The following is a 115,343-nucleotide window of genomic DNA, read 5'->3' as shown; positions in this document are numbered from 1 at the left end:
GAAAAGTCGAACCTTGATGTTCGGATGCGAATTGAGCGCTTCCAATATGTCGGTTTCGTTTTTCATGTCGAGATCGTCAATCAACAGACGCACGCGCACGCCTCGATCCGCCGCAGCAAGCAAGCGCTGCATGATGAGCCGCCCCGTCGCATCGTTTTCGAAGATGTAGTACTGCAGATCGATGGATTGCTTCGCGTGATCGGCCAGGGAAACGCGGCTCATCAGGGCGTTGGTGCTGCTGATCAACAACCGGAAGCCGGAATCGTCGGGATGCTGATTCGTTGCCGCCTGGATGTAGCTGCCGCGCGGTGTCGTTGTTGCTGGAGGCAATGCCGTCGAGGGCTTCTTGACGTAATCGTCACGAATGGACGAGCAGGCGCCGAGCGCGAAAACGAGCGCTATCAATGAGACGAGCCCTGCAAGCTTCTGCCTGATCATCACTTCGCCTTACCAGTCATGCTGGGTTCGTTAACCAAAAGCATGTACAACGACGGGCAAAAACCATGAACACCGAGGCGACGCTCGTGTGGGAGAAGGTATTCCTTCGTTGATGAACGAACGATCTACAGATGCCAGCGTCAAGGCATCTTGGTGCGAAGATGAGCGTCGGCGAGCCATTGGCGCACGCGTTTGAGGTCTTCAAGCGTGTCGATATCCATGGTCTCTCCGGAAGCAAATGCCTCGACCCGCATGGCCTCATTTTCCAGCACGGCACGGGCGCCGTAAGGACCCGACTGAGCCATCAATTGCGGGAAACAGTCCCGGGGAAATAACGCTGGAGGTCCGCTAATTCCGTTTCGTTCCGTCGCCAGAAGACGCTTCGGCGCTTGAGCGTGGCGTTGAAGCAGTGGTTGAAGGGACGCCACGCTCAAGAGCGGCTGATCCGCCAGACAGATCAAAACGGCGGAGGCATCTGGAAAGCGGTTAACAAGAAAACGGACACCGGTGGCGAGCGATTGACCCATACCAAGCTGCCAATCGTCGCAACGCGCAATGTGAAGCGGCAAATCATCGATGACTCTCTCTACTTCTTCTGCATGAGCACCGGTGACAACGATAACGGGCACCGTCGTTTCCAGCACAGTACGCGCCACACGCCTTACCATCGGCTCATCTTCGATGTCCGCCAATTGCTTGATGCCGCCATAACGGCTGCCTTCACCCGCAGCGAGCAGCAGAATCACCGGTGACGACGCGTGGCTGCCGTGTTGCGCCATCAATGAATCGTCCCGTCGTTGTCGCGCAGAGAGCCACCGCTGCGTTGATTGATCACCGCCATGATTTCCGCAGCGATCGCCAACGCAATCTCTTCGGGTGTTTCCGAGCCGATATCCAGGCCCGCAGGCGCGTGCACATGCAGGCCGGTCAGCGCCGTGTTGTCGCGCATGCGAGCGACACGGTCTCTTGATCCCAACGCGCCAAGATAAGCAATTGGCGAATTTTTTAGCGCGCCGAGATAGGCGACGTCATGTTCGAGATTGTGCGTCATGACCACGACAGAACTGTGCGCATCGAGAGGGAGCGCGTTCGTGAGACTCGATGGCGATGCGCAAACGGTCTTTAGTCCTTCCGGAAGGTCGGAGACATTCAGTCTTGCCGGGTCGTGATCCACCAGGGTTGTCTGCCAGCCCAATGCGCTTGCCAACGGCAACAAGGCGCGCGCAGCAGCGCTGCTTCCGATCACTACCAACGCATGCGGTGGTGCTATGGCTTCGATCAATACATCCGCGGTGCCTTGCACCGACGAGAGTGTTAGCGTTGCCGCCCTGCTAACGTCGGTAGAACCAACACTCTCGATAATCGCCTGGACCAGTGCTTCATCGTCGATGGAGTCGTGAAGAACGGCATGGCTATTCCAGAGCAGTCGTCGCGGCATCATCGCTTCGTCATCGATAGCGAATAACGTTGCCATGTGAACAGGTGTACGGCGATCGAAACACGTCGTCAGCGTGTCGATAAAGTCGGTATCGTGAATGGTGAGCAGCGGCTCGATAAGAACTTCCAGCTCGCCGCCGCATCCCATCTCCATCAGTACATCAAGACCCGATTGGGCGTTGTACTGGATGACTCGTGGCGTTGCGTTCGCGATGACTTCCAGGGCTCTCGCCACGATGTCGCGTTGCGGGCAACCGCCGGAAAGTTCGCACACCACGCGGCCGTCGTCGAAGACCAACATGCGCGTGCCGGGGCGGCGGAAGGTAGAGCCGCGTGTGCGCGTTAGCGTAGCCAGGGCAGCCTTGGACGATGCATCGCGATGCAGCCTGCGCAACGCGTGGATCAACGTGCTCAACTCATGTGCCGAATTCATCAGTCCTGTCGCCAGCCGGAAGAGGGGGACAAAAACGAGAGCGTCATGGTGCGAGGTATATAACGTTTTATGCCATGGTTGGGGCTGAAAGTCGGGTTTTCGAGATCGTTTTGCGGCTTACGCGAATCATCCTATCGTTTACCTGAGGCTTCTGATATACCGGCTTTTTACGACGGGTTTGCTCCCATGCAAACTTCAGGCGAGCTGCGTAAGGCAGGCTCGGCCGGGTAACCGCGCTCTGTGCTGGTTTCGTGAAGGCCGGGGCGCGCACGTGTCTTATCGACGCAGTGCGGAGGTGTCCATGTTGTCGTTGTCGATCAATGGCCAGTCCTATCCTGTGGATGTGCCCGACGACATGCCGTTGCTATGGGTCCTGCGCGACGTCATTGGCCTCACAGGCACCAAGTTCGGTTGCGGCATTGCCCAGTGCGGGGCATGCACCGTGCATCTGGATGGCCAGCCAGTGCGCTCCTGTGTGCTTCCGGTGGGATCCCTGGGCAATCGCGCCATTACTACCATCGAGGCGATCGGCAATACGCCTGCAGGCCAGAAAATCCAGCAGGCGTGGCTGGAGGTGGATGTCGTGCAATGCGGTTACTGTCAATCCGGGCAGATCATGTCGGCGACCGCGTTACTCCAGCGCACGCCCAACCCGACGGACGCGGATATCGATGCTGCCATGGCAGGTAATATCTGCCGATGCGCGACGTATGTGCGTATACGCGCCGCCATCAAACAGGCCGCGACTGGCAAAGCGGAGATCCTGCAGACGATGGTCAGCGCTCCCGCAGGAGCCGCGTCATGAGCACGACATCACGCACGCCGAGCGATGGCGATGTGGTCGACCTTAGCCGCCGGCACGCCCTGCAATCGGGTGGTTTGGCGATTGCATTTCTTTGGTTGGGAGGCACGGGTCCCGTCTCGGCGATGATCAATGCACGCCGCCAGCCTGGCGACGCAGCCGCGGCGATGGCCGATGGAAATCCAACGTTTGCTCCGAACGCCTTCATTCGCGTCGATACCACCGGTGCCGTGCGTCTGGTGATGCCATCGGTGGAAATGGGGCAGGGTATCTACACCGGCTGCAGCATGCTGCTTGCCGAAGAACTTGGTGTCGGCCTGGATCAGATTACCGTCGAACATTCGCCGCCAAGCGACGAGCTTTATGGCATACCCGCACTCGGCGGACAGATCACGGGTGGTTCGACCAGTACGCGAGCCACGTGGCAGGTACTGCGCGAAGCAGGTGCTGTCGCACGTACGCTGCTCGTCACAGCGGCAGCTGCGCAGTGGAAGGTAGATCCTTCAACATGCACGGTGGACCGCGGCGAGATTCATCATGCACCGTCCGCGCGCAGTGTCGGATTTGGCGAAGTGGCTACCGCAGCGGCGAAATTGCCGATGCCCGACAAGGTGCAGCTCACCGATCCAAAAGATTTCAAATTGCTCGGCAAACCGATGCGGCGTGTCGATTCGCCGGACAAGATCAAGGGCGCGACACAATTCGGCATCGACGTACGTGTGCCGGGCATGAAAGTCGCGACGGTAGTCTCTTGCCCGACCTTGGGTGGCAAGGTATCCACCGTAGACGACAAAGCGGCGCGTGCAATCCCTGGCGTCATCGATGTGTTGCGTATCGATGATGCCGTCGCGGTTGTCGGCGAACATTTCTGGGCGGCCAAACAAGGCGTGCAGGCTCTGAACGTCACCTGGGACTACGGTCCCAATGCCACCTTGGACACGCAACAACTGCGTGATGCCTTGGCCGATAGCGCGCACAACGGTCAGTCCATCGTAGCGAGCGATACGGGAGCCAAGCCATCAGGCACACTCGTCCAGTCGGAATACCAATCGCCCATGCTCGCGCACGCGACGATGGAGCCGATGAATGCCACTGTCTGGGTGACGGCAGACAAATGCGAAATCTGGACGGGCACGCAAGTACCCATGCGTGCGGCGGAGGAGGGTGCGAGGATCACGGGCCTTCCCATCGATAAGGTTGTTGTTCACAACCAATACTTGGGTGGCGGATTCGGTCGGCGGCTGGAAACCGATTGGGTGCAGCAGGCTGTTGCATTTGCCAAGCAGGTTTCCTATCCCGTGAAAGTCATCTGGACTCGCGAAGAAGACATTCATCGCGACATCGTTCGCCCGATGTATCACGATCTCATTTCCGCGGTCGTCGACGCCAATGGGCAGCCCGTGTGGTACGGCTATCGCACTAGCGGCGGCTCCGTGCTGGCGCGTTTCGCGCCGGGGGCGATGGACAAGAACGGCATGGATAGCGATGCCGTCGAGTGTGTCGTCGAAATCCCGTACGACATTCCGCACAACAAGGTGGAATGGATTCGTCACAACATGCCGCAAGGTCTCGTTGTTGGTTGGTGGCGTGGCGTCGGGTCTACGCATAATTTGTTCGTGGTCGAAAGTTTCATGGACGAATTGGCGCATCGCGCGAACAAAGATCCGCTTGAATACCGTCGTGCGCTGTTGGGCAAAAGTCCGCGGGCACTCGCCGTGCTCAATCTTGCCGCGGAGAAAATAGGCTGGGGAGGGCAACCGCTGCCGGCTCGGACAGCACGCGGGATATCATTGGGCGAGCCGTTCGGCAGTCATGTATGCGCGATTGTAGAAGCCGAGGTCACGCCGCAAGGCGAGGTGCGTCTGCGACGCGTAGTGGTCGCCCTGGATTGCGGTATTGCCGTCAATGCCAGTTCGATTGAAGCGCAGGTGCAGGGGGGTGTCCTGTTTGGTTTGAGCGCCGCCCTCTACAACGGCATAACGGTCAAGAATGGCGGTTTCGAACAAACCAACTTCAACAACTATCGCAGTCTTCGCATCAACGAAGCGCCGATCGTTGAAGTGCATCGTGTCATCAATGGCGAACCGCCCGGTGGTTTGGGCGAAGTAGGCACCGCCATCGCTGCGCCTGCATTGACCAACGCGATCTTTGCGGCGACCGGTGTGCGGTTGTACACGTTGCCGGTGGATCGCAATCGGCTCGTGCAGAACTCCGACGCGCTCAAGTCGGTGGCGTCGGCATCTGTGCCTGAAGGGAGGGACGTAGCATGACTCGCTTCCTCATCATCGTGGTACTGCTCGCATTGATTGGCGTAGGTGCGTATTTTTATTTGAATCGCACCGACGCATCCGACGGCACGGCGCCCGTCATTGCCGGCGCACCACCGTCGGCGAGTGTGCTGGCGCGCGGCGAGTACCTCACCAAGGCCGCCGATTGCACGGCGTGTCATACCGTGTCTGGTTCCGGCAAGGCGTTTGCCGGTGGTTTTCCCTTCAAGCTGCCTTTCGGCACCATCTATTCCAGCAACATCACGGCGGATGTCGCCACGGGCATCGGTAGTTGGAGCGACGACGATTTCGTGCGTGCCGTACGCGAAGGTATACGCAAGGATGGCCAGCATCTCTACCCGGCGTTTCCGTACACCTCGTACACGCAGTTGAGCCGCAACGATGTGCTGGCGATCAAGGCGTATCTGTTCAGCTTGCCAAAAATATCGCAGCCAAACAAAGCCAACGAGTTGTCGTTCCCCTACAACCAGCGTTGGGTGATGGGTTTTTGGAACGCCGCATTTTTCAAGAACCAGCGTTTTGTCGCCGACTCGTCCAAATCGCCCGAATGGAATAGCGGCAAGTACGTGGCCGTAGCATTGGAGCATTGCGGCGAATGTCATACGCCGCGAAACCTCGGTTTTGGACTGGAACATGGCAACGAACTGGCGGGTCAGGAATTGCAGGGCTGGCGTGCCTACAACATCACATCCGATCAAGTCCATGGCATCGGCGCGTGGAGCGATGGCGAGATTGCCGCCTATCTAACGACCGGTCATGCCGAGGGGCGTGGTTCTGCGGCGGGCCCCATGGCGGAGGCTGTGCAGAACAGCCTGCGTTTCCTGCAGCCTGCCGATACCGCAGCGCTTGTTACCTATCTGCGCACGGTACCTGCGCGCGAAGGCAAAGATCCCATTTCCGTTGACGTGAAAGCAGCACCGGTCATAGCGTCCAGCAACGCGGCACCGGGTGGCGACAGCGCCAGCGCAGACAATCCGGGATTGCGCTTGTTCGAAGGCGCCTGCGCAAGCTGCCATCAATGGAACGGGCAAGGTCAGCAGACACCTTATGCATCGCTGCTGGGCACGCGTGGCGTGAATGATGTTCAGGGCGCCAACGTCACGCAGATCCTTTTGCACGGTTCGGACATGCGCTTTGCCGGACCGAATATCTTCATGCCTGCATTTGGCGATGCGTACTCGAATACGGAAATTGCCGAGCTGAGTAATTACGTCATCGGCCACTTCGGCAACAAACAGGGCGCCGTCACCCCCGACGATGTCGCTGCACGCCGCAAGCAATTTTGACCGTGTCATAAGTTGGAAGACAGCAAGTGACGATGGGCGGCGCGATAAATATCGCGCCGCTTTTTTAGCGAAGTTCCCTGCGAACAACCAGCTTGAGTCCGGACCAGATCTCGCTGACGGCGCAGACTTTGATGTCGACAAACCCGAGGGGAAGGGCCACTTCGCGGATGACATCTTCCGTGACGGTCGTAGCAACTTTGGACGCCTTCTTGGGCCATGACACCCATACCGACGCGTCAGAATTCAATGCCTTCCGATACGCGTGAAGCGCCTTGGTAAGCTCTTGTTTGTCTGTGACGAACAGATGAACGAGCTGGGTGCGCACGCTAGTTTTCGCCTCAAACACAACATGTTCGGGAAGCGGTTCCAGCGATGCGCGATAGTCAACCGGTGCGTCAAAGATCGCTACATGCATCGATGCCTTGATGCCGAGCTTCCTGGCAAGTGGTGTACCGGAATAGCCGGCCGTGATGGGCATCGATCACCATGACATGTTGTCGGCTTGGTCCAAAGATAGTATCTGTGCCTTATTCGGGCATCAAATGCCGCTTTAGCCCATCAGTCATAGCGCCGGGACGTTCATCTGGAACTATCGTTCCCACTGTCGACCTCACACCATAGGGTTTCTGCCATGCAGCCTATTCGCACTCTTCTAGCCGTTGCGGTCATGAGCGGTATTGCTGCCCTCGTTGCAACACCAGTTGTTTCCGGCGCCGATCAGACGGCCGCTGCAAGCAACGCAAATGTCGGTATCGATCTTTCGTATATCGATCATTCGGTGAAGTCGGGCGACGACTTTTTCAGCTATGCCAACGGTGCGTGGGTGAAAATGGCGCAGATTCCTGCCGATCGATCCGCGACTGGACCTACGCAGGAACTGGAAGACCTAACCGCCAAGCGCACGGCGGATCTGATCCAGAACATGGCGAAGACGCATCCGGCGGCCGGGACCAATAATCGCAAGATTGCCGATTTCTATGCTGCCTATATGGATGAGGCCGGCATCGAGAAAAAAGGCCTCGCTCCGGTCAAGGCCGAACTGGGTGAGATCGATGCCATCAAGACGCGCGATGACCTTGCGCGCGTGCTGGGCCGTGAAATGCGCGCTGACGTCGATCCGATCAATGCCACCAATTTTCAGACCGAAAATCTGTTCGGACTTTTCATTGCGCAAGGGCTGGAAGATCCTTCACACAATATCGCTTACCTGATGCAAGGCGGCTTAGGCATGCCCAGCCGCGATTACTACTTATCGCATGATCCGGAGATGGCAGCGGATCGCGCAAAATATAAAACCTATATCGGGGCCTTGCTGAAACTGGCGGGCACAACGGATGCCGATACGCAGGCAGCAGCCATCATGACGCTGGAAACGAAAATTGCGCAGGCGCAACAAAGCCTTGTCGATAGCGAAGACATCCACAAAGCCAACAACATGTGGACGATCGCCGACTACGCGCAGAGGGCGCCAGGCATGAACTGGACCGTCTATTTCAATGCTGCCGGTCTTGGCGATCAAAAACAGATCGATGCCTGGCAACCGGCAGCGACGATCGCCATTGCCGCACTAGTGGGCAGCGAGCCCATTGAGACATGGAAACAGCTGCTGCGTTATCACGCCATCGATTCGGCTGCACCGTTACTGCCCAAGGCATTCGCCGACCTCAACTTCACTTTTTATTCCGGCACGCTGGAAGGCGTACCCGCGCAACCCGAGCGTTGGAAGCGTGCCGTGGATGCAACCAGCAGCGATCTCGACTACGCGGTAGGGCGCGTCTACGCGCAGAAATATTTTCCGCCGGAGGCGAAGGTCGAAGTGCAGGATATGGTGAAGAACCTTATCGCGACGTTCAACGAGCGCCTCGATACACTTGCCTGGATGACACCCGCTACGCGTGCCAAGGCCAAGGCAAAGCTGGCCGCGTTGCGTGTCGGAGTGGGCTATCCCGATACGTGGCGTGACTACAGTGCATTGGTTGTACGGCAGGACGATGCGCTTGGCAATCACGAGCGCGCTATCGAATACCGTTATCACTACCAGTTATCCAAATTAGGTAAACCCGTCGATCGCGGCGAGTGGTGGATGACACCGCAAACGGTCGATGCGGTGAATCTACCGGTGCAAAACGCGCTGAATTTCCCCGCTGCCGTATTGCAACCGCCGTTCTTCTTCCCGCACGGCGATGCGGCCGTCAATTACGGTGCAACCGGTGCCACGATCGGCCATGAAATCAGTCACAGCTTCGACAACCTGGGCTCCGAGTTCAATGCCCAGGGCAAGCTGGAAAACTGGTGGACGCCGCAGGACGCTGCGCATTTCAAGGCGACGACCCAGAAACTCGTCGATCAATACAACCACTACGAAGCGTTACCCGGCTTGCACGTCAACGGTCAACAGACGCTTGGCGAAAACATTGCCGACGTTGCCGGACTCGCGGTCGCTTATGCGGCCTATCATCGATCGTTGCACGGCAAACCCGCCCCAGTGATCGGCGGCCTCACCGGCGACGAGCGTTTCTTCCTTGCGTACGCGCAGAGCTGGCGTGTGAAGATTCGCGATGCGGAACTGCGTCAGCGTCTGTCGACGGATGTGCATGCGCCGGACAACATTCGCGCACAGGCTGTACGCAATATCGACGGGTGGTATGCACCGTTCCATGTGCAATCCGGCCAGAAGCTTTATCTGTCCCCGGATGACCGGGTAAAGATCTGGTAGTCGTTTACGCTTCAAGCCGGTGAACCGAACCAATAGCAATGCACGCCATCGAGTGCATAGCATGTAAAAGAAAGCCCGGCAGAAGCCGGGCTTTCCCATTTCCCTTCCTGTATTTCTTATTGCTGAACTTGCAGTTCCGTACGACGGTTGCGAGCGCGACCTTCGGCCGTCTTGTTGGTGTCGATCGGGTCGTTCAGACCATGACCGATCGGACCTTCCAGACGGCTGGCGTCGATACCATGCGAGGTCAGGTAGTCGTACACGATCTTTGCACGACGCTCCGACAGGCCCTGGTTGTAAGTAGCCGTACCCACGCTGTCGGTGTAACCGGCCACCGTCACGTGCACCTGCGGGTAACGCTTGAGCGTATCCACAGCCTGGTCGAGGATCGCCAGCGAGTCGCTGCTCGGCACGGCCAGCGTCGGCTCGATGTTGGTCTCGCCCTTCTTCGGACGGTCGAACTTGAAGTTGACACCCTTCAGGTCGATCACAACCTTCTGCGGGCAGCCGTCCGGACCCACGATCGTGCCTTCCGGCAGATCCGGGCACTTGTTGTCGCACAGGTTCACGCCGTTGCGGAATTGCTTGGAGCAGTCAGGTTGCGGCGGCGGTGGTGCAACCGGTGGTGCGGGCGGGGCAGGTGGCGGACCAAGGCGGAACACCATGGCCACGTCGGCTATCGCATCGCCAAAACCGTTGCGCTGCGGGAAGGTCTTGTTGTCCCAGTCGTAGCGATACTTGATTTCGCCACGGATGTCGATGTTCTCGGTGATCGTCTTGGAGAGACCGACGCCGCCTTCTGCAGCAGGATCGACACCGTGATTGAACGGATCGATGTGCTGGCTGGCCATCACGCCACCCACCAGATATGGACGCCATGCGTTCCAGTCGAGGAAGAAATAACGCACGTCGACACCGATATTGTTGCTCGCCCATCGACCACCGCCCAGATCGTAGTCGACCCGACGTTGGGTCCGATCGGCAAACAGATCGACTGCGACATTCGGCGAGACAAACTTGCCTATACCCAGGCCGTAGTAGATCTGATTCCTGTTGGTCAGACGTTTGGTGTCATTGTGAAACCAGCCCACATAAGGTGATACGTACCAACGATCATCAAAGCTTGTGTTTGTGACGTCACTGCTGGGGGCACTGCCCGCTGCGGTAGATGTGTTGTCCTGCGCATGGACACCGAACGTGGCTCCTAGCGCAAGAGCGACCGATAAAAACAAACATTGGCGCTTCATCATGGGTCTCCCATTGCGGTTGTTAGTTCTTGGATCTTCCTGCTGATAGAAACATCTAAGCCCTTTGGATATCAGTGGGAAGAATTCAGTCCGCCCCCGTCGGCCCCACTAAGTCCTTTTATTACCCGAATCCGTGTCAAAACAATTACCGACTTTTCCTCGTTAAACCCCATAAGAACTTCCTATGAATCTCACGCAAAAGCGCTTACTTGCAGCCTCAACACTCGCATTGCATCGATCCATAACGCTTTAGTTATCTCTATGAAAGTGAAAAAACCGACAAGGCTTTAAGAAGCTGTTGCCAAATAGTCAGTCTGGAGGCAGCGGAGAGCGTCTCAGCGATGAAGAATCAAACAGTTCATCGCGTCAATTTGTGTAATGAATCCATGATGGCTCGTCGCGGCGACGTTAACGGCGCGTGTTCATCACATCAATGTCACGGAAAAACGAGTCAATCGACATCGATTTCACGCCGGAAATGGGGCTTTTTAGCCCAATTCGCTACGGATGCTCTATCGCGTGCATTTCCGACAAATTAAAAACTGTGCCAATACCGGACAAAACTTAAATCAAACTGACGAATTATTTCTTATGCAAGTTTGGAATGACTCCGATTTTTTTTGAGGGTGTTCGCATTTGAAACACTCTTCCGAGGGCGATGCGATGACACTGATCACTCATCGGTGCGTATACGGCCGTTAGGCATGCAGCGATATCGTTTGCGACGATCCACAACATGGGTGACATCGAAAGACACGATCGCGTGGGTTAGGAAATACAGCTAGCGCCATGTCATCCTTGAAGGTGGTTACATCGGGCAAGTCATGACGAAGATCAATATGGATGGCGCTTACATGTATGACATACGAATTTCCATGCTTCTCGACCGACTCAATGTCTGCCGTATCCGTGCAGCGCATACAGAGCACCAATGGCATCGCGCCATACCGGAAAAAGCGATGCCTAAACACAACGAATGCAGCGATTATTCGCGCGAGAGTCATGCTCTTTTGACACGGCGCGCTACCGTGTTTAACCTTCCCACGTCGACATGCCGCGAGCAGTACGTTTTCTCAACGGTTTGCATGGGGTGACGGGGGAGATGCTATGCGGAAGGCCATTACGCTGGGATGGATGCGTAAGGAGCGCTTTCTAGCCTTAAGCGTTCTTACGACGATTGCGTTCTACCTGTTTAGCGATTCCCTGTTTGGGGGATTGTCCGACATATATCGACTGACGTTGGTGTTCTTCTGGTTGTTTTCTGTTGTGCTCGGCTCCGCACTTGCCGTCGTGAGGCATGCCGATCACATCGCCGAACGCCTCGGTGAGCCGTACGGCACGCTGATCCTTACGCTTTGCATCACGTCGATCGAAGTCGTGAGCATCACGGCAATCATGCTGCACGGCGCGAACAATCCGACCTTGGCGCGCGATACGCTGTTTGCGGTAACCATGATCGTGCTTAACGGGATGGTGGGTCTTTCGTTGTTGTTGGGCGGCTGGCGTTACCGCGAGCAGTATTACAACCTTCAAGGTGCCAATACCTATCTTGGCGTCATCATTCCGCTTGGCGTGTTGTGTCTCGTGTTGCCGAATTTCACTGTGGTTGCATCCGGGCCACCCAGGCTTTCTATCGCGGAGAAAATCTTCGTTGCCTCGGTTTCGCTCGGGCTCTATGTGGCTTTCTTGTTTCTTCAGACTAGAAGGCATCGTGCCTATTTTGCCGCGGAACAAGACGTCGAAGAGACATCGATTGCGGAGACATTCTCTCTGACGCCACCACTTGCATGGCATGCTGCGCTGCTCGTCATCTACATGGCGCTTGTCGTCTATCTGGCTGAGAAGCTTGCGCCACCCGTCGATTACGTTGTGGAGACGATGGGCAAGCCCGCTGCGCTTGCGGGCCTGGCGATGGCTGTGCTCGTCGCAACGCCTGAGATATTGGGCGCCGTGCGTGCCGCCGGTAAAAACAATTTGCAGCGGTCGATGAACATCTTCCTGGGTTCGGTGCTTTCGACAATTGGATTGACCATCCCGGCGATCATCGTGATCAGCGAGGTAACGCTTCATCCGATCCGGTTGGGGCTGGAACATACCGACCTGCTGCTCTTCGTACTGACCTTGTTTCTATGCACGGTCACTTTTTCCAGCGGGCGCACTAACATCCTTCAGGGCGGCGTGCATCTCATCCTCTTTGCCGCGTATATCTTCTTTATCTTTCAGTGATGCGTTGGCGTGGCGGGAACGACGATATTTTCCTGATGCACGACTTTCTCTCCCTTGGTGATGAACTTCAGACGATACGAACCTGGCCGCAGATATAGGTTTCCTGATGGGACGCCTTGCGTACTGCTGTATAGCGATACGTTGGATTCGCTCGTTTCCAGCGGTGCAAGATCCAGCAGCAGGCGATCGGCGGGAATGGCATCGTCGCCTTCGTTGCTGTAACGCGCTTCAATCAAGCATGGGTAGTGTGCGTGGCATTCGTCTGCGCTTGTGGGGAAGGGTTGGCGAAGTTCGCCCAGCGTGAGCCAGGCGGGGCGTCCTCGTATCACATGTGACGGCGGAAAGAAAACGTTGACGTCGTAGCTTGAACGTAGCGCCCATGGCTTACCCGCCGCATTCACGAAAACGATCGCGGCTTGCGGACGCAACTTGTCCATGATCTCGGTGTAGTAAGGATGGTCGTCTTCTTTCGACGGATGCGGATACATCGCCGTTTGATCGATGGAAAGCATCGGTAGCGCAACGAGCTTGTGCAGGTGCTCGGCCATGGATGAGCCGCCCAGATAGCTCCCCGATGTCGTGATGTGCTCGTAACCCGCATTGATCACCAGTTTTGCTTGCGGATCACGTGCGAACACTTGTTTGTAAAGGTTTTGCGCCTGTTCGCTTTCGCGTGCGTCGCTGCTGCTTGTGTCGGTGGTGGCCTCATAGGCGACCACCTTGAAGCCGAGTTTGAGCGCTGTACGCACCATTTCCGCATAAATGGGTTCTTCGGTATAGAAGCCGCTGTTATCGGTCGGGTAACCGCGAGAGGTTAGCGCCGTATCGGTTTGCACAAGAGTTTCAGCTGCGAAGTAGTTGAAGCCCTCGTCGTGCAAACGGCTTAAAAGCTGCACGGTCAGGCTTCGTGTCAGCGCGATGTTGTGCGCTTCGTTGAAAAGTACGATGCGATAATTTTTAGCGAGCTCCGGAATGGCGTCGAGAGCGGGCCGCGCTACGTAGCCGTCTTCCGCAAGTGGTGAAGGGTTGTCACCAGGTTGAGCATGTTGCGCAATGGAAAAGCTATCCATGGCTTCAGGATAGGCACCGAGAAAGCTTTGGTACCAACTGACGTACTGCCCAAATAGCAGACGGAATGCTTGCGAGTTGTCGCTGACATACGCCTCACGCATGGCCAGGTATTGATCGAGCAGCCCTTTGTGGGCATTGACGTCGGCCATGATTCTGTCGGTCTTGGCCGCTGCTGCCTGTTGCTGCGCGGCCCATCGCTCGGCCGACTGCGCACGACATAGCCTCGCCGCGCCGGTAAGCGACAGCGCCACTGCGATCAACCCAACCAGGCATCGTGCGGCCATGCAGCTTTTAGCCTCGTTGCGGACTTAACCTGTTTTAACGCGAGTATCCGTCGCGATCCAGTTTATTTCCCACGTTTTGCCGCCATCGTCGGAGAATGCCTGCTCGAAGTGGCATGAATCGGAGGTTATGTCGGAGATCACAAAGCGAACCAGGATCGTGCGGTCGTTATAGCTTTCCTGATCGATGAATTCGCCACGCCCGTTCCGGAATTCGCCAATGGTCGGTACGCCCAGCGAACCACCTTTGCTGCTGGCGACATTGAGGCTCCATTGATGCGCCTGCGGGTTGTACAAACGCAAGGACAACAGTTCCATGTGGCCGGCTTGCCCATCGACTTCCAGCTCCACCAGGTTGGCGCGGCCGTTCCACACTTTGCTTACGACGGTCGTCCCGTCATACGTCGCCCATTGTTGGGAACCTGTAAGCGGGTGAACAAGGCGTTTCAGGTGCGTTTTCCACGTGCCGATTTCAAAGTCGAAATCGTGCTGTCCGTCGCGATAGGCGCTGCTCGCCTGTGTGGCGTTCGTTTGGCCGGTGGCGTGGACTGAAGATGCTATAAAGCCCGACGCGCATAACAGTGCTGCAAACCGAGCCATTGTGTCGAATGTCATCGCCGCCATCCCATGTTGATGCCCCATTGCGTTAACTGCACATTACGCCAGCGATGGAAAGGTCCAAATAACCACTTTCGCGTTTAGCGATATAGCCATTTGCCGGTCTCGGCTGACGCGCCTCGATGGGTTAATCTCCAGCGTGATACGTGCGCGCCCGTTATGCTGTGCGCTGTTTATGTCTTGTGTTTCGAGCTGGAGCTACTCATGAAATCACGCGCTGCCGTCGCTTTTGCACCCGGAAAACCGTTGGAAATCGTCGAGATCGACGTCGCACCGCCGCGCGCAGGCGAAGTACTCGTCAAGATTACGCACACGGGCGTATGCCATACCGATGCGTTCACGCTGTCCGGCGACGATCCCGAAGGTATTTTCCCCGCCGTGCTGGGTCATGAAGGCGGCGGCATCGTTGTGGAAGTGGGTGAGGGCGTCACCAGCGTCAAGCCGGGCGATCATGTGATTCCGCTGTACACAGCCGAGTGCGGCAAGTGCAAGTTCTGCCTGTCGGGAAAAACCAACCTATGCCAGGCCGTGCGCGCCACGCAGGGTAAAGGGCTGATGCCCGACGGCACGACGCGCTTCTCCTATCAGGGGCAGCCCGTGTATCACTACATGGGCACCAGCACGTTCAGCGAATACACCGTGGTTGCGGAAGTGTCACTTGCGAAGATCGATCCGCATGCGCCGTTGGAGAAAGTCTGCCTGCTTGGTTGCGGCGTCACCACTGGCATCGGCGCCGTGCATAACACGGCCAAGGTCGAACCGGGCGCGAGTGTCGCGGTGTTCGGCTTGGGTGGCATCGGTCTGGCGGTGATCCAGGGCGCCAAGCAAGCCAGGGCCGGGCGCATTCTGGCGATCGATACCAATCCGGCTAAGTTCGATCTTGCGCGCAATATGGGCGCCACCGACTGCATCAACCCGAAGGATTACGACAAACCGATTCAGGACGTGATCGTGGCGCTGACCGATGGCGGCGTCGATTACAGCTTCGAATGCATCGGGAACGTCGACGTCATGCGCGCGGCGCTGGAGTGCTGCCACAAAGGTTGGGGCGAAAGCATCATCATCGGCGTTGCCGGAGCGGGGCAGGAAATCCGTACGCGGCCTTTTCAATTGGTGACCGGCCGCGTGTGGCGCGGCAGTGCATTCGGCGGCGTGAAAGGCCGGACGCAATTGCCCGGTATGGTGCAGCAGGCGATGCGCGGGGAAATTCGTCTGGATCCGTTCATTACGCACACGATGCCGCTGGAGAAGATCAACGAGGCGTTCGACCTGATGCACGAAGGCAAGTCCATTCGTACTGTCATCCACTTCTGATCGTCGTCGGGAACGTCTATGGAACGCATTGAACACCGCGCCTGTTTCGGCGGCTGGCAGGATGTTTATCGCCACGATTCGTCCACGCTTAATTGCGGCATGCAGGTTGCGGTGTACCTGCCGCCGCAAGCAGCGAAGGGTGGCGTGCCGGTGCTGTACTGGCTGTCTGGTCTGACGTGTACCGAGCAGAACTTCATCACCAAGGCCGGCGCACAACGTTATGCCGCCGAGCACGGCGTGATGCTGGTCGCGCCCGACACCAGCCCACGCGGTGAGAACGTTCCCGATGCCGACGGATACGATCTGGGCAAGGGCGCGGGGTTTTATGTCGATGCGACGCGAGAGCCTTGGTCGCGGCACTATCGCATGTACGACTATGTGGCGAACGAATTGCCTACACTGATTGAAGCGCATTTTCCGGCAACGTCATCGCGAGCGATCAGCGGGCATTCCATGGGCGGTCATGGTGCCTTGATGATTGCGCTGCGAAATCCGGAGCGGTATCGCAGTGCCTCGGCATTTTCACCGATCGTTGCGCCGTCGCAGGTGCCGTGGGGAGAAAAGGCGTTTTCTGCCTATCTCGGTGATGACCGCGAAGTCTGGAAGGCCTATGACACGCTCGAGCTTCTGAGAGCAGCAACGCAAAAGCTCCCCTTGCTGATCGACCAGGGCGATGCAGATGAATTTCTCGATAAGCAATTGCAGCCCGATAGGCTCATGCGCGAAGCCGATGCATTGGATTATCCCATCACACTACGCATGCAGCCAGGCTACGATCACAGCTATTACTTTATCGCGAGCTTCATCGGCGACCACGTGGCGTATCACGCGGCCGCGTTAAAGATCTGAAAACGTGGGGCGAAACGACAATCGTTAGTTGATGGACGCCTTGAGCGCCTTGGTCACTTCGCTGGCGATGTCATCCTGAATCATCAGTTTGTCGGCCCATGAACGATCGTAGGTTTGCGACCAGACCACAAAGCCATCGTCGGTGCGCACCAATCGCGCGGACACACGCAGTGTGTTGCCCGATTTGCGTACGCTGCCATCCAGCACATACGCAACATTGAGTGCCTTGCCCACCTGCGCGACGGTCACCTGTTTGTCTTTGAAGTAGAACGACGAGGTTGGCGACGACACGTGCAGTCCTTGTGACTGGCTCAGTTTGTCGATCAACTCGTCAGTCATGCCGTCGGCGAACGGTTCCTCGTTCATCGTGTCCGTCATGTCCAGGAAGGGGAGCACCGCAATGGACTTCGGGTTTGGTACGGCCGCCGTCACCGGTGTCTGATGCGGATGGGTATATGCATAGGCGATCAACGCAACCGCGACAGCGAGCACGGCGGCGATCCCCCACCACGCGGCACGACGCGTTCGTACCGCTGCGACGCGCGGCGACGCCAATACATCGTTGGCTGCCTGTTGCGCTACGGCGGGCAATTCGTCGTTACTGACCGGGGCGACCATGCGATAGCCGCGGCGTGGAATGGTGGCGATATAAACCGGTTGCTTGGGATCGTCGCCGAGCAGCCGCCGCAGCGAGGTCACTGCCTGATACACCGAATCGGGCGTGACGATCACGCCCTCCCACACCTGGTTCAGCAACTCATCGATGCTGACCACCTCGCCCGCGTGCTCCGCCAGGCATAGCAGCAGGCGCATGGTGCGCGCTTCGAGCCGGACGGTTTCGTCGCCGCGGACGATCTGGCCGGACAGCGGACTCACCGTCCATTCGCCGACGCGCAGCGTTGCCTTGGCAGACTGACCCATGCTCGAGGACATACGCGCCTTATGTGCGGGGACCGATCCATTGATGTTCGCATTCGGGCGTGCAGAGCGGCAACTGCCAAGAATCGGTGCGATAAGCAGTGCGATTCAGAGATCTTCAGCTTCCTTCAGGGCATTTTTCAGGACTTGAGCGGCGGAGCGCGCCCACAGTGCCGCCGCGCTTTTCGGCCATCCGGGCCAGAAGCTGCCCATGATCTCAAGGAGTCCCGCCGCATGATCCGCTACATCGCCGCTGCTGCCGCGTTCGCTTTCGTCAACCTGCCGCTCCATGCCACGACCTACACCTTCGAACCGCAACATACCGAAGGCATCGTGCGCTGGACCCATCTGGGATTTGCCAACCCCACTGCCCAGTTCACCCGGGTGGAAGGCTCGCTGAACTACGATGCGGCGGACCCGACCCGGGCCACGGTGACCGCCACGATCGCGCTGGCCAACATGACCAGCGGCGTGCCGGATCTGGACGATAACTTCCACTCCGTCGATTTCTTCGACACCGCCAAGTTTCCTACCGCGACGTTCAAGAGCACCAAGGTTGCGCAGGGCGGGGCACCGGGCAAACTCACCGTTACCGGCAATCTCACCGTGCATGGGGTAACGCGGCCTGTCACATTGGATGTGACGCTCAACAAAATCGGGCTGGACATTCGCAACAATTTGCCAGCGATCGGTTTCGACGCAACGACAATACTGAAGCGGTCGGACTTCGGTCTGGGGGCATACGTGCCGCAGGTCAGCGACGAGGTGAGCATCCACATCACCGTCCAGGCAGACGAAGCAAAAGGTTACGCGAAGATACTGCGCGCCGATGCAGATGAGGCAGCAGCCGATGCCAAGGCAGCCGCCCAACGTGCTGCCGATGCGGAAGCGGCAGCAAAACAGTAATCGTTTCGTCAAGTTCGGGGCAGTTGCCGAGTGCAACTGCTTCGGCAATGCGCGGCATTGCGACGACGCACGCTTGCACAAAAACGCAACACATGCGCAGACGATGTGTGCTTAAGTATCGCAGTTGTGCTTCAGGAGACGATGTGCGATGAGCGATACGACCAGTGCCGGCAAAGCGATCAAGGTCAGCGTGACAGGCTTTGATCTCATTAATAAGCCGATGTTGAACAAAGGCGTTGCTTTCAACGAGAGCGAACGCAACACGTTTCGATTGCACGGTATCCTGCCGCCGCACATTGGTACAATGGAGGAGCAGATCGAACGCAGGTTGAAAGGCATGCGTTCCTTTGCGACGGACTTCGAACGCTACGCCTTCCTGCGAGAGCTGCAGGACAGCAACGAAACGCTTTTCTACGCATTGCTGGTTCGTTACATCGACGAATTGCTTCCACTTGTGTACACGCCAACGGTGGGCGAGGGCTGCCAGCATTTCAGTGAAATCTGGCGCAAGCCGCGCGGTTTGTTCCTGAGCTATCCGAACAAGCAACGCATTCGCGATATTCTCGCAGATCCCCGCTTCGATCCCGTGCGCGTGATTGTCGTCAGCGATGGTGAGCGCATTCTGGGTCTGGGTGACCAGGGCGCTGGCGGCATGGGCATTCCGATTGGAAAGCTATCGTTGTACACCGCGTGCGCGGGTATTCATCCGGATCTGACCTTGCCCATTCTGCTCGATGTGGGCACGAACAATACCGAACGTCTTTCCAATCCGCTTTATATCGGTTGGCGCCATGAGCGCGTCGTTGGCGCGGAGTACGACGCGTTCGTCGAAGAATTCGTCGAGGCCGTGGTCGAGCGCTGGCCGGATATCCTGCTGCAATGGGAAGATTTCGCGGGATCCAATGCCAGCCGTTTGCTTGAGAAGTACCGCGACCGCCTGTGCACATTCAATGATGACATCCAGGGTACTGCGTCCATTGCAGCGGGAACGTTGCTGGCCGCGGTCAATGTCACGGGTGTGAAGCTCACCGATCAACGTATCGCCGTATTGGGCGCCGGCTCTGCCGGTTGCGGTATTTCCAATCTGTTGCTGCGGGCGATGGTCGATGCCGGTCTCGATGAGGATCTGGCGCGTGCGTCGTTTTATCTGGTCGATCGCAACGGTTTGATTGTCGAAGGCATGGAAGGTATTACGCCGGCGCAGGAGCCATTCGTGCAGCAGCGCGACGCGATCGACACGTGGGTACTGGAGAAGCCTTATCAGGTCGGCCTGCTCGAAGTCATGCGAAACGCGAAACCCACGGTGTTGATTGGCGTGTCGGGGCAGGCGGGTGCATTTACGGAACCGGTTATCCGCGAAATGGCCAAGCATGTGCAACGGCCTGTGATCTTTCCGCTGTCCAATCCGACTTCACGCAGTGAAGGAACACCGCAACACCTGATGGAATGGACGGATGGTCGCGCCTTGATAGGAACCGGCAGTCCGTTCTCACCGGTGACATGGAATGGAAAGACGACTCCGGTCGATCAGACGAATAATTCCTACATTTTTCCGGGCATCGGCTTGGGGGTGTTGGGTGCGCATGCCCGACGCGTCACGGATGGCATGTTCATGGTCGCCGCGAAGGTGGTCGCGGCGATGTCGCCGACTGCGCAAGACCATAACGGCCGCTTGCTTCCGCCCGTCGATCAATTGCGCGCCGTATCGCTGGCAGTCGCCAAGGCCGTCGCCAGACAAGCACAGGCCGACGGCGTTGCCGACCCGTGCGATGAAGCAACTCTTGACCAACGGATTCAGTCGTTCGTGTGGGAGCCCAAGTACTGTCCCTATGAACTTGTGCCGCCTTGTTGAGTTCCGACGACCGAATGACGATCAGCCACCCGCGACATTGAACAACTGAAATTCGCGAATGCGCGGCGTGCAGACACTGGACAGAATATTCAGTCGCACCTTGCTAGTGGTGGTTGCCGTGAAGCGGTCGATCTTCATATGCCCGATGGCTTCAGCCTTGGCCACCTGCACCCATTTGCCATCAGCCCATGCTTCGATGGCATATTTCTGCACGCATTGACCGTCGTTCAACCATTCCATCGTAAGGCCATGATTGAAGGTGATGGGTTTGGCGAAATCGGCTTCAAGCGTCGCGTGAGGTGAACCCTCAGCAGCAGACCAGAAGGTATCGGGATCGCCGTCGAGGGCTGCGTCAACGTTCGGATCACCCGCGATATGGTTGCGAGCCAGGTCTTTGTCGACACCGTAGCGAGCCTGCAGCGCTTCGCCGAACTCCCTGAGGCGTGCAACGTCGGCGTCGGGCAAAACACCATGGCGGTTCGGTGCGATGCCAAGCATCAGCTGTCCGCCGCGACCGACGCTGTTCTCCCATATATCGACCAGTTCGTCGACACTCTTCAAGGTCTTGTCGCTGTCCGGATGCCAGAACCATTCCAGCTTGTGCAGCGGTGTATCCACTTCCACCGGGCGCCAGCGCAATTCACTGTGCCGATCGATGACGTTCCAGTTTTCGCCGTGGATATGACCATCTTCCTGGCCCACCCAGCGGATGTCGCCATAGCCAAAGAGTGCGACGTCGGCAAAAACCATCACGTTCGACTGATACGTTCTCAGTTCTTCAACATATTTTTTGAAATCGTAAACGTGACCTGCGCTACCCGCACCGTCCAGCCACCATTCTGTGAGTGGACCATAGTCTTGAATCAACTCATCCATCTGCGCGAGATAGTATTTATCGTAAGCTACTGAGTCGGCGTAACGCGGTTCATGGCGATCCCACGGCGACAAATAGATACCGAACCCCATGCCCTCCTTGCGCACGGCTTGTTCGGTCATTTGCACCAGGTTGCCTTTGCCGTTCATCCACGGGCTGTTTTTAACGGAGTAGTCGCTTTGCTCCGTTGGCCACAGCGCGAAGCCGTCGTGATGTTTGGCGACCAGCACAAGATAGGTTGCACCGGCAGACTTGGCCGCGCGGGCCCACTGCGTGGGATCGACGTGGTCGGGATTGAAAACTTTGGGATTGGCCGTGCCGTCGCCCCATTCACGGTCGAGGAAGGTGTTCGTGCCGAAATGTACGATCACCCCAAATTCAAGATCCTGCCAGTGCACTTGTTGCGGCGATGGTTTGATATCGACGAAATTCTGCGCGAACGAAGTGCTTGTGACGAAGCTAGTGCCGACTGCGAAGGCGAGGAGAATGCGTAGACCCATCCGCATGTTTTCGAATCCTGCGTAAATGCTTTTTGGAAGAGGAGTGACGAGATTGGAGCTGCACGCGGCTCAATCGGGATGAGCTGCCGCACCAAACTGCAAGGCATCGGATATTTCTTTAGTCGCGCGCCGCAGCTCGGCAAGCACGTCATCCATGGTGGTTTGTGCTTCGGTACGCTGCTCGATGAAGGGAATGGTGAGCGCGCAGACGGCACGTCCGTGTTGCAACACCGGCGCCGAAAGGTCGGTGACCGCATCGACGATTTGGCTCGGCTCGCTGGCGTAGCCGCGCGCACGAAGCTGTGTCAGCAATTTGGTCAGCTTCTTTCGGTCCAGTGCAGGTTCGTACTTGACGATCATGTCGAGCCAGCGCTCGCGTACCGGCTCATCCTGAAAGGCGAGAAGTACATGACCCGACGTGGACCGTGACATCGGACGCCGGTGTCCGACGCGCACGACCAGGGCAACCTCACCGGGTGGATCCACGCGGGCGACCACCACGATCTGTTCGTGCGAAGGCACGACCAGATGGCAAGCCTGGCCGCTGATGTCGGCGAGTTTGTGCATGACAGGCAACGCCGCTTCGATCGTGCTTTTTACCGGCGGCTGTTCCATGCCTAGACGAAATAGCCTGGTGGTGACCGAGTAGCCGACGTCGCCTTCGCCACGGCTGATGTAATCGCGCTCTTCCAGCACCTGCAGCATGCGGAAGATCTCACCGCGCGAGCGGCCGACACCTTCGGAGATCTCGGTAATACTGAGCGGCTTGTGCGCGCTCGCCAGCAGCTCGAGGATGTCCAGCCCTTTGTCCAGCGCGGGCGCACGGTATTTGGGGGTTTGAGTCGGCATGGCTCTCCTTTCCTTTGGCGGCCGGCTTGCCGCCTCGCTTACGACACTGCCGCCAATCATGCCGGGCTGTCCGGCGGATTTGTTGCGGCGCGTCTTGTGGCGCAGGTGAATTATCGTTTCATATTTGCACATAATGGCGGAGGCCGCCACGCGGTTGTGCGAATCCCACCCTGGGGCTCGCCATAGAGAGAAGAGGGTGGATGTGCAGCCGGTGACAGATAACCAAGCGATGCCGCTCGCCGGCGCCACGGAGACCGAACAGCGATCATGGTTGCCACTGGTCTTGATCGTCAGCCTGTTCTTTCTGTGGGGCGGCGCCAACAACCTCAACGACGTGTTGATTGCGCAATTCAAGAAGGCATTCGTGCTCAGCGATTTCCGCGCTGGGCTGGTGCAGAGCGCGTTCTACCTCGGGTATTTCCTGGTCGCGATGCCGGCAGGCATATATATGCGCCGCTTTGGCTACAAGAGCGCCGTCGTATTCGGATTGGCGCTCTACGGGTTGGGCGCGCTGTTGTTCTGGCCGGCTGCGGCATCCGCCACCTACGGCCTGTTTCTGTTCGCGCTGTTCGTGATTGCCAGCGGGCTGGCCTTTCTGGAAACCTCGGCCAATCCATTTGTGACGTTGCTCGGTCCGCGCGAAACGGCAACACGCCGGCTCAACCTGGCGCAGGCCTTCAATCCGCTGGGTTCGATCGCGGGCATTCTGATTGGCCAGCACTTCATCTTTTCCGGCATTGATCGCTCGTCTGCCCAGCTTGCGGCTATGAGCGTGGCGGATCGTACGGCTTACTACGCCAGCGAAACGCGGGCCGTGCAGTGGCCCTATCTGGTGATCGGCATTGTGGTGCTGTGCTGGGCGGTGTTGATTGTGCTGACGCGTTTTCCAAAGGCGACTGCGTCACACACAGATACCGTATTGGCGGGCGGAGGCGGCGTGCTGCGCAGGTTACTGGGCGACCGGCGTTTTATCGGCGCCATGTTCGCGCAGTTCTTCTATGTCGGCGCGCAGGTCGGTGTGTGGAGCTACACCATCCGCTACGTGCAGGCGACGATGCCGGGTACAACGTCCAGGGATGCCGCGAATTTCCTCACCGCTGGACTGGTGTGTTTCATGGTGGGCCGTTTCGCAGGCACCGCCCTGATGAAGTATCTCGCTCCAGTGCGGCTGTTGATGGCGTTTGCCACGGTGAATATCGCTTTGACTTTGTTTGCCGTCTTCCAGCCAGGTGTTCATGGCGCTTATGCACTGGTGACATGCAGCTTTTTCATGTCGGTGATGTATCCAACCGTGTTCGCACTGGGCGTAGAAGGGCGGAGTGACGATGAACGTAAGCTCGGCTCGGCGCTGCTTGTCATGACCATTATTGGCGGTGCGGTGCTGACCGCGCTGATGGGCGCGGTATCCGATCAAAGCAGCATGGCGCATGCGATGATAGTGCCGGCGTGCAGTTTTGCCGTGGTGTTGCTGTTTGCATGGCAACGACGCCGACATGCTTTGGAAGGGGATAGTTGATGCCACGTCGTTACTATGCGTTGGATCTGCGCGACGACGACGCTGCGATTGCCGAATACGAACGTTTGCATCAACCCGGCAACGTCTGGCCGGAAATTGCTGCGACGATTCATGCTTCGGGCATCGAAGAGATGGAGATTTTTCGCACCGGCAATCGGTTGGTGATGGTTGTCCAGGTGCCCGACGATTACGATGTGCCGATCAAACGCCAGGTGGACGATCCAATGACACATGCGTGGGAAGCGCTGATGGATCGTTATCAGCAACGTTTACCATGGGCCGAAACGGGGCAGAAGTGGGTGCCCATGGCGCGTATTTTTTCGTTGGCTGAAACGCTCTCTGCAGGTCTTTCCGGCAAAAAAACCTGAGCAAGTGATGTAGCGCGGTCTGGCGAACCCAGCCAACGGATGCTTAAGTGAAATCGTTACGCCAGATCACATCGCTGGTGATGCTGCGCACATCCGTCTGTCCGGTCAAGGCCATGCTCACGCTTAATTCGCGGCGGATAAGCTCAATGGCTTGTGTAACGCCGGCTTCACCCATGGCGCCCAATCCATAAAGGAACGCCTTACCGATCAATCCGGCATGCGCGCCGCTGGCCAATGCCTTCAGCAAATCCTGGCCGGTGAGAATGCCGCCGTCGAACAGCACCTGCAATCGGTCACCGACCGCTTGCACGATCGATGGCAACACATCGATGCTGGCAGGTGCACCATCCAGCTGGCGGCCGCCATGATTGGAGACGACGATGGCGTCGACCGCATGTTCGGCGGCGATACGGGCGTCCTCGGGATCAAGGATGCCTTTGATGATGAGTTTGCCGGGCCACAGTGCGCGGATCCATTCGAGGTCTTCCCACGTCAACGTCGGATCGAACTGTTTGGCGATCCACTGCGCGAGCGTGGTGAGGCTGTCGGTATTCTCGACGCGTCCCTGCAAATTGCCGAAGGACCTGCTGGGTGCGTTCAACATGCTCCACGCCCAGCGTGGCTTGCTGAGCATGTCCAGCAGGTTGTGCATGGTCAGCCGGGGCGGTACCGACAAACCATTTTTGATCTCGCGATGGCGCTGACCTTGCACGGTAAGGTCAGCAGTCAGCATCAGCGCTGAGCAACCGGCGGCCTTGGCGCGCTCGATCAGTGCCCGCGTAAAACCGCGATCGCGCATGACATAGATCTGAAACCAGAACGGCGTCTTCACCGCGTCGCGCACTTGTTCGATGGAACAGATCGACATCGTGCTTAGGCAAAACGGGATGCCGGCTTTTTCCGCCGCGCGTGCGCCGAGGATCTCGCCGCCACCGCGTTGCAGCCCGGTAAGGCCGGTTGGTGCAATCGCCAGTGGCATGGACACCGGTTGCCCGACGATGTCCGTGGCCAGGGAGCGATTATCGACGTTACGCATCACCCGTTGCCGCAGTTTTATCCCTGCCAACGCAGCACGATTGGACCGCAGCGTCGTTTCTTCGTAGGAACCGCGATCGGCGTATTCGAAGAAGGCGCGCGGCACGCGGCGCTTCGCGAGTTCGCGCAAATCGGCAACACAGGTGATGGGACTGGTCATCGTGCTCTCGCCACGCTGGCCGGTTCGCGCCATGCGGGACCGTCCGGGTAACGATAATGCGCCAAGGTGCCCGTATGCATTTGCGCGGAAAACCCTGGCGACTCGGGCGCAATATAACAACCGTTGCGCACGATCACAGGGTCGACAAAGTGTTCGTGCAGATGGTCGACGAATTCGATGGCGCGATCGTCTTTCTTCCCGCTGATCGCAACAAAGTCAGCCATCGCGAGATGTTGTACCAATTCGCAGAGGCCAACACCGCCAGCATGCGGAAACACGCGCACGCCGAATTTTGCAGCCAGCAGCAGAATCGCCAGATTTTCGTTCACACCGCCGACGCGAGCCGCGTCGATCTGCACGAGGTCGACTGCACCGGCCTGAAATAGCTGCTTGAACATGACGCGATTGTGCGTGTGTTCGCCGGTTGAAACCGGTACCGGCGTGACGGCGCGGCGGATGGCGGCGTGGCCGATGATATCGTCCGGACTTGTCGGTTCCTCAGCCCAAGCGATGTTTACATCCGACAGGCGCCGCAGCCAGGCGATAGCGTCAGGTACATCCCAGCGCTGGTTGGCATCGACGGCAATGCCGATGTCGGGCCCGACGGTTTCGCGCGCAAGGCGGCAACGCCGTACATCGTCTTCCACATTCATACCGACTTTGAGCTTGATGGTACGAAAGCCTGCGGCAACCGCCTCGCGCGCGAGCCGTTGCATTTTTTCGTCGCTGTAGCCAAGCCAGCCTGGCGATGTGGTGTAGGCGGGATAGCCTTCGGCAAGCAATGTCGCGATGCGCTGCGGTTTGCTGACTTTGGCTGCGTGCAGCATGGTCAGTGCTTCTTCGGGGGTAAGCGCGTCGGTGAGATAACGGAAGTCGATCGTTGCGACTAACTGCTCGGGCGTCATGTCGGCAATGAATCGCCACAACGGTTTGCCAGCCATCCGCGCGGCGAGATCCCAGGCGGCGTTGATCACTGCGCCGATCGCCATATGCATCACACCCTTTTCAGGGCCGAGCCAACGCAACTGGGAATCGCCGATCATACGTTTGGCGAACCCACCGAGATCGCCGATCACGTCATCGACGCTGAGCCCCGATACATGGTGAGCCAACGCGTCGATGGCGACTTTCTGCACATCGTTGCCGCGGCCGATCGTGAACGCAAAGCCGTAACCTTCCAGACCGGGCTGATCGGTGCGCAGCACAACGTACGCGGCCGAATAATCCGGATCAGGATTCATGGCATCCGAGCCGTCCAACTCGCGAGAGGTCGGAAAGCGGACATCATAGGTATCCAATGCCGTGATCTTTGTCATGCAGTGATCTTCCATGAGTAGGGGATACGTAGATTCATCGCAGTCATGTTGTGCGTTCGTCGCCGATATGTGCGCGAACCTGCTGTCGCTGTCGGCCGAGCCCATCGATGCCCAGTTCGATCACATCGCCGGGACGCAGATAGACCGGCGGCTTTTGTCCGAGACCCACGCCGGAAGGCGTACCTGTGCTGATGACGTCGCCAGGCAGCAGCGTCATGTAACGGCTGATGTGGCTTACCAGTTGCGCCACGTTGAAAATCATCGTGCGCGTGTGCCCGTTCTGATAGCGGTGCCCGTTGACCTCCAGCCAAAGATGGAGATTCTGCGGATCGGTGATTTCATCGGTGGTGACCAGCCATGGGCCGAGTGGTCCGAAGGTGTCGGCGCTCTTGCCCTTGACCCATTGACCGCCGTGATCGAATTGGAACGCACGCTCGGACAAGTCATTCACCACGAGATAGCCGGCGACATGCGCCAGTGCGTTCTCGACCGTCACACTGCGAGCGGTCTCGCCGATGACGACACCCAGTTCCACTTCCCAGTCGGTCTTGATGGAATCTTGCGGAATGACGACGTCATCGTTGGGCCCGATGATCGCGCTGGTGGCTTTCATGAAAATCACCGGCTGCTCGGGCACCTGCGCATTGGTTTCTGCAGCGTGTTCGGCGTAGTTCATACCGACGCAAATCATTTTGCTGACATGTGCCATCGGCACGCCGAAGCGTGGTTGGCCGGCCACTGTCGGCAACGTCTTTGGATCGATCTCGGCAATGCGCGCACGGCCCTCGCGGCCCAGTGCCTTCGCATCAACATCGTCAATGACGGATGAGAGATCACGAAGCGTGCCTGCTTCGTCGACTAAGCCTGGCTTTTCCCTGCCGAGTGCACCGTAACGTACCAGTTTCATAGATGCGCTCCTTGCGCTCAGTTGGACCAGCCACCATCCACAACGTGGATAGTGCCTGTCGTGAAAGCGGATTCATCGGACGCGAGATACAGCGCTAGTGCGGCAATTTCCTCAGGCTCGCCCAGACGCCCCATCGGTTGACGGTCGGTGAAGCTTCGCCAGTTGGCGGCCTCGTCGCCGCCGAGCGCGCGTACGCGTTCACCGAGTGATGGTGTTTTCACCGTGCCAGGACAAATTGCGTTGCATCGCACGCCACGCGCCACGAAATCCGCGGCGATCGCGCGTGTCAAACCGATCACGGCGGCCTTCGTTGTGCCATAGGCAAATCGGTTGGGTATGCCTTTGATGCTGGACGCGACCGATGCCATGTTGATGATGCTGCCTTTGCCGCGCTCGAGCATGCCGGGAAGAACGGCCTTGCATAGATGGAACATACTGTCGACGTTGATGGTGAACGAACGGCGCCAGCTCGCATCGTCGGTATCCAGAATGCTGCCTGCATGGACATAGCCGGCACAGTTGAACAACACATCGAAGGGGCCGGATGAATGAACCAACGCGCGGATGCTTTCCGCATCGGTGACATCCAGCAACTTCGTGGTGAGTGCCGGATGCTCCGCCGCAAGAGTGGCTAGTGCATTGCTGTCGATATCGGTGGCGAGCACCTTGGCACCGGCCTGCGCGAAGGCGAGGGCCGTTGCGCGACCAATACCCGCGCCCGCCGCGGTGACAAGCGCGTGCTTGCCGTCTAGACGTCCACTCATGCGGCGTCCCCTTTATAGCGGGAACGAAACAACGTGGCGGGTAAGATCATGGTGATACTCCTGCAAAGTCTGGAACGGGTAAGTCGATGTCCAGCGCGTAAAAACGCGCCGCATTGGCGGCAAAGACATCCGCTTGTGAGCCGGGTGCGTATCGCTCGGTCAACATCCACGCCACATGCAACCAGTGGCTGAAATCGGCATGTGTCGTGAGCACGGGCCAGTCGCTGCCCCACATCAGACGTTCCGCGCCAAAGTGCGCAAAAAGGTCTGCGACATAAGGCTCTATCGCGTCTTCATGGACGGGTTCGCCGAGCAGCGTGAGCAGACCCGACAGCTTGCAGTGAAGTGGCGGATGTTGCGCCAATTCGTCGATCCAGCTGGTCCATTGATCGAATCGTCCATCGGCAATGGCCGGTTTGCCTGCGTGATCAAGCACGACACTCAACCGCGGATTGCGGCGTAGCCGGCGGCACAGAGCAGGCAACTGCGGCATGCCGACGAGTGCGTCAAAAGCCAAACCGCAATCCTGGATGCAATCGAAGGCGCGATCGAGGGATGGCCTGGCCAGCCAGTCCGGATCGGCGATGTCCTGGGCCATCGGGCGCAATCCGCAGAGCAGGCCGCCGCCGTCGCGAATCAGCGCATCGATGCGGGCGCCTACATCGTCCGCTTCCATGTCGACCCAGCCAACAACGCCGACGACCGCCGGATCGATGTGCGCCAATTCGAATAGATAACGTGTTTCTTCTTCAGTCGGTGCGGCTTGCACAAGCACGCTGAACTTGACGCCTGCAGCTTCCCGCTGGGCATGAAAATCGGCAGGCAGAAAAGCTTTGTTCAATACCGCAGGCGCATGCGCCAACCAGCCATAGTCGCCGCGCGATGGCTGCCAATAGTGCTGATGTGCATCGACAATGATCATGGTGTGGGCGTGCCGCTCCGTAGCAAACCTTCCTCACGCAATGCATGCCACGCTTCAGCGGGAATAGGGGCTTGCATGCGTGCCGTAGCACTATCGACCTCTGCCACGGAACGCAATCCGCAAACAACGCTGAGCACAGCAGGATGCGCTAACGGAAATTGCAAGGCTGCCGCGCCGACCTCGGTATGAGAATGCGCGAGGATCTCGTAGAAGTGCCGCGCTCTTTCGATAGTGGCGTCGTCAGCCGGGGCGTAGTTGTAGAAGCTACCCGGCCCGTTTGTTCCCCCTAGCAGCCCCGAGTTGTAGGGGCCTGCAGCAAGTATGGCGACACCGCGCGCTTGTGCTTGCGCCATGACGCCTTCGCTGTGCTGTTGCTCAAACAGTGTGTAGCGCCCGGCCAGCATGATGACGTCCAGCGGGAACTGCGGCATCACCTCGAGACACACGGCTTCTTCGTTGACGCCAATGCCGATGGCGTCGCACACGCCTTGCGCACGCAATTCCGCCATTGCAGGCAGTGCTTCATCCAATGCCTGGCGGAGCACCGCGGCATGATGTGCACCGTGAGTCAGGGCACCGATGTCGTGTAACAACAGGACATCGATATGATCGGTGCGCAGTCGGCTGAGGCTGGCCTCGACTGAGCGCATGATGCCGTCGCGGCTGTAATCGAAATGAGCGCGCCGACCGTCGACGATGAAACCATCGTCGTGATGCGTGTGGCCATGGTCCGCTTCGATTACGCGGCCAACCTTGGTCGATAGCGTATAGCTGTCGCGCGTCAGGTCACTCAGCACGTCGCCCAGCCGAGATTCGCTCAAGCCGTAGCCGTAATAGGGCGCCGTATCGAAATGCCGTATGCCTTGTTGCCAGGCCCGCGTGATGGCCGCAGCGGCTTTGTCGTCGTCCACGGATTCGTAGAGGTTGCCGATGGGAGCACCACCGAATGACAGAGGCGAACGCAGCCACGGCACCCGCTGAGCTTTGGCGGCATCGGGATTTGGCCGGGTTGTCGCTTGCGTCATTCCAACCTCAGGGTGACTGGGGAGCCCCTCCGTTCAGGGACGGACTCCCGGTTCTCGCTTGGACCTGTCTGGGGATGATCGCGCATCCGCTCGCCTGTGTACATATAAACATCCAATTTACAGGTGTTCGTAATGGGATGGGATGACGGCCATCAAAAAAGAGTTGCAATTCGGTTTGTCACGATCTAAAACATATATGAAATATCATTTTGCTAATGAACAGGCGCCGGGTCCGCTGGTTCATGGCGGTTTGATTCGCAGACGCAGGGGCAGGGTTGCGCGCAGATGCCATTTCCATTGAAAAAATTGGGCGAATCCTGCGCACACAGCGGGGTTCGGTGCCATGACTGAGATGACGATGTCCCCATCCGTCGATGTGTCGACGGATGCCCACGCGAACTTGGCGATGGCTCAGACCTACGTTCCTGTAAATCCTGGCGATCTCGCATTTCTCGCAGCAGACGTCGGGGGTACGCATGCGCGCCTGGGTCTTATCGCTACGGCAGCCAAAGGGGGCAGGCCACAGATCCTTGCCTATCGAACGTATCGCTGTAGCGATCATCCCCATTTGGAGGACATCGTCCGCTGCTTCTGCGAGGAGCTTGATGTGCAACCTCGCAAACTGGTGCTCGCGTGCGCCGGTTACATGCATGCGGGTTCGGTGATCAACAAGAATCTTGCGTGGCGAGTCATGCCGCAAGCGATGAAAGAAGCGCTGGGACTCGACAGCGTGACGTTCCTCAACGACCTTGAAGCGCTCGCGTATGCCGTAGGGCATGTCGCTTCCCATCACGCAACGATGCTGAAGGCACCTATGGTGTCTGCGCCGGAAAACGGCCCCATCGTCGTTGTTGGCCCGGGCACTGGACTAGGGGCGGCCGTTTGGTTTCCCGGTGCGCCATCGCGCGTGATGACGACGGAGGCGGGCCACACGCAACTGGCCGCGCGTGTCGGCATCGAGCAGCAAGTGCTTGCGCAATTGGCTCAAGCCGACACTCACGTGTGTTACGAAACGGTGCTTTCCGGTCCAGGCTTGCATCGTCTCTATACCGCCTTGTGCGCGATACGCGACCGCTATCCGTCCCTTGGCGAACCTGCTGCGATTACTTCTGCCGCGCTCGCCGGCAATGACGATGTTGCGCGTGAGGCCCTCACCTTGTTTTGTGGCTGGCTCGCCTCGTTTTCGGCGGACCTGGCCATGTTGTACGGCGCCACGGGTGGCATCTACTTGGCCGGCGGATTTCTTTCCAGCATGGTCGACTTCATGCGACAGAGTTCCTTTGTCGAGCGGTTTCTCGACAAAGGTGTGATGCGCCCGTTTCTGCAAAAGGTTCCGATTCGCGTCATGGATCACGATCGGCACGGTGTCATCGGCGCCGCGAGCTGGCATCTCGACCATTGCGTCGATGTCGGCGCAATGCGTGAAAGTGAACGCGAAGTACGCTCACTCGGTTTGAATTTTGAGCGTTAGTTTCCCTCGTCGATCGCGGCCAAGCCGTTCCCCAATGGCCGCGATCGGCTTTTTTATAACCACTGTTCCGTATGGCTAAAAGCGTTGGGACCATGAAGCGATTTCTCATCACCATTGGTCTGCTCGCTGCGTGCGCTGTATTTATCGATGCCGCAGTCGCGCAATCATCGACCGCCGCCACGGCGAAGACGCTGTCGCCGCACGATGCGGATCTAGCCTGGCAGAAGGCCTCCGCAAAATTTGCACCGGAACGTAACGCGATCTTGTCCCGCGTCGCCAGCGGTATGGATAAGGGCCCCTTTCGCGCCGACTGGGTCTCGCTGCAAAACTACCGCTCGCCCGCGTGGTACGACGATGCAAAATTCGGCATCTTCATCCATTGGGGCGTGTATTCGGTTCCGGCGTTTGGCAGCGAGTGGTATCCGCGGTTGATGTATCAACAGGGTACGGCGGAGTTTGCCCATCATGTGGCGACTTACGGTCCGCAGTCGAAGTTCGGCTACAAGGACTTCATTCCGATGTTCAAGGCCGAACATTTCGATCCGCAGGACTGGGCTCAATTATTCCGAGATGCGGGCGCGCGTTACGTCGTGCCTGTAGCGGAACATCACGATGGTTTTGCGATGTACGACTCGCAGCTGTCTGAGTGGACCGCGGTGAAGATGGGGCCGCACAAGGACCTCATCGGACTATTGGCCAAAGCGATACGTGCACAGGGACTTCGTTTTGGCGTGTCTTCCCATCGCGCCGAACATGATTGGTTCTTCGATGGCGGCCGCCAATTCGATTCCGACGTCAACGATCCGCGATATGCCGGACTTTATGGTCCCGCCGAAGCGCATCTGTCGAAGGACGACCAAAACCTCGCTGACGACTGGACCTATGTATCACAGGCATGGCTGGACGACTGGCTTGCGCGCACCGCCGAACTGATCGATGACTACCACCCCGATCTTATTTATTTCGATTGGTGGATCGGCCATCCAACCTTCCGCAACACCTTGCCGAAGATGCTGGCGTATTACTACAACGAAGGTGCACGCCGCGACGGCGTGGTGGTCAATTACAAGCTGGGCGATTTTCCGGAGGGCGCGGGTACGCTCGATATCGAGCGTGGTCAGCTGACGGGCATTCACCCGACCCATTGGCAGACCGACACGTCGATCAGCGACAAGTCGTGGGGTTATGTCGAACACGATACGTATAAATCGCCGAGAGAACTTATCCATCTGTTGGTCGACGTCGTCAGCAAGAACGGCAACCTCATGCTCAATATCGGACCGCGCGCAGACGGCACCATTCCGGATGGCGAGCGCAACGTGTTATTGGCTATCGGCAAATGGTTGAAAGCGAATGGCGATGCTATCTATGGCACAAAGCCGTGGCGCGTGTTTGGTGAAGGCCCCACTGAAGTGGTAGGCGGCTCATTCCAGGACACCAAGACCCAGCCGTATACCGCACAGGACTTTCGTTTCACCGCCAAGCCCGGCGTGCTCTACGCGATCGAGATGGATTGGCCGAAAGATGGAACGGTAGTCATCCACGCGATCAAACCGAACGACCACGTGCGCGCCGTCAATCTGGTTGTCAACGATCAGCCTGTGACGTGGCAACAACAACCCGACGGCTTGCACTTGACCCTGCCGAAACAATCGATCGGCGAAAACGCCTATGTCTATCGCATCGAATTGACTGCAACAGCACCATAAATTTGCATTTCTCTGGAAATTTTCATGAAACGATTCATCGCGTTCTTGATCGCCATGTTTGTATGTGGCGCCGCGTTTGCGAAACAGCCGGACGCGCTGTTTTACCTGATGGGTACACCCAAGTCGCTCAACTCCTTCGTGGCTCATGCCGACAAGATCGGCTTGCTGGTACCTACCTGGTACGGTGTCGACGACCAGGGGCTGGTCAACGGCGGCCCGAATCGTTACGTCATGGATATCGCCAAGGATCATCGTGTTCCGGTCATGCCGATCATTTCCATGTCGGCCGGACGCAAGGGATTTCACGATCTTCTGCACGACGAAACGGCTAAGCAGCACATGATCGATTCGATGCTGCAGCAGGCTGAAGAACATGGCTACGCCGGGTTTCAGTTCGACTTCGAAAACATTTCCTGGACAGATCGGGACGCCTTCAGTTTGCTGGCCAAGCAGACTGCCGAGGCGTTGCACAAGCATGGTTTCAAGCTGTCCATTGCCGTGGTTCCGAACGCACCGGGCCACGCAGGGGAAGGGCAGTTCGCGAAATGGATGTGGCAGTACTGGCGTGGCGCGTACGATTTGGCTGCGCTTGGCAAATACGCAGATCTGATCTGCCTGATGACGTACGACCAGCACACCCGCTGGACCACACCGGGGCCCGTCGATGGCATGCCGTGGGTCATAGCGCAGCTGAAGTACGCGCTGACGATGGTGCCAAAGGAAAAGCTCTCGTTAGGCATCGCACTGTATGGATACCACTGGTATACCGGTAATCCCGTGCGGGAGGATGGCACCGAAGCGTCCAACATCAAGGCCGATTACATCGACGCCGACGAGTGGATGCCTTTGATACAGGAACAGCACGCGAATGTGCAGTGGGATTCGGTAGAACACGAGTCCTGGTTCTACTTCTACCGCGACGATATGCGCGAATGGGTTTTTATCCCTGACGCGCATAGTTTCCGCGATCGCTACGCGCTGATAAATCAGTACGGCCTGGAAGGTTTCTGCGCCTGGGTGCTTGGTTCCGAAGACCCCAAGGTGTGGGATGAGTTGCCGGTCATGCAACGCTGATGGTGAAAGCTTCCCGCGTCACCGTGATCTTCAGCGTCCTGTTACTTGGAGTAGGCGTTTAACGTTTTTCGTCGTTGTCGGCCAACCGGGTCATGGTGATGGCGTTGCGGTTGGGCGGCGAGGAACACTTGCGGTCCCTGTTTTCAGCGACGGTGTGCATTGGAAGCACGTACTGACGACGGAAGAAAGTTCGGGTGCAGAGTTTTCCTATCCGGCTGTCATCCAGACCAGCGATGGATTGGTCCACATCACTTACACATGGAAGCGATTGCGTATTGCGTACGTGGTTCTCGATCTTCAAAAGCCACGACCGGAACCCGTCGACAGTTTCGCGAAACCTCCCCAAAGCAGGGACCTGGGTGCCGTTACGTGTGTACACAAAACAATGGTTTACGAGCACGGGCAATTTTGTGTGATCGCAATCGAAAAAATGTGTTGCGATGCAACTTGCCTCGATCTAAATTCGACCTATAAGCTGTTTGAAGGTAAATATGAATTAGATATTCACGTATGAAATCGCCGGGTGACTCCGGGGATGAGTACAGAGCGTTGTTGGGGCACCGGAGGGGAGATGAAGGGGCCGATCCAGCTGAGTAAAAACGAAACGGCTTCGCCGCTCGACGGCGCGGAGCAGCGTTGCGTATGAAAGGCGGCTATCAGGGCTTCAACGAGTCCGGGGGCATTTATTCCCCGCCGTTTGGTGTCGCACTGGAAGGGACTGCATTGTCCGCGAAGTCAGCATCGTTTTCCAACGAGCCGTTCCTTGCTGCCGACGTAGGCGGCACCCATGCACGCATCGGGTTGATCAGCTTTGGGCAGGGCGAAACGACGCCCAATGTGTTGGCGTACCGCGTCTACAAGTGTGCTGAGTACTCCGGTCTCGATGCGATCGTACGTGCGTTCTGCACGACCTATGCGGCCAAGCCGTCTCATCTTGCGCTTGCCTGTGCGGGCTTCCTGCATGAAGGGCGGGTCGTCAATAGCAACTTGCAATGGCCAGTCGCACCGTCTGTGCTCGAGGCAGAATTGGGGCTGAGCAGCGTCAAAATACTCAATGATTTTGAAGCACTGGCTTACGGCACGACGTATCTGGATGTTAGCGATATCACATCGTTGCATAACCAGAAACGGCTGGATAAAACAGGCACAGGTCCCGTCGTCATTGTTGGTCCAGGCACCGGACTTGGCGTAGCGGTGCGTTTGCCCGGCGCACAGCCCAAGGTGCTTGCAACGGAAGCGGGCCACATCCAGTTGGCGGCCCGCGTCGGGCGTGAACAACAAGTGCTTGCCGAGTTGGCGCAAGCCAACACGCATGTACCTTACGACCACATCTTGTCCGGCCCTGGACTTCTACGCCTTTATGGCGCGTTGTGCCGCGTCGAACGCTTGCCCGCCGTGTTTCAGGAGCCAGCCGCGATCACTGCGGCAGCATGCGCCGGTACCAACGTGAGAGCGGTGGAAACCCTGGAGCTGTTTTGCGGATGGCTCGGTTCCTTCCTCGGCGATCTAGCGATGTTGTATGGCGCAACCGGCGGCATCTATCTCGCCGGAGGTTTTCTCTCGCAAATTGTCGAGTTTGTCGAACGCAGCACGTTCGTGAGCCGCTTTCTCGATAAGGGCGTGATGCGTCCGTTCCTGCAGACCGTTCCTGTCCACGTTGTGGATCACGCGCGGCTGGGTGTCATTGGCGCAGCGAGCTGGCTGATGAGTCACCAGGCTCAGGATAAGACCGCATGAGCGCGCACAGTTCGATGCTGCGTGGTATGGGTCTATGTGCAGGCGTTGTTTTTGCGCTGCTCGGTATGACTGCGGTTGTCGCTGCCGATAGTACGCAAGCAGTGACGCCGCCGGATGCGGCAACGATCGAACAGCAATGGGTGGCCGCCAATCGTCCTTACGACGGTGCGCGCAAAGCCATCCTGGCGCAGGCTGACAAAGTCGCCTGGCAGGGTCCCATGACACCGGACTGGCAGAGCCTTACCGGCTACAGCACGCCGGAATGGTATCGAGACGCCAAGTTCGGCATCTTCATCCATTGGGGTGTGTACTCGGTCCCTGCGTTCAAAGGCGAGTGGTATCCGCGCCACATGTACGAACGCACGGGCGAGAACTCCGATCGCTACCAGCATCAGATCGCCACCTATGGCCCGATGCCCAAGGTTGGCTACAAGGATCTGATTCCGCTTTTCAAAGCCGAGCACTTCGATCCGCAGGCATGGGCGACGTTGTTCCGCGAAGCGGGCGCGCGTTATGTGGTGCCCGTTGCCGAGCATCATGACGGCTTTGCGATGTACGACTCGAAGCTGTCGGATTGGACTGCGGTGAAAATGGGGCCGCATCGCGACGTGATCGGCGAACTGGCCAAGGCGATTCGCGCGCAGGGCATGAAACTCGGCCTTTCTTCGCACCGCGCCGAGCACGACTGGTTCTACGAATACGGACGCACATTCAATTCCGACGTCAACGATCCACGCTATGCCGCGCTCTACGGGCCGGCGCATCCGTCGGAATCTGCCAAGGGCGAGGACGGTCAGGATGTCGATTGGACATTCGTTTCCGATGCATACATCAACGATTGGCTAGCCCGCTCGTCCGAAATCGTGCAGGACTACCATCCGGACCTGATGTACTTCGATTGGTGGGTGGGTCAACCGCGTTTCCGCAATGCATTGGCCGAGTTCGCAGCGTTCTACTACAACCAGGCAGCAACGCGCGAGCAGGGCGTTGTACTCAACTACAAACTCGATGATATGCGCCCCGGTACGGGCACATTGAACATCGAGCGCGGACAGGCCGCGGATATCCGCCCACAACCCTGGCAGACCGAAACCTCAGTGAGCCCCGACTCATGGGGATACGCGGAAGGCGATACCTACAAGTCACCGGATGAAATCGTGCAGTTGCTCGCCGATGTGGTGAGCAAGAACGGCAATCTGCTGTTGAACATCGGTCCCAAAGCCGACGGCACCATTCCGGAACAGGCGCGGCACATTTTGCTGGCGATCGGACAATGGTTGAACGTCAACGGAGAAGCGATCTACGGCACGCGTCCGTGGACGCATTACGGCGAAGGTCCCACGCAAGTCGCCGCCGGCACCATGCAGGACACCAAGACGAAGCCTTATACCGCGGAAGATTTTCGTTTCACCACCAAGAATGGACGTCTCTACGCCATCGAAATGGCGTGGCCGTCGACAACTCATGCGCTGATTCATTCCATCACGCCAAGCATGAACGTGACGTCGGTGACGTTGTTGGCCACCGGTAAACCAGTGGCGTTCGATCAGCAAGCTGACGGCTTGCATCTCAATCTGCCCACGCAACCTGCTGGCGTGCGTGCATATGTCTATCGAATAGAAATGAAAGACCATCTCACGCTGACAGCGAGGGAGGGAGGCGCGCCCCATTCATAAATCGCTGTCGTTCGGAAAAGAAAGAGAAATGCCGATCCGCTTTCAGCGCGATCACAGACGAGCAAGTAAAAACGCCGATTTCGACTTACCAGGGGGTCGAATGCGGCAAGAGACACTAAAACTTCACCGGGAGGGGAGAAACATGAGCAATATCCGAGTACGTCGTGGTGTGTTGGCCAGTTCGCTGGCGCTCGCGTTGTTCGCGCCAAGTGCGTTCGCACAAACATCGAGCACGACCTCTGACAATTCGCAGACGAATCAGCAGAGCACCTCATCGAGCAATTCGCAGACGAGCCCACAAAGCACGTCAACCAGCGGGCAGCCGGCCGATCAGAAGAACGCGGCGAAACTCCAAACTATTACCGTCACCGGTTCGATGATCCCGCGCGTGGAAATCGAAGGACCGGCGCCGGTCCAAATCGTCACCGGCGAACAGATCAAGGCAGAGGGTTTCACCACGCTGTGGGAATTCCTCGATTCGATGCCGCAATTTGGCCAGACGCAGGACCCGGCCAGTTGGGGTGCCACCTCGGTGAATGCGCGCTCAGTAAACTTGCGCAACCTGGGTGCTGGCTTCAGCTTGCTGATGATCGACGGGCATCGCGTGGTGGACTACCCGCAGCCGCTGAATGCTCAGAGCAACTTCCAGAACTACAACAACCTGCCCACCGGCATGATCGACCACATCGAAATCCTGGCCTCCGGCGCTTCGTCGATCTATGGCTCGGATGCGATTGCAGGCGTGGTCAACGTAATCCTGAAGAAGGACTATCAGGGCGATGACCTGCAGGTGACCGGCGGTGGCGCCACTCGTGGCGGTCGCAGATACGGCGACATCAACTTCTCCGGCGGCAAATCCGGCGAGAACTGGCACATCATCTACAACGCGGAGAAGTCCAACCGCACGGCGCTCTGGGGTGCCGATCGTCCCTATCAGGACTCGGTATCCGACGCCGGATACGGTGCCTGGAGCCCGGCCGATCGCATGTTCGGCTACCAGTACGACTCAGCCAGCGCCATTGGCATCTCCGCTACGAACGCCTCAGGTCAATACATCACGCCTCCGGCAGGCAGCTGCTCAAAGTTCGGCAACAACTTCCAGCTGAGCCAGTCGCACAGTGTCGCCACCCAGGGCAACCAGATTACCGGCGTGACCGACAATGGTTACTACTGCTCGCAGCCGGCCCTGTTCAAAGACTGGGTGCTGACACCAGGCAGCCGCAACAACAGCGGCTTCGTGGCCGGCGAGTACGACTTCAAGAACGGCTTGCAGCTTTACGCCTCGGCGGCGCTGTATGACACGGTGGGCATTTCCAACACCCAGTTGCCGGTATACGTCAGTCCTCAGTTCTACGACCAGACGACGGGGCAGGTCATCACGGCCATCGATCCTCAGGCCATGACCAATTTCTTCCTCGGCAAGCAGTTGGGTACCAACGCTGCAGGCTTGCCCATTTACGCCATGAACTGGCAGCAATGGTGGAACCCCATCACGCCACAGCAATACGGTACGTTCGCGGCCAGTGGCGAGAACACCTCGACGTCGTGGCTGGACCAGGCGCAGTTCCGCGTCAACGGCGATCTGTACAAATTGCCATGGGTAAGCGAGGAACCAATCGGTTGGGCGGCGGTATTCGAAGCTGCGCACAACGGCTTCCAGCTTTCGCCGGATCCGCGCGGCGCCAACGGCGATACGTTCCAGAATCCGTTCGATGAGTACAACACCGGTGGTGGCACCCGTCAGCGCTTCTCGTTCGGCACCGAGTTCCGCATGCCGATTCTGGATACGTTGACCTGGACGCTCTCCGGTCGCCTCGACAAGTACCGTGACGCCAGCAGTGCCGACGTCGCCCGCACCTGGGGCACCGGTATCGAATGGCGTCCCATCGATAGTCTGTTGATTCGCGGCACCTACGGCACCAACTTCAAGGCGCCGGACATGCAGGCTATCTATCAGACCGGTTCCACGGAACCGCAGGGTGATTTCATCGATCCCTTGCAGTGCATCCAGGCCATCAAGGCGGGTCAGACCAACAGCACATGGTGCTCGCAGGTGCAACGTCCGCCCTCGCAGTACTACAACCTTGTAACAGGCGGCAGCCGCTACTTGTTGCCGCAGACTGGTCACTCCTGGACCTATGGTTTCGTGTGGCAGATCCCCGGTGTGGACGGCCTGTCGTTCTCCACCGACTACTGGCACATGGGCGTGGACAACTCCATCGAGTACCTCAGCCAGCAAACCGTGCTGACGGACGAAGCCGGCTGCCTTACCGGCCTGCAGGCAAACGGCACCAGCGGGGTACAGGCATATACCGCACACATTCCGGGGTCGGCGTATTGCCAGATGGTGGAGAAGATGGTCACGCGCAATGCGGCTGGTCTGATCACCGAGGTGCAGTCTGGCCCGATCAACGAGGCGTCGTTGTACGTGAGCGGTATCGATGCTTCGCTGGACTACAAGAAAGCGACGGAGTACGGCAACTTCCGCGGCAGCATCAATTACACCAACAATCTGTCGTACAAACAGCGTGTGCTGGCCAACGACCCACTGCTCAATACGCGCTACAACCAAGTGGCGAGCAGGGTCAATTGGGTAGCCGATTGGAACAAGGACCTCTGGAACGTGTCGGTGTCCGGTCAGCGTGACGGCACCTTGCGCTCGCCTGGCTACGGTGCTTGCGAAACGCTCGCCAACGGCACCCAGCCGAGCCTGGGTGACGCAGACTGCGTGGTTTACAACGGCCACGTCCCGATCTGGATCACCTGGAACAGCTCGGTCAGCTATCAGCTCTTGCAGCAGGTGAAGTTGACCTTCACGGTCAACAACATCTTCAACAAGGTCGCGGGAATCCCGTACTACGCCGGTGGCTTTGAGTTCGTCACCACGGGGCAAAGCGCCGATGAATACAACGGTCGCGAGCTCTTCTTGTCGGTTGATTGGAAGATCGATTGAGGTAAGCAATCCAAACGAGCCCGGCCAAAAGCCGGGCTCGTTTGCTTTGGGCGATATGTTTGAACAGATGGAGTTTTACGGATGTTGAAGTCGTTGCTCGCGTACTGCTTGGGTGTTTCTGTCCTGGTGATGAGCTTTTGTGCGTCCGCCGAAATCTCGATTGTCCCGAAACCGCAACATATGGAAACCGGCCAGGGCGTTTATCAACTGGATGCCAACACCGGTATCGACGCTCCCAACGATGCACGAGCGCGCGAAATCGTTTCCTTTTTGCGCGATGCGGTCCGCGAGCAGACTGGCATCCGTCTTTCCGAAAGCGTGCATGCACATGGCATCGCACTGGCGATCGATCCTTCCGTGAAAGGCGATGAAGCCTATCGGCTTTCTGTCACGCCACGCGGTGTGATCATCCAGGCATCGACCGACAAGGGACTGTTCTGGGGCGTACAAACCTTGCGTCAGCTTTTGCCGCTAGAGCACGGCTCACCTGCGGCGATTCCAGCCGTGCAGATTGAAGACGCGCCAGCGTTCGCCTATCGCGGCTTCATGCTCGACGTCGGGCGACATTTCTATCCCGTTGCATTCATCAAGAAGCAGCTCGACGTGTTGAGTTACTACAAGATCAACACATTCCATTGGCATTTGACGGAAGACCAGGGCTGGCGTCTGCAAATCAAGAAGTACCCGAAACTCACCAGCGTGGGCGCATGGCGCATCGAGGAAGATGGTACGCGCTACGGCGGTTTCTACACGCAGGCGCAGATTCGCGACGTGGTGAAGTACGCGGGTCAGCGCAACATCATGGTCGTTCCAGAAATCGAAATGCCGGGGCATAGTCTTGCGGCGTTGGCGTCGTACCCAGAACTCTCCTGCACGAAACAACCGTTGACGGTGGCCACCACGTGGGGTGTCTTCAAGGATATCGATTGCGTCGGTGACAAAAATACCTTCACGTTCCTGCAAAACGTGCTGGATGAAGTCATCAAACTTTTCCCGTCGCCGTATATACACATTGGCGGTGACGAGACGCCGAAGGATCGTTGGAAAGATTGTGCCTCCTGCCAGGCACTTATGAAAGAACAGGGCCTGCAAGACGAAGAAGGACTGCAAAGCTACTTCATCCGGCACATTCAGACGTATCTCGCCAGCAAGGGCAAAACGCTGGTGGGCTGGGACGAGATTCTTGAAGGCGGCGCCGACAAGAATGCCATTATCGAAATCTGGCGTGGCGATGACGAAGCGCACAAAGCGCTCGCCAACGGCAACCGAATTATCGTTGCGGGTCCGTTCTACCTCGATGCACCGCTGGATAAGCTGACCGTCAAAAACGTCTACAGCACCGATATAACCGGCGGAAACTCCGATGCATTCCTGCAAAACCATCGCGCGCAGATTCTAGGTGCCGAAGCGCCGTTGTGGAGCGAGCGCGCCAATCCGCTGAATGCCGAATGGAAAATCTATCCACGCATTTTGGCGCTGGCCGAAAATGTGTGGACGGGCGGAGCACACGACGAAACCAGCTACGCTGATTTTCAGCACCGATTGCAAGCTCAGTACGGCTGGCTGGATGCGCAGCACATCGCCTATGGCCCGGAAGATCGGCCAGTCGTGAGTTACACGATGACACTGGATGCGCAGCATAATGATTGGCAGCTAAAAGCCGTGCGCGGATTCGCCGATCTGCAGAATCACTACACCCTCGACGGTTCGGATCCTACCGAACAATCGCCGTCTTTTGACGATACGTTGACAATCAAGAAAGCCGGCGTCGTGAAAGTCGTGCCGTTTCTTCATGGAGTGCCTTACGACAAGGCCAGTTCTTTCACCCTGGTCAACAATATCGCTTTGGGAAAGCCGATTACGTTTTCCAATCCCGTAGCGCCGCAGTACGGATCAGGCGACGTGCTGGTGGATGGGATCATGGGCACCGACGAGTTCTACGACGGACGTTGGGCTGCCTGGCACGATAGCGATTTCCGCGCCACGATCGATCTGCAACAGATCACGACGTTTCACGCTATTGACGTCGATTTTCTGCTGCGACCCAATTCGCGAATTCTGTTGCCCAAAGAGGTGTATTTCTTTGTGTCGACGGACGGTCAGAACTGGACACCTCTTTATACCGATACGCCGGTACCGGACTTCTCCTCACCGCTGCGTATCCAGCCGATCAGTTTCACGTCCACGACGCCGGTCACGGCTCGCTACGTGCGCGTCAATGCAGAGAGAGTCCAGTCAGCACCCGTTTCCTATTCGGGTGGTGCAAAAGATACGTGGCTTTTCCTCGATGAGATCCGGGTGCATTGACCTGAAGGGGTCTAGTACTTGCTGTCATGAACGAACGCTAGCAAACTTGTACGAGTAACACGCTTCTCGACGATCCGGTTGTCTAACCACACGGGATTACCAGTATGACGTGTCGCTCGGGCGTACGGCTTATTGTTCGCTGTGTGGCGAGCCTGTTCGCCCTCGTCGTCATGCACGGCTGCACGACGCTTACACCATCCACAACGGTGAAGGGCCCGGGTCACGGCGTTTCGACGGAAGAGGCGCTCAAGATTGCCATGACGTGGGCGGCGCAAGCGCCAACCCTGCACAATGTCGACGCACAGAGCAACGCGTGGATGCGCTGCGCAGTGCTTGCACACGATGCGATGGCCAGCGATCAGGCTTCCACACGGGAAGCCGCCGCATCGCTCGCGACAAGCTGCAGCCGCTGGTACATCGATACCCTTGCTCAAGGCGATGTGATCGATGTGCGCGCTGGACACACATTGCTCGGGCACCGCATCGTTCGAGTCGAATTTCGCGGGCTGCCCGAAAGCCTTGGCGACCACGTATGGCTGGAATCTGCCAGTCAGGTTTCGGTGGATATCTTCGGCGGTGTGCGTAGTCGCCACGATGGGTTCGGCGTTCCGCTCGTCGCGTTTGCGCCAACCTGCACCAATCGGCCGGTCTGCGCACTGTATCCACCGGAAGGTATTTTCCGGCCAGCGACATTCTGGCTGGAGGGTGCTCCGGATAGCACGCACACCGGCGAAGAACCGGTATTCGTTCTCCAGTATCCCGTAACGCAACAGGATGATCTGGTCGGCACGCAGCTCTATCGCGTAGCCGACGATCTTTCCGCACCTTACGCGCAACTCATCAACCACTCCAATTTGCGGCGACTGGGATGGTGGGGCCTTATCGGGGGCACTGCGGTGGGCCACCGCGCCGGTGTGTTTTTGTTCGACGATTACGACCCTAACAAGACGCCCATCATCATGATTCATGGGCTCGCCAGCAGTCCGCGGATATGGGCGCGGCTAAGCAACGCCATCATCGGCGATCCGCAACTGCACAAGCGCTATCAGATATGGCACGTGGTCTATCAGACCAACGCACCGTTGCTTATTGAACGCTATCGCGTTCAGATGTATCTCGACACGACTTGGAAAACCATCGATCCTGCTGGCACTGCTCCAGCGAGAAAAGGCGATGTACTGATCGGCCATAGTATGGGCGGCATGATTGCACGGCTGCTATGCGCGCAAAGCGTGCCGGCCCTATGGACCGCAGCGTTTACTGTGCCGATGGAAAGCCTGCATAGCAGCGATAAGGACCTCGCGCTGCTCAAGGATATTTTTCAGTTCGCGCCCTATCCGGGTGTCGACGAAGAAATCTTCATGGCGGCGCCTCAGCACGGGAGTCCCGCTGCCGGCTATTGGTACGGGCGCATTGCGCAAAGTCTGGCCTGGGAGGAAGTACCCGAACTTGCAGTGCTCAGGCGCATCGCGAAAGACAACCCCAATGCCATTCAGGGCGACCTTGCGCGGGATTTTCAACTGGGTCACCTAAGCAGCCTGACGTCTCTTTTGCCCGACGAACCCGTCACCAAGGTGGATGCGCAGCTACTGCCCGTCGCCGGCGTGCGTTACCACACCATTGCGGGTGTGCTTCCGGGGCGAACGCCACCTGGTGATGGATTCGTGCCGCTAAGCAGCGCCCTGATTCCCGGCGCTGCATCCACGTTGATCGTGCAATCCGATCATCAGGTACCGAATAACGCGCAAGCCATCGCCGCGGTGCTCGACATTCTTCGCCATCACGACACAACCCCGTAGACAAGGCACGCGCTAAGGCGTTGCAAATTGGATAGAGTGCAACGCACCTCGATCCACGGATGCCGAACAATGCATCGTTGTTACGCTTGGGCTGGATGGATGGTTGCGATGCTCATGTTGCTGTCATGGCAATCGGGTATGGCAGCGACCGTGCGGCCGGTGTCGATCACGCTTGGCCATTCAGTCGCCGCGCTCAACGGCCCATGGAAATTCCGTGCAGGCGACGATGCGAATTGGGCGAATACAAATGTGGATGACGCTTCATGGGAAACAGTCGACCTGACTCCCTTGCCGGGCGCCCATGATTCCGATGTTGGCCTTTCCGGTTACGTGGCGGGGTGGCAGGCGAGGGGGCATGGCGGTTACATCGGTTATGGCTGGTACCGTTTGACGCTGACGGTGAACGCGCCCGCCGGTACCGAACTCGCATTGAGCGGGCCACCTGATGTGGATAGCGCGTATCAGGTGTTTCTCGATGGACATTTGCTGGGTGGCATCGGCGACTTTTCCGGTCGCACACCCGTCGCCTATAGCATCCAGCCACATGTATTTAATTTGCCGGCCAGCGTCGCGAGTGGGCATCCCGTAGTGCTCGCCATAAGAGTCTTCATGGGACCATGGGATATCGGTGCTGACGACGCCGGCGGTATCCATATCGCGCCGGCCATTGGAGAACGGAGCAGCGTCGAGGCGCAATACCGGCTGCAATGGCTGGAGACGGTGAAGGGCTACATTGTTGAAGTCGTGGAGGCTTTTCTGTTTGTTCTACTTGCGTTGATGAGCCTCGGCGTGCGCCTCTTTGATCGGCCAAATGCCGCCTATCGCTGGTTTGCACTGGCGCTGCTGCTTGTCGCGGCTTATCGCGCCAATCAGGCCATTTTCTACTGGTGGCAATTTGAATCCATCCATACGTTCGAATTTGTTAGTTACGTGATGCTGGTGCCGTTGTGTCTTGGTGCATGGGTGCTGGCCTGGCGCGCATGGTTCGAAGTAGACAAGCCCCGGTGGCTAAGTCAATGCATTCCGATGATGACCCTGATTTACATGTGTGCTCAGTTCTTTAGCTGCTCATGGTTTTACGGTGTATTGCCATCGTGGACAGCGACATCAGTCGGCTGGTTGGTGACTGCCGTACGCATGATGCTGCTGCTTGCGCTGACTTTCATCGTCGTTTGCGGCGTGCGGAAAATAGGTAGGAAAGATTGGTATGCCTTAGCTGCCGCCGTTTTCATTTCCATCGGCTTATTCGCGCAGGAGCTATCGGCGATACATGTTCCCGGCATCTGGTTTCCGTTCGGTACGGGTGTGTCGCGCACGCAATATGCCTACGTGGCATTCGATATCGCTTTCGCAATTTTCCTTGCGCAACGCTTACGGCGATTCGCACACGAATGCGCAGATGCGAATGCCAAGCCGGTCGTGCTTTGATCCATTCCGCCGTCACGGAAAACATGTCATGACTCATTTTCAGCGCCATGCACACGCGTTGCGTGCTCCTCGGTTGCTTCCACCTCGTTAAAAATTGGCATCAACAATTTTTGGTGAATTGGTTATGGATGCTGCACTAACAGGTGCCTAGCCTCATCCATAAAAGGGGCGTGAGAAAGTTGTAGTAGTCACGTTCCTTAACGCCACGACAGTTTTACAGGGCCAGCTACCTCACCCCGCAGGCTGGCTTTCCCCCATGTGGTCGCCTGCGGGGCTTTTTCTAGAACGCCTAGCGTACGACGACGCGGTCTGTTTTCAGACCGTTGCGGCTTGTTGTTGCCCCCAAAAAAGAGGACGGCCACGATGACATCGCACATTCACAGCAGATACGTCCGCGACTGCACACGTCACCTTGTACGCAAACAGGTATCCACACTCATCGGCCTGGCATTGGCCGCAAGCAGCATGGTGACGTTTGCCCAGGACACGACGACCCCCGCGACTGCGCAGCAAAACCAGGCACCGTCGCCTGCACCACCTTCCTCGCAGAACGCGCAGCAGCTGCAAACCATCACTGTAACCGGCTCGGCGCTTCCGCGCGTTGACACGGAAACACCATCGCCGGTCACGGTGATTACCGCCCAGCAGATTGCGCGAAGCGGCTTTACGACGGTCTCCGATGTGGTTCGTTCCATCTCTGCCGATAACAGCGGTAGCTTGCCGACGTCTTTCACCGGCGCGTTTGCGGCGGGTTCGTCGGGCGTGGCATTGCGCGGTTTGACAGTGAACTCGACGCTTGTCCTTGTCGACGGCAAACGTTTGGCAAGCTACCCGCTGGCTGACGACGGGGAACGTTCGTTCGTGGATTTGAACACGATTCCGCTGGCATCCGTAGAGCGCATCGAAGTGTTGAAGGACGGCGCTTCTTCCATCTATGGCGCCGACGCCATCGCGGGTGTGGTGAACATCATCATGAAGCCCGGTTATCAGGGCGTTGAAGGCACCATCGATGTCGGCAATTCGCAGCATGGCGGCGGCTTCACGAAGAAGGCGACCTTTCTCGCGGGTGGTGGCGATCTCAATACGGATCACTACAACGCCTACTTCAGCGCGCAGTATGAAAGCGATAACGTCATCTACAACAGAGAGCGCAGCTTTCCATACAACACGGGCAACCTGAGTTCCCTTGGCGGTTTTAACCTCAATGGCGGGCAGGGCACGAATACCAGCAACTTTCCGGGTTCCATATACGGATCGGTTGCGCCAGGCACGCTGACTAATCCCGCGCAGGGTTTCATCGGCGGTGTAACGCAGGTTCCTGGTTCGCTCTACTCGCCATTGCGCCCGTGCGGCGCAGGCTCGTTCTATACGACCAACGCAAACGGTTCGTTTTGCGAGCAGGACTTCATCAATCAATACAACCAGGTTCAGCCCAAGACACAGAACGGCGGTTTGTACGGCCGTATCACCGTCAAGATCAATGACACGACCAAGGCCTATCTCTCTGCCAGTTACATGGAGCAGAAGACTTATACGATCATCGCTCCCCCTGCACAGATTCAGACGCTGGTTCCGAACAATACCAACGGTATTGCGCTTCCCCCCGTGCTAACAACCGGCCCGAATGCCGGGCAATTGAATCCGAATGACCCTTATGCAGCGGCCGGCGAATATGCGCTGCTTAATTACGCTTTTGGTCCGTTGGGCGGTACCGGGGCCAATTACGACAACCACAATCTACGCGTTGTGGGCGATGTGTCGGGTACTGCGGGCGATTGGAACTTCGACGCATCCGTTGCATTGAACCATGTCTGGTTGGACGTCGATAACTTTGGTTTTCTCAGTTATCCGGCCTTGTTGAATGCCATCACCAGTGGTTCCTACAATTTCATCAATCCAGGCGCGAACAGTTCGGCTTCGCTCAACACGCTAGCGCCGGCCATCACCAAGACGTCGACATCCGACATGGATGTGCTGGATGTATCCGGCAACCGCGAGCTGTGGGATTTGCCGGGCGGACCGATGGGCTTGGCGATCGGCACACAAGTACGGCACGAAGCGCAGAATGATCCTGCACTCAACCCGGACGATGTCTATCAAGGACTAGGCATTGCACAAACCAAAGGTTCGCGTGATGTCGCCGGCCTCTACGCCGAGTTCGACATGCCGTTGCTTGATTCGCTGGAAGTCGATGCGTCAGGCCGTTACGACCATTACTCCGACTTCGGCAACAACTTCTCGCCGAAGATTGGCTTCAAATGGAAACCGCTGGATTGGGTCGCCATTCGCGGTACGTATTCCAAGGGCTTCCGTGCGCCGAGCTTCTCTGAAAACGGTTCGAGTTCGGCAGAGGGTTTCATCCCCGAATACGTTGCGCCGCTCAACTATCAGGCCGAGCATGGTTACAGCACCTATGCCACCACGCCGTATTCGCTCGCCGAGTACAGCCTGGCGAATCACAACATCAAGCCGGAGAAAGCAAGGAACTTCACGTTTGGCGTTGTCGTTCAACCGGCGAGCTGGCTGAACGCATCGTTGGATTACTACAACATCGTCAAGAGTAACGTGATCGTCACGCCGGACTTCAACGACGCGATCGCGCAGTACTACGCCAACAACGGTGTTATCAGCATTCCGGGCATTACTGCCGTTCAAGACGTTCCCGATCCGGCCGCACCCAACGCATTGCCGCGCGCCATCGAGTTGATTGGCGAATACACCAACGCCAATTACCTCAAGACCACCGGTGTCGATCTCGATCTGCAAGTGCACTTCGACTTCGGTGGTGGTTTCCACTACACCAGCGAACTGCAAGGTACGCAGATCTTCGAGTGGTACCTCGTCGAACCGAACGGCCAGAAAGAGACTTATGTAGGTACGCAAGGTCCGTACAATTTATCATCGGGCGCGGGCACGCCGCGCACCAAGGGGTCGTGGTCGAATACGATCGAATACGGCCCCGCGACCGTCACCGGCACCTTCTACTACACCAGCAGCATGTCCGAAATTGGCGAGGACCTTGGTTTCTACCCGGGTTCATGCGAAGCCCTGAACACAGAAGGGCAGTTCTTCCCGTCCAACTGTCGCACCGGTTCGTTCACGGATTTCGATCTTGTGGGTAGCTACGAAATCAACCGGCACATCAGCGTTACCGCGTCGATCATGAATGTGTTCGATCGCAAGCCTCCTTTCGACCCCGCCAACTATGCGGCCATTAACTACAACCCGACGTATGCCTTTGCGGGCATCGTGGGCCGTTTCTGGAACGTTGGCGTAAAGCTGAAATTCTGAGTTGTTTTAGTTCGGTCTGAATAAGGGCCACACTGCCATGCGTGGCCCTTGTCGTAGACTAGGGGTGATCCTTCGGGAGATCCCCTATGCGAAACCTCGATTTCAGCTCGTGGCAGGCGCTCCTTTCGACGCTCGTAGGTCTGGCTGTCGTCTCGCTGATCATGGTGGGGATACGCCTGTTGCTTATGCAGACGGTGCAGCACAAGCGCGAGCGGGACAATCGTCAGATCAATGAACGTTTGCGCACGCTTATCGCAGCGTATAAAACGCTGGGCGGATCTTTTACCGGCAACCTGGCGGTAGACCCCACCCATCTGCGCGATCTGCAGCATCGTGAAGAAGATGCGGATAGTCAGAAGGCACGCATCAGTTCCGATCGTTCGAGGCGAATGCGCGATGCGGTTGAAGCGGCCTTGTCCGACATCATTCTTCTCGGCACGGAAGAACAGGTAACACTGGCTGCAAATGCCGCGATGGAACTCACCGCAGGACGCCCGGTGCACACCGCGGAGCTGGTCGTGTCGTTGCGCAACTTTATACGCGAAGTGCTTGACCTTGAACCGGTGCCGCAACACCTATCGATTCCCAGACAAGGCCCGCTACGTCCTTCCGCATCGCGTGGAAAAGGAGAGGGCGGTTCGAAGGAAGAAGGAAAACGCAGCGCGGGTGGAATGGGTGGAGGTGGTATGGGTGGTGGCGGAATGGGCGGTGGAGCAGGTGCTCATGGCGACCCATTTGCGGATGACGAGCATCACCGCTAACGCACCTGAACTTTGTATCGAGTTCGCACGTTCAAATCCTTCGATTCAGTTCGACGCCTTTCCCGATGAACGCTGAGTTGTAGCGATCCGGCATCTGCTCCCTCCCCTACGTGCAGTAGGGGAGGGTCGGGGTGGGGTCAAGCCACCATGCTTACGGCAAGCCCATTTAGACGTCGAGCGGCACACCAGTCTTATTCGATGCACGCAGCGCAACAGGCACCGATTTATACGAAGGCGTTCCCGATTCCTGATCGAAGTTCTCCAAACCGACCAAACGGTTTCCCTCGGGGTAATACATGGCAACCGTGCCCTGCGCGATGGGATAACTGACCGCGATAAATCCGCGCACTGCGCGAGGCGTACCATCGTGCGCCACCGCATCGGGCCCGATCACTTCTACATCGATACGCTCGCCGTGCGATAAACCCGATGCCTTCAGGTCGTCGGGATTGATGAATATCACGTCGCGCCGACCCGTAATGCCGCGATAACGATCATTCAAGCTGTAAATCGTGGTGTTGTATTGATCGTGCGACCGCACCGTCGTCAACGTCAGATATGCACCGAGAAGTTGCGGGTCTTCTTCGATGGAGCGTGCGATCAGAAAATGTGCCTTCCCATCAAAGGTGGCCCATTTTCGCTCGCACGCCGCGATATACAAACGAAAGCCGCCCGGATGACGAATGCGCTCGTTGTAATCCTTGAAGGCCGGATAGACCACCTCGATCTTGTCGCGGATGCGGTCGTAGTCGCCGACTAACGCATCCCAATCCACGCGCGTATTGGGCAACGTCGCTTTGGCGATCTGCGCAACGATCCACGGCTCCGAACGCAATTGCTCGGACGCAGGCTCAAGCCCACCTTCCGAGGCATGCACCATCGACATCGAATCTTCCACGGTGATCGATTGAAGCCCGTTACCCTGCATGTCCTGTTCGGTACGGCCAAGGCAGGGCAGAAGGATCGCTTCCTTGCCGATAATCAGGTGAGACCGGTTGAGCTTCGTGGCGATATGCACAACCATATCGAGCTTTCGCATTGCATCGAACGTGGCATCAGGGTCGGGCATGGCTACCGCAAGATTGCCGCCCAGGCACAACAGCACCTTGGAATGACCATCGCGGATCGCCTGAATCGCGCGCACGGCATCATGCCCGTGATGTTTGGGTGGCTTGAATCCAAACGCGCGCTCGATACCGGCAACAAGCGCATCATCCGGTTTTTCGGTAATACCGACCGTGCGATTGCCTTGCACGTTGGAGTGGCCGCGCAATGGGCAAATGCCGGCACCTTCACGCCCGATGTTTCCGCGCAGCATCAATAGATTCGCTATTTGCTGCACGTTTTCCGTGCCATGCGCGTGCTGCGTGATACCCATGCCGTAACACACGATCACGCGCTTGGCTTGCCCATAGATGCGCGCGACGTCTTCGACCTGGGCGCGCGTCAATCCCGATTTGGCTTCGATGTCTTCCCAGCGGGTGCTGTCGATATCGGCGCGAAGTGCATCGACGCCGACCGTGTGCTCTTTGATGAACTCCCAATCGATCAAGCCGGTACCGCCGCCCTCAAGATCGCGTGCATCCTCGTCGAACAACCACTTCATCATGCCTTTAAGGAAGCCAAGATCGCCGCCGCATTTGATTTGATAGAACGTGGAAGCAAGCGGCGTGGAAAGACCGGCCACCATTTCAAGCGGATCCTGCGGAGCGGTGAATCGCTCAAGCCCGCGTTCCGGAAGTGGATTGATAGCGACAATCGGCACGCCGCGCTTGGCGACTTCGCGAAGCGTGCTGAGCATGCGCGGGTGATTGGTTCCCGGATTGTGGCCAATGCAGAAGAGGGCATCGCAGTGATCGAAATCTTCCAGCGAAACCGTGCCTTTACCAACACCGATCGATTGCGGCAGACCGACGCTCGTCGCCTCATGGCACATATTCGAGCAATCGGGAAAATTGTTGGAGCCGAACTCTCGAACGAAAATCTGATAGAGAAACGCTGCCTCATTCGACGCGCGGCCGGAGGTGTAAAACTCGGCCATGTTGGGGTCCGGCAGCGCATTGAGCGCCTGCGCAATACGCCATGCGGCGTCTTCCCACTCGATGGGGACATACGTATCGCTTTCGGCGTTATACGCCATCGGATGCGTAATGCGGCCGAGGCTCTCCAGTGCGTAGTCCGTCAAATTCCAAAGTGACGACACCGTATTGGTGGCGAAGAACTCGGGCTTGACCCGCTTTGCCGTCGCCTCCCACGAAACGGCTTTCGCGCCGTTCTCGCAAAACTCGAACGAGCTCGTATGCTTCGGATCGGGCCATGCGCATCCCGGGCAATCGAAACCCGTCGGCTGATTGACGCGCCGGAGCGCGGACGTTTCCCGCCCGACGGCAAGCTGGCCCTTTAACGCCTCCGCGACTGCGCGCAGCGCGCCCCATCCACCGGCGGGACCGTCGTAGGTCCCAACGCCAGGTACCTTCTTCTCGTCGGCCATAAAAAATTACTCGAGCGGAGAGGGAGCGCCATTCTACGTCAAGGCAGAGTGCGCAGATTGTTCAGACAAGGCTGAAAATGCGTTGACGCGATGTGTGTGGCAGCCTGTGCTATCGCGGAGAAGGGGCAAGAATGCCGACGCCGGATAGGTGTAAAGTCGGAACGAGACTATGCCGAGCCTGTGCGGTGCTCGAAGCACAGGCCGAAATCATGCAAGTCAGTCAGGGTTGCTAACGGACATCTGAAGCATGAGCCACATCGGAACGCCGCCATGCGATAAAGGTGTTGTCCTGTCCGACGCCTTGGCCAAGCCGTGTGCTGCCGCGTCACGCCGGTGGACATTACTGGCTGCCGTGCTCGGATCGAGTTTGGCGTTTATGGATGGCACCGTCGTCAACGTAACGCTTCCTGCCATACAACATCAATTCAACGCGAGCGTCTCCGACGTCCAATGGATCATGGAGGCTTACACGCTCGTTTTGGCAGCGTTGCTTCTCGTCGGCGGTGCGCTTGGCGATCATTACGGAAGACGTCGCCTGTTCGTGATCGGCATTGCGTTGTTCGCCACAGCGTCGATTGGATGCGCGATGTCGAGCAGCGCACTACAACTGATTGCCACTCGCGCCATTCAAGGCATAGGCGCCGCGATGCTTATTCCTGGCAGCCTGGCACTCGTGAGTTCGGCCTATCCCTTGGCCGAGCGCGGTGCGGCGATAGGCACCTGGTCTGCATTCAGCGGCATTACCACTGCGGTCGGTCCCGTGGCGGGAGGATTCCTGGTCGAACACTATTCGTGGAAATGGGCGTTTCTTTTGAATCTTCCGATCAGCATTTTGTTGCTGCTCATTTGCCTAACGAAGGTCCCGGAGAGCTTCGATAAAAAGGATCGCGATTCGGTTGATCTATTAGGAGCCTTGCTGGTCACCCTCGCACTGGCGGGCATCGTCTTCTCACTCATTGATTCACAAAACGAAGGAGTCAGCACGGTGGTGCTGATTGCCGGCGTAGGCGGGGTCATCGCATTCATCTTGTTCTTCTGGATGGAGATGCATAAGAAAAATCCCATGCTTCCATTGGGTTTGTTCCGTGAGCGCAACTTCGCCGGCGCGAACCTTCTTACGTTCTTGCTATACGCCGCCATGGGCGGAAGCCTCTTTTTCCTCCCGCTCAATTTGATTCAAGTGCAGGGGTACGGTGCCACCGCCGCGGGCGCGGCCTTTATGCCGCTCGTCGTAATTATGTTTGCGCTGTCGCGCTGGGCCGGACGGCTGGTGGATCTGTTCGGTTCCAAGCTGCCGCTGATCGTAGGGCCATTGGTGGCGTCGGTCGGTTTCGGCATGTTCGCATGGCCGTCCATCAACTCTGATTACTGGAGTACGTTCTTCCCTGCTATTTGCGTCATGGGTCTGGGTATGAGTGTCACGGTTGCGCCGCTGACAACCACCGTGATGAATGCCGTGGACACCGATAGGGCAGGTACCGCGTCCGGCGTCAACAACGCCGTCTCGCGTGTGGCCGGGTTACTCGCTATCGCGGTGTTTGGCATCGTGTTGACACGCCAATTCGACAGCGCACTTCATAGCGAGCTGGTACGCCTGCAAGTGAGCCCCGCGACCCTATCGTCGATCCTTGCGCAGCGGCAGAAATTGGCGGGCATCGTCGTGCCGGTCGATGTGCCGCATGCGGATGCTCTCGCGCTCAGACACGCCATCGGCATGTCATTTGTCTCCGGATTTCGCTGGGTAATGGCCATTTCATCCGCATGTGCGCTTTTGGCCGCGATCAGCGCATGCTTTTTCATCGACGGAAAAGGCGCAGCGGCTATTACGAAACAGCGTTAGTTCACCAACGTCGCGGTCAAACTGATCTTCGCGTTGAGAACCTTGGAAACGGGGCAACCGTTTTTCGCCAGGTTGACCAATTCATCGAACTTCGCTTGATCGATATCGGGGATTTTTGCCTTGATCGTGAGGTGAACGGCCGTGATGGCGTACCCATCGGGTACCTTGTCGAGCGTCACAAGCGCCTGCGTGTCCATGCGGTCGGCAGTGAACTTGGCCTCGCCCATGATTAGCGCGAAGGCCATCGTAAAACAACCCGCATGTGCCGCGCCGAGCAACTCCTCCGGGTTCGTGCCCGGGAGTCCATCGAAGCGGCTGCTAACGCTGTAGGGCGCGTTTTTGAGTGCGCCACTCTCAGTCGAGATAATACCGCTGCCTGTTTTGAAGCTCCCCAACCATGCCGCCGTGCCGTATCGATTCATCTGTACACTCCATCAAATCTGGCAATCACTGAATGTCAGAAGTCCTGCGCCAGCGGGCGCACCACTATTTCGTTGATATCGATATCCGCCGGTTGTTCGATGGCATAAGCGATAGCGCGAGCGACGGTGTCCGCGGGCATCGAGAAAGATTCATAGAGCTGATGCACAAGCTTTGAAGACGCTTCATCGGAAGTGCCTTCCTTCAATTCAGACTCGACGGCACCGGGTGAAATGATCGTCGTCCGAATCTTGTTGCCATGCACCTCTATGCGCAGACCCTCGGTCAGCGAGCGGACGGCAGCCTTGGTGGCGCAATAGACGGTGCCGCCCGGTGCAAACATCTTGATGCCGAAAACCGAAGCGATATTGATGAAGTGACCGCTGTTTGCCTTTTGCATATACGGCAATGCCGCGGCAATACCGTACAGCACGCCCTTGATGTTGAGATCGATCATGCGATCCCATTCGTCGACTTTAAGCAACGACAAGGGCGCGATCGGCATAATGCCAGCATTATTGATCCACACGTCGATTTTGCCGTAGGCATCGACTGCCGCCTTCGCAAGGGTGTCAACCTCAGGCCGTTTTGTCACATCGACTTGTACCGCAAGCGCATTTCCGGACTGCGAACGGATGTCCTTGGCAATCAGGTTCAGACGGTCCATCCGCCTGGCGCCGAGAACCACTGCTGCACCCAATGTCGAAAGATGATGCGCGGTCGCTTCGCCCATGCCGCTGCTTGCGCCCGTAATGACAACGACTTTCCCTTCGATGTTTTTGCGCATGGTGTTTCCTCATGGAAGCAACGCGAGCTTGGACCAAGACAAAAGACTGTCATTGGACCATGCATTACTTCATAGGGAGGCGCAATTGTGCTTTGGTGTCGTAGCGATGGGGACGTGTGATACCGGCTCAACGCGTGGCGAAACAAGATTGCTGTTTGAAGGATCATGGTGAAGCCGGGTCACGAGGTTCACCAAGTCGGGTAATGAGCTAGCTCTCATCTTGCGCATCACGCGGCCTCGGTGTGCCTTGACGGTAATTTCGCTGATACCAAGCTCACTGCCGATCTGTTTGTTCAACAGGCCAGTGACGACCAGTGCCATGACTTCCCGCTCGCGCGTGCTTAGCAATTCATAGCGAGTGAATAGTTCTTGCAAGGCCGCTTCGTGCTCCAACGCAGCGCGACTTTGATCGATCGCCTGTTTGATGGCTTCCAATAACACACGCGAATCGAACGGTTTGGTCAGGAACTCGGTAGCACCGGCTTTCATAGCCTGCACTGTCATGGCGACGTCGCCGCAGCCGGTGATAAAAATGACCGGCATGTCGACCCTGTCTGCAGCCACACGTTTCTGCACATCCAAACCGCTGACGTCCGGCAGAGACAGGTCGAGTACGAGGCAGCTGGGAACAAGGTCTCTGGGTCGGGCAAGGAAATCGTGCGCGGATGAAAATGTCTCCGCATGCCAACCTTGGAATTCGATGAGTGCTTCGAGCGATTCGCGAACCGAGCGGTCTTGATCAACGACAAAGACGACGGGCGAATGGTTCGAAAGAGAAAACGATTCCGATTCGCGGTCGGATACGTTTACAGAATTCATATTCGTCTCCGGATTTAAGAACACGTCTAAACGCTGGAGGAGTCGTCATCGTCGTTGAACGACGAAAGAGAGTGCGCGGTTAGTGAATCGATGTGCACATCAACGATCCGAAACAGCGTGTGTTCTAAGGCTAAATTCGAAGTAATTTAATCGCTACCTTCGGCGACCGATCAATCATACGCCGATGACCGCATATGAGGGCGATGGCATTCGATATGTGTGTCGCCGCTATCGAGTTACAACATAACGGCGAAACTTAGCAACGAAATAACATGTGTAAACCTGTGTCATGCTTTTAACACCCACGCGACAAAGCGGATGTAAAGGGCGACGGCGTTGAATAGATTGACAACGAATGCCGCAGCACGATCACGCACTGCTGCCACGGCGGTATCGTCACATCGGTGAGTCGAGATACGGCCTCACCAAAGCCGTGTGACGAGCAAATACACGCATGAATGTCAGTGCAGTCTGGAAGACTTGCCTGTGATTCCGCCCGACGTTTCCGACAACGTCTTGTAACTGGCGGTTCGCCCATCGCCACTTGTCCAGATAATCTCTTTGACAACGACAAAGCTCGAGTATCTTGGCTGATTTAGGGCAATTTGAAGCAACTCGCTGACCTCCTTGATCAGCGCCTCTTCCTCTTCTGCGGTGGCTGCATCGCGACCCGCGTCTGATTCTTCACGGGTGACCTGAATCGTGACGATGGGCATGTTCGAAGTCCTGGTTAGTGGCAACCTACTGCGAGGTTCGCGTCGCGATGACAGATCATCCTGACGGACAAAGCTATTGGACAAAGGTGTCGCTGTTTTCCATGTCACCCACTGCCAAGGCTCACATGGATTTATCGTTATCATCGATACCATCGTCCGATAGCCACATGATCGTGCTTCTGTTTTGATTGGCTGTCGTATGCCGGATCCACAAAGATCCGGTGGCGTTATCGTTGGCCTCGAAGGAAAACCGTCATGGTTCGAGCAACAGAAACCAAAAAGACGGGCGTGGCGCCGCCCACGCGCATCCATCAGCCCGATCAGGACCAATTTCACGCGATCCGGGCCGACGACATCAAATGGACGACATTCGAGGCATACCCGCCGGGCGTTCGCCTCGCGATCCTGGTCGGTGATCCGTCCAAACCGGGCCCTTATACGATCCGCGTGAAGGTGCCGGGCGATGTGAAAATGATGCCGCACAAACATCCGGAAGACCGCATCTACACGGTGATATCCGGCGTGTTCTATATTGGCCTCGGCGAAGCGTTCGACGAAAGCAAACTGGTCGCATACGCGCCAGGAAGCGTCGTGATACTGCCGGGCAATCAGTCGCACTTCCATTGGGCAAAGTCTGGCGAATACATCTCGCAGGTCACGGCGATAGGTCCGTTGGGCATGGATTACGTCGATCCCCACAACGATCCACGCAACACGAAACGTCATTAGTCGCGGTTCATTCGTAGTCCAAGGAGTGCTCGGATGGCCACCCATTGTCCCCACTTTGCGTCTATCCAGGTTGTCACGCCGCGTACGCGCGGCTGCGAGGAATGTTTGAAGATGGGCGACACCTGGCTGCACTTGCGTCTATGTCGCACGTGCGGGCACGTGGGTTGTTGTGATGAGTCACCGAACCGGCATGCCACCGCGCACTTCCATCACACCAAACACCCCATCATCGAAGGCTACGATCCGCCGGAAGCGTGGGGCTGGTGTTATGTTGATGAAGTGATGTTCGATCTAAGCGATCGCGCTACGCCGCAAGTGGGTCCCATTCCGCGCTATTACTGACGTGTAGAGCGATCTAGTGCGGGATCTTGCCAAGGTAATAGCCGAGCCGATTTTCGACATCGCCGGGTTGATGAAACCCACGCTCCAACAATGCCTTGATGCCCGCTTGTGCGGCAGGCCGACCGAGCGATTCGATGCACGCATCCCAGCCAGCACCGATCTCCACGTCCGGGGGAAGGCTGGTGTTGACCAGGCGCTTGGTGTTGGCGATCGCCCACTTATCGAACGAGGCGATTCGCATCGCCAGCGCATCCACAAAAGTTTCGATTTCAGAATCGGGCAGGGCGCGGTTTACGTAACCGTAGATTTCAGCCTGATAAGCGCTGATGTCGTCGGAGCTCAAAAGCACTTCAAGCGCACGATTCCGGCCGATAAGCCCAGGCAAACGCGCCATGGGGCCGCCGCCGGCCACCATGCCCACACCCACTTCCCATTGCGAGATGATCGCTTTTTCCTCACTCGCGAAACTCATATCGCACGACAGCGTGATCTCGCTGCCGTTACCCGTGGCACGGCCGCGAATGAGCGCGATAGAGACGAAGGGTGCACGAGTCAATCGCACCAGAAAGTCTGGCCACTGCGGCAATCCTGTGCGGCCAGCGGGTAGCGACGTCAGATCCTCGAGCTTCGCTTGAAAATCGGAGTGATTAAGAAAGTAACCGTCCACCGCACTGTCGAAGACCACCACCTTCACGTGATCGTCGGCTTCAAGATCGTTGATGACTTGATGAAACTGACGGACCATCACCGGGCCCATAATATTGAGTGGCGGATTATCGATGGTGACGCGCCAATAGGCGGGCGAACGCCGAGTCACGCGGATCTGAACATCGTTCGTTGTCGCAGCCATAGGGCCTCCCATCACCGAAACGTACGGTGATTCAAAGACCTTGGTATACAGACGGTATGCGAAGCGCGCCAGTAGACGATGGTGTCAGTGGCGCCATAAAGCACGTCACGCAAACACGTGCGTAAAGCACAACTTCAAATGGGCCTGCCGCATTAGCGGCAAGCTCATTTACTTTGCGCTTCAACTCGTAGCTTAATTCGTGCGACCCGATTCAAACAGGAACCATACGCGTCGTTCAGCCTCGTCGATCCAGTTTTCCAACAAGCTTGCCGTGGCAACGTCGCCATACTGATCGCACAACTCATGCGTCTCGCGCATGAAAGCGGCCATGCGAGTGTTGTCGTCCTTCAGCTCGGCGAGCATGTCCGCGGGTGTCACAAAATCCGCATCGTTGTCGCTCAGGCGTTGCAGGCGAGTGATGTGGCCCGCAGAGCGCAGCGTAGTGCCGCCGACCTTGCGAACGCGCTCGGCAATGGGATCGAGCGTGGCGTAAATCTCATCCGATTGCTCATCGAGCAACAGGTGATAATCGCGAAAATACGGCCCCGACATATGCCAATGAAAGTTCTTCGTCTTGACATATAGCGCGAAAAAATCGGCGAGCAGCGTATTGAGTTCCGCCGTAATGTCGCGCCGCGCATCGGCACCTAACGCAGTCGGCGTGGTCAACGGCGCCTTGCGAATCTCCTTCGCCTTGGTCAGGTCGGCCTTGGGTTTGCTCTTGCTCTTGCTTGCCATGATCAGCTCCTCGGGAAATTGGGGGGAGTGGCCTTCAAATGCCTGGAGCGTAACGTCAGCACATGACGGCCGTGGAGGTGCGAACTCAAAGGATAGGCGCCATGGCCGGCAATAGAAAAGGGGTTAGAGCGCTTTTCCATAAAGAAAATCCATTCCTACCCCTTTTTAACTATCCACGCCCGAAACATCACAAGCCAAGAAGGCTCATACCTTCGTCTCGTCGACAACAGCATCATTTCAAGTGCGGAGGGGGTTTTGCGCTTTTGATGTGCAACGACACTGGATTCCCGCCTTCGCGGGAATGACGGCGAGGTGTGGTATGCATGATTGCATCCTTCTCCGCTCAGATGCCCCCACCGCACACATACACACCGCCGTCTCCTCGGCCACTACCTCACCGTCATTCCCGCGAAGGCGGGAATCCAGTGTCGTTGTATTTCAATAGTGCGAAGTCCCGGGGGGCGGACAAAAAAAACCAAAACAAAACCAATCAACATTCCCGTCAACACCAATCCGCATCCCCTGACAGATGCCAACGCCGCACTTATGCGAAGGTGCTTTCGTCGGGCGTGCCCATCCGACCTTGATGAGTACGACACGCCCGACATGAGTGAAGTAGCGCGGATCGCCTGGGCGGCAACCCAAACGATCCGCTGGCCACAACCAACTAACTAGAGAGTTGACCATGGTTATGCTCGATCATACGGCACGCACGCTCACGGGTGCTCCCACCAAGCCGATATTTGTCCTGCTTCACCGCCGCCCACACTGCGCGGCGTCGAGCAACAGTGGGCAAACGTAGAAAACGAAATCAGAAAGTCCCATTTCTACGTGCAGGGTTTTTCCTGCAAGCCCTTCGCGCCACGCGCAATACGTGGCGCGACCTAACGTGATGGAAAACGTCCATGAATCAGAAACCCCACGAGCTGTTCCACCCGGCAAGCTTCGTGCTGTCGCGCGATCACTACGACGAACTGTGCACGATTCGCGACAGGCTACTGCTGATGGCACAACTCGCCGGCACCGCCACATCCAATGGCGATCACGACACCATTCTTTTTATCCGCCGCAGCCTGATCGGCCAACTTTTCGGCGATTTAAGTTTTCAGATCGATGATGTATTGGAGGATGTCGCCAAGGCTATAACGTGCGTGGATCACGTACAGGCGCATTGATTGGCGACAAAAGGGTAGGCGAAGACGGCCGACGAAAACCCCTTCAATATCCGTGCCCGTTGTCCGTACTGTCCGCCAAAATGTCCGCGGACACGTTAGCGTGATTCCAACCAATTGAAACTAATAGGTGGAACATTTTATGCAGCCTTTTAGCCACGAGCTAAGGGGTAGGGCATGGAAACTGCCGCAAGAAAGCTGCTCAGGCAAACACAGCTACGAAAAGGCGATACGCCATTCGATCGCCTTCCGTGGCAGCTCCAGCGTTTTGTCATCGATTTCCTGCGTTCGCATCTATGCGAAGTGACGCCAAAGAATTGCCAGGCGGTGGCCGCGGCCGTGGAATATCGTCTAAGGAAAGACCGGCTGTTATGTCCCGCCGAACTTTGGATCATTCTTGAGCACGACGTGTTCTTTGATTGACGAAAAAGCCGGGCGATAACGGCACCTGATACCGTCATTATTTCTGGACATTATGTCGCCGACTTCAGGGCGAATAATGAGTGAAGAGATAGTCGTTGGCCTTGGCCGGAACATGGCAAGAAAAGCAGTTTTGCACCACCACGTGAGCGGGTTTGCCATCGTCGAATTGCGTGTATCCCCAGCCACCGGTCGACACATATTTCTTTGAATCCTTCACCATAAACTGCACGTTGGTCGGCGCGCCCGCAACGAAGGATTGCTGCTGACCAAAGGCTTTGTCGTTCGCTTCGGAGGGGACATAAGTCCAGGCAATCCGCGCAATGATCGAACCGTCCGGAAATGGAAGCTTCCCATCCCGATAGGCTTTTATCGCGACATCGTTGCCGAGAATGGCGCGAATATCGTTGAGCTTGCCTTCCTCATGCGCCACAGAGACCAGCTTCCAGTCGCGGTATCCGGCCGGGAGCTGACCCGCGAAGATCTGGTCGCTTTCGTAATCATTGCCTGCTTCCGCAAAGGTCACGACGCTGCCAATACCTACCGCCGCGACGGCAACAACCATGAGGATGGACATCTTTTTCATGGAACCTCCTTCCGTAAACGCCGTAATCGTCCGGTCTGCCACCAGCAATTCACTTTGGAAGCGCAAGATGCACTTGCCACTGATGGTATTAGGCTAAACGGGGTCATGGCGAACAATTGGACAAAGGTATCGTCGAACCGTCTTGGTCATACGCGCAAACTCCGCCAAAACGGCAGGCGATTGACTTAAGGGTCTGGCATCGATATTTACAACTCGGAAAGCCCAACCTGGCACCGCTTCTGGTACCCCGAACTCAGAGCAATTCTTGCGCACGACGTGCTCTTTGATTGACGAAAAGGTAGCAAGATAGCGGTACCTGGCGCCGTTATTTTACGGAAACGCGCCATATGGCATGCTTCGCCGATGAGTAGCCCAATCCTGGCCCAATCGCTGACGCTATTGGCGCTTATGCTGCCGGACGCCGACCATGTGATCGGGGACTTGCGCGATCAATACGACCCATCGGCAAAGCGCGAACTAGGTGCTCATATAACCATTCGTTTCGACTGGCTATCCGCCAACCGCATCACCGCAACGGATCACGACTACATCGCCTCCATCTGTGCATCGACGCCGACTATTGTTGTCACACTTGCGCGCGTCGCCGAGTTTCCGCGTGTCGTTTACCTGGAGCCCGAACCGGCTGCTCCCATCGAAGCGTTAGCCAAGCGGATCGCGGAACGCTACCCCGCCAGGGCAGACGATCATCCCTTTAAGCCGCACGTCACCGTTGGCCGGAAGCTACCAGCCGAAGACGTGAAGCGTATCCGCAACCTGGCATCGACACGTCTCGTGCAGCAAGGAAACGTCACCACGTCATGCAACGAGCTAACGTTGCTCATGTCCCGTAATGGCAAGTGGGTTCGACAACGCGACTATCCATTTGGTGCGTACTACCAACGCGAACTCTTGGCGCACGACAAAACACAACCGTGACCTCCAACAAAAAAGGGGCAGAGCCCTTTTTAAAATAACATTGGCTACTGTCATTGCGACTGTTACCGCCGCACCCGCGTTTTGAATTTTCTAAATGCAAGCAGGAAGCTCGCAACTGCCTCACGTACCCAGCGGTCGCGCTGTGCAGCGGATGGCCGTGAGTTCGGATGCGTCAGCGATTGCATCTGCGCTTCGCCTCGAACCATATTTACAAATAGTGCAGCTGCCGCATCACGCCCGACGCTGCTGAAGTCGAGTTCCTCTTTTGACGTGGCACGATCGAGTAACTCCGCCACCATGCCGTTCATGGCTCCAGGCCCAGCAACGTAAAAGCGCCTGGCGAGTTCGGGGAATCGCGGGGCTTCTGCTACAACGACGCGATATAGCGCCAGGGATTCGGGTGATAGCACGATGTCCAGATATGCGCGTGCGGATTCTTCCAGAATCGATTCCAGGTCTTTGTCGGAGAACTTCAGGTTACGTACGGTCTGGAGGGCGTATTCGCACTCGGCTTCGACCATCGCTGTAAACAACGCTTCTTTATTTGGATAGTGCGAGTAGACCGTCGATTTGGATACGCCAGCGGCCTGCTGAATCATGTCAGTGGTGGCTGCGCTGAAGCCGAGTGCCAGAAAGATTTCGCGGGCGCCCGCGAGCACGGCTGCTGCCTTGTCGGGCGCTTGTGAGACCGTATGTGTCGCAGGGTTCGATTCCCTGGTGGCGTCAGGGGATTGGCGGCGCGGGGAGCGGGGCATGGAGGGTTCCGGCACAGGGATCGCCGTCAGCGTAGCAGAAGACCCGAACCGAACCGTTCGGTTTATAAAGTTTAACGGGGTTTTAGAGGTATTTATTGCGACTATGATTGACGCGGCATTGACATACCGAACCGCTCGGTTTAGTATGTATCTGCGCCGATCAAAGCAGATGCCTTAGCCATACTGATCGACGAGCAGTCCGTCGTGTTTGCGACGAATCATCTCTATGCGCTTGCAACCTTGTCGATGCCTGGATCGACAGCTTTGATCCGGTTTGCAAAGAAACCCAAGGGACCGCTTGGCGGTTTCCCGCTGATCGATCGTGCGCGTGTGCATGGCGCTTGATCGAAGGATTCACAGAAATGTCTCAGACCACGTTGACCAGTACCAAAGACGAATTCATCGCTCGCTGCATTCCTCTGCTGCAAGAGATCAAGGACAAGACCACGAGCGCCGAGGTCGAGCAATGGTTGAATTCGACATACGGTGTTGAAAGCGAGTTGTACAAAGATCTGTCGCGACTGATTACCCTCGGCGTGAAAGAGGGCTGGGTGGCTGACGTTGAAATCGGTGGCTCACGTTACCGTCGCGCACAGCTTGTTGCGCCGAGTGCGGAGACGTTTTTCTTCAGCATGACGGGCGTGCTGATGGACAGCACCGACAACACCCAGAACAATCCCGAAGACAGTTTCCGCGGCGGCTATCACTCGCACCCATATGGCGAGATCAATCTGGTGGTGCCGCTGAATGAAGGCGCTGCGCTTGCCGGTCCGAATGGCTGGTGTCATGGCGGCTGGACAACGCCGGCGCCGGGAAGCCATCACTTTCCGGAAGCGAAGGGTGGCGCGGTTGTCTCGATTACTTTCCTGCCGGCTGGGCGGATTGCGTTTGACGTCAAACCGTCGTAACACAGGTTGGAAAGCCGATGTACTGATGATGCCGGCGTCCATCCTGTGGCCAGGTTCCGCTATCTACGCGATATGGACGGGTGGTGGCGTGGCCAGTAACTCCCGAAGAAGCAGCTGCGACAACAGACACGGATGATCGCAGCTTCGCTCTAATTTCTTTTTTTTTTCTACTTCTATCACGCGCACTGTGTGCATGATGGGCGTTGCCCATGCACATCGGTACGTGACTCGGTCATGTGCCGAGGTTCTTTTGGTCGGCACGCATGGAACATGCGCATCAACGCGCGCACCATCTTGTGCATCAGCAGGTTATTCCCATGACCGCAGAACTCGACCAGCAGTGCATCAATACCATCCGCTTTCTATCCGTCGATATGGTGCAGAAGGCTGATAGCGGCCACCCCGGCATGCCGCTGGGTGCCTCGCCGACGGCTTACGTGTTGTGGACGCGCTGGCTGCACCACCACCCTCGCAATCCTAAATGGGCGAACCGCGATCGCTTCGTGCTTTCGCCGGGGCATGCATCGGCGATGCTGTACAGCCTGCTTCATCTAACGGGTTACGACTTGCCGCTGGACCAGATCAAGCAATTTCGCGAATGGGGCAGCATGACGCCGGGACATCCCGAACTCGGGCATACACCGGGCGTGGAAATCACCACAGGTCCACTAGGGCAGGGAGCGGCGAACGCGGTTGGCATGGCGATGGCCGAAGCGCAGCTAGCGGCGCGCTACAACCGTCCGGGACATATGGTCATCGATCATCGAACGTATGCGATGGTCAGCGATGGCGACATGATGGAAGGTGTCGTGGCGGAAGCGTCTTCGCTTGCGGGTCATCTCAAGCTCGGCAAGCTCACTTTCATCTATGACGACAACCGCGTGACGTTGTCGGCGGGCACGGACATTACCTTCTCCGAGGATCGTGCTGCGCGCTACGCGGCCTATGGCTGGCATATCGTGAATGTGGCGGACGGTAATGATCTGGCTGCGATTCAGGCGGCTTTGCAGGCAGCGAAAGATGAAACCGAGCGGCCGACGTTTATCGTGGTGCGTACGCATATCGGTTATGGCTCGCCGGAGCAGGACAGTTTTGAATCGCATGGTTCGCCACTGGGCGAGCCGAACGTACTAAAGACGAAGCAGAAGCTGGGCTGGCCCGAAGAACCTCAGTTCCTGATACCGGATCAAGCACTGACGCATTTCCGCGAAGCGATCGATCGCGGCGCGCGTGATGAAGCAGCTTGGAATGAGCATATGAATGCTTATGCGAAAGCATTTCCGGAGCTCTCTGCCGAACTGCAAGGCAGCCTGCGCGGTGAATTGCCCGCACACTGGGATGAATCGATACCGATATTTCCGGCGAGCGCCAAGGGCGTCGCCACGCGCGATGCTTCGCGCGACGTGATGAACGCCATCGCGGCCAGACTTCCCTCACTGACCGGTGGTTCGGCCGATCTCGATCCTTCGACAAAGACGGTGTTGAAAGGCTTCGGCGATTTCAATCCGCCCGCCGTGAAAGGCGAGGATTTGCAGGGTTCGGATAAGGGCGGTTGGAGTTACGAAGGGCGCAATATCCACTACGGCATCCGCGAACATGCGATGGGCGCTATCGTCAATGGATTGGCGGCGCACGGCGGCGTCATTGCCTACGGTGCGACCTTCTTCATCTTCTCCGATTACATGCGTCCGCCGATGCGGCTCGCAGCGTTGTCGCACTTGCATGTCATCCATGTGTTTACGCACGACAGCATCGGCTTGGGTCAGGACGGCCCGACGCATCAACCGGTGGAGCAGTTGGCGAATCTGCGTGCCATTCCAAACTTCACTGTCATTCGTCCCGCCGATGCAAATGAAACCGCAGAGGCGTGGCGTGTTGCGGTGGAAACGCGGGATCGTCCGGTGGCCTTGGTGCTGACTCGCCAGGCGGTGCCTACGCTTGACCGCAATCGTTATGCCGCTGCGAATGGCTTGCGTCGTGGCGCGTATGTCTTGAGCGATGCGCCGAACGGAAAGCCGCAACTTATTCTGATCGCCAGTGGTTCCGAAGTCGGCCTTATTGTCGCCGCGGCGGATGTTTTGCAAGAGCAGGGCATCGCCGTGCGTTGTGTCTCAATGCCAAGCTGGGAATTATTCGAGGCACTGCCAAAAGCCGAACGCGATGCGGTGTTGCCGCCGTCGGTCACCGCGCGGCTTGCGGTGGAACTGGGTGTGTCGCAAGGCTGGGATCGTTATATCGGACCGCACGGCGACATGCTCGGCGTGGAGCGTTACGGTGCATCGGCGCCCGGCGAGATCGTCATACGCGAATACGGGTTTACCGTCGACAACGTTTGCGCGCGCGCCAAAGCATTATTGGCGGCGTGACTAATCCTGTTCGCTGAGGGTCTGTGCGTACGTCTTTCCGTACGGGTAGAAGCGTTCCTTTTTACCTTGCTGCCATGCGGCCTTGAGTTCGGGATTTGTAATATCCCAGTCCGGCCGGCACTTCTTCGACACAGCGCGCATGTCCTGGCGCAGTTCTTCCGTGGTCGGGCGGCCGAAGAACCAGTAGCCGTTGTAGATCTTGTAGATGATCAGACCGGGCTCGAGAACGATCGTGTGCGGGATCATCGGATTGTGGACGGTGTCGGTGTATTCGGCGATATCGAGATCTTTCTGCACAGTGCGCCGCGGGTCCGACAGAAAGGGCCAATGCGCGCCGACGCCGCTACGGTTTTCATTGGTCTCCGCAATGTTGTCGGTGCTGATCGTCACCAGCCGGCAATACCCGACCTCAAGCTCGCGATGCAATTGAACCAGCCCTTCGGACTGACGGCGGTCCTTGGGGCAGAAACTTCCGCGGCTCAGGACCAGAATCATCGGCTGCTGCGCCTGCAGCTCCGAGAGCTTGCGGTGCTTGCCGGTATGGTCGGGCAGCTCGTAGTCGGGGAAGGTCGCCCCTGCCATCACGTCGGGTCGCATGGAAGGCTCCTGTTCGATGGTTTATTGGCCGGAACGGGCAACCATAGAAGATGGCTTAATAAGCGGGAATGAAATAAGCGGAAATGGCGCGTTTATGGGGGTGATGCCAAACCATCCCATACCGGCGGCTATCGGGAAGTCGATTCTCGATAAGATGGGTTGTCCAAGTCGTGGGGCTTCGCGCGTCATAAGAGTGGCGGCGCATGGTGCCCGTCTCTAACGGAGAATCCCAATGCAATATCTACTGATGCTTTATGCGGACGAGAGCGGCTGGTCCAGCATGACGAAGGCCGAACAGGAGCAGGGCGTCGCAGCCTATGTGGCGTATACGCAGGCGTTGAAGACGGCGGGTGCGTGGGTGGGTTCCAACCGGTTGCAGGATGTCGGTACCGCGACCACCGTGCGCGTGGTCGATGGCAAGTCGCAAGTACTCGACGGTCCCTACGTGGAAACCCGGGAGCAGTTGGGCGGTTATTACCTTATCGAAGCGCCTGGTTTGGATGAGGCCCTGGCTTGGGCCGCACGTTGCCCTGGCGCTGGTCATGGCACGATTGAAGTGCGTCCCGTTTGGGATATGACCGAGTATGAACCGGTATGCGACCGCACGAAGTAGTCGACGCCGTCGCGCGTCGCAGTTACGGTAAGCTCGTCGCCTTCCTGGCCGCTGACACGCGTGATGTGGCGGCGGCCGAAGACGCGGTGTCCGAAGCATTCGCTGCCGCGCTGGCACACTGGCCGGTACATGGATGTCCGGCAAATCCGGAAGCATGGTTGATGACCGTCGCGCGCCGAAAGAGCATCGACGGTATGCGCCATCGACGCAGCGGTGAGGCAGTGACCACGCAATTGCAGATGTTGGTGGAGAATCAAACCTCCGAATCGGCCGAAGCCATTCACGACGCAGAGATTCCCGACAAACGCCTTGCGTTGTTGTTCGCCTGCGCACATCCGGCCATCGATGCCGGTATTCGCGCACCGTTGATGTTGCAGGCCGTGCTCGGACTGGACGCGAAGACAATTGCGTCGGCATTTCTCACATCGCCCGAAGCGATGGGAAAACGTCTGGGCCGCGCCAAACAAAAAATTCGTGCAGCAGGCATTCCTTTCGCCATTCCCGCGCGCGATGAATTGGCGGACCGGCTGGATGGCGTGTTGGATGCCATCTACGCCGCCTTCGCGGAAGGGTGGAGCGATCCCGGTGGCACCGATGTGGCCCGGCGCGACCTCACCGATGAAGCGTTGTTTCTTGCAAGGTTGCTGGTTGCATTGCTGCCGCAGGAACCGGAAGCACTGGGCATGTTAGCCCTGATGCTGCACGCGGATGCGCGGCGCCGTGCGCGGCGTAGTGCCAGCGGCGACTATGTGCCGCTGGCCGAGCAGGATGTGTTGCTCTGGAACGTAGCGATGATTGAGGAAGCTGAAGCCTTGTTGCGCTATGCAAGCACCCTTGGCCGCATAGGCCGCTATCAACTCGAAGCGGCGTTGCAATCCGCGCACGTCGAACGCCGCCGCACCGGACGCACGGACTGGACCGTGGAAGTGCAACTCTACGATGCGTTGCTTGCGCTCTCCGGCTCGCCCGTCGTGGCACTCAACCGTGCAGTCGCGATTGCAGAGTGGAAAGGGCCCGCTGCCGCACTGGAGATAGTAAACGCACTCGCCGCCGATGGCCGGCTCGCCCAATACCAACCTTATTGGGCCGCCCGCGCAGCGCTGCTAGCTCGAACTCATGCTTATAGAGACGCCCGCGATGCTTACGACGTCGCGATTGGTCTTGAGCGCGATCCTGACGTCCGCCGCTTTTTGCAAGGGAAGCAGGCTGTTGTCGTAGACCGATTAATTTAGTGACCGATAACGACGCCAGCCGTTTCAATCGGACTTTATTGCCGCATATACGGTAGCGGTGGCGAATATGCGAGCGACGTCGCAACGCAATGCCGCTAGCAGTGCGTTGGCATCCAGCAGTGCATTGCGTAACTGCTCGACATTCACAGGCGCTGCGATCATGTCCAGCTTGTCGCCAAGCATCGCGTTTGCATCGCTTAGATACTTGTGAACTGTGCTCAAGATGCTACCGAACACCTCAGCTTGCGACTGACTGGTAAGTTTCCCACCGCCGCGCATGCGTTCGTACGCGTCGCGTAAGGATGCCAGTTCGTGAGCGTCGATTGTTGACGGATTGTCAGTTCCAGCCATGACGAGGTCTGCATATTCAATCGAAAATGCGTCAAGGTTACGATTGTTATTGCTCATTGTATTTCTCCGTTGTGATGATGGTTAGGTGTCGATGCTCATTTGTTTGCGATGCCGCCGAACTCGACGACTTCTTATGGATCGCTGGGCACGACAAGTGGGCGATTGGGGCACGATGACGCGACAAGTACGCGTCCCCGGACATTGCCAAGCTTCGCTGAGTGATCAGTGGACCACTGCTAGCAATTGCGGTGCGCTTTTATCGGCACCGGCCTGGATATGTATTCCGTCTTAAATGTTGCGGCTGTGCCGCACTCGCGATTGAGTCGGACAAAGTGCGTGTGGACCCCTATGTATTGCGGGGGTGATGCTGGCATCCCGGAAGCTAGCTGGGTTAGCTTTAATTTGGCGCGGAAAGGCTGGACCTTGCGCATTGCAGCATTGCACTGCCGCCCGCAATATACCGCAGCGGACCGACGATCGCTACTCTCAGCAAGGATCTAATCTCTATGGGCGCATAAGGTCCATTCTCGACCCGGCGCGCATCAAACCTAATTGGACGTCCGCGTACGTCTAATGGATAGTTGGCCATCATAGACAGAGGGCTTAAAGTGTCTAATCAACCGAATAAAAAGCTCAGCGGCTACCTTTTTATGGGAAGCGGATGTTTGTTTTTCATCGCCGCATTCTTCGGCAAACAGGTCGCGTTTTGCGGTATCGGCGCTGCGTTTATTGCTATTGGTGTCCTATATCTCAGTATCGCCAGAAAAGCTTAGTCTTGGCTCGCTTAAGCCGAGATAGTCGCCGTTTTTCATGTGCTTCTTGGACCGTGCTTGCCCGAGGAAATAGTGACGAATCTCAGCGGTAAGAGCGATACTCGTACCCGCACACTGCTAGCAATCGGATTGGTTTGCCTTGCCGTGGCAATGGGGTCAAAGAGCCTGTATCTGCACTTTGGGCTCGAACCTATCCCACTACACTTTTTACAAGGGGCGCTTCTTGGCTTCGGTCTTATCGCGGTGTTGCACGCTTGGTGGAAAACGCGTCGTCGACTACGCGGAGGCGTTCGCTCGGTCGACGGTTGAACATTCGGGGGCATTAGGCTCGGTAAAATGTCTGTTTTCGATCCGAAACGGGCCGATCAACCAGTCGACGAGTGGCTAGTAAAAACCGCCAATTGCGCTGCGAAAGCACGTTGATATGCGGGCCGCGCTTCGGCGCGGGCAGCGTAGGCTGCGAGGTTCGCGAATTCGTCCAGGATGCCCGATAACCTTAGTCTGAGCAGCACCGACGCCATCAACAGGTCGCCTGCGCTGAACGCACCATCGAGCCATTCGGCATCGCCCATGTAAGCAGAAAGTTGATGGAGCCGATGACGAATGCGATCCTGGATCAGGGGCAGGCGTTCCTTGCTCCAGGGTTTGTCGCTCTCCAGAAACCTGGCGGTTATAAGTTCGAGGACCGGCGCTTCTACGGTGTTGAGTGCAGCAAACATCCACGTGATCGCACGCGCTCGCGCATTTGCATCCTCCGGCAGCAACCCCGCATGGCTTTCCGCGATATGCAACACGATGGCGCCCGACTCGAACAGAGTGAGGTCGCCCTCTTCATAGGTGGGAAGCTGCCCAAAAGGTTGAAGCTTGCGATGTGCGGGTTCTTTCATGGCGCTGAATGAAAGGAGACGAACCTCGTAAGGCTGGCCCGTTTCTTCAAGTGCCCAGCGAACGCGCACGTCGCGCGATAGGCCCTTGCCGCGGTCGGGCGATTGCTCAAAAGCGGTGATGATGGGACTCATTGGAATACTCCGTTGATTGCATAGATGCCGGCCAAGGCGTCGAGGATTCGCTTACTTATGGGTCATTCTCCTTGACGTGTTTAACCTATGACGAACGGATGGGTACCGATTCGACATGCCCCGGCTCCGTACTTTGCATCCAATCGTTAAGGCCCGAATTAAACCTTCTAACAGCGGTAAACATCGGAGTAACCATACCCAAAAGGACGTGGCTCCGAAATGATTGAAGCTCGCTCAGTATTCAAGGCTGTACTGATTCTTTGCTCGGCAATATCTCCTATCGCGGGCGCCGCGGCAGCAGAATCACTTCCCGTATCGGCATATCTGCATCCACAAGAACTTGTTCTTGTTGCGCGGGAGCGACACCTTAATCTTTATTGCGTAGGGAAAGGTCAGCCAACTGTACTTTTTGACTCCGGGCTCGGAGACGGCACATTGAGCTGGCGAACGGTGCAGGGAGAGATCGCGAAGACGACACGCGCATGCTCCTATGATCGTGCCAATTATTTCTTCAGTGATTCTATTGATCGCATAGCGACGGCCCAGGCATCTGTCGACGATATGTTGGCGTTGATTGATCGAGCACATCTGGGCGATCAAGTCATTCTTGTAGGGCACTCACGCGGCGGGTTGAATGCTCGGCTTTTCACCTACGAGCATACGAATCGCGTGGCGGGATTGGTCCTTGTAGATGCGACCATCACTGAAAAATTGGCGCTCGCAACGACATCGAATTACGTTCACAAATACGAAAATTACCTCGCCCGTGGGCAGCAATTGGAAAACTGTGAGCACCTTGCTCGACAAGACGCTCTGCAAGCCGATGGTGTCGACACACAGCATTGTTTGGACGATTTTGGTGTCCAGCACGACCCAAACGAACAGGCGCTATCGCACGAGATCAGGTCCATGGAGAGCCGGCCTGCGTATCAGGCTACCTTGTTCTCCGAAAGACAAAACCTGTTTTATCCCATCGACAATGAAGGCGATTCGACAGATGGGCTGAGCATTTCGCAAGCGGAACACTCTCTTGGCAACCTGCCGCTGGTTGTCATCTCGGCCGATTGGTTCAAGTCAGCCACGTTTAAAGGCACGCCGACCGCCGAGCAAATGCAATTTCTGACGTGGAATGCGGATCAGATGCGCACCATTTCACAGGAGTCGACACGCGGCCGGTTCGTCGAGGTGGCAAGCCGGCACTATGTGCAGAAGGAACGTCCCGACGTCGTGATTGACGCCATTCGTCAGGTCATAGACTCGGCGCGGAGATCTGCAGCGCACTAGGTTGATACTTGCGATAAATGGGGCGTCCGCTGAAGTCAACAATGTCCGATCTCGACCCATGGCGGACGTCACTCGTGGCCCCTTTGTCGAAGCCGTAGCAACCAACGTCAGCTAAGAAACTCGACCCTGCCACCAACAAGGTGGTACATCGAACCGACGATCTTGATCTTGCCGTCCTTCTCAAGTCCCGCAAGGACGTCGCTGCGTCGTCGGATTTCTTCGATAGTGTGGCGAACGTTGGTCGTCGCTACAGCATCCACGAATAAGTCGTTTTTGCTGCTGCGGTCACCGTTGAACACGGTCGCATCGACGGATGGTTTTATCTTGTCGAGCAAGCCAGTGAGGTTGCCGAGCTTGGCGCCATCGATGGCGCCCTTGATGGCACCGCAGCTCGTATGGCCCATCACCAGAACGACCTTGGCACCCGCCAGGGCGCAGGCGAATTCCATGCTTCCCAGCAGGTCGTCATTGGAAATATTTCCGGCAACGCGCCCGTTGAACGTCTCACCAATACCGGTATCGAGAATGATCTCGGCGGGTGCACGCGAATCAATGCAACTAAGGATCATTGCTGCGGGATACTGACCGCCGACGGTCGCGCGTTTTTGTGCGAGATAATCGTGTGGCGTCGGTTTGCCAGTGCGAAAACGTTCGTTGCCTTCTTTCATGGATGCGATGATCTGATCGGGCGTCATCGCATCGCGTTGCTCTTTGGTAAGCGCCGCGGCCTCGGCCAATTCCGGCATCATCCATGGCAACCCACTGACTGCAGTGAATGCAGCCAAGCCTAGCGCGGATTTGAGTATCGTCCGGCGCTGGGTATCGGTTTGAGTGGTCGTACAGCAATCGCCAGGGTGAGCACTCATAGTCAGAGCCTCTGAAGTTGTTTCGTGATTGGCGAATTACTAAATGTGGGTTGCAATAAATACCGTACTCGGTGAAATTCAGGTGAAAATGCATTCGGCGATATGGGTCGTTATTGGTGGGGCTGTTTCGTGCGGATTCGACACAACGCAAACGCGCACTCTCGTATAGGTTGTTGATCGCAACAGCCACGGTAGTGATAGCTGCCCCATGACGACCCGCGGGTCCACGCCTGGCATTAGAGCGCTTGAATGCCTCAACTTTTTCATGGCCGATGTGCAAGCGGGCATCGGTCCTTTTCTAGGTGTGTTTCTGCAAGCCAGAGGTTGGCATACCGGCGCGATCGGCGCCGTCATGACGCTGGGTGGCGTTGTCGGCATGATCGCTACGGCACCTGCCGGAGCCTTGGTTGACGCTACTCATCGCAAACGCACGCTCGTGGTAATCAGTAGCATCTTCACGGTGCTGGCATCGGCACTACTGTTGCTGTCACCCGCGAAGGTGGTGGTGGCGTCGTCGCAGATCGCAACGGCGCTGGCAGGCGCCGCGCTCGGGCCAACGCTAGCCGGAATCACGCTGGGCATGGTGCGCAAAGCAGGTTTCGATTATCAATTCGGCCGCAATCAGGCGATCAACCACGCGGGCAACGTGATTGGAGCGGCGTTATCAGGCGTACTGGGTTGGAGGTTCGGGTTCATCGCGGTCTTTGGTTTGGCCGCGTTGTTTGCGATCTTTGCAATTACGAGCGTGCTGCTGATTCCTGCGCGCGCGATTGACGATCGTGCAGCGCGCGGTTGGGAGAAACCCGGCACGCACGCGAATCAGGTATCGGGCTTACGTGTCTTAGTGACATGCAAGCCACTTCTTATCCTTGGCGTGGCATTGCTGCTCTTTCATTTAGGAAACGCCGCGATGTTGCCGTTGTACGGCATGGCAATCGTAGCGGCACATCAAGGCAACCCTGCTTTGTTCACTGCATTGACTATCGTGGTCGCTCAGACCGTCATGGTGCTGATGTCTGTGTTCGCCATTCGCTGGATGCGCACATACGGCCATTGGTTCGTCATCTTGCTGACTTTCATTGTATTGCCCATTCGTGGCATGACTGCCGCTTATCTCATCACGAGCTGGGGCGTGTGGCCGGTGCAGGCACTCGATGGTATCGGTGCGGGCCTGCAAAGTGTGGCGGTACCGGCGATGGTAGCGACGGTGTTGCAAGGCACGGGTCACGTCAACGTCGGGCAAGGCGCAGTGATGACGATGCAGGGAATGGGCGCGGCGCTGAGTCCGCTGCTCGGTGGTGTCATCGCCGACGTGTTTGGGTTTCGCATAGCGTTCTTGCTGTTGGGAGCGATCTCTGCGGGATCGTTGGCGTTGTGGTGCGGTTGTCGGAGGAAACTGAGGCCTGATGCAGCCCTTGGTTAGGGCGGCGAGGCCCGCTTTCGACCAAATGTGGCCGTAGCTCGGCTAGGTCGAGGAAAACTTTGAATGAAAATGATGTCTGGGGACGGCCCGGGAAGGGCCGCAGCGTCCCCGTGTGCGGCAAATTGTCTTGCGCCAATGATTCAGCGCTGAAACAAACTCTTACATTTTTCGTTGTTTCTCACATAACTCATTTAAATCCGCCATCCAGAATTGCTCCTCGTCGGGACTAGTCATGTCGATGTCCCTTTTTTAGGCAGGAGAATTTGAAATGCGAGTATTACCAACTTTGAAATTAATATTGGCAGCCGCGCTGATCGCTGCGCTGGCCGTGGCTACTGACACTTCGGCACAAACACGCTTCCATGGGACGGGCGCTTATGGTGCACGCGGCAGCGCGGCCGGCGGCGGTTACACGAACTGGTCAGGCGGTTCCACCGCGCATCAAGGTCGCCATTGGGCTAATGGCGCAAATGGCGGCAGCTTCAGCGGTCATAACAGTTATAACGCCAATCCGAATGGCTCTGCACAGGCCAGTTTTTCCAATTCCGGCCATACCGCGTCGGGCGGTAACTTCTCGGGCAATGGTGCGTATTCGCGCGATGCCAACGGCACCTGGTCCGGCAATAGTCAGTCTAGTGGCAGCGGGCAGCATGGTAGCTACGCGACGTCGACGAGTACGTCCAATGGAGTAACCACGCATACCGCAACCGCCACCAATGCGGACGGGCAGACGTACAGCCACAGTGGCAGCTATACGCAAGGCCAGGGTTACAGCCCCAGTAGCAGCGGACCGAACGGCAACTGAAACAGCACAGTCGCCACCATCCATGAAACGACGACGCGCGACACCCACACGTCACGCCAGCGGCGCTTCCCGAAACGGAAGCGCCGTTGTCGTGTCAGGACACCGCTCGACATGTTGATCTGACGACATCGATGCGCGCCGCGACCGAACATCCGCTGCAACGGAACAAAAGCGACAGTGTTCGGCTTTCGCGAATTGCGCGAATCAAGGTTGCGATAACGTGTGTAACCCAGTTATCAAATGATCCGTGCTGCATTCGCAATGACCTCGTCAATGCCGATACTCGTCTTACGGGTGCCGACTTCGCACGCTTGAACGATCCATCGAAGCTTGATCATCGAACGCGGGGGGGGCGCGCAAAAAAACACCCGCGTAATACGCGGGTGGCATAAAGGGGGCAAGACGGCACCGGGTGTGGAGGGTATCGGAGGGGGGATGCCGTCTTGCCAAAAAGTGCGCACTAGAAATCGCGCATGACGAACTCAGCTGCCAGCACGACTGGCCATGAAGAGCTTGATCTGGTCGAGCGTGATGTAGCCCTGGTGGTTCGTGTCGATATCGCTGAAATGCTGCGCTACGCGCGGCATGCCGGCTTGAGCTTCGGCCAGGGTGAGTTTGCCGTCGTGGTTGGTATCGGCGGCAGCGAATCGCTGCTCCAGCATGCGCATCATCTGCTGCGCACGCGGAGAATTGGCGGAAGCTTGCGGGGCCGCGAACGCGACGACTGGCGACAGCATCGCAACGAGGAAAATGGAATAGATCTTGCGCATATAAATAGTACCTATGGAGTGGGGGAGCGGCCACGGATCGGGCCGCGCCGGCGAGGAAGTTCGGCCGACGAAAGACATGCTACGCACGAGATGTTGGGTGGATATTGCGGGTATGGCCGCAAATGTTTCAGGTCGTTACAGCGCTGCGGAGGCCGTATCGGCAGGCGAAGGGACGAGCGAGAACGTCACTCGTGCTTCCATGCCTGTGGGGTGTCGGCGAATCAATTGCAAACGGCCTCCGTGCAAGCGCGCAACGCGATCGACAATGGCCAGCCCGAGCCCCGAACCGCTGGTGTTGGAGCGCCCCACGTCGCCTCGTGTGAACGGTTGAAGCAAGCGTGCTTCATCGCCTTCCGCGAGGCCGGGACCCGCATCGAGCACAGCCAGCACCGCGTTGTCGCGCTCCATATAGGTGTGTACCTCCAGGCCTACCCCGGCATACTTCACCGCGTTTTCCATCAGATTTTGCACGAGCCGCATCATGGCGATGGGACGGAATGGCCATACCGGCAGCGGCTCGAGCCGTAATGCGAAAACGTGGCCTCGCTTGGCGAATCCCGACGCTAGCTCTTCCACCAATGCGTTCAATTCACCTTCAACAATGCGTTCGTCGCTACCGACACGGCCGAAGTCGATAAATTGACCGATGATGGCATCGATCTGATCGATGTATTGACCCACCGGCAGTTCGCTGGCGTGCTTGTCCAGCGCCAGGGTGAGCCGCAATTTGGCCAGTGGGGATCGGATGTCATGCGAAATGCCGGCGAGCATGACGGTTCGGCTCGACTCCATCTCTTCCAGGTTGTCCAGCATGGCATTGAACTGTTTCGCGACGATCGCCAGTTCGCTTGCATCGTAGGTTGGCAAGCGCGCATGTCTTGCGCCGGAACCGACGTTCTGCGCGGCATTGGCAATGTCGCGCAATGGGCGATTGATGCGCCGCTGGATCAACAAGGCACCAAGCGCTGCCGACAGTGCCAGGCTTAACCACAGGACTAGTGCGGAAGTAAGCCAACGATAGGGAACCAAAGCGTTGACGGGAAACTTTATCCAGTAACGCTCGCCGCTGATGTTCAGGTATGCCCAAATACTGAGTTGCGGAGTATTTGTCATGCGCAAGGTGATGCCCTTGGCCAGGTTCCGTCGCACTTCACGAATGAACAAGTCCGCCAATGGCGTGCGGTATGCGAAATTGTCGGGCGGTGGTTCGGTGAGCTGAGCGCTAAGCGCACCCGCCCGGTTCAAACGGGCCACATAGGCGTCGCGATCCGTCGCGGGCACCTGTGATAGCGCTGCATCGAGCACGTTCACCTGGGTGGCGACCAACTGCGCCACCTCCATGACACGGGGGCGTTGCAGCAAAACGTAAAGAACGATCGTGGACATCTGCGCGATCGCAATAAGTCCCAGCAGCAGAAGCAGGTTGCGGCCAAACAGCGAGCGCGGCCACAGGCGCAGCTTAAGCATGACCACCGTCCGGCGTGAACATGTAGCCGACACCCCACACTGTGCGGATGTAGCAGGGCGCGGCCGGATCGTCTTCGATCTTGCGGCGCAGACGCGAGATCTGCACATCCAGCGCACGGTCCATCGCCTCGTGATCTTTTCCCTTTACTTTGTCCTGCAGATGATCGCGGCTCATCGGCCGGCGCGGATTGGCGGCAAAGACTCGCAGCAATTGGAATTCCATGTTGGTCAGCGGAATGGATGCACCATCACGCTGCAGCTCCATGCGCGAAATGTTGAGCGTAAACGGGCCGAATTCGGTGACTTCGTCATTACCCCATACTTGCGTGCTGTGTAGCATGCTTTGGCGCCGGCGCATGGCCTTCAACCGTGCGACCAGCTCTCGCGGATCGGACGTCTTTGGCAGGTAATCGTCCGCACCCATTTCCAGGCCGATGATGCGATCGATGGAATCGCCGCGCGCTGTCAGCATGAGAATGGGAATGGTCTGCCCACTTGCGCGCAGGCGACGGCAGATCGAAAGCCCGTCTTCGCCCGGCATCATCAAATCCAGCACGAGGGCATCGAACGGTTCGCGCTGCAAGAGACGATCAAGCTGCTCAGCGCTGTCGATGGCCTGCACCTCGAAGCCGTTATCCGTCAGATAGCGGCGCAGCATGTTGCGTATTTCGGCATCGTCGTCGAGCACGATGATGCGCGGAGCGCGCTCGTTCACGGACAGTCTCCTCGTCTGTGGTACGGCGTTACGTGGCGGGCATTATGCCACCCGTATGCCATGGCGCAGGCGGCGACCGTCGGATGTGAATCTCATCATCGTGCCAAACGGTGCCCTGATCGTTCCTGCCACCCCGGTTATCCTCACGCAGGTCGCCATTTTTCCTATTCATAGCAGGCACTTGGGTGCTGTAACAACCTGTTACAAAGTCGGCGGTTGCGGACATCGCCAGGTTACGAGTCGGGACCAAACTGTTGATCAAGCGCAAGGCATCCAGCGCTCAACTTCTCCCATTCTGAGTAACCGTCATGTCGAACCTCCTTCAACACGCTCATTCGGTCCACATCCCGGGATTTCTGCCACTGGCGATGATTACGGTGGTGCTGGAAATGCTGTGGCGCCTGCTCGTTGCCGGCAAAGGTTACAACTTTCGCAGCGCGGGCAGCACCATGCTGATTGCCCTGGGCCACACCGTTACCGACGCGTTGACTGCGCTGGCTCTCGCCCCGGTGTTTGCGTTGGTATGGCACTTCGCGCCGTGGCATTTCTCGATGCATGACTGGCGCGTCTGGGTCATCGGCTTCTTTGTCGTGGAGTTCGCCTACTACTGGTACCACCGCTTTAGCCACGAAGTGCGCTGGTTGTGGGCCAGTCATGCCGTGCATCACACGCCTGAAGAGATGACGTTGCTCTCGGCCATTCGCCTGGGATGGACGAACCTGATCTCTGCCGGTTGGCTGGTGTATCTGCCGGTGATGGCGTTGGGCTTCGATCCGCGCATGGTCATCATTCTTCTGGCGTTGGATCTTCGCTTTCAGTTCTTCCTGCATACCGAAGCGCGAGTCAACCTCGGTCCGCTGGAATGGATTCTCAACACGCCGACGCATCACCGCATTCATCATGCCTCGAATGCACCGTACATCGACAAGAACTACGGTGGTGCGCTGATTATTTTCGATCGGATGTTCGGCACGTTTGCCGCCGAACGCAAAGACGAGCCCCTGCGCTATGGCCTCGATCACCCGCTTGGCACACATAACCCGCTCGGCCTGGTGTTCGGCGAATGGCGTCGCTTGCTGACCGATCTGCGACGTGCGCCTAGCTGGTACGCCGCTGCACGCATCGCGTTGGGTCGTCCCTGATCCTGCTTATCCATCGCGGTGTCGCCGCGTGATTTTCCCTTCTACCTACGAGAACTCATCATCATGAACAAGACACGTTACACATTCGCCATGTTATTGGCCGTTGGAATCGGCACCTGTTTTTCTTCCGCGCATGCCGGCGCAGTCGTCGTCACTCGTTCGGCCACGCCGAGCTATAGCGTCACCACGGTGCGTACGACCGGCCCTTATGTCGTCTACCCCGCACCCTGTTGCTACAGCAGCGTCGTGGTGAGAAGCGCCCCTTCAACCGTCACCATCAAAGCGGGTTCTCCGCCGCCGGTCCGCGTGGTCTATGCAACACCCGTTGTAACCACATATCCAGCGCCGAAGGTGGTCTATGTGCCCACCACGTATTACCCCGCCACCTATTACCCCGCCACGTATTACTACGTGCCGTAAGCAGGGATGGGACCGTCAATGATTACGTCAATGATCAAAAGAAATGTGCTGCGGTGCTTGTTGCCTGTGCTTTGCATGGTCGGTATGGCGGGCTGTGTTGCGACCTCGCCGGTTCAATATCGCAACCTCGATTCCACCGCACAGCTGGCGCCAAACTCGCAAGGCCAAAACAAACATATCCCGCTCTACTACTCAGCACCGGACGCGCAGCTTTCCAGGTACACGCAGGTGATGCTCGATACCGTAACGGTTTACAACGGCGAAGATCAGCAGTTCGGCAAGTTGAGCACAGCCGAACGACAACAGCTCGCCGATTACATGCAGACGCAATTCAGTCAAACACTCGGGCAGAAGTATGTGCTGACATCGGTGGCCGGTCCCGACACGCTGAGGATCCATCTCACCTTGACCGGCGCTTCGGCCAGCGTGCCGGTGCTGAGCACGGTCAAGCAAATCCTGCCGGTCGGTGCGGTACTGGGCACACTGAGGAGTGCCGCCGACATACCCGCCAGGTCGCTCGGATCAGTCACCTATGCTGTAGAAATCTATGACAGTCAAAGCAATCAATTGCTGAAGGCGTTTGTCGCGAAACAATACCCGGCTGCCGAAAATATATCGGCTAGTCTGGGCACGTTGAGTGCCGCCGAAACAGGTATCGAGAAAGGCGCTAAGACATTCTTGGCGCAGCTTGAGTGACGACACGGATGGTCAACTTGTAAGCCACGTACTTGTTGTCGGCGAACGTTGTCTTTCACGGTCATGGAAACCATTTGCGGAAAGTGTCCGCTTTCGGCCCAAAGTGGACACGGCTTTTCCGCTAGTCGAGCGGGCGCTTCGACGGCCGGGAATCAAAGGTTCAAGGAATGAATCATATAGACGACAGATTTGTGACCTACGCAGGCGCGCTAGACTGTTAGCCGGACCTCTGGCCGGGCAGGTTGTCGTCATGAAAGAACGTCACTTCAAAAGCATGGTTTCCGAGGCGAGCGGCAAGGAACCGGCGCTCGAGATCAAATCGCCGTTCGAGGGCTCGGTGGTGGGCACGGTCAGTGTCTCCGCTGGAGACGACATCGAGCGCGCGCTCACGATCGCCCATCGCTTATTCAAAGATCGCCGTGGCTGGCTCCCTGCGGCAGATCGCGAAGCCATCTTGAGGCGAACAGCGCAAAGCATGATCGACGTGGCCGAAGATCTGGCCATGTTGATCGCGGAAGAGGGAGGCAAGCCTCTGATCGATGCGCGTGCGGAAACCGCTCGGGCCATCGATGGCATCCTGTCATGCGCGGAAGCCATCCGTGGCAACGGTGGACATGTCATTCCGATGAACATCAATGCGAGTTCGGCTCATCGGATGGCCTTCACGCAACGTGAACCCATCGGAGTAGTGGTGGCGGTCAGTGCATTCAACCATCCGCTTAACTTGATCGTTCATCAGGTTGGCCCTGCGGTAGCTGCCGGGTGTCCCTTCATCGTCAAACCCGCGACCGATACGCCGCTAAGCTGCCTGACGCTGATCGATATTTTGCGCAAGGCTGGGCTCCCCGAAGCGTGGGGGCAAGCCATTGTGCTGGACAGCAATGAGCTTGCGTCACGCCTGGTCACGGACGCACGCGTTGGATTCTTCAGCTTCATCGGAAGCGCTGCCGTCGGCTGGAAGCTGCGCTCGCAGCTCGCACCGGGTGTTCGTTGCGCACTCGAGCATGGCGGCGCCGCGCCGGTGATCGTGGCTGCCGATGCGGACCTCGACAAAGCCATACCCAAACTGATCAAGGGCGGCTTTTATCACGCAGGCCAGGTTTGCGTGTCTGTGCAGCGTGTTTATGCACATCAGTCCATCGTTAGAAACGTAGCTGATCGCTTGGCGCGGGCTGCAGAGGCTCTCGTCGTTGGCGATCCCACTAAGGCCGAAACCCATGTGGGCCCGCTGATTCGCCGAAAAGAGCTGGATCGCGTAAGCACCTGGGTGCAGAACGCGGTAACGGCCGGCACGGAACTCCTGACTGGAGGCAAGCCGGTCGGAGAGACGTGCTACGCCCCGACGATACTGTTTGCACCGCCAGCTGATTGTGAGGTCAGTCAGAAGGAGGTTTTCGGCCCGGTCGTGTGCGTGTATCCCTATGACGATATCGAGCAGGCGTTCCAGGCGGCCAATTCGTTACCGGTTGCATTCCAGGCTGCCGTATTCACACGCGATTTCGACACAGCGATACGTGCTTATCATGGCCTGGATGCATCGGCAGTCATGGTCAACGAACACACGGCATTCCGCGTCGACTGGATGCCGTTTGCGGGCTTGCGTGAGTCCGGTCTTGGAACCGGCGGCATTCCCTATACGTTCCATGACATGCAGATCGAAAAGATGTTTGTTGGCGTGAGTCCATAAGCGGCACTGGTTTGGCATTGCCGAATACCGCTGCGACAGCTGCTGCCATTCAAACCCGATTCGGACCACCCTTCGCCACGTCGGGGCACTGTCAGCCTGCGATGGTTTGTATACACTCGCTCCACACGGACGGCCCTGGGGGCAGGTTGGCCGGACCGTGTGACACTTCGTGTGCAAACAGGGGATAAAAACATGGGGAAGGGACGTGCGCGCGCCTTTGCGGTCGCGCTGTGTTTGTTGATGCCTGTCGTCGCCGCTGCCGGCGACCAAGTGCCAGTGGAGGCCTTCGCCCAACGCGGGGGTTATTCGATGCCCAGGCTTTCGCCCGACGGGCAGTATCTGGCGGTAGCCGTCGAGCAGGGCGAAGGCCACGCCGTAGCGGTCTACAAGACCGACGATATGAGCCACCCGAAAAGTCTGCTCCGACTGCCCTGGCCCCAACTTCCGTACGACATTGAGTGGACATCGTCAGAGCGCCTGGTGGTAGAACTGGCTAAGTTCGTGGGCTCGCTCGACCGCCCGCAGCGGTTGGGCGAAATCATCGCCACCGACGCAGACGGCACGCGAATCCAACCCATGTTCAATCGCGAATGGGGTCTATCCGGACGCGGTGGCCGGGATCGCATCGCCGATGACGGCTATGCCACCATCGCCAGCTTGCCAGCGAAAGCCAACGGTCACTTCTACATGCAGACGTACATGTGGGATGACGAAAAGAACACCTGGCTGTACGACGTTAATGCCGACAATGGCGTTCGCCACCTGATCGGCCAGATCAATGTGGGCGATATGGACTTCACTACGGATCCGGATGGCAACGTGCGCTACGCGCGAGGCATTGACTTGTCCGATAACTATGTCGTCTATCGCATGCACAACGGTCAATGGGTGCAGCTTGCCGACGGCGAACATAGTGAGCGCTTCGAGCCCATTACCTTTTCGCAAGACAAGCAGCATTTATATGCATTCGCCAGCGCCAAAGGCGGCCCGTTCTCGCTGATGCAAACGGATGCGGATGGCAGCACATCGAAGCTACTGGCCAAGGACGACTTTGCCAGTATCGGCTACGTGCAGTGGACGCCGCTAAACGAACCTATCGCCGCTGCGCCTACTACCGGTATTCCGACGCCGATCGTTATTAACGGCAATCAGCCGCTGGCGCAGATTTACCAAAAGTTGAGCGACAAATTTCCGAAACAGTTTGTCAATTTCAGTAGCTTCAGCGAAGACGGGACCGTGCTTATTTTCGAGGTCAGCAGCGATCGCGATCCCGGCACGTATTACTTGTTCGACATGAGAGCAAAAAAGATAACGGCACTGTTTTCGGAACAAGCAAGCATCGATCCCGACAAAATGGGTTCACGCGTGCCCATGCATTTCACTGCCAGCGACGGTATGCCGTTAGAAGCGATTCTTACGGTGCCCAAAGGTGTCAGTATGAATAACCTACCCATGGTGCTGTTGCCGCACGGTGGTCCGTTCGACATCCAGGACACCTGGTTTTTCGACACCGATGCGCAGTTCCTCGCAAGCCGTGGCTATCTGGTCTTGCAGGTCAATTATCGCGGATCGGGCGGTCGCGGCCCCGGGTTTGTGGGTGCCGGCTACCGCCAATGGGGAACGCGCATTCAACAAGATCTGATCGATGGCGTGAAGTGGGCCGAAGCGCAGCACTACGGCGATCCTAAGCGCGTCTGCGTGTTTGGCGGCAGCTTTGGTGGCTATTCGGCGATGATGACGGTGATCCGCGCGCCCGGCATGTTCAAGTGCGCGATCGGCGAAGCCGGTATCTACGATCTGGCCATGATGTACGACAAAGGCGACACCAAGGATCTGAAGGTCGGAAGAAGTTATCTGGAGAAGGCTATCGGTAAGGATCCTTCCGAATTGGCAGCCAATTCACCCGACAAGCTTGCCGACAAGATCGATGTGCCGGTGTTGTTGATTCATGGCGAAGCAGACGAACGCGCGCCGTTTGCACAGGCCAAGGCGATGCGCGCGGCATTGGAAGCCGCGCACAAGCCGTACGAATGGCTGACCAAGCCTAACGAAGGACACGGCTTCTACAAGGAAGAGAATGTCGTGGACATGTACAACCATGTGCAGAGTTTTCTCGAAAAAAACATCGGGCCTGGTGTACAAGCGAACTGACGGTCTGAAACGATTCCGTCCGCTTTGGAGCCGATGCGGAGGTCTAGCGCCTCGCGCATCGGCAGCTTGGGGGCCGTTACACTGCACGCTACGTTTCCCTGGCCATTCCCATGTCCGCTCCGGTTCGACTTACTCATCGTGTCTCCGAGCTGTTCGGCGTTTCGCGTGCCGAAGCCGAGCAATTTATCCAGAACGGCTGGGTGTCGGTGGACGGGCAGGTGATCGAGGCACCGCAACACAAGGTGACTGTCGAGCGCGTCGAGCTCGACCCTAACGCTCGCCTTGATGCGGTGGAGCCGGCCACGATCGTGTTGCACAAGCCAGCGGGCTTCGACGCGAGCAACGCTTACAAACCCGCCAGCACCTTGGTAACGCCGGCGACACACTGGCCGGATGATCCCAGCGGCGAGCGTGTGCTACGGCGCCATTTTCATCGTTTGACGTCGCCAGTGTCGTTGGACACAGAGGCCAGTGGTTTGATGGTGTTGACCCAGGACGGTCGTGTGTGGCGTCGCCTGACCGAGGATGCCGGCCTTATCGAGCACGAGTACGTCGTCGAAATCAGCGGTGAGATCGCGCCCGACGGTCTGCAACGGCTCAATGCCGGCCTGAGTTTCAACGGCCGTCAGCTGCCGCCGTGCAAGGTCAGTTGGCAGAATGAGACTCGGCTGCGCTTCGCGATCAAAGGCGTGCAAAACGGACAGCTACGCGACATGTGCGTGCAGGTCGGGCTGGGCGTCATATCGATCCGCCGATTGCGCATCGGCAAGGTTCCCTTAGGCAAGGGCCCGAACGGTGCGATGCCGCCGGGGATGTGGCGCTATCTGCCGGTGGGCGAGAAATTCTGAGACCGGGACGCGCTGACGCTTTGATCAGGTTCTAGTCTTCCGCTGCCGCTTCACGGCCTTGTTGCCGGATCAGCATTTCTTCGCGTGCATCATTGATCGACTGACGAATGCTGTCGAGATCGACTTCGGTTTCGTCCGGCGTGAATTCACCGGTCAGTTCCGTATCGGGTTGCAGCTCGCCCGCCTGGAACAACGCCCACATTTCCTCGCCGTACCACGTGTCCAGCAGCTCGGGTGCCCAACGTCCAAGATGTGCGGTGAGGTTGTTGACGTCACGCAACAGCATCGTGCGCGCCGCATTGTTGCCCGCGGCATTGACGACCTGCGGGAAGTCGATCACCACCGGCCCATCTACACCGACCAACACGTTGTACGCGGACAGATCGCCATGAATCAGCCCGCAGCAAAGCATCAGCACCACCTGCCGTACCAGCACGCGATGGTATTCACGCGCTTTCTCTGAGCTGAGTTCTATCTCACCCAGGCGTGGCGCGCAGAAACCGTCGGCATCGGTGACTAGTTCCATCAGCAGCACGCCGTGGAAATAACCGTACGGCTCAGGCACACGCATGCCAGCGACGCGCAATTGATAGAGCGCATCAACCTCGGTGTTCTTCCACTCTGCTTCCTGCTGTTTGCGCCCGTACTTGGTAGCTTTGCCGATCGCACGCGCTTCACGACTGCCGCGTACCTTGCGACCTTCCTGATACTGCACGCGTTGCTGGAAGCTGCGCTGTGCCATGTCCTTGTAGACCTTTGCGCAGCGTACGTCGTCGCCGCTACGGACAAGGTAAACAGCCGCTTCCTTGCCGCTCTTCAGCGGACGTAGCACTTCATCAATGACGCCGTCATCGATCAGCGCCTGCAGGCCTTGGGGGGTCTTCACGGTGTCTCTAGGGGTCGCTGGCGCCGCGGGGGCGGCGGTTAACCGCAAATCATCGCATTTTCGGGCGGTCGTGGCCATCGTAAGATGGATATGCCTGCATGCGGTACCCCTGGCCTTACACCTGCGAACGTCCGTTCGGGTTACGCATCGGATAATGCGTTGGCCTTCGGCTAGGTCTTTTCGTTGCACGTCGATCCACGGACGGCGCAGACTGAGCTACCACGACAGCGGGTGGCCATCATGCGAGTCGTAGCGAGAATTGCCGCCAACATGGTGTTGGCGCTTGCTTTGGCGGGTTGTTACAGCGTCATCAAAACGCCCTCCATTGCGAGTGCGTCTGTCTACGGCCCCCACATTTCTGGTGGACCGTTGAGCGCGCAAGAAGTGGCGCGGCTGTCGAGTTGGATGAAAGCGCACGATGCCGGCTGGAGGGTACTGATGGAAACGTCTCAGGCTCCCATTACCATGGCCATCGTCATGCGCGAGCCCGATGGCCGGCAAAGCTCATTGAATGTATTCGAGTCAAAAGATGGTACGGCGATGGTGTATTTCAACGCGCCAAGTCCGGCGCCGCCGCGCCAGCGTTACTTGTTGGAAGCAGATGTGCAAACTCTGCGATCTGCAGTAGGAAAGTAGGCGCATAGGTTAGTCATTGTGTGAAAAGACGGCTGGCTTTCTTCGTGGCGTGGGCAGGGTTGCTTTCAAGCCAACGCGGACACCGCTCGGCGGCGTGCATTTTTCCGACACCTAACCGTTTGCGCGATGACTCATCCAAATTCGGGGCCGTATTTCCAAAGCTCACCTAGCGGCTTGCGCGTGGGGCCGCACACAAAGATGTCGGGGTGATACTGGCTTTCTTCGTTGACCACGCTCCACGCGTTGGTCACGTGGCCGGCGAGGCGGCAACCAGTGAACAGCTCATCGGCACGCTCACGCGAACTTCCCAACACAATATAGGTGCTGGGCGGTGTTTGCGGATAGCCACGTAGCCACCCGGAATTGACGTTAGTGATTGGCTTGGGCAGGTGATAGTTCTGCCCGAAGAGGGCGATGGCGCCAGACTCGCCATAGTTTCCAACAGCAATGCCCAGATTGGCTCGCTGTTCGGGCGGTAGCGCATCACGAATGGCAGCAACCTGCGCGACAAGCTCATTCCAGCCGATTTCTTCACGCAAGTCGCCATTCTTCCGCAGCGCGAAATCTCGCAATGGGCCGCTTGATGCCAGTGGCACGATGCAAAGCGCTGCATAGAGACCGATAGCGGAGACACCCGTAAATAGCAGCGTGGCAATCCCGACACGCCATGCGGGACGCATGGTATGCAACCATCGCTCCCCGACAACCGATCCCATGGCCAGCAGCATCGGATACGTACCGCTGGTGTAATAGAAACGCCCCTGCGCAAACAGGAACAGTAGCAAAGGCACCGCATACATCCATGCAAGCATACGATAGCGGCGGTTGCTGAAGTACCCGAACAGACCTGCGAGCCAGACAGGCGCGGCAAACAGGTTGGCATTTACCAGAAACTGGCCGCGCAGGAAGCCGTTCGCGCGGCCCTCGTTGACGTCGCGTGCGTGGATACCTTGCAGGAAATGGTAGGAAATGAAGTCGTGCCTGATGAGCCACGCGAGGTTGGGCGAAAATATAACCAGCGCCGTGGCACCACCTGCCCAGAACCAACCACTCGCGACATATCGCCGTGCATCGGTAAGCAGCACGCCTACCAACACACCGGCAAGCTCGAAGACGACCGAATACTTGGTCTGCAGTCCAAGGCCGGCAAATAGGCCAATCGCTATCCACCAGCGAGGTTCGTTGTCGCGCAGTAAACGAATCGCACTCCAGGCGATAAGCACCCACCACAGCATGTCGAACGAGGTGTACTGAAATTCCGTCGCGTCAAACATCGGCGCAGGCGACAGTGCTACCGCGACCGCCGCGAAGATTTGCGCCAAACGACCACCGCCGAGGTCGCGAGCCATAAGGCCGCTGACCACAATCACCAGAACCTGTGCCAATACCGAAATCAGCCGCAACCCCACGAGCGACAGGCCGAACATATTCATGCTCAGATGCTCTACGGCGGCGGTCAGCGGCGGGTAAGGCACAAAGCCCCAATCCATATGCTGCGCATCATTGAGGAATTGCAATTCATCCCGGTGAAAGCCGTATTGCCCGTTGGTCAACAGGTGGACTGCGCCGAAGAGCAGGGCGATGAGCAGCACAGGCATGATGCTCTGCGGCGAGCGAGAAGCGGTTGTTGGCGCGTTGAGCGCGTCACGGCTATGCACGATAGAGTTCCCCTGGATGGCTGAGCCTGAATATTCCTTTGTCAGCGGCTACGGAGCTAAGTGGATTGGGTTGGATTGACATGACTCAGGGACGAATGGCAGCCCGGTAGGGACTAGCGGTAGCGTCTCTATGGTTGTTGCGGACGACGCGACCACCGGCATCCCACGGCGTCGAGTCCGTTGCACGGCCAGTCCCTCTCGCCAAGATACTGAAGAAACGGCGTAGTAAAACCGTGCGGGTGATTTTCACCCGCCTGCTTGCGAGCTCAGCAGCGCGCTCATGCCTCTTCGCCAAAGGCTCGACCCGATGGACGTGTAGGTGCCCGCAGTACAGGGTTCCGCCTGGCTGTCAGCGCCGCGTTTGGTGCAACTTGTAGCGGGGCAGGTGCATGGTTTTGACGATGGTGTTCAGTTCAATGCGGCAGGCCAGGCTGAAGGGCTCGATGGGCGACTTCCCGGCATTCACGGCATGCTTCTGAAGTTCGCTCAATGTCAAATTTTTTTGCGCAAAATTGGCCGTTATTCTGCGCATAAGCTCCTCTGCTTCCTTCACGACTTCACTGGACGATGTAAGCATCATTCGGCCGATCAGTGCGTAGACTTGCAGCAGTTTTTCAAAGTCTTCCATGTCCCGCGTAAGCGAATTGACATACAAATGCGATGCTTGATCAATAAATTCGGAGTAAAGAGATTCCCTTGCTGCCACGCTCCTGGTCAGGAATTCTCTTTGCGTCACGCTTCTCTGCAAAATCACGTTACTTAAAACAGGCGCGAGCGACCCGATTGCAGATCCCGCAAGCGCAGACAACGCGCTGATTAATGCTGTCTCCATGAACACCTCAAGGTATGGTTCTGGGTGTCGTTAGGATGTTCATCCAGTCGCTCAAACACCTTTTGTTACGCTGCCGCGAATACGTTCCTCCTTATTGGATGAAACTGTCGCCGCGAGAATGATTGTGCTCTTTGCTGAGTAGGCGCCGTTGAGGCTAACACTCATCCGAATAACCCAATTGGGGGATGGCGCTCCGTTGGAATAGATTGAAGGATGAACTGGGGATGTGGTGTATCGAATGAGCGCGTTGTTCGCGCTTTCGGCCGCTGCCTTGGACTTCGTTAGTCGTACGCCGCGACAGCGCGACTTGGAAAAGCCCGACGAGAACGCGATGCGCCAGACAATCCAAGACCGAGAATCTGAACTCATGCCTCTGCGAGAGACGATGGGTCCGCATGAGTAAAGAAGTGCGCGTTTATCCCGAACTCATGCTCTGTGAACATTGCGACGAAGTCTACGTTCGACAGACCATGGCGCAAGGCGCCAGTTATTTCTGCAGTCGCTGCGGTTCACGACTTGGAAAGGGCTCGCTGCTGTCCGTCGGGGCCTGGTTGGCATGGACAATCACGGCGGCATGCTTATTCATTTTTGCCAATACGTTTCCAGTAGCACTGATCAGTTTTGAAGGCCTTCAAAGCGAAGCGACGATATGGCAATGCATCTCGGCGCTGGCGCAAGGGCCCGGGACGCCCACGGCGATAGCCGCCGGATTCGTCATTATCGGCATACCCGGATTTCAAATTGCGCTTTTGTTGTGGCTGCTGTCATTTGCCGTGGCGGGCAAAGCGTGTCCTTACTTCGTGGCTATCTTGCGTTGCCTTCATTTCAGCCGGCCCTGGGGAATGACTGAGGTCTTCTTGCTCGGGGTGCTGGTGGCCATCATTAAATTGTCCAGCTACCTCCACGTGCTGATAGGAGCAGGGGTGCTGTCTGTCGCATTGCTTGCGCCACTTATGGTGGTTATTACGACACATGACACTGACGAGCTTTGGCAGTTGTTTGAGAGGCACCCGTGATGCCAAACGGGATCAGGGCTGACGAACTCGATTTGCTCTCATGCAGCCTCTGCGGAATGGTCTGCGACGGACGATCCCGCTGCGAGATTGAAACGCTTTATTGCATGCGATGCGGCAGCGTGCTGAGTCTTCGCAAACACAACTCGCATGCACGCTCGACTGCCTACCTTCTCGCCGCATTGGTGCTGTATATCCCCGCCAATATCTATCCTGTGATGTACACGAAGATGTTAGGTAATGAGGCCGAGAGCACGATCATCGGCGGCATCATGGAGTTTTGGGAATCCGGTTCGTGGGATATCGCTTTGTTGATTTTTCTGGCGAGCGTCGCAGTTCCGTGCACCAAATTTATTGCCATGGGCTTTCTGTTGCTCAATAGCACGACCACAGAGCATGCAATGATCAGTAAAACGCGGCTTTTGAAATTTGTCGAAGGGATTGGCTACTGGTCGATGCTCGATGTGCTTGTTGTAGCCATTGTGGCTGCGCTCATTCAATTCAACGCGCTGGGTGTCGCCGAACCGCGGCTCGGCATTGTTTTCTTTGGATCGGTGGTGGTGTTGACCATGATGTCTGCGCTTAGTTTCGATGGGCGTTTAACGTGGGATCGAAAGGTGGCTCATGGTTGATCCTACAGCTTCCGCTTCAGGATCGTTTCGCGATCCGCGTATTCAACCAAAGAGACGCCACACTCCGATTGTGTGGCTCATTCCTCTCATCGCGGTGGTCATTGGTATTGGCATGCTGGTCCATGCAAAGCTCCAGCAAGGGCCTTCTGTCGTCATCACCTTCGACTCCGCCTCCGGTTTGCAGGCTGGCAAGACTTTCGTCAAGTACAAGGAAGTTGTCGTCGGAACAGTCAGTTCGGTTGCACTGAGCGATGATGACAACCGCGTGCTGGCAACCGTGCAATTTCAGAGAAGCGCGCAACGCTTGCTCCACTCGGATACGCAATTTTGGATTGTGCGACCGCAAATTGGCCCCGGCGGCGTGTCGGGGATCGATACATTGCTGTCCGGGGCGTATATCGCGGTTGATCCAGGCACGTTACGCAACGCGAAAAAATCCTATGTCGCGCTCGAGAACCCGCCGATGGTCACAAGCGGGGAGCAAGGGCGCAGTTTTGTATTGAAGACGGATGACCTGAATTCGCTTGCTGTGGGTTCGCCCTTGTATTTTCGCCACATCGAAGTGGGTAGGGTATCTGCTTACTCGCTCGATGGTGCGACGAAAACCGTTTCGATTCGTGTCTTTGTTCGCGCGCCTTACGATCAGTTTGTCAGTGCCGCCACGCGATTCTGGAATGCAAGCGGACTGGATGTTTCGCTGACGTCCGCCGGCCTGAAGATGCGAACCCAATCGTTGGCGACCATCGTGTCGGGCGGTATCGCATTTGATAACGCGCCTGACGCCAAGGATTTGACCGAGGCCGCTCAGGACACGGCATTTCCGGTAGCGGTCGATCAAGACATGGCGATGTCCGATCGCGAAGGCACTCCTCTCTTTTTCCAGCTCAGGTTTCCTGAGGCCCTGCGAGGTTTGGAGAAAGGAGCTGCGGTCGAGTTCTTTGGCGTCAATGTTGGTGACGTGCGCAAGGTAGCACTCGACTACGACCCACCGACCCGAAAGTTCAGTGTTGTGGTCGATCTTGCTGTGTATACGCATCGACTGGGGCCTGTGCTGGCCAAGTTTCCGTCCGATCAGGGCAATGAGGCGCAAGTGGCTGCTTTTGTCGATTCCATGGTCAAGGACGGCTTGAGGGCGCAAGCGCGCACGGGGAATTTGCTTACAGGGCAGCTTTATATATCGCTCGATTTTGTTCCGCACGCGCCCCCGATATCGTTTGATGAAAAGCGCAGGCCTTTATCGATACCCACCTTCCCGGGCAGTTTGAGCCAATTGCAAGAACAGTTGGCCGAGATCGTTAACAAAATTCAGAAGGTGCCTTTTGATTCGATCGGCAAGGGTGTCGATCGCGACGTCGCTGAATTGGGGAAGACGCTCAACCTCCTTAATACGCAAACTCTTCCCTCGGCACACGCAACCCTGGGGCAGGCGACATTGACGTTCCAGTCGGCAAATGGCGCATTGCAGCCCGATTCGTCTCTGCAGACGAACCTCAACCAGCTGCTCATCGAGCTGACCCGGCTGAGTTATTCGATGCGCGGTTTGTCGGATCTTTTGACTGAGCATCCGGAGTCCTTGGTCCGCGGTCGTCCGAACACATCACCTACTAACCAATCTTCCGGCGGCGCATCGTCGCAAGGTAGTCATCCATGAAGCGCTATACGTTGGTGATCGCGGTAGCGCTCCTTGCGGGATGTGCATCCACTGACCTGCGATACCACACTCTACAACCGGCGATTGGCCATCCAGAAATGTCGGCCTCGAAATTCAGGGCACGGTTGACGTCGGTCCAGATCCCTGCAGAAGTTGATACCGAGCAATTGGTGGTTCGGGCGAACGGAAATACCTTGATCCGCGAATCGGAGGATCGATGGGCCGCTCCTTTGGCGGATGAAATCAGAGGCGCTTTGGACAATGCCTGGAGACAGGATTACGGCTTGGAAGATGTCCAAGGAGTCGACGATGCATCGCGCTCCATCCCGCATGTAGGTGTTCAGATTCAAAAGCTTGACGCTGCAGTGGGCTCTCACGTCGAGCTTGTGGCGAATTGGTGGGTTTCTTTGGATCAAGCGCAGGCAGCGAAGTCGTGGTCATGCCAGCGTGTTTACTTCGAACATGCAGAGGGTGGCATCGATGACCTGGTTGATGCCCAGCAACGCGTCTTTCGCTCTCTTGCGGGAGACATGGCGTTGTCCGCAGTTGCCATGGAGAGTGGCCATGTTCCCGTTTGCCCGGACCATTAATCCTGTGCGCTTGATATGGTAATGATCGATTCGAATACGGACAGGCCCGACGGTATTTGCGCTGCTTAAGAATTTTTTGGGCTTTCATAACCAAGGCGCTGTCGCAGCCGCGGTGTTGCAAAGTCCAAGAATGCACGCAGCTTCAGCGGCACATGGCGCTGCATCGGATACACCAGACTGACGGGCATGGGCGGCGGCTCGAACGCTTCGAGAAGCCGCACCAACGCGCCCGATTTCAATGGTTCGGCAACCTGATCCGAGAGCGCGCGGGCAATACCGGCGTCGGCGATAGCGGCGATGACTGCGGCTTCTGCGGAATTCACCGTGAGGCGCGATGCAACCTGGATCCATTGAGACGTTTGCCCGGAGCGAAACTCCCATCGGTCCGCGGCAGAGTACCCCTCGTAAGTAATGCATTCGTGTGAGACAAGATCGTTTGGTTCTTTCGGCACACCGTGCGATGCCAAGTAGACAGGGCTGGCGCAGAGCACACGACTAATCAGTGCGATGCGAGTGGCGATGATGTCGCTATCCGGAAGTTTGCCCAGACGCACAGCGGCATCCACATGTTCTTCGAGCAAGTTACTGACGCGATCACTCAACTGGATGCGGGCACGAATCTTTGGGTAAGCCTGCAGAAACTCGACTAAGACTGGGACAACATGATGGCGGCCGACGACCAACGGTGCGCTGATGATGAGCTCTCCCTGCGGCGCACGATACTCGCCGGTTGCCGTGCGCTCGGCCTCCACGAGGTCTTCCAAGATGCGCCGGCACGAGGCGACGTAGTCTCGCCCTGCATCGGTCGGGGTGAGTTTTCGCGTACCGCGCAGCAAAAGGCGGACGCCTAGGTGTTCCTCCAAATCCGAGACACGGCGACTGACGGTGGCCAACGGAATGCGCAGTTGGCGGCTGGCTGCGGAAAGGCTACCCGCATCCACCGCCGCAACCAGGATTCTCATGGCCTCGAGTCGGTTCATAGCCTCTCATTTCTGGAAGGGTTGTTACCAAATTTACCGTCTAGCCGGTTGATCTGGAAGGGTCTAATTTCTCCCGCACGTTCGGTCAGCCCATTACGCAATGGCGCCCAGCGGCGACCGGCAGGTTTACCGATACACAACCCTCCCAACGACTTATTGAGGAATCTGTCATGACCAAGATCGAGAAAGTTATTTTCACGGGCAACCCAAGCGCCCAGCATGGCGAGTTCGGTTCTCGGAGCGACAGAGAAATAGTCGCTATCTAAGTGCCAGTTCTTTCCCCCAAACCTGGAGTTTCTTATGAAAATTGAGAACGCTACCGTCCTTGTTACCGGAGCCAATCGCGGGCTCGGTCTGGCATTCACTCGCGAATTGCTCGCCCGTGGCGCCGGCAAGGTGTACGCCGGTGCACGCGACCCCGCAACCATCACGCAATCCGGTGTTGTGCCCCTGCGACTGGACGTCACCAATCCAGAGGAGGTGGCTGCTGCGGCAAAACTGGCGTCAGATGTGACGCTGGTGATCAACAACGCTGGCATCGCTCAGACCGGCGGCTTTCTCGCGCCGGACAGCGAAGACGTCACACGGCGCATTTTCGAGACCAACTTTTTCGCCATGTTGCGCATGAGCAAGGCTTTTGCGCCGATTCTCAAGACCAATGGCGGTGGCGCACTGCTCAATGTGTTGTCGATAGTCTCATGGATAAACAGTGGCGCGATGGCCGCCTATGCGGCGAGCAAATCCGCCGCGTGGTCGCTTACCAACTCGCTGCGCATTGAATTGGCGCCGCAGAAGACGCAGGTGCTTGGACTGCACATGGGCTTTGTCGATACCGACCTTGCACGCGATTTCGAATCACCGAAGTCCAGCGCCGAGGACATCGTCAAACGCGCGCTCGACGGACTTGAGTCAGGTTTGGATGAGGTGCTAGCCGACGAACGCACCATGCAAGTGAAGCAGGGCATGACCGCGGCCAGGCCCAGCTACTTGCCACAGAACGCCTGAAACAAACATTCGATCGCCGGGTCCGCCCTTTGCCGACAACACGTTTTCGAACTAACTACATTTACTGAAAAATCGTGATGCTTTTTGACCCTTTCCCTACCCAGGGCTTTTCAACGATGCGTAACTAAGCGGCGACTTGAGCCTTCAACGCAGCGATTTGTTTCGGAAACCAAGGGCCATTCGCACTTAATGCCTCGGCTGCCACTTTCTTGGCTTCATCGTCGCGATGCAGTTCCTTGAGTGCTTTAACGCGGAAAGACGCAACACGAAGACGGTTTTCTCCAAACGCCTTATCGTATGCCTGAGCGAGATACGGGAGTGCCTCGGCGGGTTTGCCGGCTTCCAGCAGGCTGCGTCCATAGCGATAGGCATAGACATAGTCCTGCGGATACGCAGCGATGAGTTTGTGCTGGTAATCATCCAGCTCCGCCGTGCGATTGGCGCGTGCCAGATACACGCGAAGATTGTCGGCGAGATTGCGATCGCTGGCGAGGTTGTTGCCAAGGCGTTGCTTGGTAAGGTCGATAGCGCGATTCAATAGTGCCGTCTCGGCAACATGATCACCGAGCGCAGTGTCCAGATCCGCGCTGGTCAGTACGGCGCTGCGCTGATCTGCACAAGTGGGTGTGGCGACAAATACCTGGGTGTCGAGCAAAGCATCCATCGGCTTACGCTGCGGCGTCAGCAGCGCTTTGCGCTGGACTTCGGGCAGGCCGTCGCTCGCCTCCAACAAGGAGTCGAGCACATACGGCCGCTGACACCCGATGTCATGTGCAAGCACTTTTTGTGCACTCGCAATGATTGCACTCTTGTTGTTGCCGGCCTCGGTCTGGATCAGCGTCAATTGTTCGAGCCCCAGCGCAACGCGCGGATCGTCCACAACCTTTTTTTTCACTGCCGATGGCAACGACTCGAACCACGCAAGGCCTGCCTGACCTTCGGAGCGAGCCTGATAGGCGTCAAGTACGGCGACTACCGCGTCGAGCGAGCCGGCTTGGGCTTTAGCTTTCAGCGCATCGAGCGTATTGCCATTCGCCAGGATTGCGTTGATCTGCGGATAGAACTTTTGTCGGGGTTGTTCAGCGCTGATGCGGCCCAGTTCACTGCCGTGTTCATCCAGCACGATGTAGCTGGGCAGGAAGGAAACCTTCAGCTTTTCCATCCACGCCTGGCCTTCGGGTGAATCGGCATCCACATCGACGACGATGGCTTTGCGTTCCACCGCCGACCAGTCGGCGCCAGTTAGAACATGACTAGCCATGTAGTAGCACGAGTAACACCACACTGCATGAAAATCGAGCAGCACCGGCCGATGCTGCTGGCTGGACGCTTGCAGCGCACTGTCAATAGTCGGCTGGGATTGGCTATCTGAGGCATGTAGCGGTGCAAGCAACACAGCAAGAGTCACGACCAAGACCGAGTTGGCGACGCGAAACGCTACTTTCATAAGGGAATGGCCTGGTGGATGGGGCAGGTAAGTGCAACATAGCGCATCCATCGTTTGGATGGCTAGATGGCTTTCCATCGAGCTTGGAACGACGTCCGTTGGCGATGCTTCTGCTCAATATCGTCGTCGACGCTCAGCCGCACTGGGCCTGGGTACACGGCACATCGTGAGCGATGGATGAAATCGTACAAGGCGTCGCAGTCACATCAATCGTTACATATGTCATAAATTTTGCGTTTCCCAAATGGCGGCATTCTTTTAACTGGACGCGAACAAGCCTGCCGATAGGCTGAACTTACCGCGACGACCCGTGAGGAGTGCATATGGATCCGATGACCCTTGATGCGCCATTTGATAGTGCAGAGCAACGCCGCGACCTACGCCGTGTGTCTCAGGAGCCTCTTAACGGATATGTCCTGGATCCGTGGTCTGGCTTGTATCAGGAGACCGAAGCGATGTACCGAGAACGCCTCGACGCTGAAGAAGCCGAACTCGCTTAGACATTCGAAGACCCCGCCCAGAGCGGGGTTTTCATTGCGCGGGATTCGAAGGGGGAGAAAGCCGTTCGCGCGAGGTCGTGCTCCGGTCCGTGTAGTCAATCAAAAAAGGTTGCGCATCCTTGCGCGCGACGCGGCAGGGGAGTCACCGCGTTGAATCGTTCTCATGCAAAGTGCTCAACGTCTCGGAACCGCGATTCCAAGTTCCTCATCCGTCATTCGTCCCCGCCAAGGACCGACGAAAAGGCATGTCTATAGATACGTTGCTTCGAAGGAAAAATACACGCTTGGAAGATGATCGATCAGTCTGAAGGTATGACACTTCGCACTAAGCGCAGCACGCAACTTGTTTCGATCGCTTGATGGCTACGAAATTAGGCGTCCATCCGTCTTTGCTTTTTTTTATTTTTTAATGTGTTTTGACGGAGATGCACGAGCGTGGGTGGATCGACGAAAAAAATCACACCACTTCGTTATATGACGAAGCTATGGCGTGATACGAAAAACATATCAAATATACTCGCGACCATCAATCGGCGACAACACAGCTAAAAAATGGGCGCTTTATTGACGTAACGATCCGCGTGATGGCCATCTTGATCGTGTTCGATCTAGCGTATCTTTAACGCGAGCTATGGTTCTCTGCGACTTCGCATTCAAAAGCGTTGGGGCTATTGATGAGCCATACACTTACCGCGTCGTCTATCGCTCCTTGGGGCAAGCGCGTCCTTGCGTTGATTGACGCGTGCATCGATCAGCAAGGTCATGCCGACACGGCAACGATCTGCCAACGAATCGCCGAATCCGTTCGTTGGCCTGATTGCCCGCACGCGCGACAACTCGCATCGGATATCGCGCCAGCGCCATATCGGCGCATTGCCCTTAGCGATGGACGGCCTCGAGGTTACGAGGCTCTCGTCATCGCATGGCCGCCAGGTCACGTCACGCCCATCCATGATCACGATGGGCTATGGGGATTGGAGCTTGTCCTGGACGGTGTTTTGCAGGTGGATTCGTTTCATTTGTCAGAGGATCCGTCCATCGTACTGAATGCCGAAGACACGATCGTTGCCGGCGTTGGTGACCATGTGCTGTTTACAGATACCAGCTATGCACATCAGTGTCGCAATTTTTCTCGCAGCAGCATGGCGCTCTCCCTGCATGTGTACGGGGGTGAGCTGAATAGCTATCGCAGTTTTCATCATGATCTTGGGCAATGGGTTCCCCGGACGCATCACACGGTGCGGGAAACGACGGATAGCTGAGACAGGCGACAGCTATGCCGGTGACGGCGATGCTGCAGAAGTTCAAGCTCCCACTTATCTCAACGGAAAAGCCACTTCTCCTCTCGATTGCTGAGAAAGCCCCGGGTCCGCTTTCGACCCAAAGCAGACATCTGTCGTTGTAGCCTATTGGGCGGCAAATGGAGGAGGGCAATGATGAACAAAAATACGATTTGCTTGTGGTACGTAAACGACGCCGAAGGGGCCGCGCGCTTTTACTCGCAGACCTTTCCCGACAGCACGGTCGGCGCGGTGCACCGGGCGCCGGGCGATTTTCCGGGCGGTCACGCGGGCGATGTTTTGACCGTCGAGTTCACGGTATGCGGTATCCCGTGCCTTGGTCTCAATGGCGGCGACGTGTTCAAACACAGTGAGGCGTTCTCCTTTCAGATCGCTACCGACAGCCAAGCTGAGACCGACCGATATTGGAACGCGATTGTCGATAACGGTGGCACGGAAAGTGAATGCGGCTGGTGCAAGGACAAGTGGGGCTTGTCGTGGCAGATCACGCCGCGCGTCCTGACCGAGGCGATGGCGAGCGGTGGCGACGTAGCGAAGCGTGCGTTCGGGGCGATGATGAAGATGCGCAAGATCGATGTTGCGGCGATCGAGGCGGCGGTGCGAGGGTAGATGTAAGTCTCCGTTTCTTCGCATGACTGTACATGCAAATCCGGGCGTCCAGCTCAGGTTGCCTTTGCGCCAGAGCCACGTACAAGGGAACTCGAACACGACTTGCTGCACCGGAGCGGCCGTTCGCTGCAGCGCAGGATTTTTGCGAGGATTTTGGTGTAGCGTGATGGTTATGACTGACGCTCGCCTACACACGCGCTCGACCCGCTGGATTTGGATCGCGGCCATCTGGTGCGCGGGCGGCCTGTTCGATGCGAGTCAGGCCATCCTCATCATGCACGCCATGGATGGGCGCGGATCGTGGTTGATCCCATTCGTTATCGTGTTCGTGTCCTGGCTGCCCTGGGTGTTGGCGACACCACTCATCATCGAACTGGCGCGAAGATGGCCGATCGCTCGGGGCACGGTGCTTAAGGCGGTGATCGTGCATCTGGCGGCTTTCGCCATCATCAGCACGGTCGCGGAAGCGTGGGCGGCAATGCTTCGGGTCATTTTTAACCCGTGGCACCATAATCCACCACCCATTTTCGTAAGCACCTGGTACTCAACGCTCATCGACCAGAGCCTGACGTTCGTGATCGCCTACGCACTGATTTTGACCGTCACGTATGTCGTGGACTCGCGCGAAAAGATGGAGCGGCAGATGACCGAGACCGCGCGGCTCAATGCAGAGCTGTCCCGGGCCCAGCTCGCTGCATTGCGGAGTCAGATGGATCCGCATTTCATGTTCAACACGCTCAATTCGATCGTTGGCCTCGTACGCGATCAACGCAATGATGCAGCGATCGGGATGATCGTTGGCTTGAGCGAGTTCCTGCGCCGCGCGTCGGAAGACTCCCATCGGGCGCAGGTGACGCTGACGGAGGAAGTTGAATACCTGCAGCGCTATATCGACATCCAAAAGGTGCGATTCGGGGACCGTCTTCGGGTGAGCCTGGGCATCCCCGTCGAGCTGGGGCATGCACTGGTCCCGAATCTGCTGCTGCAGCCACTCGTGGAGAACGCCATCAAACACGGTGTCTCCAAGCGCGTCGCTGGCGGTGAGATCCATGTCGCCGGTGCACGGCTTGATCACACCCTTCGTCTGACGGTCTACAACGATGGCCCATGGGCTCGAGAGGACATGGAAGCGACACACGGTGGCGTCGGCCTCGGCAACCTGCGCACCCGTTTGCAGATCCTGCACGGCGACCGGTCCGAGTTGCTGTTGAGGCCCGTCGACACGGGCGGCGTGGAGGTTGTCGTGACGCTGCCGTTTCTGGAGACGTAAATGACGCCGCCTGAAGACAATGCTAAGTCGATCCACGTCCTGGTCGTCGACGACGAGGCTCTCGCGCGGCGCAATCTCACCATCCTGTTGCATAACGATCCCGATATCGCATCGGTAACTGAATGCGGATCAGGTTTGGAGGCGATCAAGGAGATCAGACAGTCCAAACCCGACCTGGTGTTCCTGGACGTCCAAATGCCCGAATGTGATGGCTTCGACGTGGTCGAGCTGCTCGGTGCCGACATGCCCGAGACCGTCATCTTTGTGACCGCTTACGACGCGTATGCACTGCGCGCCTTCGAAGCGGGTGCGCTGGACTACCTGCTGAAGCCGTTCGACGATGCGCGCTTCCATCGCGCCCTCGCACGCGCCAAGGAAAAGCTCGCGCGCTATGCGCCAACCCAACGCCGATCGATCAGCAAGATCGCGGTCAAGAGCCGAAGCCAGACCTTGTTCATTAACGTGGCAGATATCGATTGGATCGAAGCGGCGAGCTACTACGCCTGTATCCATGTGGGTGCGACCACGCACATCCTGCGCCGCACGCTGCAGGAGCTTGAGCAAGATCTGGACGCAAAAGCCTTTGCGCGCATCCACCGCTCGATCATCGTCAACCTCGAACGGGTTCGTGGTTTGGAGCTGCAGGACAGTGGCGACTACGAGGTCCTGCTGGATTGCACGGCGCGTCTGCGTTTGAGCCGCCGTTACCGCAAGCGCATCCAGGAACGTCTGGAAGAGCTGTCAAACAATCGCTGATAGTAACGCTCTGTCATCGCCAGGCGATCTGAATTTTTCAACAAAAGAAAAAAGCTGCCCATGCCAGCTGGGATGACATGGGCAGAGGTCTGTTACGGCTCTTAATGCTGTGAGCTGTCATTTCCCGTGGTGTCGTGGCTCATGTTGTTCTTCATCGCATCGCCGCTCTTGGCGTCTTTGGACATGCCGTCTTTCGCCATATTGTCCTTGGACATCGTGCCTTTCTTCATCGCCGTGTGTCCCATGGCGTCCTTCTTCATGCCACTGTGAGCGTTGTCGGTTTGAGTCATCGAGTCCTTCGCCATCCCGCTGTCTTGGGCAAAGACGCTGCCGGCGGCGAGCGCGAGACACATGGCGAGCATTGCGCAACGTACGTTTTTCATGAGTAACTCCTGGCTATGGTTGGGTGGGAAATGCGCGGTTTGTGTGCCGCGCGGAGTGAAAACGAAACGGGCGGCCCGACGTCACAGGAGATCCGTGGTGATGTAAGCAAAGACCGTCCGTGGTGGCGGCCATTGGAAAAAACCGGGCGTATATTGCGTCGTCCATTCCTTGGTCGCCAAAAGGTTCTGGATCTGCAGGCGAAGGCTGCTTTTCTTGCCGAAGGTGGTGAACTGATATCGCCCACCGAGATTCACCTGCGTGACTGCGGGTGAATAAACACCGTTGTCGATACTTGCCGGTGCAGTTCCAAAATGGGTGGCTGATATATCCATGGACGCAGCCGGCACCCACGGAAGGTTGTAGTTGATGTTGGCTACGTACGTCAGAAGCGGTTGGCCAACGGCGACGAAACCGACCTTCTCGGCGACCAAGTTCGGTCCGACAATGCTGACTCGGCCATTGAGAACACCGATATTGACGTGCACGTACTTGACCGGTTCTCCTGCAATGGAGAGCTCGATACCCTTCGCTCGCTGCACGCCGAGTTCTCGATCGATGTTGTCCGTGTCCAGATTGAAGTAGGGCTTCTGCAGCTCGAAGACACCTGCGATGATCTTGAACTTGGGTGTCACGACATAACGTATGCCCGAATCGATTTGCCAAGTCCTGGACGCCGGAAGAACCGCCCCGCTGTTCTTGGCGGAATTGGGCGCAGCGCCGGAATTCTCGAGCCCCTGCGTGTATCCCGCATAGAGCGTCCATTTCGGAGCGAGCGCATAGGCGGCATTGCTATACGCGCGGGGAAGGTGCGCCGACATGCCGGAATCGGGTATCCCCGGAGCGACGACGGTCTCGCGATAGTTTTCGTCCTGAACACCCACTTCGAATTCGGCGCGTTGGCGCCAGTCAACATGATAGGCCGAGCCCACGCTCCACAATTCGGTGTGATCATTCGTCGTCGCCGAATACACGAAATTCGGTTCCGGTATTTCAACGAGCGTGCCGATAACGGTCGGCCCCGCGTCGACAACGTCCTCGCCACCGTAGCGTGCCGTGGTGTCGCGGCCACGCGTCATGAAGATGATTTGCTGACGCCAATCGCCGCTTAGGAAGGTGCCCGTCAGGCGCGCCTCTCCAGAGTTGGACGCTGTGTTCTGATCGGGGTATCCAACGACTACATGCTCGGAATGGCCATTCGGCTGGACGTCGGTGTACTGATCCGCAAAGCTGACGGGATAGTCGTTTGTCGAGCGAAAAGCACCTGCCTTTAGCTGCCATATCTTGGTCAATTGCGCAGACACGATGCCGCCGAGGTTCGTCGTGACATTGCGGCCTTCCGCCCAGTTCTGGCCAAGGTAGTTTTTGGAAATGGCGGGTGGCAGAAAATCACCTGCCGTGAAGTAAAGCGGAAATGTCTTTGCATTGTCGGTTTGCTGCCAGTCAACGATCGCACGCACAGTAATCTTGTCGTTCGGCGACCACTGGGGCGTCGCGCCTAGGCTTGTTATATTCGACGTGTATCCGGGGTAGGGACCGTAAGAAGGCGTCTGCGTGCTGACTTGCGTGCTTATTCCCATCGGTAGGACGAGCTGGTTACCGATCAAGGGCAGGCTGCCATCGATACTGATGCCGCGTCCTTCATCCGGGCCGACATTTGCAATGATCGTTGCGCTGGGGACATCGCCTCCGGCGTGGCGGAGGTCGTAATCCACGATGCCGGTCGGCGCGGGAAAGGCATAGCCTATTTCACTCACACCGACCTTGATGGTCGAATCCTCGATGACACGGTTGGACAACGCGCCTTGTTGATCGAAGTAAAGGCCGTCGATCCGCACATTGCCGGCCGATTGCGGGTTGAACCCACGAACCAGCCCAGGGCTATATAGACCCACCGACTCCAATCCGAGCGTCAATCCATAGGCATCATCGGCGGCAGAGATTGGATTGTCTGAGGCGTGCTGTGCACTGGCTACGGTCGCCTGCAGCGTCATGACAGCGGCGATGGCCACGGAGAACTTCCTGCGCTTCGTAAATGTGACCCGCATAATGTCCCGCTTCAGGTTCAGTCGCCGAACTTGCGTGATATTGCGAACACGAGTGTATGTGTGCGGGCCAGATCGACACACACCGCTTGCTGCAGCAAAACGACCGCCCACTGCAAGAACGTTCAGGCGACCCGTCTTTAGAAGCGGTAGGGAAGTTCCATTTCTAGAATCCTTCGAACTGGCATGGATAATGTAGACACGGGCGACGTGAGGGTTTGAGCTACCGTAAAAGTTCGTCTTTGGCCAAATACAGGGGAAAGGGCAGTGATGAAAGTATTGGCATTTGCATTGATCGGAATATCTTCCATGGCGTCGGCCGCCGACGTGGTTTCCATTCCGCGAGTCACTCCATATGCGGATGGCGTTGGAACAGATGAGGTGCGGACAAAATGCGACTGGAATGCAAAGTTGAGCGAAGAGATTGCGCACTATGCTGAAACGCCCGTGTCCATAACGGATAAAGACACCTCGCAGTTAAGCGGGAAGGTTCTCTTCATGAGAATTGTCAACGTACACGCCATTGGCGGCGGTGGATTCACAGGCCCTAAGTGGGCCGCGATTCATGGCGAGCTCCGTGACAACGGTAAGCTGGTGGGCTCTTTTGATGCACATCAGAACTCTTCGGTGGGCTTGACCACGTGCGGCGCGCTCGATCACCTCGCCAAGGAGCTAGGCGATGACATTGCTGACTGGCTAAAAGACCCGATCATGAATGCTAAGCCGTAACAGCAGATGGCACGTCATGCTGATCCTCGCTGAGCGCGAGGATCAGCGTTGAACGGATGCATGCACCCGTTCACAGTGTCGAACAAGATTGTCACGGCTTAGAACGTATGCTTTAAGCGGCGTGGCAATGTCATAAAAATAGATGTTTGCGACGAAACCGTAGATCGCCGCGTCAATAGATCCTGGCGCATCGCCAAACATGAAAGTGTGTTCGCCTAGAAGGTTTGCGATGGCCTCTAAGTTGGCGATGCCACGCGCATAGACGGCATCGGGTTCGTATCGGCCGATACCCTGGAAGTAATATCGCTTTTCGTTGTAATCGTGACCAGCCTCCATGGCGCTCTCCGTTATTTCTGGGTGTTCGGAAAGCATGATCTTCCGGAACTGGGGCCAGAAGTGTTCGTCCTTCCAGCGCGAATAACTCATGCACCAATACAGGTCATCGAGTGTCCTGCGAATTAACAGGCTGACAGTTTTCTGCTCAGGAGAAAGGCGTCCGTCCAGTCGTATGTCATACCGGCTCGCAAGGTAGGCAATGATCGAATCGCTATCGCCGACAGAGTGATCGCCATCGGTGAGGTAGGGCAACTGCCCACGTGGTGCTAGCTGCGTATCGAGGATGTGCGCCTGCGTAAACGAAAGCCCGCACAAGCGCATGAACGCATAAACCTTCAGGCCAAAGGGATTGTTGTCAGCGACGCCGCAGAGTCCGGGGTACGAATAGAGCGTTAGCATGAATGCTCCAATATTTCGCTGGTGTTCGAGGCCGCGTTGGGCAAGAGGAGGGGAGTACCCTGCTTATCCCACCTAACTACCTTTCGTTCCATTACTCTCCAAACCATTTATTCAGGCGGCGCTTGCACAGTATATCCATCCGCTCGCAGCGCACTCAGATAGCCGTTCGGCATAAAAAGCTGCTCCATCGGCAGCAATGCCACCGTCTGCGTATTTTGCGCCAGTGCCTGCTCCGCATGTTCGATCCATGATTGATCGATGTGCTGTTGCATATCCGACAAACCAAGCGCTTTTGCAAACGGCGACGTATCGATGCCGGGCAGACAAGCATCTTCCTGCGTTTCCATCAACGTGGCTTTGAGTCCATCGAGATCGCCGGTCGCCCACGCATTGGCACGCAAAGTCGTTTGCACCAGATCGTGTTCGATGGCATTGAGCACCATGCCGAGGCAGCGCTGGTCATCCATGTCGTATTTCCCTAACGTGCCGATGGCCGCATGCGGATCGCCCAGCGCTAACTGGTAGGCGGGGTCGATAATCTTCACGCCGTGTCGATCGGCAGCATCGTAGACCGTTTTCTCGATGCGGGTTTGCTCGACCAGACCGGCGTGCCTGAGCACGGCATCGTAGAGTCTGCGACCCGCGAAAATCGGACGCATGTCGTCAATGCTCTGATTATCGTAGAGATAGCGATTCTTTTGCATGCGCCATCGCTTATATAGCGCCGGCTCTAACACCTGTTCCAGTCGCTCGCCATCCGGGTTGTATTTCAAGCGCATCATCGACGATGTCAGCACCCTGTTCGCCGATGGGCCCAGAACGCCAATTTCCAGTCCCGGCGGCTTCAATACTGCCTGCGAGGCGGCAATGCGTTTTTCCAGCGGCGTGAATTTCCAGCGCATGTCCCTGGGCACCGGCGTCACCAGGCCGAGTATCCACATGACGTGGTCGCCTTTACTGACCTTCCACAACGCGGGCCCTGGCAATTCACCCGTAACGACCACCGGCGCGAGCGTTGGAACCGCATTCGCGGAGGTAGCGGGTTGAGGTGCGGATTGCGCGTGGGCGATGGATCTGACGTAGACCAGCAAGCCGATGACAAGCAACCGACAGAAAACGCCGTGGTTGCCGAGCAGGCGACGAATGCCAAATTCCATCATCACGTTCTTCCTTTTCGCGATGGGCTTGTCACAGATCTGCGCGCACATTCTCGCACAGCCAATGTTCTTTGGATCGAATTGTCAGACCGAACCAGCGCGCATCATGGCCCCAACGTCATCTAGTTACTGGACCGCGATGGCACTCAGGAAAATTGCTCTTCGATACTGCGCGTCAGCGGCGTCACTTCATTACCCGTGTGCTTCGTCGACGTCGATTCGATCAGTAGTATCCAGCATTCTTCATCCGCCACCGGATTGTGTCGCACACCCATCGGAATAGTGAGGAAGTCGCCTTCGCGCAGTTCAACGACGCCGTCCTCCAACTCGATGCGCATACTGCCCTTGACGATATGGAACAGCTCGTCTTCCTGGTCGTGCGCGTGCCAGACGAGCTGACCTTTGATTTTTGCGGCCTTCAACAACTGATCATTGACCTTGCCGATCACTTTCGGTGACCAATAATCGGTTACGCGTTCGAACGCGGCCTGCAGGTTTTGTACGGTGAGCATAGGGGCCTCCAGCTATAACAATGAAGCGTCATGGCGCGTAGTACTGCGTATATTCGCACCGCATGGCTTCAATGTTAACGCTGTTCGAGCGTTTGCTTTATAACGGCCGAACCCAGCTCTATACGTTGTCCGACAAACGAAGCCAGCTCATCCGGCAACACATCCGTTATCCAAACTAGACGCGTGCACCCATCGCCATCATCGAAGACCTGGAACGATGCATTGTGATGAATGGCTCGACCACCGACTGACGCGTATGCGAATCGCCTCGCCTGGTTATCCAGCGCGACAATCAATTCACGTGCGACCGTTCCGTCGGCAAACGTAACGATTCGAGCGTTGTCACCATCCAGGCGAGCGTCAGTCAGGATGCCTGGAGTGAGTCGCCGATGGGCCGCGCCAACGTCCGAAACAGCTGACCAAACATCCCGGGGATCGGCTTCAATCCGGATTTCCTTGTGTATCCAGGCCATTGTCGTTTCCTCGTGTGACCGGCAATGCGGTCGCTAAGGAGAGAAACTACGGAAAAACGCCGCTCCATGAAATGACCAGTTTGCAACAAATCGACATGACCATTTTTTTTGCGGTGAGGTGGAATCCTGCGTAGGTCAGATAACGCCATCTGAATTTTGCAGCTTCTTACCGGGGTGGATACTGGGTACCGGGGAGTGTCGCCACTCCCCGGCGCTTAGACCTGACTTTCTTCAATAATTGAAGTTGTCGTCACTTCGGATGATGGCGACACCGTTTGTGGAAGCATTGTCGATCGTAACAGCGCTTTTGAGATTGAAGTTCCCATCGCCGTCAACATTGAAAATAGAGACATGGGATACGGAACCATTTGCGTCAATAACGGCAGCTAGGCCATCGCGGTAGGTAATGTCAGTCGGATTGCCAGAAAATTGGGCGACAACAGCAGCATCTTGAATGATTTTCTGACCGTAAACCGCATAACGCGATACCGATCGACTGGGCGAGTTGGCGGAGAAGAGGAACGGTCCATCAAGGGTGACCCAGCAAGGGGCCATCTGCGTACCGGAGCCAGTAACTGTTAGTACGGCATCATCGCGCACCAGGCTAATCTCGTTAGCATGAGCGATCGTCACATAAGCATCGGCGCCACGTGTGGCAAGTCCGAATGGCGCGTTGACGTTGGAAGGAATGTTGGCCACGCGCTTGGTGGAGCCCGTCACGGCACCTTGACCGGTTAGGTTGATCGTTTCGATCACATTGCTCTTTTCGGTAATGACAAGTTGGCCCTGCAACACACCCACTTGCGCGGCCGAGCCATCGGCAATCACCAGCTGGGCTTCGCCATCAGCAGTAGAGCTTACGCCGAAACGGTCGATCGGATGGGATTCGATATGCGTAGCAGTGAGGATATATAAATGATCACGGCCAAAGGCGATGCTCACTGGATTGGTGATGGCGGGCACTACTTTTTCCAGCTGCAACAAACCATGATCCTGGGGTTTTCTGAAGACCGACACGTTTCCCGATCCGAAATTGACCACTGCTAGAAGGTCGTGATTCTGCGCAATGCCTCCAGCGTTACCGGTGACGCCCCCAGCACCCTCGGTCTTGATCTGTTCTACCAATGCTCCGCCGGTGTTGTAAACGAGTAGCTCGTTACTGGCCGTATTGGAGGCCGTAACGATAAGATCCCCGTTGTTCCAGCCAGTATTTGACTGCGCATTGGCAGCACTTGCCACCATCAGCGCGAGTAGCGCTGATCCGTAGATTACCTTTTTCATGGTCCTTCCTCGATTAGAGCGTAGGTAATTGCAACAACCTGCGTTGTTGCGACTGGTTACTCCCGACAGCCGTGCGCACCGACTTCTCATTACTTCGAGGAAGAAGCGTCTGGGTTACATCGCAAACGCTAAATCGCGCAAACTCTGATTCGCTTCCCATCGTCACAAAACGATGACATTTCACATTCAAATGTGACGAGCGGCTATGAAGTCCAGAAACGATGTAACAAACCGCAACAGTTAAACGAAGCAATGGTGAGGCGGCCTGACTATGCTGCACACCATTTCTTGCTTAAACCTGCGGGGTACTATGGCCAATAAGATGTTTTATTTACGCGCGGTGGCGGCAACGCTTGCGCTGCTATTGCGACAACCTGCAGTGCACGCTGAAGACAATGCCGCGGCTGCTCGGCAACACCTTGTCGTCGTCGAACTTTTTCAAAGCCAGGGATGTTCTTCGTGCCCGCCGGCGGAGGCCAACCTTAATGCGATCGCCGGCGAACCTGGCGTACTCGCCTTATCGTTTAGTGTGACTTATTGGGATCAACTTGGTTGGAAAGATACATTTGCCACCGATGCTTACACCCAACGTCAATGGGACTATGCGCATCACCGACGGCGAGACACGGTTTGGACACCGCAGATATACATAAACGGTCAGACTGATCTTGTCGGTACGAATCGCAGTGAATTGCTTGAAGCCATTGGACGCGCCCAAACGAACGGACCAACGATTGATTGGTCCGCTCAAAGCATAACTATTGGGGCTTCGACGCCATCGGACGGTGTAGCGGATGTATGGCTGGTGCGATACGACCCACACACGTTACGTGTACCTATTGGTGGAGGCGAGAATGGCGGTCGTACATTGGCGCAACGCAATGTTGTTCGCGATCTCGTTCATTTGGGTACATGGAATGGTGACAGCGTGACTTTTCCGCTTCCGACGTCTTCGTCACATGGGCTAAAGACCGCGGCCCTTGTTCAGATGCAAAGGGGAGGGCGGATTTTAGGTGCGTCTGTGGAAGAAACACCCTATTAGCGTTTGGAGCCGCGTAAGTTCTCAATGCAGCCTCGATAAGCCTTCCTTGTCGCGATCAGGGCAAGTTATCGGGGGTAGGATTGGTTAGGCAGACCCCGGGCAGAGATTTTTATATGAACGTACGCAACCAAATCAAAGGCTATATCGCAGCTCAGCCAGAGCCAAAACGAAGTGATATGCAAGAGCTTCATGGCATCATTCTTGGAATCATGCCGGACTGTAAATTATGGTTTCTCGATGGCAGAGATGAAAGCGGTCACGTGGTTTCTAATCCGAACATAGGGTATGGGGTGCAGACCATGAACTATGCCGATGGAAAAAACAGGGAGTTCTATCAAATTGGCATCAGTGCGAACACAACAGGCATATCCGTCTACATCATGGGGATAAAAGACAAAAAGTGCTTGGCCGAGAAATATGGAAAAAAGATCGGCCGGGCGAGCGTAACAGGGTATTGCATCAAGTTTCGGACACTAAAAAATATAGACGTCGATATTCTTGTAGATGCAATGCGATATGGGGTGGAACAGACACAACCCTAACAGTTCATTGTCGTAGGCCTATTAAATTTGTCTCGATCTTAAAGTCATTTGAATTCAATCATATATAAAGGTCATGTGGAGTGACTTATCAGGTAACTGCCGATCGGGGATTTTCAAATCTTTGCTGTGAACGTTTTTTGTTCGTTACCACTTTTGGATGATCTCTTTGGCGGAGATTTTCGCTATTTAAGATGGTCCATGAGACCAGCCTTGTTGCGCACAACCTTAATTCGACTCGGTAGCGTAGTTTTCATTGGCGCGATCGCGCTAGCCGCTCGACTGACGGGCTTTGATTTGCTGATGTTTCCGGAACTTGGAGCATTGTCGAACGACATCATCAAGCGCCCTTATGGGAAATGGGCCAGCGCTCCGGTAATGCTTGTGTTGACTCCGTTAGTCACCGCCATCGTAGGGGTGTGGATCACTAATCACATGGCTTTCGGTGTTGCGGCTATAGTTCTGGATGTCGCTATCGCTTTAGGAGTGATCGAAGCCATCCGATCGCCGATTGCGCCGGCGATCTCTGCCGGGCTGTTGCCCCTTGTGCTCGACGTACATAGCTGGTGGTATCCGCCCGCTATTACGGCGGGAACGGCTTCGTTGGCGCTGATCAGCATTGTTCGTCGACGATTCCATCCAAAAACTCCTGTACCGTCGATTCGTGACAAGGTCGACAACGTCATGGAGAAGGCGGCTTCCAATCCGCTCTGGCTGCTGCCCTTCTTATTTGTGCTTGTGGGACTGGCGTTCCTGGCGCAGCACAATGGATGGCGCTTATTGCTGTTCCCGCCGATCGTCGTGATCGGCTTTGAAATGTTTGCTCATCCTCTGGTCTGTCCCTGGGCGGTACGACCGTGGCATTTGCCACTGGCGTGCACGTTGGGTGCCCTTGCGGGTGTCGGCGCCGTGAGCCTTTTAGGCCCCGGATTAGGGGCAGTTGTCAGCATGATGATGGGAATACTCATCTTGCGAGTGATCGATCTTCACGCACCGCCCGTGCTTGCGATCGGCCTGTTACCAACGATCATGACTCGTCCCACTTACTCATTCGTCGTCTTAGTGCTCGCCAGCACGATGATACTTACGATTTCATTCCGCCTATGGCAGGTTGTCTGTTTGCACTGGATGCGCCGTCCCACATGACGAATGACTGCGGTACCTTCATACATCTGCGAAGGCCAATTCGAATCGCATTAAATAAGCTTTTAAATATCAATGCCACTGATAACGTACAAGCAAAAAAGCGCATGCTTCACTACATTTGATCCATCTATCACTTAGGTGGATGCTATTTCAGACGATGCCATCGCGTAATTTTTAAGCCGCTGAGAAAGTTCTCGGTGAGGAGCGGTTAATCTTTTTGTATTTCAAGGAGAGCGCAAAAGGTTATTGAGGAGCCGTCGCCAGGCGCCCGGGCTCATACCTACCTCACGGGTGAAGATTCGGGTGAAGTGGCATTGTTCTGTATAGCCGCACTGCGCAGCCACATCGGCAATGGGCTTGGTGGTGCTCATCAGAATGTGTTTTGCGGTTTTCATTCTGACATGAGTAATCCAGCGGTGCGGTGACATGCCTGCCGATACTTTGAAGCACCGCTCAAAATGGCCGATAGACATCGAACAAGCGGTCGCTGCGAATATCAAGGCGTTGGCGGCAAATGCTTTTTCGGATAGAAGCGACTTGGCTTTATCGAGTTGAACCGGATTCAATGTGCCGTGGTGCTGACGGAAAGATGACGTTGTCCTTTTTGCTTTTTCGCTTTCCAGCGCGTCGGACGCCAGCGTGAGATGGCGCAGGACAAGGTCGTCAATGTCCCAGTCAGACGTTACTTTTTGAATCGTCGACCGAATGGCTGCTACGACATCATCCGTAATGCTGGACGTGTAAAAATCACTGACCTCGCTCATGACATATCCCACCGTACATGCTTGTTGTCGAGTAAAGCAGCGGTACGTGCAGCGTAGTCGAGCGAAGACGCTCTTACATCGCCCATATCGCGGTGGTCGGCGTAATCCTTTAGGGTTACCGGATACCACCGAATGATGGACTAATGCCTAAGGGGTATTTTTTTCTGGGCAGAAGTTATGTTTTGCCGGCGCTCGACATTTCTTACCCTATCGCTGAATGCATTGGAACGATTCCGTTCGCAATGGTCATTGGGCAGTGATGCTGCAGTCTGGCTCGGGGTATCTATGTTAGATAACGATTTTTCAGCGACCGTGTCCCCGGGCCATCGCGTGCTGGTCAACATCGCGCGCATGTCCGATGAATTTGCGGTGGTTTGTGCTGTGAGGGATACACGCCATAGCCGGAGCATTTACACGCCTTTCTCTCTGCAAATCGGCGAGTCGAACCAAGGATTATCTACTTCAAAGCCGGTGTTTCACCGTCACGAGAAACCGGATAGCGTTGAAAGTATTCGTCATGTAGTGACACTGCTTTTGGTGAAAGCACTGACTCACGGTTGTACCGATCAAGATCCTTTTGTCCGGCATCTGACGATCGCTTTGTGCGCTATCCAAGACGGCGGCAGGAAAGGGCAGGCGGCCTCATCCGAGGAAACCAAAGCGGGCGGCCTTAAGCCATGGCAAAAAGAAGTGGCTGAGAGAATGCTTGGAAGCGATAACCTGTCAGGCAAGCCATTGTCCGATGTGGCACATGCATGTGGACTCTCCACACCACATTTTGGCCGTGCATTTACCAAGTCTTACGGTGTCTCCCCGCATCGCTGGCTGTTGATTCAGCGGCTGGAAAAGGCCAAGGCGCTGCTCATGGAACCCGAGCAGACCATGACCGATATCGCTTACGAATGCGGCTTTTTCGATCAAAGCCATTTGAGCCATGCCTTTTCACGGCGCTTTGGACAGAGCCCGGGAGCGTGGCGTCATCAGCATCGATTGCGCCGCGACGCGGCTCCGTTGATCGCTGATATCCCCTGAAATCGTGATGAAGTGCCGGGTTTCTCAATGTGTCGCCATGGCTACTCCTTTCGGGTGATCCCAGGCCGACGGAAGCGGGCTATTGAATACGCAAACCGGCAGGGAATAACCGCATGCACGCCATCCCTTGGACATGTCCCAGCTTCTGGTTGATCGTCGCCAGTGTTGTGGCTGTCCTTTTGATGCTGGCCATTCTTTGGCATTGGCGCCGCCGACATGTCAGACAGCAGGCCCGTTCCAAAGCCGCACAGCGAGCGATGGAATCGGCCGCCCAGGCACTTGAGGAGTCGATGCTTCAGTCCGGACAGGGGCTGATTCTTCGATTCGAGGCGATTGCTCGGCGACTCCCGCCCGATCACCCCGTTCGGCGCGATATCGTCGAGGCGCTCGATCGCGCCGAATACGTACTGGAAAAAGGCTTGGATCGGGCGCAGCATCGGCGTGATATCGGAGCAACTCCTTCACCGCCTGAGAATTCGGACTCCTCCTGAACACCGATACGAGTAAAGCGCGCCATGAATGCTAATCCTGATGTGATTCGTATCCTCGCCGTGGATGACCATCCGATCATGCTGGATGGGCTGGCTGCCGTGATCGGAACCGAGCCGAGTATGGAATTGGTCGCCATGGCGAGTACCGGTGAAGAGGCCATCCTGCAATACCGTAAACATCGTCCGGACGTCACGTTGATGGATCTCGAGCTTCCCGGGATATCGGGGGAAGAAGCCATACGTATCATCCACAACGAGCATTCGGCGGCAGTGATTCTCGTGCTGACGACCTTCAAGGGGGATGCGCAGGCGCTACGCGCGTTGCAGGCCGGCGCACGCGGTTACTTGCTGAAGAGCTCGGTGCGTCACGATCTTATCGATACGATTCGAGC

106 protein-coding genes and 1 pseudogene (2 of these 107 cut by a window edge) are annotated in these 115,343 nt (G+C 57.0%); 62 read left to right on the top strand and 45 right to left on the bottom strand.

Annotated elements, in window-relative coordinates:
- The 3 genes from EKH79_RS04190 to EKH79_RS04180 form a co-directional block, all read right to left on the bottom strand.
- A protein-coding gene (locus EKH79_RS04190) for a phospholipase D-like domain-containing protein (protein ID WP_126672541.1) crosses the window boundary here: on the bottom strand, positions 1–438 show its 5' portion. It extends 1,143 nt beyond the left edge of the window; 438 of the gene's 1,581 nt are visible here — the first part of the coding sequence; the start codon lies at positions 436–438; its stop codon lies beyond the left edge, outside the window.
- Between the two features lie 140 nt (positions 439–578).
- On the bottom strand, positions 579–1,217 hold the full coding sequence (locus tag EKH79_RS04185; protein WP_126672540.1) for a nucleotidyltransferase family protein: 639 nt from the start codon (positions 1,215–1,217) through the stop codon (positions 579–581).
- A complete protein-coding gene (locus EKH79_RS04180; protein WP_126672539.1) occupies positions 1,217–2,308 on the bottom strand; it encodes an XdhC family protein in 1,092 nt (363 codons plus the stop codon). The genes EKH79_RS04185 and EKH79_RS04180 overlap by 1 nt, the downstream gene beginning before the upstream one ends.
- Positions 2,309–2,609: 301 nt before the next feature.
- On the opposite strand from EKH79_RS04180, the gene EKH79_RS04175 reads away from it, so the two are divergent.
- From EKH79_RS04175 to EKH79_RS04165, 3 genes are read left to right on the top strand one after another with little or no spacing between them, the layout of a single operon-like run.
- Complete coding sequence (locus EKH79_RS04175) at positions 2,610–3,113, top strand: (2Fe-2S)-binding protein (RefSeq protein ID WP_126672538.1); 504 nt, start codon at positions 2,610–2,612, stop codon at positions 3,111–3,113.
- Positions 3,110–5,380, top strand: coding sequence for a xanthine dehydrogenase family protein molybdopterin-binding subunit (locus EKH79_RS04170; protein ID WP_126672537.1), 2,271 nt, complete (start codon positions 3,110–3,112; stop codon positions 5,378–5,380). The genes EKH79_RS04175 and EKH79_RS04170 overlap by 4 nt, the downstream gene beginning before the upstream one ends.
- Complete coding sequence (locus tag EKH79_RS04165) at positions 5,377–6,684, top strand: cytochrome c (RefSeq protein ID WP_126672536.1); 1,308 nt, start codon at positions 5,377–5,379, stop codon at positions 6,682–6,684. Before EKH79_RS04170 ends, EKH79_RS04165 begins: the two co-directional genes overlap by 4 nt.
- Positions 6,685–6,748: 64 nt before the next feature.
- On the opposite strand, the gene EKH79_RS04160 is transcribed toward EKH79_RS04165, so the two are convergent.
- Positions 6,749–7,162 carry a DUF3052 family protein gene (locus tag EKH79_RS04160; RefSeq protein WP_199754131.1) on the bottom strand — a complete coding sequence of 138 codons (414 nt, stop codon included), beginning with the start codon at positions 7,160–7,162 and terminating at the stop codon, positions 6,749–6,751.
- A gap of 153 nt (positions 7,163–7,315) precedes the next feature.
- Here EKH79_RS04160 and EKH79_RS04155 point away from each other — a divergent pair, with 153 nt between their 5' ends.
- Positions 7,316–9,400, top strand: a complete 2,085-nt coding sequence (locus tag EKH79_RS04155; protein WP_126672535.1) for a M13 family metallopeptidase — start codon at positions 7,316–7,318, stop codon at positions 9,398–9,400.
- Between the two features lie 116 nt (positions 9,401–9,516).
- Here EKH79_RS04155 and EKH79_RS04150 read toward each other — a convergent pair whose 3' ends face one another.
- On the bottom strand, positions 9,517–10,647 hold the full coding sequence (locus tag EKH79_RS04150; protein WP_126673050.1) for an OmpA family protein: 1,131 nt from the start codon (positions 10,645–10,647) through the stop codon (positions 9,517–9,519).
- A gap of 824 nt (positions 10,648–11,471) precedes the next feature.
- Between EKH79_RS04150 and EKH79_RS04145 the strand changes: the two genes are divergently transcribed.
- Both EKH79_RS04145 and EKH79_RS04140 read left to right on the top strand, forming a co-directional pair.
- Positions 11,472–11,741, top strand: coding sequence for a hypothetical protein (locus tag EKH79_RS04145; protein WP_126672534.1), 270 nt, complete (start codon positions 11,472–11,474; stop codon positions 11,739–11,741).
- A gap of 13 nt (positions 11,742–11,754) precedes the next feature.
- Positions 11,755–12,873, top strand: a complete 1,119-nt coding sequence (locus EKH79_RS04140) for a calcium:cation antiporter (protein WP_126672533.1) — start codon at positions 11,755–11,757, stop codon at positions 12,871–12,873.
- On the opposite strand, the gene EKH79_RS04135 is transcribed toward EKH79_RS04140, so the two are convergent.
- Positions 12,867–14,228, bottom strand: a complete 1,362-nt coding sequence (locus EKH79_RS04135; protein WP_126672532.1) for a hypothetical protein — start codon at positions 14,226–14,228, stop codon at positions 12,867–12,869. The two genes, EKH79_RS04140 and EKH79_RS04135, sit on opposite strands and share 7 nt — an antisense overlap.
- 24 nt (positions 14,229–14,252) lie before the next feature.
- A complete protein-coding gene (locus EKH79_RS04130; RefSeq protein ID WP_233590176.1) occupies positions 14,253–14,840 on the bottom strand; it encodes a hypothetical protein in 588 nt (195 codons plus the stop codon).
- Between the two features lie 207 nt (positions 14,841–15,047).
- Here EKH79_RS04130 and EKH79_RS04125 point away from each other — a divergent pair, with 207 nt between their 5' ends.
- Both EKH79_RS04125 and fghA read left to right on the top strand, forming a co-directional pair.
- Complete coding sequence (locus EKH79_RS04125; RefSeq protein ID WP_126672531.1) at positions 15,048–16,157, top strand: S-(hydroxymethyl)glutathione dehydrogenase/class III alcohol dehydrogenase; 1,110 nt, start codon at positions 15,048–15,050, stop codon at positions 16,155–16,157.
- 18 nt (positions 16,158–16,175) lie between these two features.
- On the top strand, positions 16,176–17,006 hold the full coding sequence (gene fghA / locus EKH79_RS04120; RefSeq protein WP_126672530.1) for an S-formylglutathione hydrolase: 831 nt from the start codon (positions 16,176–16,178) through the stop codon (positions 17,004–17,006).
- Positions 17,007–17,030: 24 nt separating this feature from the next.
- Here the strand turns inward: fghA and EKH79_RS04115 are convergent, their stop codons facing one another.
- The gene (locus tag EKH79_RS04115; RefSeq protein WP_233590175.1) at positions 17,031–17,939 is read right to left on the bottom strand and encodes a winged helix-turn-helix domain-containing protein; all 909 of its coding nucleotides are present in this window, start codon (positions 17,937–17,939) and stop codon (positions 17,031–17,033) included.
- A 219-nt stretch (positions 17,940–18,158) separates the two neighbouring features.
- On the opposite strand from EKH79_RS04115, the gene EKH79_RS04110 reads away from it, so the two are divergent.
- Positions 18,159–18,830, top strand: coding sequence for a YceI family protein (locus EKH79_RS04110; protein WP_126672529.1), 672 nt, complete (start codon positions 18,159–18,161; stop codon positions 18,828–18,830).
- Positions 18,831–18,978: 148 nt separating this feature from the next.
- A complete protein-coding gene (locus EKH79_RS04105) occupies positions 18,979–20,682 on the top strand; it encodes an NAD-dependent malic enzyme (protein WP_126672528.1) in 1,704 nt (567 codons plus the stop codon).
- A 21-nt stretch (positions 20,683–20,703) separates the two neighbouring features.
- Here the strand turns inward: EKH79_RS04105 and EKH79_RS04100 are convergent, their stop codons facing one another.
- Both EKH79_RS04100 and EKH79_RS04095 read right to left on the bottom strand, forming a co-directional pair.
- Positions 20,704–22,062 (bottom strand): alpha-L-fucosidase, encoded by a 1,359-nt coding sequence (locus EKH79_RS04100; RefSeq protein ID WP_126672527.1) that lies wholly within the window; start codon positions 22,060–22,062, stop codon positions 20,704–20,706.
- Between the two features lie 63 nt (positions 22,063–22,125).
- On the bottom strand, positions 22,126–22,905 hold the full coding sequence (locus EKH79_RS04095) for an IclR family transcriptional regulator (RefSeq protein ID WP_126672526.1): 780 nt from the start codon (positions 22,903–22,905) through the stop codon (positions 22,126–22,128).
- 229 nt (positions 22,906–23,134) lie between these two features.
- On the opposite strand from EKH79_RS04095, the gene fucP reads away from it, so the two are divergent.
- Positions 23,135–24,421, top strand: a complete 1,287-nt coding sequence (fucP, locus tag EKH79_RS04090) for an L-fucose:H+ symporter permease (RefSeq protein ID WP_126673048.1) — start codon at positions 23,135–23,137, stop codon at positions 24,419–24,421.
- Positions 24,421–24,789: an L-rhamnose mutarotase gene (locus EKH79_RS04085; protein WP_126672525.1), complete on the top strand. Its 369-nt coding sequence runs from the start codon at positions 24,421–24,423 to the stop codon at positions 24,787–24,789. The genes fucP and EKH79_RS04085 overlap by 1 nt, the downstream gene beginning before the upstream one ends.
- Positions 24,790–24,832: 43 nt before the next feature.
- On the opposite strand, the gene EKH79_RS04080 is transcribed toward EKH79_RS04085, so the two are convergent.
- Genes EKH79_RS04080 through EKH79_RS04055 form a run of 6 tightly spaced genes read right to left on the bottom strand, consistent with a single transcriptional unit; the run spans position 24,833 to position 30,918 of the window.
- Positions 24,833–26,017, bottom strand: a complete 1,185-nt coding sequence (locus tag EKH79_RS04080) for an alpha-hydroxy acid oxidase (RefSeq protein WP_233590174.1) — start codon at positions 26,015–26,017, stop codon at positions 24,833–24,835.
- Positions 25,981–27,300: an L-fuconate dehydratase gene (locus EKH79_RS04075; RefSeq protein WP_126672524.1), complete on the bottom strand. Its 1,320-nt coding sequence runs from the start codon at positions 27,298–27,300 to the stop codon at positions 25,981–25,983. The genes EKH79_RS04080 and EKH79_RS04075 overlap by 37 nt, the downstream gene beginning before the upstream one ends.
- 43 nt (positions 27,301–27,343) lie before the next feature.
- Positions 27,344–28,207: a fumarylacetoacetate hydrolase family protein gene (locus EKH79_RS04070; RefSeq protein ID WP_126672523.1), complete on the bottom strand. Its 864-nt coding sequence runs from the start codon at positions 28,205–28,207 to the stop codon at positions 27,344–27,346.
- A 17-nt stretch (positions 28,208–28,224) separates the two neighbouring features.
- A complete protein-coding gene (locus tag EKH79_RS04065; RefSeq protein ID WP_126672522.1) occupies positions 28,225–28,971 on the bottom strand; it encodes an SDR family oxidoreductase in 747 nt (248 codons plus the stop codon).
- A gap of 46 nt (positions 28,972–29,017) precedes the next feature.
- A complete protein-coding gene (locus EKH79_RS04060) occupies positions 29,018–29,893 on the bottom strand; it encodes an amidohydrolase family protein (RefSeq protein ID WP_126672521.1) in 876 nt (291 codons plus the stop codon).
- Positions 29,890–30,918: an aldo/keto reductase gene (locus EKH79_RS04055; protein WP_126672520.1), complete on the bottom strand. Its 1,029-nt coding sequence runs from the start codon at positions 30,916–30,918 to the stop codon at positions 29,890–29,892. Before EKH79_RS04055 ends, EKH79_RS04060 begins: the two co-directional genes overlap by 4 nt.
- A 343-nt stretch (positions 30,919–31,261) precedes the next feature.
- Between EKH79_RS04055 and EKH79_RS04050 the strand changes: the two genes are divergently transcribed.
- From EKH79_RS04050 to EKH79_RS03995, 12 genes and pseudogenes are all read left to right on the top strand, one after another.
- Positions 31,262–32,389: a glucokinase gene (locus tag EKH79_RS04050; protein ID WP_126672519.1), complete on the top strand. Its 1,128-nt coding sequence runs from the start codon at positions 31,262–31,264 to the stop codon at positions 32,387–32,389.
- A gap of 92 nt (positions 32,390–32,481) precedes the next feature.
- Positions 32,482–34,098 carry an alpha-L-fucosidase gene (locus EKH79_RS04045; protein ID WP_126672518.1) on the top strand — a complete coding sequence of 539 codons (1,617 nt, stop codon included), beginning with the start codon at positions 32,482–32,484 and terminating at the stop codon, positions 34,096–34,098.
- A 24-nt stretch (positions 34,099–34,122) separates the two neighbouring features.
- Complete coding sequence (locus EKH79_RS04040; RefSeq protein ID WP_126672517.1) at positions 34,123–35,172, top strand: glycosyl hydrolase family 18 protein; 1,050 nt, start codon at positions 34,123–34,125, stop codon at positions 35,170–35,172.
- Positions 35,147–35,467 (top strand): annotated as a pseudogene (locus EKH79_RS19130) (exo-alpha-sialidase); the annotation flags it as partial. The gene EKH79_RS04040 and the pseudogene EKH79_RS19130, both read left to right, overlap by 26 nt.
- 347 nt (positions 35,468–35,814) lie before the next feature.
- Positions 35,815–36,909: a glucokinase gene (locus tag EKH79_RS04030; protein WP_126672515.1), complete on the top strand. Its 1,095-nt coding sequence runs from the start codon at positions 35,815–35,817 to the stop codon at positions 36,907–36,909.
- Positions 36,906–38,585, top strand: coding sequence for an alpha-L-fucosidase (locus EKH79_RS04025; RefSeq protein ID WP_425478464.1), 1,680 nt, complete (start codon positions 36,906–36,908; stop codon positions 38,583–38,585). Before EKH79_RS04030 ends, EKH79_RS04025 begins: the two co-directional genes overlap by 4 nt.
- A gap of 142 nt (positions 38,586–38,727) precedes the next feature.
- Entirely contained in the window at positions 38,728–41,538 is a 2,811-nt protein-coding gene (locus EKH79_RS04020) for a TonB-dependent receptor plug domain-containing protein (RefSeq protein ID WP_126672514.1), read from the top strand.
- A gap of 81 nt (positions 41,539–41,619) precedes the next feature.
- Positions 41,620–43,845 carry a glycoside hydrolase family 20 protein gene (locus EKH79_RS04015; protein WP_126672513.1) on the top strand — a complete coding sequence of 742 codons (2,226 nt, stop codon included), beginning with the start codon at positions 41,620–41,622 and terminating at the stop codon, positions 43,843–43,845.
- Positions 43,846–43,949: 104 nt separating this feature from the next.
- On the top strand, positions 43,950–45,644 hold the full coding sequence (locus tag EKH79_RS04010) for an esterase/lipase family protein (RefSeq protein ID WP_126672512.1): 1,695 nt from the start codon (positions 43,950–43,952) through the stop codon (positions 45,642–45,644).
- Between the two features lie 108 nt (positions 45,645–45,752).
- Positions 45,753–47,072 carry a glycoside hydrolase gene (locus EKH79_RS04005; protein ID WP_126672511.1) on the top strand — a complete coding sequence of 440 codons (1,320 nt, stop codon included), beginning with the start codon at positions 45,753–45,755 and terminating at the stop codon, positions 47,070–47,072.
- A 363-nt stretch (positions 47,073–47,435) separates the two neighbouring features.
- On the top strand, positions 47,436–50,363 hold the full coding sequence (locus tag EKH79_RS04000) for a TonB-dependent receptor plug domain-containing protein (RefSeq protein ID WP_126672510.1): 2,928 nt from the start codon (positions 47,436–47,438) through the stop codon (positions 50,361–50,363).
- An 86-nt stretch (positions 50,364–50,449) separates the two neighbouring features.
- Positions 50,450–51,124, top strand: coding sequence for a hypothetical protein (locus EKH79_RS03995; protein WP_126672509.1), 675 nt, complete (start codon positions 50,450–50,452; stop codon positions 51,122–51,124).
- A gap of 166 nt (positions 51,125–51,290) precedes the next feature.
- On the opposite strand, the gene EKH79_RS03990 is transcribed toward EKH79_RS03995, so the two are convergent.
- Complete coding sequence (locus tag EKH79_RS03990; protein WP_126672508.1) at positions 51,291–53,615, bottom strand: FdhF/YdeP family oxidoreductase; 2,325 nt, start codon at positions 53,613–53,615, stop codon at positions 51,291–51,293.
- A gap of 247 nt (positions 53,616–53,862) precedes the next feature.
- On the opposite strand from EKH79_RS03990, the gene EKH79_RS03985 reads away from it, so the two are divergent.
- Positions 53,863–55,455: an MFS transporter gene (locus tag EKH79_RS03985; protein ID WP_126672507.1), complete on the top strand. Its 1,593-nt coding sequence runs from the start codon at positions 53,863–53,865 to the stop codon at positions 55,453–55,455.
- On the opposite strand, the gene EKH79_RS03980 is transcribed toward EKH79_RS03985, so the two are convergent.
- The 4 genes from EKH79_RS03980 to EKH79_RS03965 form a co-directional block, all read right to left on the bottom strand.
- Complete coding sequence (locus EKH79_RS03980; protein ID WP_126672506.1) at positions 55,452–55,877, bottom strand: OsmC family protein; 426 nt, start codon at positions 55,875–55,877, stop codon at positions 55,452–55,454. The genes EKH79_RS03985 and EKH79_RS03980 overlap by 4 nt on opposite strands.
- A 35-nt stretch (positions 55,878–55,912) precedes the next feature.
- A complete protein-coding gene (locus EKH79_RS03975; protein WP_126672505.1) occupies positions 55,913–56,662 on the bottom strand; it encodes an SDR family oxidoreductase in 750 nt (249 codons plus the stop codon).
- Between the two features lie 69 nt (positions 56,663–56,731).
- Complete coding sequence (locus EKH79_RS03970; RefSeq protein WP_126672504.1) at positions 56,732–57,481, bottom strand: response regulator transcription factor; 750 nt, start codon at positions 57,479–57,481, stop codon at positions 56,732–56,734.
- 461 nt (positions 57,482–57,942) lie between these two features.
- On the bottom strand, positions 57,943–58,197 hold the full coding sequence (locus EKH79_RS03965) for a hypothetical protein (protein ID WP_126672503.1): 255 nt from the start codon (positions 58,195–58,197) through the stop codon (positions 57,943–57,945).
- A 255-nt stretch (positions 58,198–58,452) separates the two neighbouring features.
- On the opposite strand from EKH79_RS03965, the gene EKH79_RS03960 reads away from it, so the two are divergent.
- Positions 58,453–58,926 carry a cupin domain-containing protein gene (locus EKH79_RS03960; protein WP_126672502.1) on the top strand — a complete coding sequence of 158 codons (474 nt, stop codon included), beginning with the start codon at positions 58,453–58,455 and terminating at the stop codon, positions 58,924–58,926.
- A 33-nt stretch (positions 58,927–58,959) separates the two neighbouring features.
- Entirely contained in the window at positions 58,960–59,268 is a 309-nt protein-coding gene (locus tag EKH79_RS03955; RefSeq protein WP_126672501.1) for a UBP-type zinc finger domain-containing protein, read from the top strand.
- 13 nt (positions 59,269–59,281) lie between these two features.
- On the opposite strand, the gene EKH79_RS03950 is transcribed toward EKH79_RS03955, so the two are convergent.
- Together EKH79_RS03950 and EKH79_RS03945 are read right to left on the bottom strand one after the other, a co-directional pair.
- Entirely contained in the window at positions 59,282–60,118 is an 837-nt protein-coding gene (locus tag EKH79_RS03950; protein ID WP_199754130.1) for an enoyl-CoA hydratase/isomerase family protein, read from the bottom strand.
- 192 nt (positions 60,119–60,310) lie between these two features.
- A complete protein-coding gene (locus EKH79_RS03945) occupies positions 60,311–60,856 on the bottom strand; it encodes a Dps family protein (protein WP_126672499.1) in 546 nt (181 codons plus the stop codon).
- 905 nt (positions 60,857–61,761) lie between these two features.
- Here EKH79_RS03945 and EKH79_RS03940 point away from each other — a divergent pair.
- A complete protein-coding gene (locus EKH79_RS03940) occupies positions 61,762–62,031 on the top strand; it encodes an XAC0095 family protein (RefSeq protein ID WP_126672498.1) in 270 nt (89 codons plus the stop codon).
- Positions 62,032–62,205: 174 nt separating this feature from the next.
- Positions 62,206–62,451 carry a hypothetical protein gene (locus tag EKH79_RS03935; RefSeq protein WP_126672497.1) on the top strand — a complete coding sequence of 82 codons (246 nt, stop codon included), beginning with the start codon at positions 62,206–62,208 and terminating at the stop codon, positions 62,449–62,451.
- Between the two features lie 64 nt (positions 62,452–62,515).
- On the opposite strand, the gene EKH79_RS03930 is transcribed toward EKH79_RS03935, so the two are convergent.
- Positions 62,516–63,034: a cytochrome P460 family protein gene (locus EKH79_RS03930; protein ID WP_126672496.1), complete on the bottom strand. Its 519-nt coding sequence runs from the start codon at positions 63,032–63,034 to the stop codon at positions 62,516–62,518.
- A 363-nt stretch (positions 63,035–63,397) separates the two neighbouring features.
- Here EKH79_RS03930 and EKH79_RS03925 point away from each other — a divergent pair, with 363 nt between their 5' ends.
- On the top strand, positions 63,398–63,970 hold the full coding sequence (locus tag EKH79_RS03925) for a 2'-5' RNA ligase family protein (RefSeq protein WP_126672495.1): 573 nt from the start codon (positions 63,398–63,400) through the stop codon (positions 63,968–63,970).
- 62 nt (positions 63,971–64,032) lie between these two features.
- Here the strand turns inward: EKH79_RS03925 and EKH79_RS03920 are convergent, their stop codons facing one another.
- Positions 64,033–64,629, bottom strand: a complete 597-nt coding sequence (locus EKH79_RS03920) for a TetR/AcrR family transcriptional regulator (protein WP_233590172.1) — start codon at positions 64,627–64,629, stop codon at positions 64,033–64,035.
- A 458-nt stretch (positions 64,630–65,087) separates the two neighbouring features.
- On the opposite strand from EKH79_RS03920, the gene EKH79_RS03915 reads away from it, so the two are divergent.
- Both EKH79_RS03915 and tkt read left to right on the top strand, forming a co-directional pair.
- On the top strand, positions 65,088–65,633 hold the full coding sequence (locus tag EKH79_RS03915) for a 4-hydroxylaminobenzoate lyase (RefSeq protein WP_126672494.1): 546 nt from the start codon (positions 65,088–65,090) through the stop codon (positions 65,631–65,633).
- 317 nt (positions 65,634–65,950) lie between these two features.
- Positions 65,951–67,999: a transketolase gene (tkt, locus tag EKH79_RS03910; protein WP_126672493.1), complete on the top strand. Its 2,049-nt coding sequence runs from the start codon at positions 65,951–65,953 to the stop codon at positions 67,997–67,999.
- Here the strand turns inward: tkt and EKH79_RS03905 are convergent, their stop codons facing one another.
- Positions 68,000–68,596 carry a redoxin domain-containing protein gene (locus EKH79_RS03905; protein WP_126672492.1) on the bottom strand — a complete coding sequence of 199 codons (597 nt, stop codon included), beginning with the start codon at positions 68,594–68,596 and terminating at the stop codon, positions 68,000–68,002.
- A gap of 232 nt (positions 68,597–68,828) precedes the next feature.
- Here EKH79_RS03905 and EKH79_RS03900 point away from each other — a divergent pair, with 232 nt between their 5' ends.
- Positions 68,829–69,209 (top strand): YciI family protein, encoded by a 381-nt coding sequence (locus EKH79_RS03900; protein ID WP_126672491.1) that lies wholly within the window; start codon positions 68,829–68,831, stop codon positions 69,207–69,209.
- Positions 69,191–70,441, top strand: coding sequence for an RNA polymerase sigma factor (locus EKH79_RS03895; protein ID WP_126672490.1), 1,251 nt, complete (start codon positions 69,191–69,193; stop codon positions 70,439–70,441). Before EKH79_RS03900 ends, EKH79_RS03895 begins: the two co-directional genes overlap by 19 nt.
- 24 nt (positions 70,442–70,465) lie before the next feature.
- Here EKH79_RS03895 and EKH79_RS03890 read toward each other — a convergent pair whose 3' ends face one another.
- Complete coding sequence (locus EKH79_RS03890) at positions 70,466–70,849, bottom strand: hypothetical protein (protein WP_148108998.1); 384 nt, start codon at positions 70,847–70,849, stop codon at positions 70,466–70,468.
- Positions 70,850–71,400: 551 nt separating this feature from the next.
- Here EKH79_RS03890 and EKH79_RS18850 point away from each other — a divergent pair.
- Positions 71,401–71,565: a hypothetical protein gene (locus tag EKH79_RS18850; RefSeq protein WP_158621196.1), complete on the top strand. Its 165-nt coding sequence runs from the start codon at positions 71,401–71,403 to the stop codon at positions 71,563–71,565.
- Positions 71,566–71,930: 365 nt separating this feature from the next.
- Here the strand turns inward: EKH79_RS18850 and EKH79_RS03885 are convergent, their stop codons facing one another.
- The gene (locus EKH79_RS03885) at positions 71,931–72,584 is read right to left on the bottom strand and encodes a glutathione S-transferase family protein (protein WP_126672488.1); all 654 of its coding nucleotides are present in this window, start codon (positions 72,582–72,584) and stop codon (positions 71,931–71,933) included.
- A 219-nt stretch (positions 72,585–72,803) separates the two neighbouring features.
- On the opposite strand from EKH79_RS03885, the gene EKH79_RS03880 reads away from it, so the two are divergent.
- The gene (locus EKH79_RS03880; RefSeq protein WP_126672487.1) at positions 72,804–73,868 is read left to right on the top strand and encodes an alpha/beta fold hydrolase; all 1,065 of its coding nucleotides are present in this window, start codon (positions 72,804–72,806) and stop codon (positions 73,866–73,868) included.
- Positions 73,869–73,975: 107 nt separating this feature from the next.
- Here EKH79_RS03880 and EKH79_RS03875 read toward each other — a convergent pair whose 3' ends face one another.
- Positions 73,976–74,734 carry a carbonic anhydrase gene (locus tag EKH79_RS03875; protein WP_126672486.1) on the bottom strand — a complete coding sequence of 253 codons (759 nt, stop codon included), beginning with the start codon at positions 74,732–74,734 and terminating at the stop codon, positions 73,976–73,978.
- A 208-nt stretch (positions 74,735–74,942) separates the two neighbouring features.
- Here EKH79_RS03875 and EKH79_RS03870 point away from each other — a divergent pair, with 208 nt between their 5' ends.
- A complete protein-coding gene (locus EKH79_RS03870; RefSeq protein ID WP_126672485.1) occupies positions 74,943–76,157 on the top strand; it encodes an MFS transporter in 1,215 nt (404 codons plus the stop codon).
- 268 nt (positions 76,158–76,425) lie between these two features.
- Positions 76,426–76,962 (top strand): hypothetical protein, encoded by a 537-nt coding sequence (locus EKH79_RS03865; RefSeq protein ID WP_126672484.1) that lies wholly within the window; start codon positions 76,426–76,428, stop codon positions 76,960–76,962.
- A gap of 482 nt (positions 76,963–77,444) precedes the next feature.
- Here the strand turns inward: EKH79_RS03865 and EKH79_RS03860 are convergent, their stop codons facing one another.
- The 3 genes from EKH79_RS03860 to EKH79_RS03850 form a co-directional block, all read right to left on the bottom strand.
- Complete coding sequence (locus EKH79_RS03860) at positions 77,445–77,732, bottom strand: EF-hand domain-containing protein (RefSeq protein WP_126672483.1); 288 nt, start codon at positions 77,730–77,732, stop codon at positions 77,445–77,447.
- A gap of 135 nt (positions 77,733–77,867) precedes the next feature.
- Positions 77,868–79,199, bottom strand: a complete 1,332-nt coding sequence (locus EKH79_RS03855; RefSeq protein WP_158621195.1) for an ATP-binding protein — start codon at positions 79,197–79,199, stop codon at positions 77,868–77,870.
- A complete protein-coding gene (locus EKH79_RS03850; RefSeq protein ID WP_126672481.1) occupies positions 79,192–79,914 on the bottom strand; it encodes a response regulator in 723 nt (240 codons plus the stop codon). Before EKH79_RS03850 ends, EKH79_RS03855 begins: the two co-directional genes overlap by 8 nt.
- A 308-nt stretch (positions 79,915–80,222) precedes the next feature.
- Between EKH79_RS03850 and EKH79_RS03845 the strand changes: the two genes are divergently transcribed.
- The 6 genes from EKH79_RS03845 to EKH79_RS03820 all read left to right on the top strand — a co-directional run bounded on the left by EKH79_RS03845 (position 80,223) and on the right by EKH79_RS03820 (position 86,858).
- Positions 80,223–81,056: a sterol desaturase family protein gene (locus EKH79_RS03845; protein ID WP_199754129.1), complete on the top strand. Its 834-nt coding sequence runs from the start codon at positions 80,223–80,225 to the stop codon at positions 81,054–81,056.
- A 63-nt stretch (positions 81,057–81,119) separates the two neighbouring features.
- Positions 81,120–81,476 (top strand): hypothetical protein, encoded by a 357-nt coding sequence (locus EKH79_RS03840; RefSeq protein WP_126672480.1) that lies wholly within the window; start codon positions 81,120–81,122, stop codon positions 81,474–81,476.
- Positions 81,477–81,506: 30 nt separating this feature from the next.
- Positions 81,507–82,172 carry a DUF3313 domain-containing protein gene (locus EKH79_RS03835; protein ID WP_158621194.1) on the top strand — a complete coding sequence of 222 codons (666 nt, stop codon included), beginning with the start codon at positions 81,507–81,509 and terminating at the stop codon, positions 82,170–82,172.
- 250 nt (positions 82,173–82,422) lie between these two features.
- Positions 82,423–83,859, top strand: a complete 1,437-nt coding sequence (locus EKH79_RS03830; protein ID WP_126672478.1) for an aldehyde dehydrogenase family protein — start codon at positions 82,423–82,425, stop codon at positions 83,857–83,859.
- A gap of 192 nt (positions 83,860–84,051) precedes the next feature.
- Entirely contained in the window at positions 84,052–86,010 is a 1,959-nt protein-coding gene (locus tag EKH79_RS03825) for a S9 family peptidase (RefSeq protein ID WP_233590171.1), read from the top strand.
- 110 nt (positions 86,011–86,120) lie between these two features.
- On the top strand, positions 86,121–86,858 hold the full coding sequence (locus EKH79_RS03820; RefSeq protein WP_126672477.1) for an rRNA pseudouridine synthase: 738 nt from the start codon (positions 86,121–86,123) through the stop codon (positions 86,856–86,858).
- Positions 86,859–86,889: 31 nt separating this feature from the next.
- On the opposite strand, the gene EKH79_RS03815 is transcribed toward EKH79_RS03820, so the two are convergent.
- Positions 86,890–87,744, bottom strand: a complete 855-nt coding sequence (locus tag EKH79_RS03815) for a PA4780 family RIO1-like protein kinase (protein ID WP_126672476.1) — start codon at positions 87,742–87,744, stop codon at positions 86,890–86,892.
- Positions 87,745–87,984: 240 nt separating this feature from the next.
- Between EKH79_RS03815 and EKH79_RS03810 the strand changes: the two genes are divergently transcribed.
- Complete coding sequence (locus EKH79_RS03810) at positions 87,985–88,380, top strand: hypothetical protein (RefSeq protein WP_148108997.1); 396 nt, start codon at positions 87,985–87,987, stop codon at positions 88,378–88,380.
- A 131-nt stretch (positions 88,381–88,511) separates the two neighbouring features.
- On the opposite strand, the gene EKH79_RS03805 is transcribed toward EKH79_RS03810, so the two are convergent.
- A complete protein-coding gene (locus EKH79_RS03805; RefSeq protein WP_233590170.1) occupies positions 88,512–90,038 on the bottom strand; it encodes an ArnT family glycosyltransferase in 1,527 nt (508 codons plus the stop codon).
- A 349-nt stretch (positions 90,039–90,387) separates the two neighbouring features.
- Positions 90,388–90,870 carry a hypothetical protein gene (locus EKH79_RS03800; RefSeq protein WP_126672474.1) on the bottom strand — a complete coding sequence of 161 codons (483 nt, stop codon included), beginning with the start codon at positions 90,868–90,870 and terminating at the stop codon, positions 90,388–90,390.
- Positions 90,871–91,265: 395 nt separating this feature from the next.
- Between EKH79_RS03800 and EKH79_RS03795 the strand changes: the two genes are divergently transcribed.
- From EKH79_RS03795 to EKH79_RS03780, 4 genes are read left to right on the top strand one after another with little or no spacing between them, the layout of a single operon-like run.
- On the top strand, positions 91,266–91,886 hold the full coding sequence (locus tag EKH79_RS03795; RefSeq protein ID WP_199754128.1) for a paraquat-inducible protein A: 621 nt from the start codon (positions 91,266–91,268) through the stop codon (positions 91,884–91,886).
- Positions 91,886–92,515 carry a paraquat-inducible protein A gene (locus EKH79_RS03790; protein WP_126672473.1) on the top strand — a complete coding sequence of 210 codons (630 nt, stop codon included), beginning with the start codon at positions 91,886–91,888 and terminating at the stop codon, positions 92,513–92,515. Before EKH79_RS03795 ends, EKH79_RS03790 begins: the two co-directional genes overlap by 1 nt.
- A complete protein-coding gene (locus EKH79_RS03785; RefSeq protein ID WP_126672472.1) occupies positions 92,508–94,166 on the top strand; it encodes a PqiB family protein in 1,659 nt (552 codons plus the stop codon). Before EKH79_RS03790 ends, EKH79_RS03785 begins: the two co-directional genes overlap by 8 nt.
- The gene (locus EKH79_RS03780; RefSeq protein WP_126672471.1) at positions 94,163–94,756 is read left to right on the top strand and encodes a PqiC family protein; all 594 of its coding nucleotides are present in this window, start codon (positions 94,163–94,165) and stop codon (positions 94,754–94,756) included. The genes EKH79_RS03785 and EKH79_RS03780 overlap by 4 nt, the downstream gene beginning before the upstream one ends.
- Positions 94,757–94,821: 65 nt before the next feature.
- On the opposite strand, the gene EKH79_RS03775 is transcribed toward EKH79_RS03780, so the two are convergent.
- Positions 94,822–95,736 (bottom strand): LysR family transcriptional regulator, encoded by a 915-nt coding sequence (locus tag EKH79_RS03775; protein WP_126672470.1) that lies wholly within the window; start codon positions 95,734–95,736, stop codon positions 94,822–94,824.
- A 300-nt stretch (positions 95,737–96,036) separates the two neighbouring features.
- Here EKH79_RS03775 and EKH79_RS03770 point away from each other — a divergent pair, with 300 nt between their 5' ends.
- Positions 96,037–96,741 (top strand): SDR family oxidoreductase, encoded by a 705-nt coding sequence (locus EKH79_RS03770; protein ID WP_126672469.1) that lies wholly within the window; start codon positions 96,037–96,039, stop codon positions 96,739–96,741.
- 124 nt (positions 96,742–96,865) lie between these two features.
- Here the strand turns inward: EKH79_RS03770 and EKH79_RS03765 are convergent, their stop codons facing one another.
- Complete coding sequence (locus EKH79_RS03765; RefSeq protein WP_158621193.1) at positions 96,866–98,188, bottom strand: thioredoxin family protein; 1,323 nt, start codon at positions 98,186–98,188, stop codon at positions 96,866–96,868.
- A gap of 323 nt (positions 98,189–98,511) precedes the next feature.
- On the opposite strand from EKH79_RS03765, the gene EKH79_RS18845 reads away from it, so the two are divergent.
- The 5 genes from EKH79_RS18845 to EKH79_RS03745 all read left to right on the top strand — a co-directional run bounded on the left by EKH79_RS18845 (position 98,512) and on the right by EKH79_RS03745 (position 102,624).
- Positions 98,512–98,688, top strand: a complete 177-nt coding sequence (locus EKH79_RS18845) for a hypothetical protein (protein ID WP_158621192.1) — start codon at positions 98,512–98,514, stop codon at positions 98,686–98,688.
- 674 nt (positions 98,689–99,362) lie between these two features.
- Positions 99,363–99,950: a cysteine dioxygenase gene (locus tag EKH79_RS03760; protein ID WP_126672467.1), complete on the top strand. Its 588-nt coding sequence runs from the start codon at positions 99,363–99,365 to the stop codon at positions 99,948–99,950.
- A gap of 171 nt (positions 99,951–100,121) precedes the next feature.
- Positions 100,122–100,598, top strand: a complete 477-nt coding sequence (locus EKH79_RS03755; RefSeq protein ID WP_199754127.1) for a VOC family protein — start codon at positions 100,122–100,124, stop codon at positions 100,596–100,598.
- A gap of 172 nt (positions 100,599–100,770) precedes the next feature.
- Complete coding sequence (locus EKH79_RS03750; protein WP_158621191.1) at positions 100,771–101,868, top strand: sensor histidine kinase; 1,098 nt, start codon at positions 100,771–100,773, stop codon at positions 101,866–101,868.
- On the top strand, positions 101,869–102,624 hold the full coding sequence (locus EKH79_RS03745) for a LytR/AlgR family response regulator transcription factor (RefSeq protein ID WP_126672465.1): 756 nt from the start codon (positions 101,869–101,871) through the stop codon (positions 102,622–102,624).
- A 101-nt stretch (positions 102,625–102,725) separates the two neighbouring features.
- Here the strand turns inward: EKH79_RS03745 and EKH79_RS03740 are convergent, their stop codons facing one another.
- Positions 102,726–103,007, bottom strand: coding sequence for a pentapeptide MXKDX repeat protein (locus tag EKH79_RS03740; protein WP_126672464.1), 282 nt, complete (start codon positions 103,005–103,007; stop codon positions 102,726–102,728).
- Between the two features lie 81 nt (positions 103,008–103,088).
- A complete protein-coding gene (locus EKH79_RS03735; RefSeq protein WP_126672463.1) occupies positions 103,089–105,017 on the bottom strand; it encodes a porin family protein in 1,929 nt (642 codons plus the stop codon).
- 303 nt (positions 105,018–105,320) lie between these two features.
- Between EKH79_RS03735 and EKH79_RS03730 the strand changes: the two genes are divergently transcribed.
- Positions 105,321–105,779, top strand: coding sequence for a hypothetical protein (locus tag EKH79_RS03730; RefSeq protein WP_126672462.1), 459 nt, complete (start codon positions 105,321–105,323; stop codon positions 105,777–105,779).
- 42 nt (positions 105,780–105,821) lie between these two features.
- On the opposite strand, the gene EKH79_RS03725 is transcribed toward EKH79_RS03730, so the two are convergent.
- From EKH79_RS03725 to EKH79_RS03705, 5 genes are all read right to left on the bottom strand, one after another.
- The gene (locus EKH79_RS03725) at positions 105,822–106,514 is read right to left on the bottom strand and encodes a glutathione S-transferase family protein (protein ID WP_126672461.1); all 693 of its coding nucleotides are present in this window, start codon (positions 106,512–106,514) and stop codon (positions 105,822–105,824) included.
- A gap of 107 nt (positions 106,515–106,621) precedes the next feature.
- Positions 106,622–107,674, bottom strand: a complete 1,053-nt coding sequence (locus EKH79_RS03720) for a TraB/GumN family protein (protein WP_158621190.1) — start codon at positions 107,672–107,674, stop codon at positions 106,622–106,624.
- 143 nt (positions 107,675–107,817) lie between these two features.
- Positions 107,818–108,183, bottom strand: coding sequence for a cupin domain-containing protein (locus EKH79_RS03715; protein WP_126672459.1), 366 nt, complete (start codon positions 108,181–108,183; stop codon positions 107,818–107,820).
- Positions 108,184–108,257: 74 nt separating this feature from the next.
- Positions 108,258–108,656 carry an SRPBCC family protein gene (locus EKH79_RS03710; RefSeq protein ID WP_126672458.1) on the bottom strand — a complete coding sequence of 133 codons (399 nt, stop codon included), beginning with the start codon at positions 108,654–108,656 and terminating at the stop codon, positions 108,258–108,260.
- Positions 108,657–108,887: 231 nt separating this feature from the next.
- Positions 108,888–109,937: a lactonase family protein gene (locus EKH79_RS03705; RefSeq protein ID WP_126672457.1), complete on the bottom strand. Its 1,050-nt coding sequence runs from the start codon at positions 109,935–109,937 to the stop codon at positions 108,888–108,890.
- A 271-nt stretch (positions 109,938–110,208) separates the two neighbouring features.
- Between EKH79_RS03705 and EKH79_RS03700 the strand changes: the two genes are divergently transcribed.
- From EKH79_RS03700 to EKH79_RS03690, 3 genes are all read left to right on the top strand, one after another.
- Positions 110,209–110,979 (top strand): DUF1223 domain-containing protein, encoded by a 771-nt coding sequence (locus tag EKH79_RS03700; RefSeq protein WP_199754125.1) that lies wholly within the window; start codon positions 110,209–110,211, stop codon positions 110,977–110,979.
- 113 nt (positions 110,980–111,092) lie between these two features.
- The gene (locus EKH79_RS03695) at positions 111,093–111,521 is read left to right on the top strand and encodes a DUF1801 domain-containing protein (RefSeq protein WP_126672456.1); all 429 of its coding nucleotides are present in this window, start codon (positions 111,093–111,095) and stop codon (positions 111,519–111,521) included.
- Between the two features lie 210 nt (positions 111,522–111,731).
- Positions 111,732–112,664 (top strand): HPP family protein, encoded by a 933-nt coding sequence (locus tag EKH79_RS03690; protein WP_126672455.1) that lies wholly within the window; start codon positions 111,732–111,734, stop codon positions 112,662–112,664.
- A gap of 224 nt (positions 112,665–112,888) precedes the next feature.
- Here the strand turns inward: EKH79_RS03690 and EKH79_RS03685 are convergent, their stop codons facing one another.
- Complete coding sequence (locus tag EKH79_RS03685; RefSeq protein WP_126672454.1) at positions 112,889–113,428, bottom strand: helix-turn-helix domain-containing protein; 540 nt, start codon at positions 113,426–113,428, stop codon at positions 112,889–112,891.
- 285 nt (positions 113,429–113,713) lie between these two features.
- Between EKH79_RS03685 and EKH79_RS03680 the strand changes: the two genes are divergently transcribed.
- The 3 genes from EKH79_RS03680 to EKH79_RS03670 form a co-directional block, all read left to right on the top strand.
- Positions 113,714–114,460, top strand: a complete 747-nt coding sequence (locus EKH79_RS03680; RefSeq protein WP_158621189.1) for a helix-turn-helix transcriptional regulator — start codon at positions 113,714–113,716, stop codon at positions 114,458–114,460.
- Between the two features lie 113 nt (positions 114,461–114,573).
- On the top strand, positions 114,574–114,951 hold the full coding sequence (locus tag EKH79_RS03675; protein ID WP_126672452.1) for a hypothetical protein: 378 nt from the start codon (positions 114,574–114,576) through the stop codon (positions 114,949–114,951).
- 24 nt (positions 114,952–114,975) lie between these two features.
- Positions 114,976–115,343: the 5' portion of a response regulator gene (locus EKH79_RS03670; RefSeq protein ID WP_126672451.1), read on the top strand. It continues 265 nt past the right edge of the window; only the first 368 of its 633 coding nucleotides appear in the window; its start codon is at positions 114,976–114,978; its stop codon lies off the right edge, out of view.

Source organism: Dyella dinghuensis (assembly GCF_003977615.1).
Classification (GTDB): Bacteria; Pseudomonadota; Gammaproteobacteria; order Xanthomonadales; family Rhodanobacteraceae; genus Dyella_B; species Dyella_B dinghuensis.
Note: the sequence above shows the minus strand (reverse complement) of the source record. Positions and strands in the feature narration are given on the sequence as shown.

Coding starts and splice junctions, on each gene's coding strand:
- EKH79_RS04185 (WP_126672540.1), bottom strand. CDS start 1,217: ATGGCGCAACACGGCAGCCACGCGTCGTCACCGGTGATTCTGCTGCTC.
- EKH79_RS04180 (WP_126672539.1), bottom strand. CDS start 2,308: ATGAATTCGGCACATGAGTTGAGCACGTTGATCCACGCGTTGCGCAGG.
- EKH79_RS04175 (WP_126672538.1), top strand. CDS start 2,610: ATGTTGTCGTTGTCGATCAATGGCCAGTCCTATCCTGTGGATGTGCCC.
- EKH79_RS04170 (WP_126672537.1), top strand. CDS start 3,110: ATGAGCACGACATCACGCACGCCGAGCGATGGCGATGTGGTCGACCTT.
- EKH79_RS04165 (WP_126672536.1), top strand. CDS start 5,377: ATGACTCGCTTCCTCATCATCGTGGTACTGCTCGCATTGATTGGCGTA.
- EKH79_RS04160 (WP_199754131.1), bottom strand. CDS start 7,162: ATGCCCATCACGGCCGGCTATTCCGGTACACCACTTGCCAGGAAGCTC.
- EKH79_RS04155 (WP_126672535.1), top strand. CDS start 7,316: ATGCAGCCTATTCGCACTCTTCTAGCCGTTGCGGTCATGAGCGGTATT.
- EKH79_RS04150 (WP_126673050.1), bottom strand. CDS start 10,647: ATGAAGCGCCAATGTTTGTTTTTATCGGTCGCTCTTGCGCTAGGAGCC.
- EKH79_RS04145 (WP_126672534.1), top strand. CDS start 11,472: ATGACGAAGATCAATATGGATGGCGCTTACATGTATGACATACGAATT.
- EKH79_RS04140 (WP_126672533.1), top strand. CDS start 11,755: ATGCGGAAGGCCATTACGCTGGGATGGATGCGTAAGGAGCGCTTTCTA.
- EKH79_RS04135 (WP_126672532.1), bottom strand. CDS start 14,228: ATGGCCGCACGATGCCTGGTTGGGTTGATCGCAGTGGCGCTGTCGCTT.
- EKH79_RS04130 (WP_233590176.1), bottom strand. CDS start 14,840: ATGACATTCGACACAATGGCTCGGTTTGCAGCACTGTTATGCGCGTCG.
- EKH79_RS04125 (WP_126672531.1), top strand. CDS start 15,048: ATGAAATCACGCGCTGCCGTCGCTTTTGCACCCGGAAAACCGTTGGAA.
- fghA (WP_126672530.1), top strand. CDS start 16,176: ATGGAACGCATTGAACACCGCGCCTGTTTCGGCGGCTGGCAGGATGTT.
- EKH79_RS04115 (WP_233590175.1), bottom strand. CDS start 17,939: ATGTCCTCGAGCATGGGTCAGTCTGCCAAGGCAACGCTGCGCGTCGGC.
- EKH79_RS04110 (WP_126672529.1), top strand. CDS start 18,159: ATGATCCGCTACATCGCCGCTGCTGCCGCGTTCGCTTTCGTCAACCTG.
- EKH79_RS04105 (WP_126672528.1), top strand. CDS start 18,979: ATGAGCGATACGACCAGTGCCGGCAAAGCGATCAAGGTCAGCGTGACA.
- EKH79_RS04100 (WP_126672527.1), bottom strand. CDS start 22,062: ATGCGGATGGGTCTACGCATTCTCCTCGCCTTCGCAGTCGGCACTAGC.
- EKH79_RS04095 (WP_126672526.1), bottom strand. CDS start 22,905: ATGCCGACTCAAACCCCCAAATACCGTGCGCCCGCGCTGGACAAAGGG.
- fucP (WP_126673048.1), top strand. CDS start 23,135: ATGCCGCTCGCCGGCGCCACGGAGACCGAACAGCGATCATGGTTGCCA.
- EKH79_RS04085 (WP_126672525.1), top strand. CDS start 24,421: ATGCCACGTCGTTACTATGCGTTGGATCTGCGCGACGACGACGCTGCG.
- EKH79_RS04080 (WP_233590174.1), bottom strand. CDS start 26,017: ATGGCGCGAACCGGCCAGCGTGGCGAGAGCACGATGACCAGTCCCATC.
- EKH79_RS04075 (WP_126672524.1), bottom strand. CDS start 27,300: ATGACAAAGATCACGGCATTGGATACCTATGATGTCCGCTTTCCGACC.
- EKH79_RS04070 (WP_126672523.1), bottom strand. CDS start 28,207: ATGAAACTGGTACGTTACGGTGCACTCGGCAGGGAAAAGCCAGGCTTA.
- EKH79_RS04065 (WP_126672522.1), bottom strand. CDS start 28,971: ATGAGTGGACGTCTAGACGGCAAGCACGCGCTTGTCACCGCGGCGGGC.
- EKH79_RS04060 (WP_126672521.1), bottom strand. CDS start 29,893: ATGATCATTGTCGATGCACATCAGCACTATTGGCAGCCATCGCGCGGC.
- EKH79_RS04055 (WP_126672520.1), bottom strand. CDS start 30,918: ATGACGCAAGCGACAACCCGGCCAAATCCCGATGCCGCCAAAGCTCAG.
- EKH79_RS04050 (WP_126672519.1), top strand. CDS start 31,262: ATGACTGAGATGACGATGTCCCCATCCGTCGATGTGTCGACGGATGCC.
- EKH79_RS04045 (WP_126672518.1), top strand. CDS start 32,482: ATGAAGCGATTTCTCATCACCATTGGTCTGCTCGCTGCGTGCGCTGTA.
- EKH79_RS04040 (WP_126672517.1), top strand. CDS start 34,123: ATGAAACGATTCATCGCGTTCTTGATCGCCATGTTTGTATGTGGCGCC.
- EKH79_RS04030 (WP_126672515.1), top strand. CDS start 35,815: ATGAAAGGCGGCTATCAGGGCTTCAACGAGTCCGGGGGCATTTATTCC.
- EKH79_RS04025 (WP_425478464.1), top strand. CDS start 36,906: ATGAGCGCGCACAGTTCGATGCTGCGTGGTATGGGTCTATGTGCAGGC.
- EKH79_RS04020 (WP_126672514.1), top strand. CDS start 38,728: ATGAGCAATATCCGAGTACGTCGTGGTGTGTTGGCCAGTTCGCTGGCG.
- EKH79_RS04015 (WP_126672513.1), top strand. CDS start 41,620: ATGTTGAAGTCGTTGCTCGCGTACTGCTTGGGTGTTTCTGTCCTGGTG.
- EKH79_RS04010 (WP_126672512.1), top strand. CDS start 43,950: ATGACGTGTCGCTCGGGCGTACGGCTTATTGTTCGCTGTGTGGCGAGC.
- EKH79_RS04005 (WP_126672511.1), top strand. CDS start 45,753: ATGCTCATGTTGCTGTCATGGCAATCGGGTATGGCAGCGACCGTGCGG.
- EKH79_RS04000 (WP_126672510.1), top strand. CDS start 47,436: ATGACATCGCACATTCACAGCAGATACGTCCGCGACTGCACACGTCAC.
- EKH79_RS03995 (WP_126672509.1), top strand. CDS start 50,450: ATGCGAAACCTCGATTTCAGCTCGTGGCAGGCGCTCCTTTCGACGCTC.
- EKH79_RS03990 (WP_126672508.1), bottom strand. CDS start 53,615: ATGGCCGACGAGAAGAAGGTACCTGGCGTTGGGACCTACGACGGTCCC.
- EKH79_RS03985 (WP_126672507.1), top strand. CDS start 53,863: ATGAGCCACATCGGAACGCCGCCATGCGATAAAGGTGTTGTCCTGTCC.
- EKH79_RS03980 (WP_126672506.1), bottom strand. CDS start 55,877: ATGAATCGATACGGCACGGCGGCATGGTTGGGGAGCTTCAAAACAGGC.
- EKH79_RS03975 (WP_126672505.1), bottom strand. CDS start 56,662: ATGCGCAAAAACATCGAAGGGAAAGTCGTTGTCATTACGGGCGCAAGC.
- EKH79_RS03970 (WP_126672504.1), bottom strand. CDS start 57,481: ATGAATTCTGTAAACGTATCCGACCGCGAATCGGAATCGTTTTCTCTT.
- EKH79_RS03965 (WP_126672503.1), bottom strand. CDS start 58,197: ATGCCCATCGTCACGATTCAGGTCACCCGTGAAGAATCAGACGCGGGT.
- EKH79_RS03960 (WP_126672502.1), top strand. CDS start 58,453: ATGGTTCGAGCAACAGAAACCAAAAAGACGGGCGTGGCGCCGCCCACG.
- EKH79_RS03955 (WP_126672501.1), top strand. CDS start 58,960: ATGGCCACCCATTGTCCCCACTTTGCGTCTATCCAGGTTGTCACGCCG.
- EKH79_RS03950 (WP_199754130.1), bottom strand. CDS start 60,118: ATGGCTGCGACAACGAACGATGTTCAGATCCGCGTGACTCGGCGTTCG.
- EKH79_RS03945 (WP_126672499.1), bottom strand. CDS start 60,856: ATGGCAAGCAAGAGCAAGAGCAAACCCAAGGCCGACCTGACCAAGGCG.
- EKH79_RS03940 (WP_126672498.1), top strand. CDS start 61,762: ATGAATCAGAAACCCCACGAGCTGTTCCACCCGGCAAGCTTCGTGCTG.
- EKH79_RS03935 (WP_126672497.1), top strand. CDS start 62,206: ATGGAAACTGCCGCAAGAAAGCTGCTCAGGCAAACACAGCTACGAAAA.
- EKH79_RS03930 (WP_126672496.1), bottom strand. CDS start 63,034: ATGAAAAAGATGTCCATCCTCATGGTTGTTGCCGTCGCGGCGGTAGGT.
- EKH79_RS03925 (WP_126672495.1), top strand. CDS start 63,398: ATGAGTAGCCCAATCCTGGCCCAATCGCTGACGCTATTGGCGCTTATG.
- EKH79_RS03915 (WP_126672494.1), top strand. CDS start 65,088: ATGTCTCAGACCACGTTGACCAGTACCAAAGACGAATTCATCGCTCGC.
- tkt (WP_126672493.1), top strand. CDS start 65,951: ATGACCGCAGAACTCGACCAGCAGTGCATCAATACCATCCGCTTTCTA.
- EKH79_RS03905 (WP_126672492.1), bottom strand. CDS start 68,596: ATGCGACCCGACGTGATGGCAGGGGCGACCTTCCCCGACTACGAGCTG.
- EKH79_RS03900 (WP_126672491.1), top strand. CDS start 68,829: ATGCAATATCTACTGATGCTTTATGCGGACGAGAGCGGCTGGTCCAGC.
- EKH79_RS03895 (WP_126672490.1), top strand. CDS start 69,191: ATGCGACCGCACGAAGTAGTCGACGCCGTCGCGCGTCGCAGTTACGGT.
- EKH79_RS03890 (WP_148108998.1), bottom strand. CDS start 70,849: ATGAGCAATAACAATCGTAACCTTGACGCATTTTCGATTGAATATGCA.
- EKH79_RS03885 (WP_126672488.1), bottom strand. CDS start 72,584: ATGAGTCCCATCATCACCGCTTTTGAGCAATCGCCCGACCGCGGCAAG.
- EKH79_RS03880 (WP_126672487.1), top strand. CDS start 72,804: ATGATTGAAGCTCGCTCAGTATTCAAGGCTGTACTGATTCTTTGCTCG.
- EKH79_RS03875 (WP_126672486.1), bottom strand. CDS start 74,734: ATGAGTGCTCACCCTGGCGATTGCTGTACGACCACTCAAACCGATACC.
- EKH79_RS03870 (WP_126672485.1), top strand. CDS start 74,943: ATGACGACCCGCGGGTCCACGCCTGGCATTAGAGCGCTTGAATGCCTC.
- EKH79_RS03865 (WP_126672484.1), top strand. CDS start 76,426: ATGCGAGTATTACCAACTTTGAAATTAATATTGGCAGCCGCGCTGATC.
- EKH79_RS03860 (WP_126672483.1), bottom strand. CDS start 77,732: ATGCGCAAGATCTATTCCATTTTCCTCGTTGCGATGCTGTCGCCAGTC.
- EKH79_RS03855 (WP_158621195.1), bottom strand. CDS start 79,199: ATGCTTAAGCTGCGCCTGTGGCCGCGCTCGCTGTTTGGCCGCAACCTG.
- EKH79_RS03845 (WP_199754129.1), top strand. CDS start 80,223: ATGTCGAACCTCCTTCAACACGCTCATTCGGTCCACATCCCGGGATTT.
- EKH79_RS03840 (WP_126672480.1), top strand. CDS start 81,120: ATGAACAAGACACGTTACACATTCGCCATGTTATTGGCCGTTGGAATC.
- EKH79_RS03835 (WP_158621194.1), top strand. CDS start 81,507: ATGATCAAAAGAAATGTGCTGCGGTGCTTGTTGCCTGTGCTTTGCATG.
- EKH79_RS03830 (WP_126672478.1), top strand. CDS start 82,423: ATGAAAGAACGTCACTTCAAAAGCATGGTTTCCGAGGCGAGCGGCAAG.
- EKH79_RS03825 (WP_233590171.1), top strand. CDS start 84,052: ATGGGGAAGGGACGTGCGCGCGCCTTTGCGGTCGCGCTGTGTTTGTTG.
- EKH79_RS03820 (WP_126672477.1), top strand. CDS start 86,121: ATGTCCGCTCCGGTTCGACTTACTCATCGTGTCTCCGAGCTGTTCGGC.
- EKH79_RS03810 (WP_148108997.1), top strand. CDS start 87,985: ATGCGAGTCGTAGCGAGAATTGCCGCCAACATGGTGTTGGCGCTTGCT.
- EKH79_RS03800 (WP_126672474.1), bottom strand. CDS start 90,870: ATGGAGACAGCATTAATCAGCGCGTTGTCTGCGCTTGCGGGATCTGCA.
- EKH79_RS03795 (WP_199754128.1), top strand. CDS start 91,266: ATGAGTAAAGAAGTGCGCGTTTATCCCGAACTCATGCTCTGTGAACAT.
- EKH79_RS03790 (WP_126672473.1), top strand. CDS start 91,886: ATGCCAAACGGGATCAGGGCTGACGAACTCGATTTGCTCTCATGCAGC.
- EKH79_RS03785 (WP_126672472.1), top strand. CDS start 92,508: ATGGTTGATCCTACAGCTTCCGCTTCAGGATCGTTTCGCGATCCGCGT.
- EKH79_RS03780 (WP_126672471.1), top strand. CDS start 94,163: ATGAAGCGCTATACGTTGGTGATCGCGGTAGCGCTCCTTGCGGGATGT.
- EKH79_RS03775 (WP_126672470.1), bottom strand. CDS start 95,736: ATGAACCGACTCGAGGCCATGAGAATCCTGGTTGCGGCGGTGGATGCG.
- EKH79_RS03770 (WP_126672469.1), top strand. CDS start 96,037: ATGAAAATTGAGAACGCTACCGTCCTTGTTACCGGAGCCAATCGCGGG.
- EKH79_RS03765 (WP_158621193.1), bottom strand. CDS start 98,188: ATGAAAGTAGCGTTTCGCGTCGCCAACTCGGTCTTGGTCGTGACTCTT.
- EKH79_RS18845 (WP_158621192.1), top strand. CDS start 98,512: ATGGATCCGATGACCCTTGATGCGCCATTTGATAGTGCAGAGCAACGC.
- EKH79_RS03760 (WP_126672467.1), top strand. CDS start 99,363: ATGAGCCATACACTTACCGCGTCGTCTATCGCTCCTTGGGGCAAGCGC.
- EKH79_RS03755 (WP_199754127.1), top strand. CDS start 100,122: ATGATGAACAAAAATACGATTTGCTTGTGGTACGTAAACGACGCCGAA.
- EKH79_RS03750 (WP_158621191.1), top strand. CDS start 100,771: ATGACTGACGCTCGCCTACACACGCGCTCGACCCGCTGGATTTGGATC.
- EKH79_RS03745 (WP_126672465.1), top strand. CDS start 101,869: ATGACGCCGCCTGAAGACAATGCTAAGTCGATCCACGTCCTGGTCGTC.
- EKH79_RS03740 (WP_126672464.1), bottom strand. CDS start 103,007: ATGAAAAACGTACGTTGCGCAATGCTCGCCATGTGTCTCGCGCTCGCC.
- EKH79_RS03730 (WP_126672462.1), top strand. CDS start 105,321: ATGAAAGTATTGGCATTTGCATTGATCGGAATATCTTCCATGGCGTCG.
- EKH79_RS03725 (WP_126672461.1), bottom strand. CDS start 106,514: ATGCTAACGCTCTATTCGTACCCCGGACTCTGCGGCGTCGCTGACAAC.
- EKH79_RS03720 (WP_158621190.1), bottom strand. CDS start 107,674: ATGATGGAATTTGGCATTCGTCGCCTGCTCGGCAACCACGGCGTTTTC.
- EKH79_RS03715 (WP_126672459.1), bottom strand. CDS start 108,183: ATGCTCACCGTACAAAACCTGCAGGCCGCGTTCGAACGCGTAACCGAT.
- EKH79_RS03710 (WP_126672458.1), bottom strand. CDS start 108,656: ATGGCCTGGATACACAAGGAAATCCGGATTGAAGCCGATCCCCGGGAT.
- EKH79_RS03705 (WP_126672457.1), bottom strand. CDS start 109,937: ATGAAAAAGGTAATCTACGGATCAGCGCTACTCGCGCTGATGGTGGCA.
- EKH79_RS03700 (WP_199754125.1), top strand. CDS start 110,209: ATGCTGCACACCATTTCTTGCTTAAACCTGCGGGGTACTATGGCCAAT.
- EKH79_RS03695 (WP_126672456.1), top strand. CDS start 111,093: ATGAACGTACGCAACCAAATCAAAGGCTATATCGCAGCTCAGCCAGAG.
- EKH79_RS03685 (WP_126672454.1), bottom strand. CDS start 113,428: ATGAGCGAGGTCAGTGATTTTTACACGTCCAGCATTACGGATGATGTC.
- EKH79_RS03680 (WP_158621189.1), top strand. CDS start 113,714: ATGTTAGATAACGATTTTTCAGCGACCGTGTCCCCGGGCCATCGCGTG.
- EKH79_RS03675 (WP_126672452.1), top strand. CDS start 114,574: ATGCACGCCATCCCTTGGACATGTCCCAGCTTCTGGTTGATCGTCGCC.